Consider the following 115,343-nt stretch of genomic DNA (forward strand, 5'->3'; position numbering starts at 1 on the left):
TGAAGCAGTTAAAGTGCTTGAGACTATGGTACCGCTTTTCCAGGACGATAAACGTCTGTGGGTTCAGCTGGCTCAGTTCTATCTGATGACTGAAAAGTATACCAAGTCGTTAGCCACCTATGACTTAGCGTATAAGAATGGCTTCTTAGAGACTGCGGGTAACATCACTCGTTTGAGTCAGTTGCTTGCACAGAATGGCTCGCCATACCGTGCAGCAAAGATCTATGAAAAGCATATGAAATCGGGTCTGATAAAAGAGGAAGAGAAGACTCTTGCTATTCTGGCTGGTTTCTATCATACGGCTAAAGAGTTGAAAGAAGCCGCGTTATACTATGGCAAGGCTGCCGAGGCCGGTAACAATGGTAAGTACTATCTGCGTCAGGGCCGTATCTTAGCACTGGATGGTAAGTCTAAGGCTGCCGTACCGGTACTTAAGAAGGCATTGGATGCCGGTATTGACCACCCCGGTGAGGCTCAATTTGAATTGGCTCTGGCCTATCTTAATCTGAAGCAATATAAGTCAGCGTATAAGCGTTGTAACTTAGCGATTAAAGATGAGAAGACAGCCCGTTCAGCTAAAGGCTACATCTCTTATATTAAAGAGAAGGCTCGTATCCACAACGTAACCTTGTAGATTCGTTCTATTGAAAAGGCCCCTCTGGGGCCTTTTTTTTTGAATTCTTACATGAAGCTTGATGATTCACTGAAGGTGGCGCAGTTCTACGTTCTTGCTTTTCTTTTGGCCCAACTCATAAGTTAAGCTCTCGACATCTTTGAAAATACTTTCGATGCTCAGGTCTTGCTCTGGGGTGCATATGCAGCCGGCGAGTTCATAATCCACGTGACTCGTGTGTTGCTTGGCATATTCAAGGTTAAACTGTTTAATCTTCTCCTCAATTCGTTCCAACACGATCTGAGTGCCGGTTTCGTCTATGTTGAATAAACCTAATGCAAAGCTGTTATTGTTGAGCCTGGCTACAAGATCTGTTGTTCTAAGTATGGCTTCCTGCACCTGTTTCATAAAAAATTCGAGCAGATGAGGTTGCTTAACTGTTTCATGTATGTGCGGGCAAAGATACAATAACGCCAAACTTTGGTTATCTCTTATATGGCGATGCCACTCACGGTTAAAGACCTCCATGAAGTAGGTCTGATTGTAGACACCGGTCTCAGGATCTCTGAAGCCTGAGTTACGAAAGGAATAGATCATTGGCTGACTCCTATCCCATTTACATATCTGTTAATGGGGGGCTAATCACACGATCAAGTAATATCAATTGCTATAAGTATAGAAAATAACAAGCATTTGCACAGAATAAGAGAGAGGGATTAAATGAAAAAAGCTTTACTTGCGGTATCAATCGGATTGGTGCTAGGGCTAACGGCTTGTTCAGATAGTAAAAAAGGAGCAGATAGTTCGGTCAGTACACGCGGCGAAAATAGTCAAACTTCTCAAGTTAAGCAGGCTCAACCGTCTAATAATGAAGCGGTCGAGCAGGCGTACCTGGCCCTCGTTGACGATTACTTTAAAGATTATCTCAAGCTGGAACCTATCTACGCGACGTTTGTTGGTGTCAATGACTACAATGACAAGTTTGGAGGGGACCTCACCGAAGCGTATCTCAAGGCTCGTCATGAGTTTAACTCAGGCTACCTTAAACGGGTCGAACAGATCGACAGAAGCCAGCTCTCTCCGGCTCTTCAGCTGAGCTATGATATGTTCAGCTATGATCGTAACCTTGCCTTAGTCAGCGAAACATTCCCGTCGCGTTTCATGCCGATGAACCAGTTTTACAGCACAGTGATCAGCATGGTGCAGCTGGGCAGTGGTGAGAGTGCGCAACCCTTCAACACGGTTGAAGACTATGATAACTGGGCATCGCGTCTGTCAGGTTTCATCAACTGGACCAAGCTTGCGCAAGAGAGAATGGATGAGGGGATAAAGAGTAAGGTCGTTCTGCCTCGTGTCCTGGTCGAACGCATCATTCCCCAGTTGGAGGCGCAGCTGGTTGAAAAGGCCAGTGACAGCCTCTTCTATGCACCGATTAATAAGCTACCGGAAAGCTTTACCCAGGCTGAAAGGGAGCAGGTCACGGCGAAGTACACTCAGCTAATCGCTGATGAACTTCTGCCTGCACTGGCGTCCCTGAAAACCTATTTTGCCACAACCTATCTGCCTGTCGCTCGAGCCAGTGACGGTTGGTGGGGGCTGCCAAATGGTAAGGTGTGGTATCAGCATCTGGCTAACTCCCACACGACAACGACTATGCCTGTCGATGAGATACATCAAATAGGCCTCGGCGAAGTCGCCCGTATTCTGTCTGAGATGGATAAGGTTCGTCAGCAGGTAAAATTTGAAGGTGATTTGAAGGCATTTTTCGCCTCATTGTCATCTGAGCCTCAGTATTTCTTCAACGAGCGTCAGGGCTTGATCGATGGCTATATGACGCTGAAAGATAAGATCAACGCAGAACTGCCTAACTACTTTAATGTCATGCCTAAGGCTGACTATGTGGTTAAGCCTGTAGAGAGCTTCCGTGAAAAATCCGCGGCAGGAGCATCTTACGAGTCGCCAGCGGTCGATGGTTCGCGTCCGGGTGTGTTCTACATCAACACATACAACCTAAAGGCTCAGCCTAAGTGGGGGATGACGACCCTATCACTACATGAGGCGGCACCGGGTCATCATTTCCAAATTGCCATCAAGCAGGAGCTTTCAGGCGTACCTGAGTTTCAGCGCTTTGGCGGTTACACCGCTTTCGAAGAGGGCTGGGCTCTCTATGCTGAGTACTTAGGTATCGAGATGGGCCTGTTCGAGGACCCTTATCAATACTTCGGTAAGCTATCAGATGAGATGTTGCGTGCCATGCGACTGGTGGTCGATACGGGTCTGCATGCTAAGGGCTGGACCCGTGAGCAGGCGATTCAATATATGAAAGATAACTCGCCAATGGCAGAGTCGGACATCATCGCCGAAGTGGAGCGCTACATGGCGATTCCGGGGCAGGCACTTTCATATAAGGTCGGCCAGTTAAAGATCTTATCATTAAGGGCAAAGGCCGAGAAAGCGCTGGGCGATAAGTTCGATCTCAAATCCTTCCATGATCAGATATTGACCTCTGGCTCTCTGCCTATGGCCGTGATGGAGATGAAGATAGATCACTGGATAGAAACTCAGAAATAATCGCGTATATCCTGATAACCCCGGACTATTGAACTTTAGTTCAGGTTATTCATATTAATGCTTTTTAAACCCGGCTAATGTTTTATACTAGCTGGGTTTATTTTTTGTAGTCATTTGCTTTGACTCAATCAGGGGCTAAGCAAACATATTTATTGTCAGGAGTTATAACATGGTACAAGCCACTGCAAGACATCTACTCGTAAGTACTGAAGCTCAGTGTGAAGAGCTTAAGCAACAGATCTTAGCTGGCGCAGATTTTGGTGATGTGGCTAAGGCCAACTCATCTTGCCCATCTGGCGCTCAAGGTGGCGATCTGGGTTCTTTCGGTCCCGGAATGATGGTTAAAGAGTTCGATGAGGTGGTATTCAGCGCACCGCTTAACGAAGTGCAGGGCCCGGTTAAGACTCAATTCGGTTATCACCTGCTTGAAGTGACCAGCCGCGGTTAATCGCCTGTAGCGATATCCGGTCATATTACTATGCTCGAGCTTTATACCGACAGATTAAAAGTTCGCTCCCTGAATCGCGATGATTGGAGTGATTTTTTATCGATTCACCAGGACCCTGTGATAAATCAATTTGTCAGACGGCCCGAAGATATCGAGACGCTGCAGCAGAAGTTCGAGCATAGGCTTGCACCCTGGACCTACAGTTCAGGAGAGTGGCTGACCTTAGTCATCGAAGAGCTGGAAACCGGACGTTTCATCGGTTTTACCGGGCTCTACTGTAAAAACTTCGAGTTTGGCCATGCCGAAGTAGGCTACATGCTGGCCACACAGGGACAAGGAAAAGGTTACGCCACCGAGAGCCTGAAAGCGGTCATCGACTGGGCGGCCCATAGCTTCGAGGTCCATAAGTTTATCGCCCTGTGCGCCAAAGCCAATGTCGCTTCGGCAAGAGTGCTTGAGCGAAACGGCTTTCAGTTAGAGGGGATACTCAGAGATAACTACAAACTCGACAACACCTGGATTGACGACTGCAGTTATGGCTTACTCAGTGAGGAGAGAGCAGGCTAAACCGACTTCCTCTGCTTCAAGGTTAACTCTTTCTCCTGCGTTACCTTCCCTTCCTGGGCCGACATCGCCTATTTACAGATCCAATCGAAGATAATCGCTACATTTTGTATTGCTGTGAGTGCTATACTCTCGCCAGACATTTGATTAAAGGTAAATCGTGTGACAGCACAAATCGCGACCTTGGCACTATTGCCGGGTGAAGAGTTCATAGAGCTATATAAAATTTTGAAGGTCGAGTCCATGGTTGGCGGCGGCGGAGAGGCGAAATTCGTTATCGGTGAAGGCATGGTGACCGTAGATGGCGTTGTCGAAACCCGTAAACGTAAGAAGGTGCGTGCCGGTGAAGTGGTTTCATTCAACGGCCAATCGGTTCAGATAGTAGCGGCGCAGTAGAGCAGACGGAGTATATTATGCAATTCCCAGATGATGATAATGGCAAGATGTTATCGGCGATGGCCGATGCGGGTATCGATCTGACTAAGCCGCTGGATGTCGATTTCTTCCTTGTGTTTGACGATCAAAGAGACGCAGAATCTGCGACCGAAGAGCTGGCCAAGTCTGAGCTCGAGGGGGAGATGGAACTTCACCTGAACGATGATGTGGGTAAGTGGGAGCTGATCGTTTGTATCAACATGGTTCCCGAGTACCAGGCTATCGTCGATCAAGAGGTGGAGCTCAACGATTTTGCTGGCGAGTTCGGTGGCGCAACCGACGGTTGGGGCGTGATGCAGCATCAGGAGGGCGATGACGAGTTCGCCGATGATGAACATGAGTGCGGCGACGACTGTCAGCACTGATATCTGCAGTTAAATAAAGGCCACTTTTGAGTGGCTTTTTTTATGCCTGTAATTCATCATGGGCTGCAAATATAACCAAAACAACAAATTGCCGCAGAGGGACAGGAGAATGGCAAAACAGATAAGCTTCGGAACACCGGTGAATGACGCCGAGCGTTGGGCATTTTCTCTATTGGCATCCGAGTTGCCGGAAAATTATATACTGCTGACCAACGTCGAGATCCCGACAAAATCGGGGCAGGCGATGGAGGTCGATGCCCTGGTAATCGGTGAGTGGGGGGTCTATGTTGTCGATGTAAAGGGTTATATCGGCAGGCTCGATGCGGGGCTTCATGCCTGGTCACTCGATGGTCGTGAGGTCGATAACAGCCTGGCCAAGGCGAACTATGTTGCTCGGGTGCTGGCGGGTAACGTCAAGCATAAGATCCCGGTCGGTGTTTACGCGCCCTGGTGTCAGGGGATGGTGTTTGTCACCGGTCGCAAAGGCGAGGAGATCGAGCTGGAAAAACAGCAGGGCTCGCTCAGCATCTACACACCGAAGCAGATTGTGGCGGCGTTAACCAAGGAGTGGGGGCTCACCGCGCCGCGTAGTCATCAGGTCACCGATGAGCAGAAAGAGATGGTGCTCAACACCATAGGTCAGGTAGCCCTGGTCGAGCAACGAAACAACAAGATCCAGGACTTTACCAAGCTTAAATGCCTCTTCATTCAGAGTGGTCTGGAAGTTTGGCAGGCGGAATATAATCCGGGAGAGTGGACCGCGCCCTGGTTACTGAAAATTCTTATCCCGACTCAGTTTAGCGACCAAATTCAATCACAAAATCATGAGACTCAGCTCAGATCCGAGTTTAAACGCCTGCAGGCGCTGGCCGGTTGTTGTGGTGTTCCCTACTGTGCGCCGCTCATTCAGGATGGAGAGCAGTTAGTACTTCCTATCCGTATGCCACGCGGCGTGCCGCTGAATGTGTTGGAAACTGAGAAGCTCACCACCTACCAGTTGCTGGAGATCTTAAGACGCTCTGTATCCGGCTTACAGCAGATCCATCGCCGTGGTTACACCATAGGCGGCTGGACCAGTAACTGTGTCTTCATATCGGATATGGGGGATGTCGAATTTATCGATATCAAGGATAACCTTAATGTCAGTGAAGACATACAGGCCTATGCCCGCGGCTTCCTTGCACTGGCGGAGCAGACCATGCAGCCACGGGTATATCAGTGGTATCAGATGGCGGCCAAAGGAGGCAGCGTCGATCTCGATGCCATCCGCTGCGATCTGTCGGCGCTTATCGATAATGGCGTGTGCGATGCCCGGCCGGAGAGGGTGGAGATCGCCGTCGGCGCGATAGTCGATCATCACTATCGGCTCGAACAGTTCATCGCCGCCACGTCAAACAGCCAGTTCTGGCGGGCGACCCATCTACAGGGGCAGTATCAGTGTGGCGTGTCGATATACAGCAAGGTCGAGTCTAATTGGCCGACTCTGAGTAACCTCTATCGCAGCTTATCCAGGTTGCACCATCCCCATGTCGAAAACGTACTGGGGTTCGGTCAGCTGCCTCAGAGTGAAGAGCTGTTTATCGCCCGCTCATGGGAGCCCGGCGCCTCCCTCGATGAGCTGACAGACATTCAGCTGGGGCAGCCGGTGATGTGGTTTACCCAGCTGTTGACCGGCCTTCAGTATATGCATCAGATGGATATCTACCATGGTGCCATCTGCCCTAAAAATATCATCTGTAACCAGGAGAAGGCGATACTGGTCAACTTCGGCATTGGGCTGGATATTGCCACCAGTCACTACGCCAGCCGCTACGCGGATCCTAAGCTGTGGGAGGCCGAGGGCGATGCCGAGAAAGATCTCTATGGCCTGGTGGCCAGCTTTATCGCGACACTGGCGCCGGTGTCGCTACAGGGCGACGGCGGTCAGGAGGGGATCATTCAGGCGCTTAACTCGTTCGACAAGCAGTGGTTCGGCGAGAAGACCTTTGACACCTGTATGCAGGTGTTAAACTTCGAGTTTGATGTCGTCGGTGGCGTTAACTATCTGCAAGCCTTCGATGTGGCCGATAGTTTAGTGTAACCCATGGTCAAAGGGTGATGAGGAGAGGCGATGTTTGAACCTCTCCTTTTTTATGGTTGGCTGAGCTACGAGCTACAAGGTGCTAGTTTCTGTAGGGGGCAAATATCTCCAGCAGCCAGTCGATAAAGGCCTTGGCCTTCAGTGGCAGGTTTTTCGACCTGGGCGTCAGCACGTAGTAGGTATAGGGACTGGAGAAGCTCGAATCGAAGGGGATCACCAGACTGCCGTCGGCAAGCTGCTCCTCAATGAAGAACCTAGGGATCAGCGCAAGCCCCATACCGCTTACCGCCGCCTGACTCAGCATGTAGAAGTGCTCCATGCCGAACTTCTTTTGCGTGGTCAATGACAGGCCGACCCTCTCTGACCAGTAGGGCCAAAGCTCCGGCCGCGTGGTGTGCTTAAGCAGCGTCATCTGGTTGATATCCTCTAAGGTTTTAAGCTGCGAGGCTATCTGAGGTGAGCAAACCAGGCAGAGGTCTTCATCCATCAACTTAATATAGTTGCAGTTTTGTGGGGGCTTAGTGCCGCTTCTGATGGCGATATCGCAGGGGCTCTTGTCAAAGTCCAGGGCAAAGTCTCCGATGGAGAGGTCGACATAAAGGTGAGGGTAGCGGCGTTTAAACTCCTCCATCCTTGGAATAAGCCAGTTAATCGTCAGGCTGGGCAGTACATTGATTGACAGGCTCTGGGTGAGCAGAGGTTGTGACTTAATCTCCTCGGTCGCATGGCTGATGGTTTGCAGCGCCGCCTGGATCTGCGGCAGGTATCGCAAGCCCTCATCTGTGAGAAGCAGCTTTCTGTGTTGCCTCACAAACAGGGGGACCCCCAGATACTCCTCCAGAACCTTTATCTGCTTACTTATCGCGCCATGCGTGACAAAAAGTTCACTGCCGGCCTTGGTGAAACTCAGGTGTCTGGATGCAGACTCGAAGGCAAGTAGTGAATTTAAAGGTGGTAATTGGCTGTGCATGGTGGCTCTTATTGCGTTAATGTGTACAGTAGGTGAGAATTTCTCACGCTAGAGGGAAGATAACTCCTTTGCCTTTAAGGTGCAAACAGCGTTTAATTGCCCCATTCATAGATGTAACAGATAGAGATGAGAAATACTGATGGCCTTCGAACTCTCCCATGAACTTATCGCATTACTGTTTGCCGTGGCGGTAATGGCAGGTTTTATTGACTCGATTGCCGGCGGTGGCGGGTTGCTCACCATCCCGGCCCTGATGTGGGCGGGCCTGCCCCCGACCGCGGCGTTGGCGACCAACAAGCTGCAGGCCTGCGGCGGCAGCTTTTTCGCCAGCCTCTATTTTGTCCGCAAGGGGATGGTCAAGCTGGGGGAGATGAAGCTTGCCATACTCTGTGCCTTCATCGGCTCTGCACTGGGCACTATCGCGGTGCAGATGATAGACACCGCTTTTCTCGAGGTGCTGCTGCCGTTTTTGATGTTGGCGATAGGCGCCTATTTTCTTTTCTCTAAGAAGATCAGTGAAGATGACAGACACAGGGTGTTAACGCCAACGCTGTTCGCCTTCACCGCCGCTCTGGCCGTGGGCTTATACGATGGCTTCTTCGGCCCCGGGACCGGCAGCTTCTTCGCCCTGGCGTTCGTATCCCTGGCGGGGTTTGGTCTGGCCAAGGCGACCGCCCATGCCAAGGTACTTAACTTCTCCACCAACATCGCCTCGCTTATATTCTTCGCCCTTGGCGGCAAGGTGGCCTGGATGCTGGGCGGCTTTATGCTGATCGGTCAGGCACTGGGGGCCACCCTGGGATCGCGTCTGGTACTTACCAAGGGCAGTAAGATCATCAAGCCGCTGGTGGTTGTCATGTCCATCGCCATGAGTGTGAAACTGCTGTCAGACCAATATGAGCTGTTTTATTGGCTATAGCCTTTGGTCGGCCTTCGAATGAAGGCTGATTACATTTTCTATGTTGATCCATTTGGCTTATTTTTTATTTGAACATGGGTTTATAAATTTTACCTTCATCGTTATCACATGCCTGCGCGGCGGAGCACTCCAGTTTGTACAAAACAGTGGCCTAAATACCTATTGCCACTGCATCCTTTAATGACGACATATAGCTGTGCATTGATGGTTTCTTAAAGCTTCCTTTTACTTCATTGGTAGTGTTCCTTTTCTATACCAAATTTATGTCTTTCCTATATAACTTCACTACGACAGAAAGCGTGAGGGTCAACTTAGACAGTTCTTTGTGCTGTGGGGGAGGCCAACCAAAATGTTTCCTTGAAGCCATTCATGCTATTAAAATACCTGTTGTTTTTATTGAAGTTAGTCACGAATCGATATGTAGCATTGATGCAATATACTTGTAACATTAGTTTTAGGTGTTAATAACTATGAATAGGGAGCATTCAGTGCGGTTAACGTTATTTTCAATATTAGCCATGTTTATATTATTTGGTTGTAATAGTGACTCAGCAGAAGTAGTTGATTGCCCAATAGTCACAGAGCCTGTGATCATAAATGCAGTCACAGTTAAATTTCATGACGCTAATAGCCAGCCTTTAAATGTTTGTGATGGCATAGTTACGATAAGCCGTGACGGTTACCACGAAGTGTTTTATGGATCTAGTTATAGCAATTGTGAGTCAATGTATAGTCTCAGCGGCGGGTACGACTTTACGCCACACAATGTGTTGGTCGAAAAGGCGGGTTACGAATTTCAGGAATTTGAAAATATTACTCCAGTAGAAACTAAGTGTGGTTATGAAACCTTCGAACTAAACGTGTTCCTTGAGGAGTATTAAAAAGGTTAGCTTTCCTGGGCAAAAGTTAGTGGTTTTTGAACTCGGGCTTGCGCACAATAATTCGGGTCAGAGTAAAGAGTAAAATTAACAGAAAAGGATAAATTGTTCACAGTGAATTTGTCCCTACGAATAATGTTACATTCCCAATCTAAATCTCAGGAGCCAAAGACAAAGCACTAACTCAGTTTTGTCTAAAAGTTACTTAAGGTTTAAATCGAAGGGATGAATAATCGGATGCAAGTGAACTTGAAAGCTTCGGTTTCATGGCAAGGTTTCACAAGGTGACACTCTTCGAGCGGGAGATAGGGTGAATATGGCAAAGCCATAAGCTTATGAACGAGAAGCAAGGAAGCTGAAGTGGCATTTATATATGGACATACTTTATCGAACTGGCTGTTAAACAGGGAGGTTGTTTGAAACCGCAGAGCGTATAGGGACCTATCTATTTATAAAGAAGTTATAGCGTCCAGAGAGATTACTTACATTAAAGGTCGTTCTTTCACATCCATGTGATCACGACATCGATATATCCATATATGACACCTGCTGCAAGCAATAAACAGCAATAAAGCTTTGCTACTGAGCATGCGGCCATGTACCAAATCAGCTCAATGAAACAAACTTAAGAAGATACTTAAAACTTGTTATCCGACAAGTAAAGCGTGTTGGCTGCCCGAAGAAGTACGTCTCTGAAGACGAGTTACACATCTTAACTTTTAATATTTAGCTGGAGTCAGTTCAAACTCGTCTCTATCACACTTTAGGGGGGGGTCACTATACAAAGTCTCTAGCACTTTATCATTACCAGTGATTTTAATTAGCTGGACTCTCGATGTTGTGTCTGTTGTTTTGTTGTGTTTTTGTAAAAACACTGCTAGAAAAAGTGTCTGACATTTGATTATTTAACGGAAGGATAGCTATGAAAGGATTCACTTATGGAGCAATAATGCTCTTTATACTTTGTTTCTCTCAACAAGTTGCAGCTTCTAATTATCTGGAGGCTTGTGACACCTCGGAATGCAAAGAGTATTTTAAAGCTTATAAAATTCTGACGAAAAGAGGCCATTCTGAGGCCATGGCAACGTTAGGTGAACTGTATTATGCAGGGTATGGTACAGAGAAAAACCTTGAGAAGGCCCTTAAGTGGTTTAGAAGAGCGGCTAAGTTTGGAGTCGTTACGGCTCAATATAAAGCAGGGGTAATGTACCTTCAGGATACCGAACATAAAGATGTTGATAGAGGAGTGAACTATTTAAAGAGGGCTACCAAAGTTGACTTTTCTCCGGCTTCTTTCGTATTGGGCAAGATATATATCAGTGAGTCATTCGGCTTAAAGGATATAGAAGAGGCCGATTATTGGTTGAGTCAGGCCTATAAGTTAAAGAACTATCAGGCAAAAGTATTTTCACATAATCTTTTGGCATCCGATAACAGCCTATCAAGCAAGCTAACGACTCTTTCTGCTTTGGTTAATAATGATGATTTTAAACTTGGAGAGGATGGTGGATTATCCAGCCCTAAAGGAGAGATGGAAACAATAGTTGTTACTGCTCCGGACTATCACGCATATTTTGATGCTGAAATAGAACGCTTGAATAATGCGAGGCCCGATACATTAAGTGGCACCGGCTCTAATATCGCAGGAAGAACATGCGCTCACCTTTGGGGATGCAGTACTGAAATGGACAGCTTAAGAGTAAGAGATGTGTTGCTATCTGATTGGGGCAGGGAAACAGTGCAGTTCCGAATTGAAGGCGCTGTTTATTATCGAGATTTAAGATGAGAATGTTATGGGGCCGTGGTGAGCTAAGCGGACAGAGCTAATTAAGTTAGGCTAAACAGTTCAAGTTACTTTTCTTATTCTTTGTTACCTTCTTAGATCTTCTGTTCTAAGAAGGTTTTATCAACATCCGTGCTTATAAATGAATATCCAATCGCAGAGATAACTTTATCGAAACCAAAGTCGGGTGATAAATAACCAAAACCCTTTGGTACTCAGCATGCAGCCAAGTACCAAATCAGCCCAATGAAACAAACTTAAGAAGATACTTAAAACTTGTTATCCGACAAGTAACCCTTTTGGCGCTTAGGCTTGCGCATAAGCCTTAGTGACTTCCTCGGCGATAATCGCTATCCCATCGCGCATCTTGGCTTCATCCTGCACATAGTTCATCCGCAGGCATTGGTGGGCGTGGTCCCATTTATGCTCTGACTGTTCCGCCTGGCCGAAGAAGAAGTACTCTCCGGGGACGATCAGCACGCCACGGGCCTTGAGTCTGTCGTACAGCTCCATGGTGGTGATCGGCAGCTCATCGAACCACAGCCAGAGGAACATGGCCCCTTCGGGTTTATGGATCTTGAATCGACTATCTGTGATGGATTGCTGCAGCAAAGATACGGCAAACTCAGATCTCTGTTTGTAGAACGGCTTGATGACCGTTTCGCTCAGGCGCAGCAGATCGCCTGACTCTATCATATGTTTGGCGATGGCCGGGCCGAAACCGCCGGGGGCCAGACTGATGATGCCGTTAAGGTTTGTCAGTGCTTGAGTCGTCTCTTCGTTGGCTATCACTATGCCGCAGCGTACGCCCGGCAGGCCAAGCTTGGAGAGGCTCATACAGAGTATGGTGTTGCTGTTCCAGAAGGGGGTAACCTCTTCGAAGATGATATTGGGGAAGGGGGTACCATAGGCGTTGTCTATGATAAGCGGGATACCGTTGGCCCGGGCTAATCTGTCTAACTTGGCGACCTCTGTATCGGTCAGCACATTGCCCGTTGGGTTGGTCGGGCGGGAGACGCAGATGGCGGCGACCGAGTCATCCACCTCCAGCTTTTCAAAGTCCACATGGTACTTGAACATGCGGTTGTCTAACTGCTCGATCTCCGGCCTGAAGGAGACGAAGATATCATCGTCTAGGCCCGCATCGCTGTACCCGATATACTCGGGAGCCAGGGGCAGGAGTATCTTCTTGTGGCTGCCATCGAGCTGCTTTCCCGCCAGCAGATTAAACAGGTAGAAAAATGCACTCTGACTGCCGTTAGTCAGGCTGATGTTCTTCTCGCTGATATCCCAGCCGTAGGTTTCACGTAACAGATCCGCTAAGGCCCTCAGGAAGGTGTTTTTCCCCTGCGGGCCATCGTAGTTACCCAGTGCCGAGACCAGCTCTCCATTTACCAGCATCTCGCCTGTCGCCTGGTGAAAGTAATCCTGCATCGCAGGGATCGTTGCCGGATTGCCACCACCCAACATGATGGCTCCGGGCGTTCGCAGCCCCTTGTTGAGATCATCCATCAAGCGATTGATACCGGAATAACGATTAAACTTTTCACCAAACTTTGAAAACTGCATGACACCTACACCTGAAAATACCGAAATGGCTTTAGAATGCCTGTGATATCAATATTTGGTGAGAAACGCACCCATTATTTCACTTTTTAGTGACTAATATGGATTTCATCAAAGTTTTGCTAAAAAATCGCAAGTTTTCCGCAGCTAAGGGGTCGCTGAGAGTATGCAGGGGCAGCCAGGCTACCCCCGGGTGGAATAGACAGTTTGCACTACCGGTTATGAGCCTTGCGGCAGCAGGGCCTTCATCATCTTCTGACCTATCTCGACGTGGTGTTGCATGGTTGAGAACTGCTTGGTCACGCCATAGGGGCCGAATGCATAAACCGGAACCGGCGCCGCGGTATGGGTGCCGGTACCCCAGACGACATTCTGTTCGCGTGACAGTGCCCGGCCTATCAGGTCGCCATGGATCTCGTCGCCATAGACGTAGAAGGGTTTGAAGTCATTCACCAGCGGGAACTCAGCGGCATCTAAATATTTATGGCCTGCGACATAGTATTGGTTAGCCTCACGCAGGGCGATTGGACTTGCCTGCTCCGGCGTCACCTTAAAGGCGCTGTAGTTGTTGATGGCGTCGGCCCACTGTTGTCCGGTTGAGTTACCGAACTCCCAGCTCGGGCTGACCTTGTCCATCATGTCATAGAAGGTACCGCTCTGTGCGTATAACTTATCCAGGTGAGAGAGTGCACCAAAGTTGAAGTTGGGCTGATAATCTTTGCCCTGCATGCCGTCACCAGGCAGTGTTGTGGCTTCGGGGAGGTTATGACTGGAGTAACTGAAACCAAAGCTGCCGGTTTCATGATCGGCGGTAATGACAACCAGGGTATCGTCACGATCTTTTACCCACTCATAAACGGCAGCCACGGCCTCGTCAAACTTTAACAGCTCATGTAGCATCCATCCCGCATCGTTCAGGTGTCCGGCCCAATCGATCTGGCCTCCCTCTATCATCAGGAAGAACCCATCCTCATCCTTAGCCAGCAGCTCCAGTGCCTTGAGAGTCATCTCCCGCAGTGAAGGTTGAGTGCAGTTATCGGCTTTTTTACATGCCGAGTAGGCGATACCGTCAGCCATACCCGAGTTGGCAAAGAGCCCTAACAGCTTGTTTCCTTGTGCACTGCCTAGCTGCTCACTGTCGAAGGCAAGGGTGTAGCCATGCTGCTCTTTCGCTTCCAGCAGTAGGTTACGGTCATCGCTGCGCTTGGATCTCTTGTAGACACTTTCCGGGGCGCCAAGGTCGGCCATCACCTGACGGGCGGCATCATCGGTCTTGATATCGCTGGGCAGGAATACGCGGGCGCCACCGGAGAGCAGCAGATCGACGCTGCCCGATTCGATCAACTGCTCGGCAATCTGTGCCTCATAGGAGCGATGAGGCTGGTGTGATGCGAAGGCGGCCGGTGTAGCATGGGTGATACGCGTATCTGATACCAGTCCCGTCGCCTTACCTGCCGCCTTTGCCTTCTCAAGAATGGTCTCGACAATATTTCCCTGAGCATCCAGTCCTATCATCTCCGAACCTGCGGCTAAGCCGGTGGCTAACTGAGTGGCGGAGCAGGCCGAGTCGACCACCAGGCTACCACCCGCACCATATGGCGCATTAAGCGAAAGGCCGAGTTGACCGGCGTTGCCAAATTTCGATAAGGCGGTGGTATTATCCATGGTGTTGTAGGTCGAGTTCGGGGCGCGGCGTGCGTACTCCTCTAAAAGCCCGATCTGCTGTGCGCCCATGCCGTCACCGATCATTAAAATGACATTCTTGACGGTGGTGATCTCTTCAGGTGCCACCTCTTTGATGACCTCAACCTCTTTAACTACTTCTACCTCTTTAATTATCTCGACGGTCTCGGTGTCATCGTTGCAACCTGCCAGTAAGGCGGAGGATAGGGCTAAGGCGAGCAGACTCTTGTTTATCGGTTTCATGGTCAAATCCCTGTGAATTACAGTTTGTTATAAAAGTAATGAATATGATTAATTCGCAGGCTAGGGTAGAGAGTGCGGATGACAGTAATAAGAAAGAACTATGTCAATTTGATGTAAGCATGAAATGGCATCTGTTTAAGGGGGAGGCGGCCCGGGAGAAAGTGGCCGAAGTTCAATTTGCCTCAGTATGAATCACTGCAGCCATATTGTCAGCAGCCCGGTAGCGGCGGTCAAAACTAAAGGCAGCATGATCCAGCGTATCATTCCTGTGCCAGCGATAAACAGCGACAGGCAGCCTTTAAACAGGGTGTTAGATACACTCGCCAACACTATGCCAAGCACCGCCATATTCGCAGAGATATCTTCACCGGCCATTCTGGAGAGGGTCAGGTTAATGGCATCGACATCGGCAACACCGGATGCAATGGCGATTAAGAATACTCCGGATTCACCCAACCACTCCACAATCGCGCGACCAACCAGCGCCACGACCACCAACAAAAGGCCGAATAACATGGCCGATGCCAGTTTCAAAGGGTTCTTGGGTTGTACATCATCGAGTACCTGCTGATTACCATTATGACGATATATGGCTGCCGCACAGCCGAAGGCGACGGTAAGCATCAATACCATAGGCATGAAAAGCTCATCCACTAAGGCGGGGTTAATCAAGGCCACAACCAGAATCATACGGGGAAACATCACACCGCATGCAACGAGCACGCCTACCGCACAAAGCTGTTTCAGACTGGGCTGTTCCCGGGAGAGGCGCGAGAGCTGCAGTGTCAGCGCCGTGGATGAGAGCAAGCCGCCGGCAAAGCCTGTCATCAGGATGCCTCGCTGAGCCCCCAGCATACGGATCATGAAATATCCGACGAAGGAGATGAGTGCGATCAGCACCACCATTAACCAGGTCTCATAGGGGTTTATCGCCTCCCAGGGACCATAGCCTTTGTCGGGCAATACGGGTAATAGCACCACAGAGATGATAAGCAGGTTGAGGCCGGCGTTGAGCTCGTCTTTCGACAGCTGCATCAGTAATTTGTGTAGCACATGCTTGGAGCGCAGAAGTAAGGTGGTGACGACACCACAAACCGCGGCGATAACGATCTGATCCAGCCCGGCCAGCGCACCGAGCAGAAAGGTGATTAGCATGGCCATATTGCTGGTCATGCCAATATCCGATGTCTCGCGGCTACTGATGTAGTAGGCTGCGGCGGTCAGCGCAGTCACACAGGCAAAAGCTATACCGAGAATTATGGCGCCGAGCTGGGCCGTCAGCAGTCCGGTTATTCCACCGAGAAGGCCTATAAGGCCAAAGGTTCGCAGCCCTGCGACTCGTTTTCCTTCGGCGATATTGCGGTTACTCCAACCGCGCTCCACTCCCACCAGAAGTCCGATGGCCAGTGAAGAACCTAATAATAACAGTTGATAAATACTGTTCTCCATCTCTCCTTTCCGCGTCTTTTTTGTTTGATATTGCGGTCTATGGTTAATAGTAGAACAAAGGTGAGTACAGGGCCGGGCAGGATTGAAAAATATGAGAAATACCTGTTCAACCTCATCGATTAGCTGGACTTATACTGCCCTTGAGATGAACAGTTGTCATATGTGCAGGCCAGCCAGGCCCCGGGTCGCTTATCATTGCCTATTGGGTTAACTTTTCTTACTATAGCTGCACTGAAAAATACTTTGTATTTCCGCCGCTTTTTGAGACATTGATGAAATTTATCCACACATCCGATTGGCACATTGGCCGCCAACTTCATAATCAGAGCTTAATCGACGACCAGCGTCATGTGTTGCTTCAAATAGTGGCACTTGCCGAAGAGCATGGGGTCGACGCCGTGATTATTGCCGGCGATATCTACGACAGATCCATCCCGCCGGCCAATGCCGTAGCCCTGCTTGATGATGTGGTCAATCGTCTGGTCAATGAGATGAAGATCCCCGTGATCATGATTGCCGGAAATCATGACGGCCATGAGCGTCTCGGCTTCGCCTCCCGGCAGATGACTGACAGCGGCCTGCATATTATCGGCCCGCTACAAAAAAACATCTCGCCGATAACCCTGAAAGGCAGGTCAGGCGATGCGGTATTTTATGGCTTGCCCTACGCCGATCCCGCAACTGTGCGTCAGGTGTTTGACTGTGAGGCCAGCTCTCATGAACAGGCGATGGAGGTGTTGCTGCAAGGTGTTCATCAACATGACAGTCAAGGACTGCCCAAAGTCGTGATTAGCCACTGCTTTCTCGATGGCGGCAGCGAATCGGACTCGGAGCGGCCATTGAGCATCGGCGGGGCAGATAAAATATCGCCACAGCTGTTTACCGGTTTTGGTTATACCGCCCTAGGTCATCTGCATGGGCCACAGTTTAAAGGGGAGGAGCAGGTCAGGTATTCAGGTTCAATCCTGAAGTACTCCTTCAGTGAGCAGAATCAGAAGAAGTCGGTTACCCTGGTCGAGTTCGATAAGCAGGGGCAAGCGCAGACAGAGTTGTTGCCTCTGAGTGCCAAGCGCGATGTACGCATCGTCGAAGGCTTACTGGCTGATCTGCTGGAGGTGGGCAGGACAGATGTTAATCGTGATGACTATCTGATGGTCAGGCTGTCAGACAAGCATGCAATCTTAGATGCCATGGGTAAGTTGCGCGAAGTTTATCCCAATGTGTTGCACCTGGAGCGAACCGGCCTGATGAGTGATAACGGCCAGCTGGAGATCCGCCGGGATCATATCAAGAAGGGGGAGCTGGATATGTTCAGCGAGTTCTTCTCTCAGGTATCGGGTGAGCCTATGAGTGACGCGCAGCAGCAGGCCATGGTGCAGGCTATCGATGAGTTGCACAAAGGGGAGCAAACATCATGAGACCACTTTCACTCTCGATGTCGGCGTTTGGTCCCTTCGCTTCGACGCAAGTCACCGATTTCGCCGCACTGGGAACTAACCCGCTGTTTTTAATCAATGGTCCCACAGGTGCCGGTAAAACCACCATTCTCGATGCCATCTGCTTTGCCTTGTATGGTAAGACAACCGGTGATGAGCGCGAAGGCAGCCAGATGCGTTGCGACTTAGCCATCGATTCACTGATGACCGAGGTCAGCTTTAGCTTCGCGCTGGGTGAGAAGCGGTACAGAATCAGACGCGTACCCGAGCAGCAGCGAGCCAAGAAAAGCGGCGAGGGATACACGATGCAAAAGCCTGAGGCTCAACTCTACTGTATAGACGCCGATGGCAGTGAGCAGCTACTCGTTGCCAGTAAGGTCTCAGAGGCGACGGCCGAGATAGAGCAGTTGACCGGACTCGATGCCGACCAGTTTCGTCAGGTGATGGTGTTGCCTCAGGGGAAGTTTCGTGAACTCTTGATGGCAGACTCTAAGGACAGGGAGAAGATCTTCAGTCAACTTTTTCAGACGCAGATCTACCGCAAAATTGAAGATAAGTTAAAGCTTCAGGCGTCAAAGATACGCAATGAGGTGAGAGATCACCGTAATAAACGTGACGGCATGTTGCTCAGTGTTGAGCTGGAGTCGGATGAGGCGCTATATAAAGAGCTCGCGGAACTTGAGCCTAAGCTTGTGCATGCACAGGAGGCAAAGGAGCGGACTAAGCTTGGGCTCCTTGAGGCTAATAAGCTGTTTGAGTCGGCCAAGTTACTGGTTAATGACTTCGACGCGCTGGATAAGCTCAAGCAAACAGCAAGCGACTTAGCCGGGCAGAAAGAGAGCGTGGCGCAGCGTCAGCTTCAATTTGACAAGGGGCAGAAGGCGCAGCAATTGAAGCCGGTTTTAGATGTGTCATTGGCGCGTGAAACCGAAGTCAGTCAGGCACAGGATAGCCTGCTTCAGCAGCAAGCTGCTAAGCAAAGCAGTGAGCAGGCGCTGGCACTAAGTCAGGCTAAGTTTGATACCCTGGCGGAGCAAGAGCTGCAACTGCAACGAGCCCAGAGTGAAGAGCAGAAGTTAGTTCAGTTGGTTCCTCAGCTGCAAGGGCTGGATGGTCTGCAAAAAGCACTGGCTCAGGCAACGAATGAGCGGGATAAAGCGAAAGAGAAAGGTATTAAGGAGAAGGGGAGCTTAGAGGCTCTGTCGGCTGAAAAACTCGCCGCAGAAAAACTTATCCCTCAGTTAGAAAAAGTTGCCGGTGAGCTCCTTAATGCTCAGCAAGCTGTCACGGCTCAACATGACCTGATTGAGCGATATCGGCAGTGGCAACAGGCTAACATTGAAGTCAGCACTACCGAGCAGGCCTTAAGGCTCGCTAAAGAGAAGGGGCAGCTGCTTCGTACGCGTTTTATTGAAGCGCAGACCGGCAACAGACAGCTGCAACTCGTTTGGCATCGTGGTCAGGCGGCAAGCTTAGCCTTGCAACTCAATCCGGGGCAGCCGTGCCCGGTATGTGGCAGCGTTGAGCATCCCAGCCCTGCTCATAGCGAAGAGCAACTGCCTACGGAAGAGGAGTTGCAACAAGCTCAGCGCAGTGAGGAGGCGGCAAATGAGGCGCTTAACCAAGCCCGTGCCGAATACTCAGGCTTAAACACTAAGCATCAGGAGCAGTTAAAGCGCTTAGCCGAACTGCTGCAAAAAATTGGTGACAGCAGCAGGGAGTCTATTGAAAACCTGCAGTCACAATTGCTGCAGCGACAGCAGCAGTTAGAACAGGCTAATAACGCCGCAGAGCAGTTAACTCAGCTTCGCAACCAGATACAAGACTGGCAAAGTGCGGAGAGAGAACTTCACGTTCAACTCGAGGCCGAACGTGAGCGTTTTCAAGAGCAGCAGAACCGGGTTTCGAGCCTCAAAGGGCAAATGGAACAAGCCTGTGCGGCCATCCCTGAGCAATATCGCAGCTTAGATATACTGCAAGGCGCGATCAGTCAGGCTAAGGGCCGGGTAACTGAGCTACAGCAGGCTATAAACACCGTCCGTGAGAGCCATACAAAGGCGCTGGAGCAAGATTCTGCGCAATCGGCGGCAGTTGCCGCGGCTCAAGCGAGTGTGACTCAGACTAGGGAGCAAAGTGACAGGGCGCTGTCTGAGTTAAATGAGCAGTTGGCCAGTTCAGGCTTTAGTGATAAACAGGCATTAACTCAGGCACTGGTATCTTCTGAAGCGCTTAAAGATATAGCCAACGAGATAGCCAAATATCAGCAAGATTGTATCGCTAACCAAACGACATTAACTCAACTGAATCAAAAGCTATCTGAGCAGGAAAAACCTGAGCTTGCGGAGTTTGAGTCTCGATTGGCAAGCATTCAAACTGAGCAGCAAGTGGTTGAAAATGAGTGGCAAACCATACAGAGCCGGGTGACTCAGCTGACTCAGGCGCAAAAACAGCTAAAGGATGCGGATGCACAAGCTGAGAAACTTGAGGGTGAATATGCGGTGATCGGTACCTTAGCCGATGTGGCCAACGGCAATACCGGCAATAAGATAAGCCTGCAGCGGTTCGTTCTCAGTGTGCTACTCGATGATGTTCTGCTGGAGGCGAGTCATCGTCTGCAGGTGATGAGCAAGGGACGTTACCGTTTGCTGCGTAAGGAGGAGAGGGCTAAGGGCAATAAGGCATCGGGACTGGAACTCGAGGTCGAAGATGCTTATACCTCAAAGGTGCGACCGGTAGCGACCTTAAGTGGTGGCGAAAGCTTTATGGCTGCCCTGTCTATGGCGCTGGGGTTATCGGATGTGGTGCAGGCCTATGCCGGTGGCATAAAGCTCGACACCCTGTTTATCGATGAGGGGTTTGGCAGCCTGGATCAGGACTCTCTGGACTTAGCCATTCGTACCCTGATGGATCTGCAATCTGCCGGGCGCATGATTGGTGTCATCTCTCATGTTTCCGAGATGAAGGAGCAGATAGGTACCCGTGTAGATATCATCAAATCTTCTATGGGTAGCGAAACCCGATTGGTGTTGCCATAAACGTCATCCGGTAGAAAGCAGAAAGTAAAGCCAGAAGCCATCAGCATTTGCAACCTTAGTTATCACTCTTGTGACATTAAGAATAATTATTCTTAATGTCACAAATCTACTGACTTCTTATGTTTGTACATTCACTTTTTTTTGGTATAAATGTGCCTGTTTGTTTACCACGACAGGTAAAAACGCCAATTTAAAAGTACTGTATCAATGCGATAACAGCCTCTTAGCCAGAGTCTCTACAAGAAGACTCAATGATGACGCTTTGATAGCAGTTTTGTTTCAGTTGCAAAAACTGAAAAGAATAATAATGTGAAGATGGGGCCAAGCTTGCAAACAGGTAAATTATCTTTTTTTAAAATGTCTCAAATCAGTTTCCAGACACTTTTCTCTCTTCAGGAAGCTTCGCTATATAAGAAAGTATTGTTAGGTGCGGGTCTGCTTATCGGAGCCGCGCTCCTGATGCCCAATAACCAAGAATCCTTACCCCAGCGGATCCCTATCGATTTAGATATCGACACCCTTGTTAGTCAGATAGCTTCAACGGCCACGACAGAGCAGGAGCAGGTTGCAGTGCCCGATTTCGATAAGCGCATTGTCAGCGGTGACACTCTGAGTGACCTGTTCGTCCAGGCGGGTATCGATCAACAAACCATGTACAGGGTCTTAGAGGCCGACTTGAACGTGCTGGCACTCGATACATTGAAACCAGGTAATGAGATAAAGTTCTATCAGAATGATAAGGGAGAGCTAGAGAAGCTCGAGCTGTACTTCTCAGCGGCCAGACAGGTGGTGTTTAGTCGTTTCGATGATGGCTCCTACCATGTCGAAGAGATCAATATCGAGGGTATTTGGCAGAACCGTCCCGTGCTCGGAGAGATCCAGGGTTCATTCTACCTCTCGGCTAAAAGAGCGGGTTTAAACTCGGGTGAGATCCAGCGTATAGAGTCCTTGCTGAAGGAGAAATTGAATTTTGCCCGGGATCTGCGGGCCGGCGACCGTTTTTCTGTGCTGATGAGCGATCAATATATCGATGGTTCGGTGACCGGCGCAAGCGATATTTTAGGAGTGAGCATTCAGCGGGGCCGTAGTGAGATCAATGCCTATCAAAACAGCGACGGTAATTTCTATGATGACAAAGGGAGAAGTCTAGCCCGTGCGTTTCAGCGCATTCCTCTGGAGAGAAACTATCGTATCAGCTCAAATTTCAACCCTCATCGACACCATCCGGTGACGGGCCGCATCTCTCCCCACAATGGTACCGACTTTGCGACACCTATCGGCACTAAGGTTATCGCGCCGGGTGATGGCATCGTCTCTTTGGTGACCGACCATAGATTTGCCGGCAAGTATGTGGTGATTGAGCACGGTAATAAATACCGTACCCGTTACCTGCACCTCTCTAAGGCATTGGTGCATAAGGGGCAGAGGGTTTCTCGTGGTCAGGTTATCGCACTGTCGGGCAATACCGGGCGTATTACCGGTCCACATCTTCATTATGAATTTCATGTCAATGGCAGACCGGTAAACCCGATGAAGGCGAATATCCCCATGGCGAGTAAGTTGTCACGTAAGGAGATGAACGCTTTCGAGCAGTTGGTCCAGGTCCGCCAGATGATGATGGGCCGGAGTTAATTCAGGCCGCTAATATTGACTTTATGAACGCCAGCTTGATCGCTGGCGTTTTTTCTTCTCTGTTTTTTCGCTTCTATGCTTGCCGCTTTTTTGTTCAGCAGCTTCACTCATCTAGTATAATTAATACCTGTAGAATTAAATCAGAGCAGAACAGAACTCTACTGTTCTTGCACGCTGTTTACGCCGGCTCCATGTGCCGAACGTTGTCTGGTTGTTGTACCGATTGATATTGATTATCTAACGAGGAGGGGACTATTGCGGCTCATTATGGTTTTTATCCTGTCATTGCCCCTGATATGTTCGGTTGATGCAAGAGAGCTTGTTATTGCTTCGAGTGAGGGGCCGCCTCATATGATCGACGATACCCATCATGGTATCGATCTCGATATTGTCGAAGCGGTGCTCAGGCGTCTGGGCCATGATGTCTCCTATGAGTTTATGGGGCTTAAACGGGCGCACCGGGAGTTGAAACTGGGTAGGGTTGATGTGACGGCACCTGTCTTTATGCAGGCGGACAGCGATGGCAGCTATATATCTGATTCAATCGTGTTGTACCAGCCTATGGTATTTTCTCTTAAGGCAAGTGGCCTGAACCCTGCAACAATAGCCGATCTTCAGGGACATAGCTTATTGACCTTTCAGGGAGCACCGGGCTACTTCGGCGAAGAGTTTGAACAGGTTGCAAAGGGAAACTCATATCAGGAGTTGACCGATATGGGGGCGATAGCCGAGCTGTTAACAAAGGGGCGTTATGAGTATGCGGTGCTGGATAAATATATATTTTATTACTACTACCGCTTGAACGATAAGCGCCGTGATGTGTCTATCTTCACCGAACATAAGCTGATCCCGCCGGTTCCTGCAAGCAGTGCCTTTCATGATGCAACATTAAGGGATGAATTTAATCGGGAGCTGAAGCTGTTTATGGAAAGTCAGGAGTATAAACAGATTTTCGAACGATACCTGGGCTCGGCCCAGCTTACTAACGAGCTGGTCGAGCCGGATTCAGATGTGGATTTCAGGCTCAATTAGTTAACCGAATGTTTGGAAGTCCCGCTTGCCTTTATTGCGCATCGACAACGTCCCTGCTTAAGTGCGGGGCAGGATTGACATGGTTTAGCCTTGAAGGGGCGTGAGGCGTCTACTGTCAGGGGGAGCCCTGTGGCAGCCTGTGGGGCTGCGGGGGCGCCCGTCGTTATCGGTAGCGTGATCTGCTGGTTGCGAACCTGTTCAGCCAGTTTTAATCGATATTTTTGAATTTTTGCCCGGTATTTGATCTGTTTATGGAGGCGTTTCGAAACCAGCTCAATATTGTCTATGTCACGAATAAGTTTATGCTGGTTTTTTAACAGTTTCGCTTCCGCTTTCTCCAGTTTCTTCGAATATTTTGCCTGCAGTTCGAACTCTGTGATTCTGACTTGATGCATCGTTTAGACCGTTGCGGATATTTCTCCCTATAATTGTAAACGATAATTATTATCAATCAAGGCTTAATATAGAAACGGTACTCTTAATTGTCAGTAAACCTTAACACCAGACTCGAGCAGGGTCAGCAGTAATCTCAGGTCGAACTCCAGCTGGTGATAATCCGCCTCCATATGACAGCAGAGTTGATAGAAGGCTTTATTGTGATCTTTCTCTTTCAGGTGGGCGAGCTCATGAACGACGACCATCCGCAGCAGTGGCTCAGGTACCCTCTTCAAGCGTGACGATATACGGATCTCATTCTTAGCCTTGGTCTTTCTGCCTTGTGCTCTGGATACGAATGAGTGGAGACCCAGAGCCTGATGGGTGAGACTGATCTTGTCATCAAACAGTATTTTCGACACGGGTTGAGACTTACGCAGGTAGCGGTTTTTGATCTCCATCGTATAGTCGTACAGAGCCTTGTCTGTTCGGATCTGATGGATATCGGGATGTCGATTCAGGAGCACTGACTTAAGCTTGCCATTGGCGAGTAACTCTGAGACCTGAGCTTGTATTGGCTCTTGATAACCTGCTAAGTATTTGAGTGTATTCATCTGTATCACATGTAAGGAGATAAAGAAAAGGGTGCCGATAGCACCCTTTTCTTATGTCGAGTCATAGCCCGGGATTATTACGCATTATCCCAAACATTGAAAATATGTTGGTTGTGGTAAGCGTAGGCGGCATCGAAAGCCAAACGCTGGAAACGTTTCAGCCCCAAACCATCAAAGTCGACTAATGGTGGGTTGCGTTTCAGGCGCTCTTTAATCGTGACCGGAGACATCAATACCACAGGCAGGTCGATAAGCTGAATAGCGGCTTCGGCTTTAAAGCTGGTGGCGCTACCGGCTAGTTTACCTTTCTGCTCGCGAGAAACGATAACCACTTTATCTACTTTGTAATCTTCCATCAATTTACCGAATGCAAAGTGGAAGTCACGAATAGACTCAGTCGTTTCTGAATGTGAAATGACGAATGACTGCTGACGGCAATCGGGTACGTTAAATGTTTCACCTTCATAGCTCAACAGACTGATGATGGCTTCGCCACCTTTTAACTCAACGCCACAAACTCTCATGTTATACCTTTAAATCGTTGTTGGTTTTGTTACCAGCGGCTCTACTTCTGGCTAGTGGAAACCGGTAAATTATCGATGAACAGATACGGGTAATAGAGCTAAGATGATCATTAGCCGTATCATAAAACTGTTTATTCAGGCGTTTCCTGAAGTTTAGACTTCGGCTTTCTTAGCATAGGGGCATCACCCACATCTATGCCGGTGATAAAGCGCTTATCTTGTTTTGCTTTCGATTTAGCCTTGGCTTTACTCTTGGCCGCCTTCGCCGCTGCACTCTTGGCATTTGCCTTTGGTTTTCTCTTCGCCTTAGGCTTATCTTTCAGGCCGCTGAATTTGGCTTCCAGGCCATCGATCACGCTGAACTCAAATGTTTTGCGAAGGAATTGCTGTACCTGCTGGAAGTTGGCCCAATCTTTCGGTCCAACCAGAGAGATTGCGTCCCCCTTGGCCCCGGCCCGGCCTGTGCGGCCGATCCTATGCACATACTCTTCGGCAAATTTAGGCATATCGAAGTTGATAACCAAGGATACGTTGAGCAGATCCAGGCCACGGGAAGCCACATCTGTGGTCACCAGAATATCCTGTAGCCCCCTGGCGAACTGATCCATTATCTGGTTACGGGCATTCTGCTTCAGGTCGCCACTCAGTGATGCTGTATTAAATCCGGCTTCGGCCAACTTGCCCGCCAACCTGTCGGTATCCTGACGGGTGGCTGTAAAGATGATGACCTGTTTATTGGTCTCATTCTTCAGGATATGGCTCAGCAATGCCTCTTTATGATCCAGGTGATCACTGAGGTAAATTCTTTGGGTGATATCCAGGTTTTCTATATTGCCTGCACCTACAGAGACATGCACCGGCTCCTTTAATAACTCGGCAGCGATCTCATTTATATCACTATGATCCAGTGTTGCCGAGAACATCAATGTTTGACGGCGCTTATGGTCGGCGGCGGCATTAATCGCTTTAAGTTGATCGACAAAGCCCAGATCGAGCATGCGGTCCGCTTCATCCAGAATTAACAGTTCGAGGCCATTAAGGTGTAGATGGTGTTGGGCCAGGTGATCTGCAAGCCTTCCCGGTGTCGCCACGACGAAGTGGGGATCTCTGGACAGTGACTTCGCCTGATCGTTAAAGTTTTCACCGCCTAAGATTTTGATCGCTTTATATTGCGTGTTGGCGACCAGCAAGCGTAACTGACTGTATACCTGGTTAGCGAGTTCGCGGGTCGGCAATAATATCAATACCCTGGGATCTCGTTTGCTTAACGCCTTTGTGGAAATAATCCTCTGCATTGCCGGTAACAAAAACGCCAGAGTTTTACCTGAGCCTGTTTTTGATGATGCCATCAGATCTTTGCCTGACAGGCCTACTGGTATCGCCTGCTCCTGGATCTCGGTAGGCTTTTCGATACCCATATGATCCAAACTCTTTAACAGACGCGCATCCAGTGAAAAATCGGTAAATTGCAAAGGTGTACTCCAAAATTGATTCGACTGACCATTATAACCTAACTCGTAGCGGTTCAGCCATAGAGAAAGCCAGATTCATTTTAAAGCTGTTGCGATCCCGGATACTCCTTAATATCGCTGTCAGCGTGTCGGGAGGTGGTGCCGTCAGCTATCAGTACGGTATGTCTGCTGCGCTATAATCTATTAGTGAATCCTTGATAAATAACAGATAAGATGAATCCAGCTTGTTTTCTATCCTACAATTTTGTTTTGCGGGGAGATGTATTATGGCAACAATTGGTATTGCGTTAGGTAGCGGCGCCGCAAAGGGTTGGGCACATATCGGAGTACTCAAGGGGCTCGCCGATATGGGAATCGAGCCGGATAAAGTTTCGGGGTGCTCGATAGGCGCGCTTGTTGGAGCGGCCTACGCGAACGAGCAACTAGATGAGCTCGAGGAGTGGGTTAGAGGCTTCTCCAGTTGGGATGTTTTGAGTTTAATGGATCTCAGCTGGCGCAAGGGTGGCCTTATCGGCGGGGAAAAGGTGTTCGATGTTATTCAGAACCGAATTGGAGACCTGCAGGTTGAGGAGTTGCAGCGACCGCTGATCGCTGTCGCAACGGATCTCTACTCGGGGCAGGAGATCTGGTTCAGGGAGGGAGACCTTCGCCACGCCATTCGTGCATCGTGCTCAATGCCGGGGATCTTACCTCCGGTGAAAGTCAGGGAGCGCTGGCTTGTCGACGGTGCCGTGGTTAATCCTGTTCCTGTATCTGTGAGTCGGGCGATGGGCGTCGATGTGGTGATTGCCGTCGATCTTAACGGGCAGAGCAGGGAGCGGCTTCAAGTTCTGCCTGTGGATATGGCAAGTAATACGCCTTCGGTGGAAGAGGAGGCGAAAGCTCAGGCACATCAGGATACCGGTTTTATGGATCTGCTGGCACGAGGGCGGGATTATGTCGCCAGCTTAACCGATAAGTTTTCCATCGGGAACTCCTCCGATCCCAGCATGCTGGCGGTGATGTCTCAGTCGATGGATATACTGGAGCAGCGTCATAAGCGGGCGCGTCTGATGGGGGATCCGCCGGATATCTGTCTGGTGCCTGATGTTGGCGACATAGGTACGATGGAGTTTCACCGCGCCGAGGAGGCGATTATCGCCGGGGAGCAGGCCGTGCTTCGGGCTAAGCACCAGATTGAGGCAGTACTTGGGACACGTCACGATATTAAGCTGTATGAGCGGAACTGAACCAGTCGGGTGTGATTTAAACGAGCGATAAAGGGGGCTGCAAGGCCCCTGTATCCGACAGTAAACATGCTCACGCATCTGATTAAGCGAGCCTAACCACCATCTTGCCGCGATTTCTCCCTTCGAATAAGCCGATAAATGCGTTTGGCGCCTGTTCGAGTCCTTCGTAGATCGTCTGCTCCGCTTTCACCGCGCCCGTTGCCAGCCACTGTCCCATCTGTTTGGCAAACTCGGGGTAATGGTCCCAATGTTCGAATACGATAAAGCCTTCGATTTTTAACTTCTTTATGATGATCATGGCGAGGTTAGCCGGCCCCGGTGTCGGGGTCGTATCATTGTATTGAGATATCATGCCACACACGGCAATTCTGCCATGGTCATTCATATTATCGAGTGCCGCAGACAGGTGCTCGGCGCCGACATTTTCAAAATAGACATCGATTCCCTGTGGCGCAGCGGATTTTAATGCCGCACTCAAATCTTGTGATCTTTTGTAATTGATTACCCCATCGACGCCCAGGGATAACAGATGCTGCACCTTGTCATCAGAACCTACGGATGCGATAACCTTAGCTCCCATCAGCTTACCCAGCTGGCAGGCCACACTGCCGACAGCACCTGATGCGGCAGAGACAAACAGGGTTTCTCCCTCTTGCAGTTTGGCAATTCGATTCAGGCCCGTCCAGGCCGTCATGCCCGGCATGCCTAAAACACCCAGGAAGTGGGACTCACTCAAGGGCGTGTCCGGCAGGCGAGTATGTTCGCTGCCATCGGTGACGTAGTGGCTTCGCCAGCCCAGCATGCTGCTGACTTTGCTACCGACAGGAAAGTCAGGATTAAGGGATTCGATCACTTCACCTATCGCTCCACCTTCGAGAACCTCACCCGTAGCAAACGGGGCGATATAGCTTTTTCTGTCTATCATTCGACCGCGCATGTACGGGTCGACCGACATCCATAAGTTTTTTACTAGAAACTCACCATGGTTAATCTCTGCCAATGGTGTTGTAGCAAGCTTAAAGTTTGCCTGAGTGGGCATGCCCTCGGGACGAGAATCTAAAAGTATCTGTTGAGCTTCCATAACGCTCCTTTAGTTTGCGCGCTAATTAATTGTGGTAAATTCTACACTGAAAGAGGGGGGATGACAAATATTTTGCGCGCAAAGTAATTTGGTTGAGAACTGAAGATGGTGGTTTTGGACAAGCGGGGATGTTTAGGTAAACGTTTTGGAGTGGTTTGGAATAGATTTGCAGTACAATGGTGCTCAGGCTGAGCAGCCTGATAAGATTTTGGTGATAAAAAAGGTGTAAGTCAGTGGCTGAGAATTCAGAGAAGCAAACTCAAATGAAAAACTGTTCGGAGGATGAGTTACAGGTAAGCTGCCTGTCCGATAGTGTCTGTTTCGCCCTCTATACGGCGACAAATGCATTGGTGCGGGCGTACAGGCCTCTTTTGGAAGAGTGTGACTTAACCTATCCTCAGTATCTGGTGATGCAGGCACTTTGGTTGAATAACGGGGCAAGTTTAACCGCATTATCCCAAGCGACGCGTCTCGATCCGGGTACCTTGACTCCCATCGTTAAAAGGTTAGAGGGTAAAGGTCTACTCAGCCGTAGTGTCGATGTGAAGGATGAACGTAAGAAAGTGATCGAAGCCACCCGAGCCGGGGTTGAGCTGAAGCACCAGGCATTGGCGTTGAAAGAGGTGTTGTTAAATAAGGTGACGCTGACAGAGTCCGACATCTCCTCTCTGCGTGATATGTGTTTGACGCTGACCGAAGACCTCACCAGAAACTAAAAGTGATTTCGAGCTCCTGATCCAGAAATTTGAATGCCCGTATTTCTGGCTGAAACCCTCTGCGCTAACTTGATGAGAGGTTAATTTCTACAAGATATTGACCTCTGTGACGTGGCCTAAGCTTCAACTTCAACCTTGTTTTGTTTTCGAACTATCAATCTTGCTTGTGCAACAATTATCAAAAACTCTCTTCGCTTTGGCATTACGGACGTTTTTTGCTCACATACGTTCAGGTAACGCAGTTATATGTTGTTAACAAAATGTAAACAGTGTAAGTTTCTCTCCCTGTTATCGAAAGGGATATTCTATATGGTTGTTATGGGCCAGCGGTTATAGATCTTTAGTTTGTTTATCCCTCCCGCTTTGAACAATAGGTTTTACTCATCACATCATTTAAGGAAAAACTGATGACCATTAAAACAATTTTAAAAAGTACGTTAATGAGCACTGTGCTGTTAAGCAATTTTGCCATTGCCGATGATGATCAAATTTTGCTCGGGGCGTTCCATGACTACGGGATAACTAAGTGTGACAGCTTTATTCTTGAAAATAGTAAGCTTCAGGGAAATTGGAACCTGTTTATCAATAAACATAAGGGAGGGATCGATGGACCCACTACAGAGGTTACCGTTACCCAGATATATGGGTCTAAAGGGGACACAGTCAAGATCGAGGATACCTACATACAAACGGCCAAAAGGTGTTTTTTGAGGAATACATGGACCTTAACGTTTAAAGGCTCATGTGCCGATAATGTCGATGCAAATGATTGGTATGTTTCTAACGAGATGCCAAATAAAGATTATACCACTTACAAGAATGCCGGTGGCCTGGAGTTACATGCCAAAGAGATCTCTATGGGAAACTTTAAAGCCTGTGTCCAGGAAGGCTCTAAACGTACCTCTGCGAGCCATGGCTAGCACGCTATAGTGCACCTATATGCTATCGCTGTTTCGCAAAGTATGGTGCATTCAGCGATAGAAACGCCCACCTCACCTTCGACAATTTGCTGCATTTCTGCTTATAGCCTCCTGCTCCTTTCCTCTTAGCTTAAATAATAATGGCTAACAGCTTGAATATTTACTGTTTCGGCATGATTTGTGCTTATTCATGACATCAGTTCTTTTACGCCGACTTTTTGACAATGAATCCAATTACTAACACTGCTAGTCAGCTATCAACTTCCACCAGTATTGCAGATGCGTATGGAGTGAACAGTCAACAGACTGAGGCCGGTAAGAGCAGTGATAAGGTCACCTTAAGTCAGTCTCAGTCGCCGCGAACAGCTGCATCGAAAGATGGGATCAAGGATGAGTCGGTCTCTCTATCTCCCCGAGCGCAACGTGCACAAAAAATTGAGAGTATGGCTAAAGATTTCTTTAGTGACGGAAGTTTTTCTACTCAGGATATTCCCCGACTGGTTCAGCGTCTGTATCAGGATGGCATCTTGAATGATTCGCAACTGACACGATTATCTCAGGGTGGTTTCGATATTCCTGATCCTGACACTAAGCCCGAAGATCTTAAGTCATTTATCAGGGAGCAGCGCAGTGAGTTGCAAGCCGCTCAGGATGAAAAGGGGGAGGGCGCCGAATCCGGTACAGAAACTGTGCTGATAAAATTGCTTGATGATGCCGAGAGTGTCATCGATGGGATGGGGAATGCTCAAAGCGCTGAGATCAGCCAAAAAGCATCGAGAGTGTCTGCTCAACTGAATGTGTATCTCAGGGGAGATGTTGAGCTAAGCCAGAGTTCCCGTGAGCAGTGGCAGGGGTTAAAATCTGTCATGCAGTTGGCCGCCTCGATGGGAGAAAATCAACAGGCCAGTGGCCAACTCAGCAGCTATCTTGCGTTGGGGAAAGCATAACTCTGTATCTATCTTCCTCTTTGAAAAGAATAAGTAATTTTTATCCACAATTTTTACCAATCTTATCCTTCATCTAGCCCTCTTTTGTGTCAGGGTCAAGGGCAAAATCAGAGATAAGTGGCCTCATAGGCACTAATTTTTTGTTCTTTTCTCACATCCAAAATTATATGATCGAGATCAATGTTCTCCTGTGATGTTTGTAGCTTAATACGCAACATATTGTGCTGAATGGCCATACATACACTATATATGGTGTTAAATTCGGCGTCACTTGAGGAGATATTAAACAATGCCAGTGGTTATAAAGCGGGATGGTTACCGCACGCCTTTTGACGAAACAAGGATTAGAGACGCTGTCTCGGCTGCAGCAAACTCGGCAGGTATTGATGATAATGACTATGCTGCTCAGGTAGCTAAAAAAGTGGCGCAGAGCGTTGCAGATATGCCTGAAGTTGATATCCATCACCTTCAGGATGTCGTCGAAAATCAGCTGATGGAGGGGCCCTATAAATCCCTCGCTCGTGTGTATATTGAGTATCGACATGACAGAGATCTGCACCGTGAAACCAGCAGTCGTTTGAATCAGGAGATTCGTGGCCTGGTCGAACAGAGTAATGCCGCCCTGCTCAACGAGAATGCCAATAAAGATTCGAAAGTGATCCCGACTCAACGTGATCTGCTGGCCGGCATTGTTGCCAAGCATTATGCTACGCGCCACATACTGCCCAAGGACGTGGTTGCGGCCCATGAGTCCGGCGAGATCCATTATCATGATCTGGATTACGCGCCATTTTTCCCTATGTTCAACTGTATGTTGATCGATCTTGCCGGCATGTTGACCAATGGCTTTAAGATGGGCAACGCCGAGATCGAGACGCCAAAGTCTATCTCGACTGCGACCGCGGTGACCGCGCAGATCATCGCCCAGGTGGCCAGCCATATCTATGGTGGTACCACGATAAACCGTATCGATGAGGTGTTAGCACCGTTCGTAGCAAAGAGCTATGACAAACACTATCAGGTCGCATTGACCTGGGGTATCACAGATGCCAAGGCATTTGCGATCACTCAGACAGAGAAAGAGTGTCACGATGCCTTCCAGTCACTGGAATATGAAGTGAACACCTTGCACACGGCAAATGGCCAGACGCCTTTTGTGACCTTCGGTTTTGGCTTGGGAACATCCTGGGAATCTCGTCTGATCCAAGAATCAATGATGAAGGTACGTATCGCAGGTTTAGGCAAGAACCGTAAGACTGCGGTATTCCCTAAGTTGGTCTTCGCGATTCGCGACGGTATCAACCATAAAGATGGCGATTGTAACTATGATATCAAACGTCTGGCCCTTAAGTGCGCCAGCACCCGGATGTACCCTGATATCCTTAACTACGAGCAGGTAGAGAAGGTTACCGGTTCATTCAAGACACCTATGGGTTGTCGTAGTTTCCTCGGAACTTACGAGGAAGAGGGGGAGCTGATCCATGAAGGACGTAACAACTTAGGTGTGGTGAGTCTTAACCTGCCCCGTGTAGCGCTCGAGGCCAATGGCGATGAGGCTGAGTTTTACCGCATACTAGACCAACGTCTGCTCATTGCCCGTAAAGCCTTAGACACCCGTATTGAACGTTTAGAAGGCGTAAAAGCCAGAGTGGCGCCGATTCTTTATATGGAAGGTGCCTGTGGTGTCCGCTTGCGTGCCGATGATGATATCTCGACGATCTTCAAAAATGGGCGTGCTTCTATCTCCTTGGGCTATATCGGTTTACATGAAACCATTAATGCCCTATATGGTACCGATAAGCACCTTTATGACTGCGAAGTCTTGCGCGAAAAAGCGATCGCTCTGGTCGAGTATATGAAAGCAGCGACGGTGAAGTGGAAAGAGGAGTCCGGCTATGGTTTCAGCCTCTACAGCACGCCGAGTGAAAACCTCTGTAGCCGTTTCTGTAAGCTGGATACTAAGATCTTCGGTGTCGTGGAAGGTGTTACCCAGAAAGGTTATTACACCAATAGCTTCCATCTGGATGTTGAGAAAGCGGTTAATCCGTACGATAAGCTTGATTTTGAATTGCCTTATCCGGCCTTGGCCAACGGCGGGTTTATCTGTTATGGCGAGTACCCTAACATGCAGAATAATCTCGAAGCATTAGAGGATGTCTGGGATTATAGCTACAGTCGTGTGCCGTATTACGGAACTAACACGCCAATCGATGAGTGTTACGATTGTGGTTACACAGGTGAGTTCGAGTGTACCAGTAAAGGCTTTACCTGCCCTAAGTGTGGCAACCATGAGCCGAGTCGGGTTTCGGTGACGCGACGTGTTTGTGGTTACCTGGGAAGTCCCGATGCCCGCCCATTTAACCATGGTAAGCAAGAGGAAGTTAAAAGACGAGTGAAGCACCTCTGATTTGTTTCACCTGATTGACCCGTCCTCTAAAGACGCAACTGACCCTGGTCTGTTGCGTCATTTTTACTTTTGAAATTTGTGTTGTGTTACCGCTTCGGCATCTGCGTTGAAATTCTAGACAGTACAAAGATTAAAACCCCAAGGTATCACTATGAATTACCACCAATATTACCCCGTCGATGTGATTAATGGACCCGGTACCCGGGCTAGTCTGTTCGTTTCCGGCTGTGAGCATCAGTGCCGTGGTTGCTATAATCAGTCGACCTGGAAACCATGCAGTGGTCACGAGTTCGATCAGGCGATGCAAGATCGGGTATTGAGCGATCTGAAAGATACCCGTATCAAACGCAGGGGGCTGTCCCTTTCCGGAGGCGACCCGCTGCACCCTGCAAACCTGGCTTCGATTCTTACTCTGGTAAAAAGGGTTAAGGCAGAATGCCCGGATAAAGATATCTGGTTATGGACCGGGTACCTGCTGGGCGAGTTAGATGATGCTCAGCGAGCCGTGATTGAGTATATTGACGTTGTGGTCGACGGTAAGTTTGAACAGGATCTCGCCGATCCTGGTTTACTGTTTCGCGGCAGCAGTAATCAGGTTATTCACTATCTGACACAAAAGCGATAACCGTCCAGGGCAAGATGCTGTTATAATATGGGCCAACAGATTAAAGCAATTATAAAAAACAGCTGTCATAGCTGTTTTTGCATTTATAGAACTATTTTAAGGCAAGAGCATGAATTTAAAAGAAGAGCTTCATGGACTTAGCGACAAGCTAGAGCAGTTTCGTCGCAAATTAGCCGCAGCAGAAAAGCGTGGTGATAAAGGGGTCATGTTGCAATTTCAACAAGAGATAAACAAGGTCACTAAGCGAATCGCCAGTGTTAAGGCACAGCAGACCCGTGAGCTGAGCAAGAAGGGTGGCAGTGTTGCCAGCATGAAGTTTAACCGTGTTCTGACAAAGGCTGAGCAGGCAGACATGGGTAAGCTGAAGAAGTCGGTGAGAGGTTTGGTAGTGGTTCACCCTATGACGGCCCTGGGTCGTGAGATGGGGATCACTCAGGTGACAGGCTTTGCACCAAAAGAATTTTAATTACTGAGTCATTTACCCAACCGCAATTATTCAATAGTGAGCGACTTCAAATTATTTTGTTGTCGCCACGCGTATCCTTCGTACGCTGGCGTTGTGAGTCAACTATCATTTAAGATGAATCAATAGCCGATTAAATTGCTGGGGTATTTCACTTAAAGGTAAAAACACATAAAATACTCCGCCTGAGTTCGAGATAGAATAAATAGTTGTTGTTGAGTTCATTTCATCAGTAGGTATAGATCTCGTTGTATTTTCTGGATTGTCGTCGTCTCAGGGAAAGAGAGTCGTTAAGGTTATTTCATGTCGATTAAGTATATCGCTTCTTCAAAGCTGCCCACACCATGGGGCGTATTTATCATGCATGGTTTCGAAGATTCCGATACAGGAAAAGAGCATGTGGCGCTGACCTTTGGTACGCTAGATGCAAACACCCCGATTTTAGGTCGCATTCACTCCGAATGTTTAACCGGTGATGCCCTGTTCAGTTTACGTTGTGATTGTGGTTTTCAGCTTCAAACCGCGATGCAAAATATTGCCGAAGCCGGCCAGGGCTTTATCCTTTACCTTCGCCAGGAGGGACGTGGCATCGGCTTGCTCAATAAGATCCGGGCCTATGAGCTGCAGGATGACGGTGCCAACACCGTTGAGGCTAACGAGAGACTTGGTTTTCCCGCCGATATGCGAAAATACGATATGATTTTACCTATGATGGAGAAGATCGGTATCAAGCAGGTCAAGCTGATGACCAATAACCCGCGTAAAGTTAAGGCGATGAAAGAGCTGGGTATCGAAGTCGTCGAGCGGGTACCGCTTCAGGTAGGAAAGAACCGTTATAACGAAGGTTATCTGAAGACTAAGTCGACCGAGCTTGGGCATATGATGACCGAATATCATTTCTCCGCTGAAGAGAAAGAGTAAGTTTTGCTGTAGATTTTCCCATCACCTCCCGTTATATTCAGAACCATAATTATAAAGTCCACATCCTATTTATGGTTCTGAAAAAAGCTTGTTGCATCATTGCCTTGACCCTTTTCCTCTCCTCGTTTGTTTATGGTGAAGAAGATTTTACCCATTACGCTTTTGCCAACTATCTTGGCAGTGGCCTCTATAGAACCTCGGGGCAAAATGCGACCGTAGTCAACTTGCCCTTTAGCTTCGAGCTCAAAAATAATGCTACCGAAACTGTGTTGCTGCGAGCGCCGGTCTTCCTTGGTTTTTTCAACTTTAAGTGGAGCGATGTGCCGGAGGGGGATCTGCCCTCCAGCGTAGGGACTATGACTTTCACCCCGGGGATAGAGTACCGGGTACGCAGCTCCGACAGATATGAGTTTCAAAGCTATTTCGATCTTGGCTATGGAAAGAACTTTACCACGGGAACCGATGTGGCAATCATGTCCGCCGGTGTCTCCAGTCTGCTCGATCTGGAGTTTAAGCAGACGCGGCCCAGATGGGTGAATCGTCTCTATTTTGCGGGGTACAGAAGCTTCGATGGTGAGCAGAAGGAGACCTATTCGGCCCTGCAGTCGGGGCTCGATATCGGTACCGATATTCACTGGCGATGGAGCTGGCTGGATGTCGATGTCGAACCTCGTGTGTTTGCCGTAGGCTACTGGTACTTCGATAAGCTTAGAATTGCCACCCCGTTTGGTGAAGATGTGCTGGTTTCCAATAGTTTAGAGGTTGGCGCGACCCTGGCGTTTTCGAAACCCATTCTCTGGGAATGGATGGGGATAGACAGGTTGGGTTTAAGTGTCAGGGCTGGTGATGGGGTTCAGGCCTGGCGCCTGATATTCGAGTTTCCTATTTAACGGGATACACATTAAGTTTTGCTTCGCTTAGTTAATCTAAATTGTCTTTAAGATAATCCAGAAAAACCCTTATCTTAGGAGAGATAAGCTCCCTGTTTAAATATAGGGCATAGGTTGAGCTCAAGCTTTCATAGGGGCTGAATATGTGTTGGTCCAGTAAGTGGATTAGGCTGCCATTTTTAAGCTCTTCGCGGACAGCCCATAGCGGCATCAAGGCAAGGCCTGCATGATTTAGCAGTAGCTGTTTCTGACCATTGACGGAGTTTACCGTCACAGCATCTTTAATCGATAGTTTTCTGGCCTTGTTATCCATCAGGTACCAGTCTCGCCATCCTGTATAGCCGTAACTGATACAGTCAAAATCGGTTAAATCTTCGGGGCCACAGGGGCTGCCATGTTTGGCCTGGTATTGTGGGCTGGAGCAAAGCAAAAAGTTGTTGTCAGCAAGTTTTCGGGCGATAAGGTTTGAGTCCGGCAATCTACCACTTCGAATGGCAATATCCACGTTCTCCTCAACCAGATCGATAACACGCTCGGTGAGTTCCAGCTCTATCTTTATATCGGGGTACTGCATAATAAAAGCAGGGATCAGAGGAAGTACGCAGCTTTCGCCGAACCCGACAGTCATGCTGATTTTCAGGGAGCCTTTAGGATTTTGCTGCAGATCATTTACCGCTCTGTGTGCTTCATCGAGTTCTGAGACGATTCGTTGAGAATACTGATAATAGGTTAACCCCGCCTCAGTCAGTCCTATGTTGCGTGTGGTGCGATTAAGCAGGCTTATTCCCAACTCCTTCTCTAACGCGATAAGTTGACGGGATATCGATGAGGGCTGCACATCGAATACCCGGCTGGCTTCAGTGATACTTCCCTTTTCGACGACACAATTAAAGTAGTGCAGTCTGGTTATCATGCTCATATTGATATGCTTCTGTTGGATCATCGCAGCAGCTAGCCTAGAGTGTTTTTGCTCAAAAGGCAAAGCAGGTTTGTTTTGCGGGTTGTGGTTGGTTCAAAGTGCAATGAATAGAATAGCCCCACTGACTATTTGAGGGCACAAACATGAAAGCGATGATAATAAAACAACTGGGTTCGAGTGAGCAGTTTGAACTTGCCGAGAAGGCAACACCTGCAGTGAAAGCCGGGCATATGCTGGTGGAGGTAAAGGCGAGCAGTGTTAATCCGTTAGATACCATGCTGCGCTCCAGCGATACTCCCTGGTCTGCTAATTTGCCTGAAATTTTGCATGGCGATGTGTCCGGCATAGTGACCGAAGTTGCCGATGATGTGAGCCGTTTTAAGGTCGGTGATGAGGTATATGGTTGTGCGGGAGGCATCGCGGGTATCGATGGTGCGTTGGCCGAGTTTATGCTGGTAGATGCTGAGCTGATGGCACACAAGCCGAAAAGCTTGACCATGAAAGAGGCGGCGGCTCTGCCTCTGGTTTCCATTACGGCATGGGAAGCATTGCAACATAAGCTGGCTGTAAAAAGCGGCGACAATGTACTTATTCATGGGGCGACCGGCGGAGTGGGTCATATCGCAATCCAGTTAGCCAAATATTTTGGCGCCGATGTGACGGCAACCTCTATGCCGAAGAATATGGCCGTAGCCGCAACGTTAGGAGCGGATAATCTGGTCAACGTGGCCGAGCAAAGTGTGAAGGAATATGTCGATCAATATACCGGTGGTGCAGGTTTCGACGCTGTTTTCGATACCGTGGCCGGCGACAATATTCAGCGTAGTTTCGAGGCGGCCCGGTTTAATGGCGCCGTGGCGACGACCCTGCCAATTGAAAATGTATTACAGGTGGCACTAAAGAGCTTGAGTTTTCACAGCGTATTGATGCTGATCCCACTGGTTGAGGGGATAAACAGAAGATCTCATGGTGAGATCCTGACCAAAATCGCCGAGCTGGTCGACCTGGGTATCGTTAAGCCGCTGCTGGATGACTCTGATTTCACCATCTGGGAGGTTGCAAAAGCTCATGCCAGATTAGAGTCAGGCGAAGCGGTCGGTAAAATTGCGTTAACGGCCTAAAGCGGATGAGGGAGAGTCAGGCGATTGGACTCTCCTTTACCTGCTAACGAAATATTGGCTCAAGCTTACCCTTCACATTGACTCTTTCCCGATTGGTAGCAGCTTGGTTCGCGCGGGCAAACGGCCCCTCTGGAGCAGATAACTCTTGCTTCCGAATCTATGCCTCGCTCTACCCAGTTGATATTGAGGATCTTTGCCACGCTCATCAACTCATTCTTGATAGTGCCTGGAATTGATGCCGAGCCGCCGTGAGCCACGCAGGCCTGCTTCAGATCCGATGCAATTGAAAGCGCATCACCACCCTGTGCTTCGATGGCGGGGTTGAGATCGATGCCGGCGCAAAGTACATGATTGTTACCGGCGAGATCCTCAACTTTTATCGACTCGCAGCAGTAGATCCTGGGTTCATTTTCGACATTGAGTATCGAGATCTGCGCCGATGTGCCAGTTGTCGGCTCATTGATCATTCGAAATACCGCCCAGTGCTGACAGGGATCCTGGACCTGCCTCATGTTGCCCCATGGCAGTGGTATGCCGTTTCCTCGATATACCGCTTTGAGTTTACCCGGCGCATAGGCATCGAAGTAGTGCCAATGAGGGTAAGGAGAGACGACGGTCATTCTGCGCATGGCAACCGAAGCCGATACACCCAGCTGTTTATGTACGTCAATCTCATAACCGTGGCGATCCAGTAGCTGCCTGAATGGCACCTTAGGGCAGAGCAGGGCACCGGCAAAGAAACTTGATTCAAAGTCACGCCAGGCATGGAGAATATCTTGTGCGTTAACGGTAGAAGATTGGGGGACCCCCGAATCGACATCTGCACTGATCTGGCTTCGACCTGTGGTTAATACAGACTTCAGCCCATCTTTGTTGTGCAGCACGCAGTGGCCGATATGGACGGCGAGATCGTATTTGAGTCTGATAGGTGTCGTCCTGAGTTGTTCATTGACATAGATGGTTGACGGTGGCTCGAAGAAAGAGGTAACAAGTTGACTGGAGGTGACCCCCATCTCGTCGACAACATCGTGAGGTGTATCGTTAACCCATTTTATCGAAAGCCCCAAACCTTTTGCGATATCCATCAGGTCTTCAACCGCAAGTGGCATGCGCTTTTGGCCTATCTCTTCGGCTGCACGTTCGAGATCCGGAAAGTGATTCTGATGGTGTTCCTGGTGAGCACGGATCAGCAGGTGAGCAAATTGACGACCGGTGATACCGGTTTGAGATAGCATTTCCGGAATAGCGATTTGCAAAATATCTTTCGAGAACAGGAAGCTTGGCTCTAAAGCCATGCCGCTAATTCCGCCTCGCCTGCCTTTTTGCGGTGTTATGGCCTGCTCTTCGGGAACATCGTCTAAGAACCAATCGACCTCTTTTTGAAATACTGCGGCAATAACGGCCATCATGCCCGCGCTGGGTACCCGCTTCCCTCTCTCAATCATAGAGAGGTAGGAGACCGACGGAGCCGAATCTGCATCGACGCGAACACATCGTGCGGACAGATCTTCCATAGTCAAATGATTACGTTTTCTCAGGTTTCTTATCTTAGTCCCCAGAAAATGTGATTTTCTCATTAAGCTTTGGTTATTGCGCATTTTGTAAAATTCACAGTGTAAAATTTTAATTGTGAAATTGTAGTTAAAAATTCGCTAGACTACAAATTAAGCAATCGGAGAAGAGTATTCATGTGGAATATCGGGATATATATGAAATAACGATATCCAAAATGTTTCTCTATACTTTTGTAAATAATGGAAAATTTAACTAAAAGGCGAGTTAAGAGGATAAGGCTATGGACATTTCAACAATCGATAGTATTCAAAGTGAACAAAACTATAATGACCTTATCAGTGCTGAAGTCGTGAGTGTCGAGAGTGTCAAAATTTCACAAAGCGAAACGGCAATGAGCAACGCTAAGCAGTTTCTTGACAGTACATTTCCATTAGCCAAGGGGTCGCATAAGGATGTCAGTAGTTATCTGGTTTATTATCAGCAGCTATTGATCTTCTTCAGCGACGGCACCCATACCGGTCTGAAAGATCCTAAGCAATTTGTCGCCTTAAATGGACCTAAGAGTGAGCCTTCGGCCATTTTGCTCAGAGATAAGGGCACGCATGTTGAGTTGACATTCGATCGCTGTGGTGAGATTGGCGCTCACGATCAGGCAAACATTGAAGATATTCAGATAGAGGGTCACAGGTATTGGATTAGCCTGCTTAATGTCGACGCGAGGCGTATGATCGACGGTTCGCTCCAGGATCAGATGTTTACAGCAAAAGATGGATCCGACTATCTGCTGAAAGAGGCGTAAAATAGGGCGCGAAACTTCTCAGACTCGTGGCATGAACCGATTAAAAAAGGCTGAAAGTGATCACTTTCAGCCTTTTTACTTATATTTACCTTCCCCAGATATCGGCATTGATTGTTGAGCCTTTATCGGTCGACTCGGCGGATGAACTCTTGGTCGAAGAGCCCTTACGGCGAGCGGGAGTCTGATAGTTGTCATCTCTGGGCTTGCGTGCAGGTAAGGGGAGGTTATTCATCTTCAGATAAAGGTACTCGACCTTATCTCTCGCCCATTGAGTCTTGCGCAGAAACTTCAGACTGGATTTGATGCTGGGATCATGATTAAAGCAACGAATGTCTATTCGGGAGCCAAGCTCTTCCCAGCCATAATGATCGACCAGATCCGTGAGTAGATCTTCCAGCTTGATACCGTGAAGGGGGTTGTTTGCTTGTGTCATGAGTTCTTTGCGTCAATTGATATTGAGTTAATTATATCAGTTAATGGGATGGAATTAACAGGAGGTCGCTTGAGTTAAACTCGGGTAAAAAAAAGAGGGCATGAGCCCTCTTATTTGCTGTTTACCGATTAATAGGTGATTACTGGAAGCTTAGCTCCCAGGAATCTATTGTACCTATGTCGCGGCGGCCGCTGTCTATCGCTTTTAACTTCCACTCTCCCGCAGACTCGATGCCTGTAGCATCTACGCTGTAGGTTTGGTTAATGTTATCTGTGCTGCTCCCCGTGTTATCGTGCAAGACAGCGACTTCACCCGTTGGTGTGTGAAGCTCTACCTGCAGATCGCCGATATAGGTGTGGGTAATATTAACGGTTACAGAGACCGTCCCGGAATCACCGGTTCGGCTCACCGATATCGGGCTGGATACACCGCCGGCCTTATTATCCGGGATAGAGTAGCTGTTAGTGTTGCTATAGCTCGTCGCTCCACCTGTCTCTCCGCCAGTAGATTCGGTGTAGTTAGCCACCAGACTCACGCCGCTAAATGCACTATAACCCTGAACCATAACATAGTAAGCTCCTGATTCGGCGTTAGTTATAGGGCAAGATTCACTGTTACCGGTTTCCCATGGACGACAGTCATAGCTGCTTGTACTCGGCGCCGCACCGTATTGAACATACAGATCCGCATCACCGCTTCCACCACTCATGGTAAAGCTTAGATCGGTGGCACCAGCCGGCACCTCCAGAGAGAAGTGCAGCTCATCGTTCTTCGCACCTGTCAGGTCAGTTTTGGCTACACCATTTTGTAACTCACCGCCACCGGTTCCTGTACCAGTACCGGGATCGACAGGTCCGTCACAGGATGCATCCAGATAGGCATCGGCAGCCACGGCGTCGATTAAGCCGTACCCTGTCTTATCATCGCGGCCAACAGTATCCAGATCTTCGGCTGTAGCGTTCAGCGCCGCACGTATCTGTGCTGCACTACATTCGGTGTGATGACTCCATACCAGTGTCGCAACACCCGATACATGAGGCGTGGCCATGGAGGTGCCGTTATAGTACTCGTAATCTTCGTTGGCGGTGTTTTCAACGGTGACAACAGAGCCTAGCTGAGACTGAAATGCCTGACCCGTTGTCCTGTCAACCGATACCGATACGATAGGGGCTTCATTGTTGGTATCTACAAGGAAGGGGTTTTGAAGGCCTGGCAGTTCGGTATTACCATAGACGATGACGGCACTTGCCCCCGCGTTGTTACAGGCCCTTACCGCATCAATCTCCGGATAGCCGGCACCCTGATTACCCACGCGCTCGACCAGACACACTTTACCGTTCATGTCGTCGCAGTTGAATGTACTGCCGGATACGGCACATTCGGCAAGCTCCCCGCTAACGCTGCCAAATACCGGTGTAGGGACGTGATTTGTCCCCGATTTTATGTAACGGTTATGGGGAACGATACCGTTATCGAAATAGGACTGACCACCTATGGTGATATCGGCAAGGCGGCCCTCACCCATAGTCACAGTTGAGAGAATGGCTTCACCGGGCCCCGAGATCTCTACCTGGTTAGTGTATTGAGAAAACGCCGCATGATCTTTATTGCTATCGACGGCCGCAACCGACATCACGGCATCATAAGAGGCCGGGTAGCTGTGAGTATTGTTTCCGTCATTACCCGCGGCGGCAATAAGTAAGACACCATTATCTTGATGAGCGGTTAATGCGTTTCTCTCCGTGGTGCTCGATCCACTACCACCCAAACTCATGGTAACCACGTTTGCGCCATTATCGACGCAGGTGTCGACAGCAGAAACCAGCGAAGAGGAGTAACCCCAGCCTGCTTCATTGAATACCTTAATGACATGGATATTAGCTGTCTGATTCGGCATGACACCGACAACACCTTCATTGTTAGCGATGGCGGCAATAGTGCCGGCTACATGTGTTCCGTGAGCATTATTGTTACCGGGATCAAACCAGTTGCCTGTTCCAGAGTTATTCGTTCCCGTGACATTGTTACCGCTTAAGTCATTGTGGCTGCGATCGTAACCTGAGTCGATGATACAGATGGTACGGTTACCGGCCTGGGAGTCACTCAAAGATGTAGCACCAACATAGGTTTGACCCCAGGGAGTGGTCTCATTCAGGAAGCGGCGCTGTTGATCCTCTTCTACATAATCTACATCACCACGCTTCTTTAGTGCGTCGATGCCTGCTTTATCCAGTTTAACCGTGTAGCTGTTACTGCGACCTATGCGTTTCATCTCTTTCGCCGAAACGCTGTTTAACACCTTATGTTGAGATAGCACTTCACTTTGAGCCGGTTCATAAGAGAGGGGGGCAATCTCACTACTTTCAGTTTGAATACTGTTCGACTCACTGTTTTTAAATTTGACAATGTAGCGCTTTGGCAGTGGTGATGACTGCTTACTGTCACTTTTCAGTGACTGTATGCTTTGGGTAAATGTTGGAGCTGCATGAACCGAGGCAGAGATAGCGATAGCTATAACTGACAAGCTCAGTGCTGAACTCTTAAAATGTCTGACTGTCATGTTTGTCTTCCATGTTAATTAGAATTAATCATTATTATTAGGTGGTTTTTTAGACGAACGTATAAAAAACCGGTTACTCAACAGCGAATGTATCCATGTGTGAAACATTTGTAAATAAGTTGTTATTTGCGCAAGCTGAGAGAGATTACGCTGGTTCAATGAAGAATCGTATGCATAAATATTGCGTTTAAAACGCATTTTATGTACATGGGGCCGGTTTTAAGTCGCATGTTTATGCGAGGTAAGTTATTGAAATGAGCTTTGTATAGTATTCGCAGAGAGTGGCTGATTGGAGATGTAGACCTCTATCGTTATAAGTGTAAGGCTTTGAATTAAAAGGTAGAGCTGTGGTTTTTATTGTTTGTAATATCTTAGATTGAAAAGTAATAAGTAAACCGGAAATGAGTCGCTCTGAGTGGAGTGTTGACTGAAATGGATAGTCACTATTGAAAGAGGGGGGACTTCAGGTTTGGCCTGCCGGACATCGAGTCATGATGTCCGGCAGGCCGTCTTGATATTACTTCTTGAGTGAGTTCATTAATGGCACATAGCCACCGCCGTTGTAGCTATTGCTATAGCCTTGAGCGACTAAGGCGTCGAAAGCGATACCGCTTCGTCGGCCGCTTCTGCAGTAGAGTACGACTGACTTATCTTTAGCGATTTTTCTCTCTTTAAATGCCGATACGATGATCTCGAAAGGGATATTAATCGCATTCGGAAGGTGGCCTGCTGCGAACTCCTCTGCAGTTCGGACATCCACAATCAGAGCACCGGCATCTATCATATCCCAGGCGACTTTAGGATCTTTATCGGCGGCCACAGCGAGTTGGCTGGTAGATAGAGTGAGTAGGGTGACCAAGATCATCAGACACCTTCGTAGGTGCTGCTTTGACATTAATATTTGTTTAAACACACTTTTTCCTTCAATTACTTTTTATTTTAATCTGTGCTGGTGATCTTTATTTTCTTACTCTGTTTTCATCCTTGCCTTTCTTGCTGGATAACACTTACATATCAGAAAGATCAATTTTTCACCGGAACAGCCAATTCAGCCTCGGTTTTTACCCCTAGCCTTTTCATAAGTATAGCGATAGGACAGAATCCGGTAAATGCGCTCTGGAATAGATTAACGCCAACGAATACCGTCAACCAGATGAAGTTAGCATGAACCCAGGTGGTCAATACTATTGAGAGTAAAACCATCATTCCTGCAAAAGCCATGATTATGCGTTCTATAGACATTGTGTTCTCCTTTGGCAGAATAGATTTCTGCTATTTTTAGTTAAGTTATTGGTTTGGATGTTTTTTTACTTTGCATTGTATTAGCCGAGTTTGTTCTTCATTACTGCATAATAGAGTACGGGGATCACAACCAGAGTCAGTAAGGTTGAGATCATGATGCCAAAGATCAGGCTGATAGCGAGCCCGTTAAATATTGGGTCGTCGATAATAAACAGGGCGCCAATCATGGCCGCGAGCGCCGTCAACATAATCGGTTTTGCTCTGACTGCGCCGGAGTGGATCACGGCCTGCTCGAAGGGGACTCCGGCTGCGGTTTCCTTGTTGATAAAGTCCACCAGTAAGATAGAGTTTCTAACGATTATCCCTGCAAGAGCTATCATTCCTATCATAGATGGAGCGGTAAAATGCGCCCCTAACAGTGCGTGTCCGGGCATTACACCTACAACGGTCAGCGGGATGGGGGCCATGATGATGAGTGGCACTGTGTAGGATCTGAATTGACCGACCACCAAAAGATAGATAGCTATCATTCCTACACCGTAGGCTATGCCCATATCCCTGAATGTTTCGTAGGTAATTTTCCATTCGCCATCCCACAGGACTGCGATACTGTCCAGACCGGAGGGTTGAGTTATGTAGTGCTGCTCGAAGCCTAAGCCGTCTTCTGAATCTATCCGGGCTGCCATTTCAAACATGCCGTATAAGGGGCTGTCTAACTTTCCGGCCATATCGGCAACAACCATCACCATAGGGATCATATTCTTGTGAATGATAGGGGCGTCTATCTTACCCTTAGAGATATTCACCAACTCAGATACCGGGACTGAGTTTCCGTTGCTGCCCAGTAGCTTCAGATTAAGTACCTGTTCAAGATCTACCTTGGCCGGTTCGGTTAGCTGTAAACGGATCGGCGTTGGCTGCTTCTGCTGCTCTTTTAACAGGTAACTCATATCCTTCCCACCGACAGAGGTGGCAATAAGATCGACTATATTTGAATAGGGGACTCCCAGGAGACTCGCTTTACTCCTGTCGATGAAAACCTGCCATTTCTGTTGTGCAGCAGGCAGGAAGATGTCGATATCTACCACATCGTCGGTTTCATGAAACAGTGCCTGTAGTTGGTATGCCGCCTTTTCACGAATGGCTTCGCTCGGTCCATAGACTTCGGCCAGAATAGGTGACCAGACCGGTGGTCCGGGTGGGACTTCGACCACCTTGATATTGGCATTAAACTGTTTACCTATCTCTTGCAGCGGGCCGCGAACAGATTGTGCGATACTGTGACTGTCTCTCTCTCTGTGTTTCTTGTCCAAAAGGTTTACCTGAATATCGCCAAGCTCCTGAGACTCTCTTAAGAAGTAGTGTCTGACTAACCCGTTGAAGTTCATCGGCGCATTGGTGCCGGCATAGAGTTGATAGTTTTCAACCTCTTCGACTGTAGCCAGGTGCCGGCCCAGAGCCTGTAGAACACGCTGTGTCTGCTCAACCGGTGTTCCTTCCGGCATATCCACCATCACCTGAAATTCCGATTTATTGTCCAGCGGCAACATTTTAAGGATAACCAGCTGTCCTATCGGTAGCGCGGTCGCGATACCTATTAATACAAATATGGCACCGGCTAGACCTATACGCGCCTTACGGGCCTGTTTACCCTGTACGAAGGGGCCAATAAGTTTAGTAAACAGTGTTAACATCATGTTGCTCTGCTCAGGCTGTTCACTTACAGGCTCTGCTGTGGTGGTATCAGGTGAAGCGGGCTGAACATTACGTTTGAGTAGCTTACGGCTTAACCATGGCGTGATGATAAATGCTACCGCCAGAGATATCAGCATCCCCATGCTTGCATTGATTGGAATTGGCGCCATATAGGGCCCCATCAGACCGGATACAAATGCCATTGGCAACAAAGCGGCTATAACGGTAAAGGTTGCCAAAATGGTGGGACTTCCCACCTCGTCCACGGCCACCGGAATCAACTCTTTAAATGTTTGTTTGCCCATCGCCATGTGCCGATGAATATTTTCGACTACCACGATGGCATCGTCGACTAAAATACCGATAGAGAAGATGAGGGCGAACAGGGATATTCTGTTGAGGGTAAATCCCCAAGCCCAGGAGGCAAACAGCGTAGTGGCTAAGGTGATGATTATCGCTATACCTACGACCAGGGCCTCTCGGGTTCCCATCGTCAACAAGACTAAGAGTACGACTGCAGATGTTGCAAAAATTAACTTAAATATTAGGGTATTGGCTTTGTTTCCCGCTGTTTCTCCATAGTTTCTCGATACCGTTACCTCGACATTGTCCGGTACTAAGATATTTTGAACCCGTTCGATACGCTGTAAAATTTGATCGGCAATATCGACGGCATTTTCACCCGGTTGCTTTCCTATTGCCAGAGTCACGGCTGGGTAGATATCATCTTTATCTCCGTGCCAGACGCTTTTTAGCGGAATGTCGGCCTTTAGGGTTATCTGGGCTACATCACTGAGGTAGATAGGGGCGCTCTGTCCATCGCTGTCCTGGTAAACGGAGATGACGAGCTGTTTCACATCATCTGCAGTTTGTAAAAATTGGCCAGCCTGTACCTTTATCTCCTGGTTGCCCTGTACAAGAGAGGCGGGCATAGAGATATGATTGTTTGAGCGCAAACTCTGAGCAATCGCATCATAGGTGAGACCGTAATAGTTCAATTTAATCGGGTCGATGCGAACGTTAAGTACGAGTTCATGTGAACCTAAGGTGTATACTTCACGCGTACCGGGGATACGCTTTAGCTCCGTTTCCAGCCCATGAGCGACATGGGTCAACTGTTCTGCCGATACCGCCTCTTTTGACCACAATGTAAGGCTGACAATAGGAACATCATCTATGCCGCGAGGTTTAATGAGAGGCTCACCCACCCCGGCACCCGAAGGAAGCTTATCGAGATTTGAATAGATCTGGTTATAGAGTTTTACAATGGCTTCATTACGTGGGATCCCCACTTCAAAGATAGCGATGATGAGAGCACCATCAGGCTGTGAAAATGAGTACAGAGTGTCGATTCCCTTGATCTCTGATATCACCTGTTCGGCGGGAAGTGTGACCAGGCTTTCAACCTGCGCCGGTGTTGCTCCCGGGAAGGGGATGAAAACATCGGCAAAGGTCACATCTATTTGGGGCTCCTCCTCTTTTGGTGTCACTATGACGGCGAATAAGCCCAGCAGTAATCCAAGTAATGCCAATAGGGGGGTGATGGCGCTAAGTTGAAAAGCGGCTGCTATCTTGCCCGATATGCCTAAGGTTGAATGGGCTGTATTCGAATCCGGCGGAGTCGTGTTTTGCGTATTATTCATCTCTTTATTCCGCCTTCTGATGCTTAAGTGCCTGGTATGCGTCGCCGGCAATCACATCGCCTGCCTTTAGTCCCGCTAAGATCTCTACATTTTTACCCTGGTAACTGCCTAACCTCACTTGATTGAGTACAAAGTCATCCCCCTGCTTGAGATATACGGCACTGAGCTCGTTTTGTTTCAGCAGGGCGGAGCTTGGTATCAACATACTGGAGCGTGTACCGGCACTGAACCTGGCTTTCGCCCACATTCCCGGCATCAGTCCGGGTTCATTTTCGGGTAGGTCTATTCTCACCTTATAACTGTGACTCTGAGGGTCGGCAAATGAGAAGATGGTAAGGGAGTCTGAGGTAAACTGACGTCCATCACTGAGTGTGACGATAAATTCAGGATGCTGTTTCAATGCCGCGATATAGCGCTGGGGGACATGAGTGATGGCCCGCATCTGTGACATAGAGAAACCAGAGAAAAGTGGCTGGCCGGGACTCACCGTTTCGCCCTGTTCTACATGTCTTTTGGTGACAATTCCGGAGAATGGGGCATTGACTACCGTATATTTTAGCGATTCGGTGGCCTGAATGATGCGAGCCTTCGCGCCTCGAACGGCTTCCTGAGCCGATTCGGCATTGGCTATCGCCTCATCCATCGCACCTTGCGATATTGCTCCCTTTGGAAATAGTGCCTCATAGCGGCTTCTCTGTAGCTGCGCCTCATTATAACGGGCCATCGCCTTGGCATAGTCAGCTTCTGCTCCAGCAAGCCCGGCTCCCTGCTCTTTACTGGTAATTTCGAGTAATGATGCACCCTCTTCGACGATATCATTTATATCGTAATTGAGTTTAATTATTCGTCCGGAGGTTTGTGCCGATACCGTGGCGGCTTTGACGGCTTCAAGTTTTGAATCCAGCTCTATCCACTTAGTCTGTTTGCTGTCAACGACACTTAATGTCTCGATTGATGTTGCATGCAGTTGAGTGCTTACCATAGATAGACAGATAAAAAGTGCAGGGAAGAGAGAGCCAGTCTTTTGAATATGCATAATAAGTTCACCAAAAAAGTCCATAAGATTATTCTAATGGATGGTGTTTTATGATGCAACCTTTAAATTAGAAAAAAATAATGGAATAATTCAGTGACAAAAAAAGGAGTCGGTGACTCCTCATTCGGTTGGGTAGGACTCAGTCACTTAAATAGTAGGTCAATGTTGATACAACCCGTACTCTTTTGATGAAGGGGGTATTGCTGTCCCGGTCGGTAATACTGAACTGACCCTGTGAGGCATTCTTTATCTTCCCCAGTGTCGAGTTGGAGTCTTTGGCAAATTTATCTGCGACTTTACGTGCATTTTGTGTGGCGGCTTGGACCATATCGGGTTTCACGCTGTTGAGTTCGGTAAACAGAAACTCGGTCCGGCTGTTGTAGTCCTGATCGGATATTGCAATCCCGTCTTTAGCCAACTCAATTAATTTAGTGCGGCTGTTCAGTAGTAGGTCGACCTGTTTAGTGTAGAGTGAGATCGTGACCTTGGCGGCGTAGCGGTACTTTACATTCGGATCGACATAACCTTGAGCCTGCCTGTCTTCGATTGAGGGGAGCGAGGTTGAGATCTCATCGGCTTTAAAGCCCTGCTTGGTCAGAAAGAGTACGACCTTATCCGTTTTCTCCTGAACGGTTTGATATAGGGTGTTCAGGTTATTATCGACTTCGGTAAATCTAATTGGCCAGATGGCGATGTTGGCTTTAACTTCCTGTTCGGCAAGCCCTTTTACGGTGACGGTGCGCTCCATAGACTTCATCTTGAGAAGGCTCTGACCTACTGTGTTACCGAGAAGAATGAGACCCAGGCAGAGAAATCCCCCTAATATAAAAGCCGCGATTTGATTGTTTTTTTGCATGATAAATTTTCGAGAAAACGGGGTTGTCCCGACATATTACCCCTTTTCTCGCCAAGGTCTACGATTAAACCTGTCACTGTTGGTTATATCAGGCGAGTATGGGTTGCCAGAGTTCAACTTTATTACCGTCAGGGTCGATAAACCAGCCGAATCGACCAAATTCAGACTCTTCGGTCACACTGATGACTTCGGCGCCGCCGGTATGAACTTGATCCAGAGCTTCATCGAGATCATCGACAATGAGATTGAACATGAAGTGTTTTTCTGAGGGAGAAAGGTAGTCGTTACCATTTTCTATGGGTGACCAGACACTGTAGCCGTTGCGGGAGAAAGGGGAGAGGTTATCTAAATAGAAAGCGGCTCCTCCCCAGGGTTCAACAGGAAGCTGCAGGTGTTCTTTGTACCAACTTGCTAATGCTTGGGGATCGTCACTCTTGAAGAATATACCACCCAATCCTACGACTCTGGCCATATCGTTTCTTGTCTGATGTGTTATATGACTAACTGTAGGAAACATTTCGGGAAAGTACAAAAAAGCCGCATCTTGACTGCGGCTTTTTATTTCAGGCTTAATTAAAGTCCGGATTTAGAACTTGTAGCTGTACTGAACACCATATAATACGGCGTTTGCACGTGTTGTACCATTGACTTGTGCAACCCAAGGAAGTTGTCCGCCGTCCAGAGGTGGCAGCAGCTGTGTCTCTGTTACTGCAACATCTTCACCCATGAGGTAAGTGATACCAAAATCGATCACTGAGTGCTTACTCATGTTGTAGCTCAGGCCAGCAGAGAACCATTGACGGTTGGAGTCAGGAATCGCGATAGACTTGATCTCATCGACGGCACCCATGTCGTACATGTAACCGGCGCGGATACTCCAGCTGTCGTCGATGTCATAGGTTCCACCTAAAGAGAGGTGCCATGTATCACGCCAGTTATACTCTTTGATTGTCCCGAATGCATCAGTATCTAAGGTATCGAAGGCGCTCCACTGGATAAACTGGGCTGAGTAGTGAAGGGCAAATTGATTGGTCAACTGATGAAAGCCTGAGAACTCTGCCATTGCTGGCAGTGGCAGGTGTAAGGTGTCATCCGCAGCGCTTTGACCCAGGTACTGAAAGTCACCATCGGCTTCGATGGTCGGGCTGTAGCGGTAGCTTAAACCAAATCTGTGGTTATCGTTTACTTCGTAAACTGCACCTACATGCCACCCCAGGCCATAGCCTTCGGCGCTGACATCCAGCATAGTGTTTCCATGGAACTTACGCTTAAGGTCGCCGGTGCCTGAGATCACATCCAGGCCCGCACCTACACTGAACTGTTCATTGATACGGTAAGAGACGCTACCTTGAATGTTCACGCTACGAACCTTGGTCTGACCGCCAAAGATATCGGCAGCAAAGTCATCGGCATACTCAGTGGTCGTTCCGAAATTAGAGTAGGCGCCGAAACCGATTGCCCACTTGTCATTGAGAGGATGAACGATGAAGATATTAGGAACCAGGCTGGCACCACCAATATCAGAAACATCCGGAATGGCTTGTGGGTTAGAACTCCCTAGAGGTGCCAGAGAGTATTGAGCGTCGGATAAGCTGACATCGGTATCTATGTAGGTCATACCTAAGCTGATAGCCGTGCTATCAAACAATGCCATTGCGGCCGGGTTTCGTGCCATGGCCGAAGCATTATCGGCAATAACAGCATCACCGGCAAAGGCGCGGCCTAGTCCGGTAGCCGATTGACTGTTTAGTTGGAATCCTGCTGCCATAGCTTGTGAGCTCGCAAGTGTCACGGCAACGGCTAATATTGTCTTGTTGAAGTACTTCATCTTTATCTTCTCTTTTATTTTAACGGTCCCACTTTTTTTGGGGCTAACAAATTGAGTTAGCTGCAGGATCCACTTATTAGACCAGTGCATCTTAGGGATGCATTAGCTTGCCAACAACTCCGACCAGATGTTGTTTTAGTTGCTAAAATGTTAATAAAAAAGAGGTTTGAAATAGAGATTTTTTGGCTGGTTCTGAATGCCTTGCTCAAGCGCCTATCCACAGTAAGATTAAGGGATTAGCGGTATTCAGGGAAAGGTTAACACTATGTAAAATCCCGCCGTTAATAAAAAATAAAAAGAGCTGAAAAAATAGCGTACGCGTGTACGCTATTTTTGTTTTCGCTGTTCTGAAAGCCTTATTTTTACAGCTTATAACTTTGAAGTAAATACTCTAAACTGTGCCTTTATCACATCGTTTGGAGCCGATATCTTACTGACGATTACCCCGGTGAATGTTGCGAAAACAAATCCGGGTAAGATCTCATATAGCTCGAAAATTCCACCCGATATCTGCTTCCAGACAACAACGGTCAAAGCACCTACGATAATCGTTGCCACGGCGCCGTTGCGGCTATAGCCTTTCCAGAAAAGGGATAATATGACTACCGGACCAAATGCTGCACCGAAACCAGCCCAGGCATAGCTGACAAGCCCGAGCACGCTACTTTCCGGATTCAAGGCTACAATACCTGCTATGAGTGCGATAGTGAGTACGCCGATTCGACCGACCAGCATCAACTCTTTACTCGTAGCCTCGGGTCGTAACCACTTCTTATAGAAGTCTTCGGTGATGACGCTGGAGCATACCAGAAGCTGGGAGTCGATGGTGCTCATGATGGCAGATAGAATTGCGGCAATCAGCAGGCCGCCAATCCAGGGATTAAAGGCGGCATGAGCCAGATGAATAAACACAGTTTCGGGATTGGCCAGCGGCTCATTGGCAAAGTAGAGGGTACCGGCGAGGCCTGTGGCTAGAGCACCGATAAGTGCAACAATCATCCAGCTCATCGCGATGCGGCGGGATATCGCAATATCATCGGCACTGCCGATCGCCATGAAGCGAGACAGAATGTGTGGTTGACCAAAATAACCAAGCCCCCAGGCCAGCAGGGATACGAGACCTATCAGCGTGGTACTTTCATGGAACATAGACAACATGGCGGGATCCAGCGTATCGATACCATTTTGTGTCTCAGGTTGAGAGAAGATGGCGACCGGCACAATCAGCAACGCGATGAGCATTAAGCAGCCCTGAAAAAAGTCGGTCCAACTTACTGCAAAGAAGCCACCGACAAAGGTGTATGCGACAATGATAGTTGAGCCGATAATGAGTGCTAATGTGTAATCTAATCCGAATACTTTTTCGAATAGAATCGCGCCACCGACCATGCCCGATGAAGCATAAAAGGTGAAGAATAGTAAGATAGTGACCGCAGAAACAAGTTTCAGCAGGCCATGTTTATCTTCGAAGCGCTTCTCGAAAAAGTCCGGTAGAGTAAGCGCATTATCGGTAAATTCGGTGTAGATACGCAGACGTTTAGCCACGAAGAGCCAGTTCAGCCAGGCACCAAAAACTAAACCTATACCGATCCAAGCTTCGCCAAGGCCACCAAGGTATACTGCTCCGGGGAGACCCAGCAGAAGCCAACCTGACATGTCTGAAGCGCCGACACTGAGTGCCGTCACGGCTGGGCCCATGCCTCTGCCACCGAGAATATAGTCATCGACAGAGTCAGTTGCTTTATAGGCCCATAGTCCTATCCCCATCATTAGGGCCAGATAGCCGATGAAGGTAATTAAGATCGGTAGTTCAATGCTCATGCTTGTGCCATTTTTGCTAATTTTTTAAATGCGGGGGAGCTATGCTAGCAGATGTTTGATATGAAGCTCAATATTGTTGGGGAGTGTGATGAATGTTTGACTCTGTGGCGATAGTTTCACCACAGAGTGTACATGGAGCAAAGTTGCTTATATAAAGGTCTGTTTGATCTCTTCCTTTACGTAACCAAGGTCTGCGGTATCTTCACCGACCAGAAGCATATAAGCTTTATCTGTGGCAAAACCTTTACCTATGTAGTTATTATCTGCAAATGCTTCATCTAATACCATGCGGTCTTCCAGCGGTACTATAAACAGGGTCACCTTACCGCCGTGTTCCCCCTGCATGACTAAGTGCAGGCTTTTCACGCCCTGGAAGTCACAGTCTGTACTGTAAAAGACCCTACCGGGTTGCTTGACAAACTTGGCGTCTCCAAGCGTGCCCATGGCCGCCAGTTGAAAGTTTACTTCATCCACACCGATATTATCATCGACGGTCAGTGCCATGGTTTCATGATAAACATGAGCAAGGGCATGTTCACCCAGATCGACAGGGGCCATCCTTAGCAGGGTGAAACTGACGCCGGCGATAAATGCCACTGAGGCAACAAGAGCCAGCATAAAGCCTGATTTACGACGTTGAGCCTGATGTTGATGAAGTTGTTGGTTTAAGAGTAATTTAGCTGCCAGGTCATCGGGAACATCGACTTTCAGTGCTCTTTCGATTTTGCTATCGAGCTTTTTCAGATCGTTGACAAAGGACTCTCGCTCGGGGGAATCGAGCATCGCAGAGAGAAAGTCCTCATCTTGACAGTTGGGTTCTCCGTAGGCCTGTCTTCTAAATTTAAGCTCATCCATTGGATTGACCTCTTGCTTTTGGTTGTTCAATAACATCTTTTAACTGGTTCCGCGCACGAAAGAGTCTGGTCATCACTGTATTTCTGTTCAAATCTAAAATCGTCGCTATCTCTTCGCCGCTAAAACCGCCGATGACCTGCAAAAGTAGTGGTTCACGATATTCAAGTTCTAATTTGCCAATCTGCCTACGGATTAAGTGCTGGTCAGTTTTGTCTTCGGAGCTGCTGGAGAACACATCTTCGAGATGCTCCTGCTCTACATCAGAGTAATTGAACTGCTTACGTTCAAATCTGCGTGCATTTTCTCGTCTCAAAATGGTGATAAGCCAGGCTTTGGCTGCCTTATCGTCCTTCAATGACTCGAGTGAACGCCACGCTCTGAGGAACGTTTCCTGAGTGATATCTTCCGCAACATGTTTATCGCCGCTAAGCCAGTAGGCATAACGGAATATGTCTGCATGGAGTGCCCTGACAAGGCTATCGTATCGTCGTTGTTTACTTAGCATGTCTGAATTGACCGTGGAACCGGACTTTTTATTTCGCGAGCGACTGAACATTTTTGAAATCTGTGATCCAACAATACCCGCTAGCTTAACCTGCTTGAGCTGAATGGCAAGAAGTTAATAACACGTTAACTTCCTGCCATAGCTTGAGAAAGGGATATTTATCTGGGGTTGAGCTCTGCAAGAGCCGAGCTGGTCTCCTCTGCTGACTGTGAGGGGACAGATTTAACCGCATCTAAGATAACAGTGAAGTCAAGCTCGGTTTGCTGTCGACCAAAAGCGCAAGCCTGTAGAGCAGATACTCCAGTGTTTAGCGCGCTTGAAAGCTGTGATATGTCACTGAGCGTCATGGCTCTTCCATATTTCTCGTTGAAATAGCTTTGAAGAGCCGAGAGCACCTTGCCGGCGTTGCGCTCTTCACAGGACGCGACAAGACGCTCATAGGCTGTAGAAGCTTGTCTGGCCGTCGAGCTTGTTTGTTCAGAGCCGGTGTGACTCATAGCCTTGTTTTGACTAAGGGCTCGACGCCACATTATCAGTGTTACCAGCCAAAGTAGCGCAAATACCAGTGTCATCCATGGCCATATGCCAGAGGTGGTGGGCTGGTTCGTTTCAAGGGGGATGCCGGTTAGCTCCTTATCCGCATTTTCACTGGCGGTGACCTGTATGGTTCGGGCAGGAAGCTTAGCTACCTCTTGCTGCTTAGTGTGAGGGTTCCACCATGGGATAGTTATTTCAGGCAGTGTGTAGCTGCCAACTTTAGTCGGTACTATGGCCAGAGTCTGAGTCAGCTGGGAGACAATTTGTTTATCGCGCACGAATGATTTTCGTTGTCCCTTTTCCGGGTAGACTTTTAATTCCGGCGGTAGCTTGATATCAAGATCCGGAAGGCTGGTCTCGTCGGTATTTGCCGCCAGGAGTGTGATCGTACGTGTGATGGGGGATCCCAGCGGGTAGCTGTCTTCTTGTGTCCACTGCTCATTTAATGCGACAAGGTCTGAGACTAACCACTCTCCATGAAACTCATTGGGTACCGGATTTATTAAAATCACAGATTTCCCCGCTTTGGCCTGCATAGGCTTGCTTTCATTGAATGAAAACATTCCGCCCCGTCTCGATGCCTGAACTAAGACATCACCGGAAAAGTTGGCACCTTCGATGGTTAATTCACCGACCTGATCGGCAATAATGCCATAGGTTCTTTCGATGACCCTGTAACGACGGCCATTGACTATCTCCGTTGTGTCCAGGTCGTCACCGAGTTGTTTTATCTGCGCACCGTCAATAGCCGGCGCACTCAACACACCCCGTTGCAGATCTACCGCGAGAAACAGCTTAACTTTGTAGGTTATCAGTTGTCCGACATAGGCCTCTTCGGTAGACAGGCTGGTTCGAATAAACAGGTTTTTCATCTGTTCAGTTTGGCTACCCGCGGGCATTACAGTTAAGTCAATGGGCTCTGAGCTGACTCCATCTATGGTGAGCGCGGGAATTTGAATGTTCCCGGCGTGTTTTGGCGCAAGAAGTATCTGCCAACGTGTCAGTTTTTGAGCATCGAAATTGATGATCTGTGTGCTGCGACTCACACTGGTTCTGCCTACGATAAAGTCGCGAAGCAGGGCAGAGGTATCGAGCTTTCCTGTGCTGACATCGTCATCGGCATTGACTGTCATTACAAGGTACTCACCTTCCACCGCTGGGTTTCTATCTACAGAGGTTTCAATTTTGCCTATGGCAAAGCTTGGAGATGACACCGATAGCGCGAGTAGCGCCGCAAGAAAGAGTTGTCGTATTACCACTGTTTGTGATCCTTTGAAGAAAAATTGTGCTTATCCACGTTCTGACAGCCCGGTGCTGGAATGAGCCGGCTTAAGGTGCTTGTTACCATTGTTCCTGCTCCTGGGCGGCTATGCCTTGTCGGCGACGTTTTTGGTACTCGAGTTGCATCTTATTACGCAACAAGACCTGAGGGTCATCGGCTAATGCCCTCAGCGCACGCTCCATCTCAGGGGGGAGCTGATCCGGAGTTTGCACCTGTTGAGCAGCACCTTGAGCGGAGGAGGGGGCCTGTGTATCTCCGTCTGCCTCCTGTGGTTGAGCAGCTTCAGCGGGTTGTGGCTCGACATTTTCTTTATCTTCGGCTGAAGCTTGCTGAGACTGATCTAACTGAGGAACATCGGGTTGCTGCTCGTTGGGATCGGCCTGCATTTCGGCATCGTTACTGTTCTCTTGTGAAGAGGAGGCCGGGTCTTGTTGTGAGGATTCAGGATTCGGATTTTGTTTAGTCTCCTGCTCATCTTGAGCTCCGTTGCTCTGTTCGGAATCGTCACCTGATGCAGAGTTTTGCTCTTGTTCAGACTTATCCCCCTTCTGTTGCTGAGAGTTATCACTATTTTCGGAGCCCTCACTCTTATCTGAACCTTGCTCCTGCTCAGATTGCTTCTCATCATCTGAGTTCTTGTCTCTTTCAGAGTTATCTCCCTGACCCGAGTCATTATTCTGCTCTGAGGATTCCTGCTTCTGCTCAGCTAATTTTTTAGCTAACTCCAGATTATCCTCAGCATCGCTGAGCCCGGGATCTTTCTTGATTGCACTCTCATATCGCTCGATGGCCTCGTCATACTTGCCTTGCTGCATCAAGGTATTGCCTTGATTGTAAAGCCCTGCTGCGCTGTTATCCTGCTCAAACAGCCTCAGGGCATCATCATAACTGCCCGCCTTATACAGCGCGCTGGCTTGCCATTGAGGGTCACTGAATTTTTCGGAGGCTGCCTGATAATCCTGTGCCCGGTAGGCCTGCATCCCTTGCTGATCTCTGGTTTGCCAGGCATCGTCCCAGGCTGACGCGGATACGGGGGCCGGTTGATAGACCAGACAGACCAGAGCGAAACAAGCTAAACCATGTCTGAAGCTTAACAGCACGGGGAACAGCAGCAATAACGCAATGAATGGTCCCGCATCTTGCCAGATCTCTCCATCGAGTTCGGTGGCTTTGGTTTCGCCGGTACTGGAGAGCCAGGTAAGGAGTCGTTGTAGATCCTCTCCATCGGCGCGATAGGGAACCAGTATGCCGTCGTTACCCATGGCAAGCTCATTGAGCTCGGCGTAGTTTGTCTTGGCTACGACGACTTGATCTGCGTTATCTCGCAGTAACTGTCCATCCGGAAGGCGTATAGGGGAGCCCTGTTCGCTGCCGAGTGCCAGGATCCCCAGTCGGTATTGAGTACCTTTGAGGATTTTTTTTGCATCTTTAACCTGCCTGGGGGAGACGCCATCAGCCAGCAGTACGATATCACCGCGAATATGTCCGCCTTGGGCGAGCAGGTTTTTACTCTGCTCGAGTGCGTTAACCAGGTTAGAGCCTCTTGATGGCATGATATCCGGCGATAGAGTTGGTAACAGGTTTAACAGGGTGGCTCTGTCACGGGTGAGCGGGCTTATGGTATAGGCATCGCCGGCGTAAGCCACTAGTCCAGTCTCTCCCTCGGTGAGCTCACCTATCAGATCGGTTGCCTTGAACTTGGCTTGGGCCAGGCGGTTGGGAGCCTGATCCGTGGCGAACATAGAGAGTGACATATCCATGACGATGACCCGCCCCTGAGCGGCTTCAAACACCGGCAGTGACTGCTTGGTAAATGCCGGGCCGGCAAGGGCAAACACGGCTATCACCCAGCTTATAGCCAGATAACGGAGTGAGGGGCGCTTAGCAGCCTTTGTTTTTGCTACCAGTAGCTCAGCCAGATGTGCTGAGATATATCGGCTCCAGGAGGAGTTGGCCTGCTCCGTTCGCCACAATAGCCAGATGAGCAGTAGTAACGGCAGCAGGGCAAGAAACCATTCCGGGCGTAAAAAGTGTATCATGTTTAGTTTCTACCCCACTTGCTGCTGAGGCGTTTAAAGAGCGCCAGCTGAGATAATGCAATTAAGACACTGATGAGCAAAGCCGCGCCAAGCGGGAGATAAAACAGTTCCGATTGAGGTCGGTAACTGAGTTGATCCCGACTGATAGGTTCGAGTTTATCTATCTCCTGATATATCGATTCCAACTCTTGAGAGTTTCTGGCCCGAAAGTATCGACCGCCTGTCGTGTCGGCCAGGGATGTCAGCTGAGCCTCATCGAGATCCATAGAGGGGTTGACTCTCTCTTTACCAAACAGGGTTCGCCTCTCCATCACTTCGGCGCCAACACCGATTGTGTAGATTCTTACACCTCGTTTCGCTGCTATCGCAGCGGCTTGCTCCGGTGAAATTGAGCCTGAGTTGTTTGAACCGTCGGTGAGCAAAATTAATATTCGATTACTCTCATCGACCATGTCGAAACGTTTCACGGCTAATGCGATAGCTTCTCCGATTGCGGTTTGCTTACCCACCAGGCCTATTTGTGCCTCATTTAAAAATTGTGCCACAGAGCGTCTGTCTTGAGTGAGGGGGGCCTGCAGATAGGCGTGGTCGGCAAATAGAATCAAACCTAATTTGTCACCTTTTCTACGTTCTATGAAATCACTCACAACCGCCTGGATCATGGTGAAGCGATCGACCGTCTTACCTTCGAGCACCATATCCTCTATCTGCATACTGCCTGACAGGTCGACGGCCATCATCAGATCTCTGCCTTTGCTCGGAAGTTCTATGGGATCCCCCATCCACAGGGGGCGAGCCACAGCGACGACAAGTAGCACCCAGATAAGCCAGTACGCTTTACGTGAGCTATTGTCTTGTTCAATCTGTTGAGCGCCACTTTGTGCGACTCCGGGCAGATGCAGGTGTCCGCTTACCTCATTGACGCTCTGCTGCTTGCGAAAAATGAGGGGAAGCGGTAATAACAACAGCAGCCACGCCCATTGAAGAGTTAGCATTGACTCTCCTCCCTGTTGTGCCGTAAAGCGCTGGCTGTACTTTGCTTAATGGGTAAGGCCTCTTTAAACCATTGAAGCGCCAGTGACTGTAAACTTAACGCTTCATCACCGCTTAAGCCTTCTCTGGTATAACGTCTGTCGAGCAACCTGTGAAGGGGGGCAGCGGTTTGCTTAACCTGAGAGTCCATCCAGATATACCACTGCTTGCCCTCTAATCCGGCGATCTGCTCTCTGGGCAGATAGCTGATCGCAGCGCGTTTGATTAAGGTATTAACCTGCACGCAAAAATCACAGCTGTTTGGATCCAGAGCTTTGAGCTCGGCGATGACGATACGCTTAGGAGCCAACAAGCGGCGTTGTCGCTTAACGAAGAGGAGTATGCCGATAATCGAGATGATTATCAGAGCCAGTAGTATCCAATAGCCATAGGCGATGGGCCATGAGGTGATGACCTCCGGGGGCTGAATATCTTTCAGGGAAGCCAATGCCGGGTTTGTCTTTGCTTCCATTACCTTAATGCCTCGATCTGGTTATTGAGCGTGTTTCCGGCATCTAAGATTCGGGTCTGAACGTTAAGTTTTTGCATCATTTCAGTAAATTGTGCTTGAGAGCGGCGCTGCTTCTTCAGCCAGTCTTCATAGCCGGCACGATTGAGTGTGAGCTCTTTATCTCCCTCTTTGACCGGTAGTCGGAACTGTTTTGGCAGAGCCAGGGTTCCCTGCCTGAGCGGGTCGGTGATTAAGAACGCCCCCATGTCGCAGTGCCGTTTAAGATCAGACAGTGGAGCAAGGCAGGTATCATTAAAGTTAGTGCCATCACTGATGATCCAGATTAACGAGCCCGGCTTAGCTATACGTCTCAAGCGTTGGCAGGCCCTGAAAAGGTGTTCAGGTTCACTACTATGCTCAGATAGCTGACTCAGCTGTCTCTTATGTAAGGATTCAATTCCCGATATCAGTTGCAAAATCCCCTGCTGACGACTCCTGGGTTTTAATTCCAGGTGTTCCTGCTCGGTAGCAATGAGCGCACCTAACCTATCGCCGTGAAGGATGGCACTCCAGCCCAGCGTGGTGGCTAAGTGAGCCGCCTGAACCGATTGAAGCAGTAGGCTTGAACCAAAATAGAGGCTGTGGCTGAGATCGAGAAGGATTAAGATAGGGCGCTCTCTCTCTTCGACAAATAACTTAGTATGCGCCTTGCCGGTTCTTGCCGTTACCCGCCAGTCAATTGTGCGGACATCATCACCTGGTTGATAGTGACGTACCTCAGCAAACTCCATACCACGGCCCTTTATCAGGCTGGCCCTGTGGCCGGAAAGGGCCGCACGAGCCTTAGAGCGCTTCTGTGGAAGTGCTCTGGCGAGATTCTGGCATGCTAAAAGCTCTTTTTGAGTGAGATTTACCCCATCGGCAAAAAGAGGCAGAGCTATATCAGCCATTTATGGTACCGCTACTTGAGAAAGGATGTGACTGATAACCTGATCGCGACTCACACCTTCAGCCTGTGCCTGGTAACTCAGAAGCAGGCGATGTCTTAACACGTTGGGCGCGACAGCCTGAATATCTTCGGGGGAGACAAAGTCTCGCTCATTAAGCCAGGCTCGTGCACGGGCGCATCGTTCCAGCGAGAGTGTTGCACGGGGGCTGACCCCATATTCGAGCCACTTCGCCAGTTCATCACTGTAGCGCTGGGGTTGACGGGTGGCCATGACAATATCGACGATATAATTTTCCAATGGCTCTGCCAGATAGATCTCCAGGGACTCATCCCGTGCTTCAAAAATATCTTTTTGAATAATGGGTTCGACCGAAGGGGATTCCTGCTTGAGCGCCTCTTTACGTGACATCCGCATGATCTCGAACTCGGTATCTGCACTGGGGTAATCGAGATTTAAGTGCATCAGGAAACGATCCAGCTGTGCTTCAGGCAGAGGGTAGGTGCCCTCATTTTCAAGTGGGTTTTGAGTTGCCATTACCAGAAACAGTTCCGGTAATTTATAGCTGTTTTTACCCACGGTAACCTGACCTTCCGCCATAGCTTCGAGCAGTGCCGATTGAACTTTTGCCGGTGCACGGTTTATCTCATCGGCTAGAATAAGGTTGTGAAAAATCGGACCCGCTTCAAATTCAAAGGTGGCCGTTTGTGCACGATAGATATCGGTACCCGTGAGATCGGCAGGTAATAGATCCGGAGTAAATTGAATGCGATGAAAATCACCTTCCACACCGTCGCACAGGGCTTTGACTGCACGGGTCTTGGCCAGACCTGGTGGTCCCTCTACGAGTAAGTGACCATCAGCAATTAAGGCTATTAACAGGTTTTCGGTCAGGACGGGTTGTCCTAAGATGACCTTGTTCAGGTATTCGCGTAACGCGTGAAATCGACTTAAAGGCATGATGCAACTCGGTTAATTTTGATTAGTTTTGTATAGACCATAGATATGGTAAAAAATTCCGTTAGGGTTTGGCTAGTGTCAATGCTTATCTGTGGTGACAATTTGGCAGATTTTACGGCTTCATCTCTGGTTTCTTTGCAGTTCTATTTACGTAGTGCTCCCTTTTAATATGCATAAACACTATGATAAAAATCAAAATATTCTTTATTAAACATTGTTCACAAAGCGTTTTTGGATTTATTTTGACTAAAAACCAAACAAGTGTTTAAAACTTGGCTATAAGAAGTTAGAATCAGATCACACTTTAATGGTCAGACCTGTTATTGGTGGTACAGTCAAACTGATTAATAACGAGCGTCTAAAAAGGAAATAATAGCGTCTCTTGCTAAAGTGAGCGGGGCGTATAATAAGAGGGTGACAAATGAGTGATAGACAACAGGTTACGAATGCTAAAGGCGATCGTATCGCAATTGTAACGGGATTAAGAACTCCTTTTGCAAAACAAGCCACGGCTTTTCATGGCGTATCGGCGTTAGATATGGGCAAGATGGTCGTTAACGAGATGCTCTCTCGCTCAGAATTGGATCCCAAACAGATCGAACAACTGGTTTATGGTCAGGTTGTACAGATGCCGGCCGCACCCAATATTGCGCGTGAGATAGTTCTGGGAACCGGGATGGATGTAGCGACAGATGCATACAGTGTTACCCGCGCCTGTGCCACCAGTTTTCAATCCACGGTCAATGTGGCCGAATCTATCATGACGGGAAATATTGAGATCGGTATTGCCGGTGGTGCCGATTCATCTTCGGTGTTACCTATTGGAGTGTCAAAAAAGTTAGCGCACGCTCTGGTTGACCTTAATAAAGCTCGTTCATTCGGACAAAAGTTGGCAATCTTCCGCCGATTAGGCCTGAAAGATCTGTTGCCCGTGCCACCTGCTGTTGCCGAGTTTTCAACCGGACTCTCTATGGGCCAGACCGCTGAGCAGATGGCGAAGAGTTATAATATCAGCCGCGCCGATCAAGATGCATTGGCTCACCGCTCACATACTTTGGCTACTGAGACCTGGAACTCCGGCCACCTGACCGATGAGGTTATGGTGGCGCATGTACCGCCCTATAAGACCTTTATCGATCGTGATAACAATATCCGTGAGAACTCAACGATAGAGTCATACGCCAAACTCAGACCCGCCTTCGATCGTAAGCACGGTACTGTCACCGCCGCGTCGAGTACACCGTTGACCGATGGGGCTTCGGCCGTGTTGTTGATGAGTGAAAGCCGTGCCAAGGCTATGGGTTATGATCCTATCGGATATATTAAGAGTTATGCATTCAGTGCCATCGATGTATGGGAGGATATGTTAATGGGACCCTCCTATGCGACACCAATAGCGCTCCAACGGGCAGGAATGGAGCTTGAAGATCTGACTCTGATAGAGATGCATGAAGCCTTCGCCGCGCAAACGCTTGCCAATATGCAGATGTTTGCCTCTAAGAAGTTTGCAGCTGAAAAGCTGGGTCGTAACCGGGCTATCGGCGAGATAGATATGAGTAAATTTAATGTTCTGGGCGGCTCTATCGCTTATGGTCACCCATTTGCGGCAACAGGTACCCGATTAATCACCCAGGTGTGTCGTGAGCTTAAACGTCGCGGCGGAGGTACCGGGTTAACGACCGCCTGCGCAGCAGGTGGTTTAGGCGCGGCAATGATAGTTGAAGTGGAGTAATCGTCATGGAAAAGACCTTTAATTTAACGCGACGTGAAGATGGAATTGCAATCCTGACTATGGATGTTCCAGGTGAGACGATGAACACCCTGCGCGCCGAGTTTGGCCCCGAAATTAATGAGGTATTGGCAGAGATAAAAGCCGATAACAGCATCAAAGGGCTGGTCATTATCTCGGGTAAGAAAGACTCCTTCGTCGCCGGGGCTGATATCAGTATGCTCGATGCTTGTCAGTCGGCAGCCGATGCCAAGCAGTTATCACAGCAGGGACACGTCGTCTTCAATGAACTCGAGTCTTTGAAGATCCCGGTTATTGCTGCTATCAACGGTGCCTGTCTCGGCGGTGGATTGGAGCTGGCACTAGCTTGTCATCAAAGGGTTTGTAGCCTCAATAGTAAGACCGTGATGGGGGTGCCGGAGGTGCAACTTGGGCTACTGCCCGGCACTGGTGGAACCCAAAGGTTACCTCGATTGGTGGGCATCACTGCCGCACTGGATATGATGCTGACGGGCAAGCATCTTCGCCCGAAGCAAGCACTTAAGATGGGGTTAGTGGACGACATGGTTCCCGAGTCTATCTTGCTTGAAACCGCGGTAGAGATGGCGCTTAAGGGCAAGCGCTCCGCTAAGAAAGTGAAAAAGTCATTCGTGACCCGCATTTTAGAGGGGACGCCGCCCGGGCGTAATATAATCTTCGATCAAGCCGGTAAACAGGTTGAGAAGAAGACGCATGGAAACTACCCGGCTCCGGCGAAGATTATCGATTGTGTACGTCAGGGGATGGCAAAGGGGATCACCAAGGGGCTCGAAGTTGAGGCTAACCACTTTGCCGAGCTTGTTGCTTCCAAGGAGTCTGAAGCGCTGCGAAGTCTCTTCTTCGCTACCACAGAGATGAAGAAGGAGACCGGTGCCGGTGATGTAGAGCCGAGAGAGGTGCATAAAGTCATGGTTTTGGGAGGCGGACTCATGGGGGGCGGTATCGCATCTGTGACAACCACTAAAGCCAAGATCCCGGCCCGGGTAAAGGATATTAGTGAGAAGGGGTTGAGTAACGCACTCTCCTATGCCTATAAGCTATTGGATAAAAAGGTTAAACGCCGACATATGACCCCTGCGGTAAGAGATAACTTGATGTCTCTGATGACGACAACTACTGAATATAAAGGTATTAAAGATGCTGATATCGTCGTTGAAGCGGTATTTGAAGATCTGAACTTAAAGCATCAGATGGTTAAAGATGTTGAGCGTGAGTGTGGCGAGAATACCATCTTCGCCTCTAACACCTCATCCTTGCCAATATCGCAGATCGCCGAGGCTGCGAGTCGTCCGGAAAATGTTATCGGCCTGCACTATTTCTCTCCGGTTGAGAAGATGCCTTTGGTCGAGGTTATTGCTCATGAGAAGACCTCTGCCGAGACCATAGCTACAACCGTCGCCTTTGCCCGTAAACAGGGAAAGACGCCAATCGTGGTTCAGGATGGAGCCGGTTTCTATGTTAACCGCATTCTCGCCCTGTATATGAATGAAGCGGCAGAGCTTCTGCTGGAAGGTAAGAGTGTTGAGCATCTGGATAAGGCATTGGTTAAATTTGGCTTCCCTGTGGGGCCTATGACCCTGCTCGATGAGGTGGGGATCGATGTCGGTGCTAAAATTTCTCCCATCTTAGAGTCAGAGCTGGGGGAACGATTTAAAGCTCCCGCTGCCTTCAATAAACTACTGGCCGATGACCGCAAAGGGCGTAAGAACGGTAAAGGTTTCTATCTCTATGGCAGCAAGGCTAAGCAAAGGTTTAAGAAGAAAGCTAAGTTGGTGGACGAATCTGTCTATGGCGTACTTGGTTTGACACCAACACCTGACAGCAGTAGTGATGCTAAGGATGTTGCACAGCGTTGTGTCGTGCAGATGCTCAATGAAGCCGTTCGTTGCTTGGAGGAGGGGATTATCGCCTCGCCACGCGATGGTGATATCGGCGCTATCTTCGGGATAGGGTTCCCGCCGTTCCTCGGTGGTCCATTTCACTATATTGACTCGATGGGGGCGTCGGAGCTGGTGTTATTGCTGGAGGACTATCAGGCCAAATATGGCGACAGATTTAAGCCTTGCGAGCGACTGAAAGAGATGGTCGAGAATGAGCAGACCTTTTTTGAGTAGAGTTTAAGTTTGGTTGTTTTGTTAACAATGCGGCAACATTATGCCGCATTTTTTTGTCCGGAAGGAAATTTTCTGCCTGTTTTTTGTTCGCATTCCATTCATGGTTCTGTACAATAACGTTCCCATACTATCCATCTACTCGTCATATTTAGATAGTGGCTGTCAGTATTACGATTGTTTTTATGCGTGCGACTTATTCCTTGTAAGTTGTAGCGGTGGTTGAAGTCGAGGTTGTAGATAATTGATGTTTTTCACGGTAAATGAAGCGGTTTTTGTCGTTACTCTGGTATGTGCTATCTCGGGCATCGTGATGGGAAGTCTGGCCTTTCAGGCTGGGCTGGGAGTAAAGCGATGGACCATGATTGGACTCGTCTTGGGCCCGATAGGCTACCCACTATTTAACACCCATAAACGGTTTGCCATGAAACGTGCCTCGGGCAGAGGGGCAAGCACAATCCAGCTATAGCGTTGACCTTAATCAGAAGCTGAGCGAAGCAGCTGAGAAGATGGCAAGATCAAAAAAAGGAGCCACCGGGCTCCTTTTCTGTTTTTGACTGCTGACTCTGTCTTAGTTCCACCAAACCTTTGCAGAGATCACTTCAAGGTGATCTAATCCTTCAGGTAGCTGAACCTTCTTACGCTCAGGTTTTTGGGTCAGGCCTAGTGCTTTTTTGATTGAATCAAACATAGTTATTCTCCTTAAACCTTAAGCAATTTCTGAGTTGATGAATTTGATATTTGGGTAACCAGCCAGCTCAACGGGTTTGAACTTGATATTTGGGTAACCAGCCAGCTCAAGGGGCTTGAACTTGATGTTCGGATAACCAGCCAGCTCAACGGGTTTGAACTTGATGTTTGGGTAACCAGCCAACTCAACGGGCTTGAACTTGATGTTTGGATAACCAGCCAGCTCTACGGGCTTGAACTTGATGTTCGGATAACCAGCCAGCTCAACGGGCTTGAACTTGATGTTCGGATAACCAGCCAGCTCAACGGGCTTGAACTTGATGTTTGGATAACCAGCCAGCTCAACGGGCTTGAACTTGATGTTCGGATAGCCAGCCAGCTCAACGGGCTTGAACTTGATATTTGGGTAGCCTGCTACTCGGATATCCTGAGATTCAGAAATAGTTGATAATCGAAGATTAGCGTCTGATTCGTGTTGTTCAGATGCCATTGTAGATGTCGATAATACAAGTGCAATAGTCGTCGCTAATACTTTAATCATTTTATTCTTCTCTCAAGTTCCGGCACATCCGTCTGATGTGCCTGGTTAGTAGGTCTGTCATTTTTTTTGACACTTGAGAGAGTTGTTGCAGTTGTTATGCCATCTTTTTATTTTCTCACGTTTTTTATTGAGGAAATGTTTTTCTTATATTGCTTCAGAGTTTTTCTGCACTGAGTCCGGCTCGATAAACTCTTTGCGCAGCAGTTCGGTAAACTTAGACTCAGTTACCGCCTTGCTGAATATAAAGCCTTGTATCTCTTCGCATTTTAGGGCTTTTAGTATACTCAGCTGCGACGCTTCCTCTACACCTTCACCGACGACAGATAGCCCCATGTTGTGGGCTATGGTGATGATCGAATCGACCATCTTAAGATCTCTGTCGGATTTATCGATATCGTCTACGAAGGCTTTATCTATCTTAAGCGTGTGGATTGGGAAACGCTTGAGATAAGAAAGGGAGGAGTATCCGGTACCAAAATCGTCTAATGCCAGGCTTACGCCCATCTTAGCAAGCTGCTGCATCACCTTAATGGCCTTCTCCGGCTGTTTTATGACGGTCCCCTCGGTGATTTCCAGCTCTAAGTTGGCAGCAGGTAGCTGAGTTAGACGTAAAATTGACTCTATTCGCTGTTGAAGGTCGGGTAGGGCGAACTGATATGATGATAAATTGACGGCTACCCGCCCATCGAAGATTCCTTGACTCCGCCATTTTTGTGCCGCGAAGCAGGCTTTCTTCATCACCAGATCACCGATTTCGACGATTAGACCGTTCTCCTCTGCAAGCGGAATAAACTCACTCGGGGGGATCAGCCCCTGTTCAGGATGGTTCAGACGAATTAAAGCTTCCATGCCGGCCATCTTGCCGGACTTGAGGTCAATTTTGGGTTGGTAGTACACCTCGAACAGATCATCACGTAAGCCTTCACGGATCAGGTTTTCAACTTCAAGTTGGCGAATGGCGTTGCGGTTAAGTGACTCTGAATAGAACTGGTAACGATTGCCGCCGCCGGATTTGGCATGATACATGGCGATATCGGCTTTACGCAGCAGAGCTTGTTCATTTTGATCGTCTTCCGGGTAGAGCACGATACCTATACTCATGCCAACGACAACCTTGTCCGAACTTAGTTCGAACGGTGTAACAAAAGCGTCGATGACATTGTTAGCGATAACCGCGCTTGAGCCTATATCCGGGTTGTTATCGACTAATATGGCAAACTCATCTCCGCCTAAACGGTAGATGCTGGTGTGATAGGGGACGGTATCCTCGATACGTTTAGCCACTTTTATCAATAACTCATCACCAAATTGATGGCCTAGCGAGTCATTGATCTTCTTGAAGTTATCCAAGTCCAGCACCATCAAGGTATGGTGGGAGTCACGCTTGACCAGGTTGCCTAGGGTGACCATAAGACTCGAACGGTTAGGTAAGTTGGTCAGTAAGTCGTTATTTGTCAGCTTTCTCAGCTCCTCCTCCTGCTGTTTACGTCTGGAGATATCAGAGAATACACCGACGTAATGTGACAGGTGGCCTTGCTCATCATAGATAGCATCGACGGTCAACTCCATTAAGAAGCTGCTGCCGTCTCCCTTGGCGGATTCGACGTCGTTACTCCAGCTGCCTTGCTGATGCAGGATCGAGCGGATCTGCTCAGAATAACTATCCGGGTAGAGGTCGAAATTTAACTGCTTTCCTATAAATTGATCTCTGTGTTTCATAGACAGTTCGCAACACGCCTCGTTGACCTCGACAAAGCAGAAATCACTGTCCAGAATAAACATGCCTTCGGATATGTTGGCGATGGCGCGTTCGAACAGGCGCAGTTGCTCTTCGGCATGCTTAAAGTTATTGATATTTTTGATTGTGCCTGTCATTCGAAGTGCATTGTCTTTCTCATCACGTTCGACGATCTTGGCTCTGTCTAAAATCCACACCCACTCATCTGACTTGCCTTTTACTCTGTAGGCGGCCTCGAAATGGTCGGTTTTGCCATAGAAGTGGTTATTGAGAGCACTGCTGACACGCTCCTGATCCATAGGGTGGATATTGCTCTCTTCACCGTGTTCGCCCGAACGTTGACCGTCTCTGGGGAACTCCAGTGATCCCCAGATGTTAGAGCGGTAGATCTGACCGGTTTCAATATCCCAGTCCCACATCTCATCGCCACTGCCCCAGAGCGATAGTTTTAAGCGCTCTTCAGACTTGACTATCTGGTTCTGAACCTCCCGGCGCCTAAGGATCGCTTTTACGATTGCACCAGAAATGAGTAGCGCTAATATGAAGTAGATAAATTTAGCTTCCTTGGCGAGCCACCAAGGTGGAGTAATCTCGATTGTTATAGTTTTATGAGGCCCAGATTTTCTGGTTAGAGGATCTATTGCATAGACTGTGAATTGGTATTCACCCGGCGATAAGTTAGTGTAGGTTGCAGAGTTTATTCCTTTGGATTCAATCCAAACATCAGAAAGCCCATTCATCTGATATGCATAATTGATATTTTTTAAAGCACTTCCAGGGCTATTAAATGTTAGGGTAAATGGGTAGTCAGAGTACTTCAACTTTATTTTATCAGTTAAAAATAGCTGACTATTTAAAATCGTTCCAGCTGTGTTTTCTTTTACGTTAAAAATAAGTAAGTCATTCAAGTTCGCTTTGGGTGGAAGACTATTACTTAGGTAATTGTCTAAGCTATTAGTTGATATGGTACTAAGACCTGATATTCCACCCATGAATACTTTATCATTTATGCTCTCAATTGAGTGTACGTTGTATTCGTCAAGGCTACCAAAATCTTTGGTTAGAGCGACAGTGTTTCTTGTTCTCTTGTCGATTGTAACCACTTCTTTAGTTGAGGCTCCTAGTATATAGTTACCATTCACAAGTATTGAAAAAATTGGCTTGTTGTTTGAGTATAGTTGTTCGATTTTTGTAGTGATGAAGTCGTAAGATAAAAGTGATGTGTTTGTTCCAAATATTATTTTATCTTGATCTACAAACAAGCTTACTACAAATTGCTCTTTGTATATTGGGTTGACGGTTTCGCCTTTGAGCAAAAACATCCCACCTTGGCTTGCAATAATAAATGAATCTTTATATTGTTTAATGTCAAATATTGGGTTGTTTGGGTCGATAGCAATTTTTTGTGTTGACTTTTTCTCTATGTCATACTTTAGTAAGTCACCTTTTGACGTGCCAGCTATTATAAAATTAGAGTCATTATCTTTATTTATAACAAAAAAAGATTCATCACTAATCATTGTTTTTTCTTTTGTTAGAACATCTATGTAAAACAGACCTTTGTCTGTTGCAACAAAAATTAGGTTTTGTAGCTCAATAGCTGATTTAGGACCCGTAACTTCTGAGTCGTAACTTGATAATTCTCGGTAGTCCTTATCGTATACTTTAATATCCTTATCACTAGTTGCTATAATTAGATTTTCTGAACTTGTAACATTGATTGACCATACGCTTTCATTAGTAAGTTTTGGTGTGGTAATAATATTACTATGATCCCCAACGGAAATTAATCCAGAGTTTTGATTTGAGATATAGGTTGCTTTACTCCCCCTGTATATGGCAGACATATTAGGGTTGTACTTGTCAATTTTTATTTTTCCAGTTTCTAGCTCTGCAAAACTGGCCGAAAGAGAGTGTAAGTTTTCTCCTCCTAGAGCCACAAATCCTGATTCTGTTTTCGATATACTGCTGTATATCCCATTGCTAACTTTTAGACCTGTTATTAAGTTAAAAACTCCTTCGTTAGTCAATGCTACTAAGCTATTTCCTGTCTTTATTATATCGTTGGTATTTGTATGGTATGTTTGTAATGGAGATGATAACTTTATTACCTCACCAATGTAGTTTCTTATAAATATGTCATCGTTTAAAGAAACGATTTTCTTTACACCATTGAATGGTCCGGTAAAAGTTTTTATATGTGTAAAATCGCTACTTGTAATAAAAACTTCAGTTTCAGTTCCAATTATGAAATGGTCATTCATTTCATCTATTGACCAAATAGGATTTTTTTGCGCCTTCTCACCAATATTTATTCTTTTGAAATTGTCAAGCTCTTTATTATAAACTGCTAAACCTTCATCTGTACCAACGAGTAATTTACCACTTTTACTGATAAGAAGACTTCGTATGAATGAGCTAGCGAGGCCATTTGCTGAAGGAAAGTAATGGGTAAACTCTTGTCCGTCAAACCGGTTTAATCCGTTAACGGTTCCTATCCATACGAAGCCATCATTATCTTCTACTAATGATGTTATATTACTTTGAGATAAACCATCTAGAACACCGTAGGTTTGGGCATTAACGAGAGTGGAAGGCTGTTCAAGCTTTAAAGCATTGACTAATGTATTTGAAGCAATTTCTTTTCCTTTAGCCTGACCAAAAATGCAGAGGGTCAGCAGGAGAGTGATGATAATTTTCATAAGAGAATTTGGCATATTTTTAGATTGATTATTAGCCGGTAATGCTTAGGCAACAGGTGTTTAACCTCACTTTTTCAGAAACTGATCCGTTTGTCAAAAGTTCAGGCCATTTAACAGCTGATAATTATTGCTGTTTTTATTGTTTCCTCATATTTTGTTCTGATTGTATTTCATATACCTCGTGAAACGGAGGTGAATACCAGTTTGGCTAGTGCTTTTGACTGATTTCAACCTCGCTTCGATAATCTTATATTTTATATGCCTGATTATTGAGGGAAGAAACAAGCTTAAAGAGCAGAATCTACCAGCTTTGTAATTCTGACGAGCCGCGTGAATGTAGCGCTACGGTTCGTCATTGAGTTTATGGTGAGCATCCCTGCCACCAAAGATGCGTTTTACAGTCGTATACTCAGAGGTTAGTAACTGAATTTAATTGCATTTTGTTTAAAACTGCGTAAGTCAGTGATCATATTATCTGAGGTTAAGGGTTCAAGGTTGCCGTGACTGTCACCAGTTGTGAACAGCACGAGCCTATCGCAGTGTTTGGTTCTCATCCTCTTCATCATAAACTTGATGAGATCTGATCGTGTCAACTTAACGACCTCTTGAACCACAAGCTCTCTTTGATTGAACTGGTAATCCTTGTTCCCAATGCTTGACCAGTATCTTTGCCCCCGAGTCTTAAGGTTCGGATCAAGCTCCATCACTTGATTGACCAGCCCCTGTTTAGTGTGTTCCCACTGCTCGTTTGTTATCTGCATAACTGCATAGTTGAAATCGGCAATAAACTCGTCGATCGCTTCCAGAAGCTGTCTAGGCCCAGATGTAGGCGATTGAATATAAAAGATCATTCCCGGGTATCTGTTCAAAGGCAGGTACCCGGTGCCAACCATATAACCCAGCTGTCTCTTAGTGCGCAACTCATGGAAGAAAGTTGAAGACATAGTGTGGTTTAACAGACTGAACAGGGCCATCTGCTCGGCTGAAGCTGCATCGGATTGATAATAAACTATGATACTGCTGTCTTGATGAGAAACGTCAAGTTCCCTCATCATGGTGCCATGGCCTGCGAGGTTAACCAGTTCACGTTCAGACTCTATGCTTGGAGAGGAGACCAGAGAGAGGATGTGGTCCAGTCGTTTACCTAATGATTGAGCTTCACTCTCAAGCCAGTCACCATATACAAGCCCCTCCAGATGGATCTTTTCATAGAAGCTTCTTACATGTTCGTGCAGATCTTCGAGCGTGATCGACTCAAGTTCCTCAGCCATGCGCGAGGGTTCGTAACTGCGCTTTTGAAGTGTCACCGTAAGGCTGGTAAAGATCTGCGAAATTGGTTTGGCTCTGGCCTGATTATACCAGCTCCTTAATATTTGACGCTTGATCAGCGTAAATCTATCCTGGGTAAAGTTTCGCTCTCTGGCTTTCTCTATCAATAGAGCCAATAACACCTCCTGTTTGCCGGTAAAACCGGTGAGGTGCAGAGTGATCCCTCCCTGATGAGGATAGATGTTATAGCTCAGTCCTGCGACTTCTGCCTGATAGGTAAACTCGGTCAGGTAATCGAGCAGCATCTCAACATAGAGTCGGGTTAACGCAGCATTTCTGGGGGATGATGCCGCCTGAATCGAATCCAGTGACAGGTACAGGTGCCCCTTAGGAACATTAAATTCATCATCTTTTCTATGCCAGATACGATAACCTTTCTCCTGACAAACTATAACAGGCACCTTGTTCGAACTCTTATCTGTTCTGGGGACAGAGTCAGAGATGATAAATGGGTTTGCATTGGGTAATGAAAGCTCCGGCCGGATCCGGGGCTGACTCCACTGCTTTACCTTATCAACGTCGATGGGAGTCATCTGATATGGCGTGTGATACCAGGCGGCCTGATGGGTGGTGTCGAGCTCTGAGGAGATGAGTTGAATACGCATGTTCGACGGACTCATCATATTCAGCAGTTTCAGAGTCTCAGAAACATTAAGCCCCTCCATCTTATAGTCACCGAAAACAAGATCTTCGACATCATAGTGGTGCATATTGATGCTGAGGTGGCTGGCAAGATCCAGTGTCTTAATCTGTTCCTGATATTTAAAGGCTAGCTTTAACAAGTTGGCGCGCTCCTGATAGCGCCACTCCTGCATCCCTTTAGTCTTGATAAGCTCAATGTACTCGAAAGTTGATTCAATTACGGTATCCAGATTTGTCACACCCTTTTCGGTGAGCTGGATGCTGATATTGTAATCTTTGAAGTTGTAACCGTTAACACCTCCTCCGGCCGATAAGTTGACCGCCAGCCCTTGATCTTTTAGGTAGGAGAGTAGGCTGCCATTGCCTTCATAACCCAGCAGATGGCTGATAAAGGTCAAGGGCTTGTGTTTATAATATGGGTCGATAGCAGGTAGACTGAACGTGATAGCCACCCGTTTCTGCTCCTTAAGAGGAACAATATTGATTTGAGATTGTAGCTGTTCCGTTTGATATATCGGAACCTCCGGATGGTGTTTAATCAGATTATGATTCTTAACGCCTGTGAAATATTTTTTTGCTAAAGCCGCTAACTCTGTAAGAGGAAGGGGGGCTACGAGACACAGGGCCATCAAGTTAGCACTGTAATGGGAATGATAAAATTCGAGTAGTTCATCTCTGAGAGCCGACTCATCTCCACTGAGGGTTTCAAGATTTCCTACCGAGAATTTTGAAAAAGGATGCGCCGGATTAACGGTTTCCTTCTGTACCTGGTAAGTGCGGCGGATATCATCTTTGAGTTTCAGGCTGAATTCGGACTCGATGGCATGTCGCTCACGATCGACCAACTCTAAGCTGAACAGTGGCGCAATAAAAAACTGGCTAAACCTATCCAGAGACTCCTCGAACACCTCGGCGTTGATGCCAAAGAAAAAATTGGTTTGCTCTGTGCCGGTCCAGGCATTGTTACTGCCGCCGTGTTGATTGATAAAGGCATGGTATTCACCAGACTCAGAAAACTTCTCTGTACCAAGAAATAGCATATGTTCGAGAAAGTGTGCCATTCCGGGTCTGGAAACAGGGTCGTCAAAGTGGCCAACGTTAACAGCCATGGATGCCGCAGCCTGACTGGCCAGTTTATCTTCGACAAGAAGGACCGATAAGCCGTTGTCCAATACCAGGTGTCGGTATAGACGGTGATCATTGGGGCTTTTAATAATTTGCAAAGATTCTGGCAACTAGAGGCTCCGGTACATTTTCTATGGCTATCTAATTCACAATGAGAACAAGTTTATACGAGACTTATTGCTACATATTGGTCTCCTTATTTCGCTTTGGCAAATATCTCTGCGTCTATTCGACCAATTAATAACTTAATTTTGGTTTGTCCCAACGGTGTTTAAGGCTACAATTGGCGTATAAGAGATAAGAAAAATCGAGTAGCGAGAGTAGTATGCAGCTATTTTTAATGCGACATGGTGAAGCTGGTTATCTTGCTCATTCCGATAGAGAGCGAGTACTGACCGAGACCGGACGTTACCACACCTCATTGATGAGTAACTGGTTGGTGAAATCGGTCATGGAGTTTGACCTTGTTCTGGTCAGCCCCTATCTGAGAGCTCAACAGAGCTGGCAGGAAGTGAGTAAACACTTCCCGGAGCCCCGAAAGTGGCTGGTACTCGATGAACTGGTCCCATCCGGTGATCCTGCTACCGCAGCCGATCTCACCTTAGCCTATGCTGAGCAGTATAAGGCCGATAAGGTGTTAGTGATTGCTCACATGCCGTTGCTGGGTTACATGGTCAGTGAGCTAGTGGCAGGAGTGGAGCCGCCTCTGTTTGCGACGTCAGGGATAACCTTGATCGATAAGCATGCAGAGCAGGCATCACTGGTTTGGCAACACAATCCGCACACGGTAAGTTAGTCTTGGGCTGTGGGCTGTGGGCTGTGGGCTGCGGGCTGCGGGCGTAATTCCTGGGGTGAGAAAAGCGGCTTTAGCCGCGAATTTTTTGCTGGCGCGAGTGTCATAAGTGTTCCACACGCTTCAAAGTCAATCTCCATATATTTGTGAGGTATTGGAGGTGGAAGTGCTAAATGCACTATCATCGACCTTGGCTTCATGAGTTAGCTTTTTTAGATCGGACTCTGAAACAAGTTTAGAATGACATGAGTAGGGAGCTTTCAGAGTGCTGAAACCAGAAAGCTCAACCTTAATTTCCCTGTTGTATATTGAGTGAGCTTTCTTATCTTCTGTAGGGCACATCACCGATATCGATCAACACCAAAAGCGCTGCATCGCCTCCCCACTCTTTGGGGGCCTTATGAAACGCCAGCACATGAGGGTGCTGGGCTAACCACATTGGAATATTTTGTTTAAGGATCCCGGTTCCGTGACCATGCATTACACAGCAGCAGTGGCACTGCTGTTTGATACAGGCCTGAATCAACGCTGCAAGCTCAAGTTTTGCTTCAGATTGCCTCATGCCATGAAGGTCGAGCAGCAGATCCGGTTGATAGTCACCACGGCGTAGCCGCTTCACTTCGAAGCTGTCTACATCGTCACGACTCCAACGCATAGCCCCCTCGTCGGGAAGGTGGGGTTGATAGGTGTCAGAAAAATAACTATCTGCGTGTAGCTGCTGCTCTTTTTCTTCTATCTGTTTTTTATCTTTTGAAGGCGCCCGAAAATGTCGCTTATCCTGCTTTAAGGGTTTTATCCCTTCAGTTAGTGTCGAAAAAAGCGCTTGATCTTCGCTGGTGTTTTTTTTCTTCATATCTCAATTATTGGTCTTAACTGTCTATTTGAGCGGCGTAGCCGCGTTTGATCTGGCAACTATTCGCACTTATCTTTTCGCAACTATCTTACGAGTTAAATTATATCTATTCCTCTCTATTTTATTGAATCCGATGCCATATGAATAGAGTTCAGTTACAATGAAGCGGAATTATCATGCTGGAGTGAGTTTTGGATAAGATTTTTGTAGATGAAGCTGTGACTGAACTGCGTACGGTCGGTGACATGTTGCGCTGGGCTGTGAGTCGTTTTAACGATGCCAATATTTATTATGGTCATGGAACCGATAATGCGTGGGATGAGGCGATTGCCCTTGTTTTTCATGCCTTACACTTGCCTGAAGATATAGGACAGCAGGTAATACACTCAAACCTTACCAGCTCAGAGAAGCATAAGATCGTAGAGCTGATTATTCGCAGGGTCAGAGAGCGTTTACCCGTTCCTTATCTCACAAATAAAGCGATGTTTGCGGGTTTGGAGTTTTATGTCGATGAGCGTGTCTTGGTTCCTCGCTCGCCGATTGCCGAGATGATAGCGAATCGCTTCAGTCCTTGGCTATATAACAAACCAGTTAATCGTGTACTCGACCTGTGTACGGGGAGTGCATGCATCGCTATCGCCTGTGCTTACGAGTTTGATGAAGCCGAGGTCGATGCTCTGGATATCAGTGCCGATGCACTCGAGGTCGCTCAGATAAATGTCGAGTCCCTGGGAGTTATGGACAGAGTCTTTCCTATCGAGTCAGACATCTTCTCGGCGATACCTAAAGGTCCTCATTATGACCTTATCGTCTCAAACCCACCCTATGTAGACGCCGAAGATATCGGTGATATGCCTGATGAGTACCACCATGAGCCCGAGTTGGGATTAGCATCTGGAAGGGACGGGCTGGACCTGACTAAGCGGATTCTGGCAAATGCCGCCGACTATCTGACCGAAGAGGGTCTACTGGTGGTTGAGGTCGGTAATTCTATGGTGCACCTTATCGAGCAGTTCCCTGATGTTCCTTTCACCTGGGTCAGCTTCGAGCATGGCGGAGACGGTGTGTTTGTTTTAACTCGTGATCAGCTAGTTGAAAATGAATCACTTTTCGCCATCTATAAAGATAGTGAATAATAGAGGTGGCGGTAAATAGGCCTCATCAAAGTGTGAACACTCAGGGATAGCTTATCGCGGCTTGAGTTTAACCCTCTTTAGAGGGCGTACCCGATACCGGCAGCAATATTGGCGGTGATTAAAAAAGCTAACGCATCAGTTAGCTTTTTTTATCTCTGTAATTCCGCTCTCATATGGGCTAATCTCAAGCGGTGTATCAAATTTGAGTAATTTAATAACTAGCAAAGGGTAAAGAAATCGGATGTCGGGAAACAGCATTGGTCAGAATTTTGTGGTAACAACATTTGGTGAAAGCCATGGTAAAGCATTAGGTTGTATTATTGATGGCTGTCCTCCGGGGCTGGAACTCAATGAAGCCGATATGCAGCACGATCTCGACCGACGACGTCCGGGAACCTCTCGCTATACCACCGCCAGACGAGAGCCCGATGAAGTTCGCGTTCTCTCGGGGATCTTCGAAGGAAAAACCACAGGTACCTCCATCGGTTTGATGATCGAAAATACCGATCAACGCAGCAAAGATTACTCGAACATTAAAGACCTTTTCCGTCCGGGTCACGCCGATTATACCTATCAGCAGAAGTATGGTCTGCGCGACTATCGCGGTGGTGGACGCTCTTCGGCGCGTGAAACGGCGATGCGTGTTGCAGCAGGCGCGGTGGCTAAAAAATATCTTAAACAGGTTCATGGCATCGAAATCAACGGCTACCTTTCGCAACTGGGCCCCATAAAGGCGGAGCAGATCGATTTTTCTCAAATCGAACAAAACGCTTTCTTTTTTCCGGATGCATCAAAACTCGATGCCCTGGATGAATATATGCGCGATCTCAAAAAGAGTGGTGACTCTATCGGCGCTAAGGTGAGCGTTGTTGCAACGGGGGTTCCCGTCGGGCTTGGAGAGCCGGTCTTTGACAGGCTGGATGCCGAAATTGCCCATGCCCTGATGGGAATTAATGCCGTCAAGGGTGTCGAGATTGGCGACGGTTTTGAGGTGGTGAATCAGAAGGGGTCAGAGCACAGAGATCTGATGTCACCCGAAGGCTTTGCCTCTAACCATGCCGGCGGCATCTTAGGCGGGATCTCTTCCGGCCAACCTATCGTAGCCCATATCGCGATGAAACCAACTTCAAGTATCAGCATTCCGGGAGAGGGCATGACGGCGCAGGGCGATGTGGCCGAAGTTGTGACCAAAGGTCGTCACGATCCTTGTGTCGGAATACGTGCTGTCCCTATCGCCGAGGCCATGCTGGCAATCGTTTTAATGGATCACCTGTTACGCCACAGGGCTCAGAATATGGATGTAAACAGCCAGACACCGAAGATAGGGATGCGATAAGCGCGCTATACTTCAGTTCTCAGGTTGAGACTCCCTAATTAGAAAAGGCGCATTTTGCGCCTTTTCTACATCTGAGATAAGGAGTAATCCATGGGACCATAGGTGGAGCGCAATCGATGAGCTTGCCTTGAAGCGTTAATTTTTTGCTGAGCGATCACATCTTCATACCGATTGGTATACAATACTGTCGCCCTCAATATTTAAAATAAAATCAATGAATCAGTCTTCCTGCATTAGCACACAGCTGCGCTGGATCAGCGCCTGTTATTTTTTCTTCTTTGCCATTCTTGGAGTTATGGTGCCATACCTTGGTGTCTTCTTTGAGAACCGGGGCTTTAACCCTCAGGAGATAGGTTTCTTGCTGGCTATCTTGATGGCCACTCGTATCATAGCGCCGAATATCTGGGCCATGGTGGCCGACAGGACGGGCATGCGTGCCCAGCTGGTTAAATGGGGGGCCGCAGCCGCAGCCGTCAGTTATTTGAGCTTCTTCTATGATGGCAGCTTTACTTATCTGGCCATCAGCCTCTGTATCTATACATTTTTCTGGAATGCTATCTTAGCCCAGCTCGAGGTGATAACGCTGGAGACCTTAGGTGAGAATACCACGCGATATGGCTCTATTCGTAGCTTCGGCAGCTTAGGTTATCTGGTATTTGTCGTCAGTGTCGGTTTTGCCATCAGTTGGTGGGGAACCGAGATTCTGCCCTATATCGGTATGTTGCTCTTTGTCGGGCTATTGATCAGTGCTTTGCCTTTGCCGTCAGATAGGGTAGTGGTAAAACAGCGGAGCGGAAAAACCAAACTAAGAATAGACCGGGCTATCTTCTGGTTCCTGGTCTCTGCCATTTTGTTGCAGATGAGTGCAGGACCTTTCTATGGCTTCTTCGTACTCTACCTAAAGCAGTCCGGTTACAGTGAGGCTGTCGCGGGCATCTATGTCGCCTTCGGCGTTTTAGCCGAGATCCTTATGTTCATGTTGGCTCCCAGGTTTCTGGGACGTTTCGGGGTTAACAGATTATTGATCGTCAGCCTTGGGTTCACCGGCGTTCGTTGGTTATTGATGGCTTATTGTGTCGAAAACTTCCTGTTGCTTGGGCTAAGCCAGCTCCTGCATGCGTTTACTTTTGGCTTGGTGCATGCGGCCTCCATACAATTTGTGCATGGCTACTTCGATATCAGCCATCGAAGCAAGGGGCAGGCGCTGTATGCCAGTTTAAGTTTTGGTGTCGGCGGGGCGTTAGGTACCTGGCTTTGTGGTATGATCTGGGGCGATGGCAGTGGTGCTTCTCTGGCCTGGGTGATCGCGGCTATCTGTGCATTCCTCGCCATGGCGGCCATCTTTTTTATCCCGGAAAAAGCTAAGCAATAAGTGTGCAGGCGGCGGTGAGTAAACGCTTAAATTGAGCGCAGATATAGCGCGTGTTAATCCTATTTGTACAAGGATAAGTAATGGCAAGTCGGTTTCGTTTAGGTTTAATTATCAACCCATTGGCGGGTCTGGGTGGAAGTGTTGCGCTTAAAGGCAGTGATGGTGTGGCCAAAGAGGCGCTCGCCAAGGGAGCCAAACCTAGGGCACACCTGAGGATGCAGCAAGCATTGGAGGTGATCTTACCCTATCGGGATCAGGTTGAAATCATCACGGCTTCAGGCCCCATGGGTGAAGCCTTGGCGCTGGAGATGGGCTTTCATGTCAGGGTCGTGCATGAGGTGAGTGACGAGACGCAGGCCGAAGATACTCAGGCAGTCGTTAAGGTGTTACTCGATGAAACTCTGGATCTACTGCTGTTTGCCGGTGGCGATGGCACGGCGCGTGATGTTTTTGCCATAGCGCATGACAATATGCCCGTCTTAGGGGTGCCTGCCGGTGTGAAAATCCATTCCGGGGTTTATGGCATCACTCCTCATGCATCGGGCATGGTGGTAAAAATGTTGCTCGACGGCGAACTGGTTAGCCTGATGGACGCCGATGTGATGGATATCGACGAGGTGGCTTTTAGGGAGGGACAAGTTAAGGCGCGCCGTTTTGGTGAAATGCTTGTGCCTGCTGAACCCAGATATGTTCAGGCCGTTAAGATGGGCGGAATTGAGAGCAGTGAACTTGTGCTCGCCGATATTGCTGCCGAGGTGATCGAGAGCATGGATGAGGAGCTTTTTATCATGGGGTCGGGTAGTACGGTTGCGGCCGTTATGACCGAACTCAACCTGGATAACACCTTGCTGGGTGTGGATCTTGTCCAGTCTCAGCAGCTTTTGGGTTCAGATCTGACCGCCGCTCAGCTTATCGAAATGACAGACGAGTTGCCCACTAAGTTAGTGATCACTTTGATTGGCGGACAGGGGCATATCCTGGGCAGAGGCAATCAACAGCTGTCCCCCGAGTTAATCAAACGGCTCGGTAAAGAGAATATTATCATTCTGGCGACAAAAACTAAGTTAAAAGCACTTGAAGGCAGGCCATTAATTGTGGATAGTGGCGACCCTGAATTAGATCGACAGTTGTGCGGCTATTACCGGGTTATCACAGGTTACCATGACTATGTGATGTATCAGGTCGCGAATCCGGATTTTGAATGAGTCATAACTGTTCAAAGAATAGATTGTTTTAAACAAAAATTACGCTAAAAGAGTGGAGTGGGTATGTTAGAGAAGTATGAGCTGGCGTCAGAGAACTGGATCTCGAACATAGTAGAGCAGGGTGATGATGATGCACTCTTTGCCAGCGGTTATCTTCAGGGGCATTTTGCGGTTGTCCTGTCTCAACTGGAGCTTGAGGAGGAGCAGGGCTTCGATGCGCTTAATGAAAAGATGCAAGCGTGTCTCGTCTTGGCAAGAGAGGAGTTAGATGACCGGGATTATGAGCTGGTTGAACAAGCCTGGTCAGAGTTGAGCGAAATCATCAAGGCTTAGCGACTACATCGGGCAGATATCTTGTCTGCCCCTTAATCATCCCGTCACTCGGTGTGCTGAGTATCACTTGGCACAGATGAGGGTCTTAAAAACTCACCGGAGATAGCGGAAAGCCGGCTCCTTATGTTTGAGTAGTAAAATGAAACAAAGTTATGTCAGTATCGGTTTAGTCAACCCCAAGAGCCCCACTAACGTCGGTGGAATAATGCGTGCCGCGGGTTGTTATAGTGTCGATGAAGTATTCTACACCGGCAAGCGGTACCCGTTAGCCGCGAGTAATGGTACGGCGCAATATAATACCGATACTAAAGGAGCGGGTCAGCAGATCCCGCTGACAGGGGTGGAATCCCTGGTAGACAGTTGCGCGGATGACGTCAAGATTGTGTGTGTCGATCTGGTGGAGGGAGCGACACCTCTTCCGGAATTTGAGCACCCTGAGAAGGCTATCTATCTCTTCGGGCCCGAGGATGGCACCATAAGTCAGCAGGTGATCAACAGAGCCGATGCCGTGGTTTATGTGCCCACTGTCGGCTGCATGAACCTGGCCGCATCGGTCAATGTCTTGCTGTATGACAGGTTATCAAAATCCTCTCAGACCATAGCCTGTGATGAACTGATAAGGTCAAGCCGCGATACCAATAACCGGGTCAAAGTTAAAAGGAAGGTGAGACAGTTAAGCGTAGGCTGATAACGAATCCCCGGCTCTTACTATATACGGTGAAGTGCCGGGGTTATTTTTATCTGTCTGCGCACTGCTACAGCATCCTCTACTGGAGTGCCTTCCCCTTGATAAGTTTTCTCATCCAGAACCGGTTGGGGTTAAGCATCTCGAGCATCGCGACACTCAATGGCATGATCTCGCCACATAGTTGTGCCGCCAGCGCCTCTGCCGCCAGGGGCCCCGATGTGATCCCTCTCGAGCCCAAGCCTCCGAGAATAAAGAGTCCCTTATGAGTCGGGGCGGGGGTCTCTTTCCAGAATTTAATACTTGCCTTGGTATGTTGATGTCGCTCATATAACCTCAACATCGACTCGGTGTCGGGAGCACATCCCATCATAGGTGCGTGATCCCGGGTGACCATGCGAACGCCGACTCGCGCACTGTGTCCGGTAATATCGATATCTTCCAGCCAGGGCTTGTCGACATAGCTATGCTTTATCTTTTGCAGGTTTTCAATCTGCTCGCTGGCGCTGTAATCCAGGTTATCAGGATTTTTTACATAGCTGGCACCGGTGCAGTGGAACCTGTTATTGCCCGGTGTGAGGTATCCGTGGGAACAGAGCACTGTGCTGAGTTTACTCAGCTCATTTCGTGAAGGGATATGGCTGACCTGACCGCGAAATCCGGTTGCCGGGAGTTTTTCACTCTGCCTGAACTGAGTGAGTCCCTGACCATTGGCCAGAACCAGGTTGGCAAAGGGGCCCATCTCCATGGTTCGCTCTTGAGCTTCATCAATATCCGTAAGGCCGCTGGGTTGGTCATCGAGGCTTTTGTACAGATACCAGAGCCCCTCCCTCTGCTCTATGCGTTTGATGTCGGTATTGAACTCTACACTGACATCGCTTATCTGCGCCGCCTTTTCGAAAGCGGCGCGGGTAAATTCATGAGGGCATATCCAGCCTCCCAGAGGGTAATGGATACCGGATTTATCGATATCGATACCGGCCAGTTGCGTGGCCGAGCCTGCATCTATCGGGCTGGCCACCTTGCTGTTCCAGCTCTGTCCCTTGATGATCTTGTCAAGCCGTGCGCTGCTGCGGATATCGAAACCTGTCTGCACTACGCCGCAAAAATCATATGACACATGAAAGTCATCATCGACCAGCTCCTGCAGCCGGCGACGGGTGAAAAGGAATCCCTGCTGAAAGTAGTGACTCAAATGGCCGTTATCGGGTGTGAGAAGCGGGTAAACCGCGCCCTGTTTGTTTCCGGAAGCCTGCTGAGCAAAGTCTGAATCGCAGCAAAACAGCCGCACCTTTCTGTTTCGCTGCGCTAACGAGAGTGCCAGGTGTGTGCTGGCAACACCGCCGCCGATAATGGCGATTTCACCCTCTGCGGCAGAGGTAACCGGGCAGTACCTGAGACGGTTCGATTGGGCATTTCTGAGTGTGCGCCGCTCCTGCAGCGGGATATCATCACGCCTGTTATCCTGATATTCAATCTCGGCCTGTTGTCGAAACTCCCCAGCTGTGGCTTCTATGAGCCGCAGACCGACGCGGCGCACTAAAGCGGCGCTCTGATCCTTCCACTCGACCCCGGGAGCATCGTAGCCTAGCGTTGCATTATCGCGGCTTAATCTGCCCATCTGCCAGAGCATGGCTTCGCTGAGTGTCGCCCCATTAATTTTTTCAGTTATGCCCCAATGGGCGATAAGCGCACTATGGTCAGCCCTATCATCGATACCCTGTTCCATGACGTTAGGTGTCAATATGCCCTTAAGCTGGCCGAGAATGTCACCTAAGTAGATATCGAGTATGAATCTGCCATCGTCGAAGATCAGCCGCTGACATCCCTCGATGGCGAGGATATCCCGCTTGAGCAGCGCTGCTGCCATTTCCCCCCGGCCGAGTGTGGATTGTGGTGATTCTTGGGCGACAAGTTCAGTTAATTGGTGGTTGAAGTCGGATATTGCATCGAAATCGGTTTCGAAAACTTTAAGGTTTACACGCCCCAAAGGGCAGATCTTGCGCGAATTTTGCCATATTGAGAGTAAAGAGCCGGGACTGCCTAAGCCAAGTTGACCCAGAGCCAGTGTCTGCTCTACATCGTTTTTTGCTGTGAAAAGGGTGAAAACTGAGGATAAATGACCAGTTAACTTACTCATTTGCATATTTTCTTCACGTTCTTCAGTCAATGAATTTACTCTATGTCTCATATTAGGCATTATTTTACCCGTCTTTATGGAAAGCTGACCACTTAATTGCATTAAAAGCGATACTATAGCGGCAGCAAATTGGTACTAGACGTACAGAATGGATAGGAATAATGAAAAGAGTCGTGATCACCGGACTTGGCGTAGTTTCAAGTATTGGTAACAACAAGCAAGAAGTCACTGAGTCACTAAAAGCTGGCCGCAGTGGTATTACTCATTCAGATCAGTTTGAGGAAATGAAGCTTCGCAGCCATGTCTGGGGCGACATCAAACTGGATCCTAAAGAACACATTGACCGTAAAGCACTGCGTTTTATGGGTAATGCAGCGGCTTATGCCTATATCGCGATGGCTGAAGCCATCGAAGATGCCGGCCTGACCGAAGAGCAGTACTCTAACCCCCGTGTCGGCATCATTGCCGGTACCGGTGGTGCGTCATCGGCTAACCAGGTTCAGGCTGCCGACACGTTACGTGAAAAGGGTGTTAAACGCGTTGGCCCATACATAGTGCCGCGTATCATGTCGAGCACATCCAGTGCTTGCTTAGCAACACCGTTTAAGATTAAGGGCATGAACTACTCGATCAGTTCGGCCTGTGCAACCAGTGCTCACTGTATAGGCCATGCGGTCGAACTTATTCAGATGGGTAAACAGGATATGGTCTTTGCCGGTGGGTCTGAAGAGGTTGATTGGACCCTGACTATGGGCTTCGACGCCATGGGCGCTCTATCGACTAAGTACAATGATACTCCTGAAAAGGCATCACGTACCTATGATGCAGACCGTGACGGTTTCGTTATCTCAGGTGGCGGCGGCATTCTTGTTGTCGAAGAACTTGAGCATGCGTTAGCGCGTGGTGCCAAGATCTACGCCGAAGTCGTCGGTTATGGCGCATCCTCGGATGGCTATGACATGGTAGCGCCATCGGGTGAAGGCGCGGTGCGTTGTATGCAGATGGCCCTTGCCGATGTCGATACACAGGTCGATTACATCAACACACACGGTACATCGACGCCGGTCGGTGATATGCGTGAGCTTGAAGCCCTGCGTGAAACCTTCGGCGAGAAGCTGCCAGCTATTGCATCGACCAAGTCTCTTACAGGTCATGCGCTGGGTGCGGCTGGTGCACACGAGGCTATCTACAGCCTTATCATGATGGAGAATAACTTCATCGCACCTAGCATCAATATCGATAACCTGGATGAGAAAGCTGAAGGCATGCCGGTTGTGACCGAGTATCGTGATGCTGAACTGAATACTGTTATGAGTAACAGCTTCGGTTTCGGTGGTACCAATGCCACTCTGGTTATGAGCAAGTATAAGTAACTTCCGTTTGCAGGTTATGCAAACTGGCTAGTCGCCGTTACGATGTAGAAAGGGAGCTTAGGCTCCCTTTTTTGTGTCTGGAACACTTATGCCCATCTACCATGGATGGGTTTAGATGGGCTTTGTGTCTGGCCTTCTTGTAGTAAACAGTTATGCCCCCTCTTGTAGAAAGAGTCCAAGGATGGATATTGGTGGGCTTTGTGTCTGGCCTTCTTGTAATAAATAGTTATGCCCCCTCTTGTAGAAAGAGTCCAAGGATGGATATAGGTGGGCTTTGTGTCTGGCTTTCTTGTAATAAACAGTTATGCCCCTCTTATGAAAAGAGTCCATGGATGCAGATGGGCTTAGTGTCCGTTGTTTACCTATCTGCATTTTGGCGGGTAGTTTGAGCATGACCTAAACAGAATTTGTAATTCACCTCCATTCGAAGGTGATTCTCAAGCCGTAGTCGTCTTGCTAGAATGCGCCTTCATACTATTCAGGACATTTATAGACTCATGATGAAGATCCTCGCCGATGAAAACATGCCATATGTGCAGCAGCTCTTTGGTGATCTTGGTACGATTGAAGCCGTTAATGGCCGTACATTAACCCCGCAGCAGGTTAAAGACGCCGATGTACTCCTGGTGCGTTCGGTGACTAAGGTCGATCAGGCACTATTATCCCTCAACAGCAAACTTAAGTTTGTCGGCAGTGCCACCATAGGTACCGATCATATCGACCAGGCCTATCTTGCCAGCCAGGGGATCCCCTTTACCAATGCGCCGGGCTGTAATGCCACTGCGGTGGGCGAGTTTGCCTTCATTGCCATGCTGGAGCTGGCCAGACGTTTCGATACCGGGCTTAAAGGCAAGGTCGTAGGTATAGTCGGTGCGGGAAACACCGGCTCGGCGGTGGCTAAGTGTCTCGAGGCTTATGGCGTCGAGGTGCTGCTTAACGATCCGCTCATCGAAGCCAATGATCCCCGTGAGTTTGTTTCGCTCGATGAGCTCACCAGTCGTGCAGATGTGATCAGCTTACATGTTCCCCTGACCCGTGAGGGGGAGCATAAGACCTGGTACCTGTTCGATGAGCAGAGGCTGCAAGGCTTGAAGTCGAATGTGTGGCTGCTTAACTGCTGCAGAGGGGAGGTCATAGATAACCGCGCCCTGATAAAAGTTAAGGGGTTGAGGCCGGATATCAAACTCGTGATCGATGTATGGGAAGGTGAACCCGACCCTATGCTTGAGCTGGTGCCACTTGTCGAGATAGCGACGCCACACATTGCGGGTTACAGTTTGGAAGGGAAGGCACGTGGCACCTATATGTTATATCAGAAGCTGACGGCGGTGCTGGGGATCGATGCCGATAAGTCGATGAGTACTTTGCTGCCCGGGCTCTGGTCACAGCAGGTGTCATTCGATGAACTGGTTTCTGAGAAGGCGTTACTGCAGTTATCCCGTTTTGTCTATGACCTTCGAGATGACGATGAGTTGTTCAGAAAAATCATGCTTGATGATTCTGCAATAAAAGTGGGTAAAAATTCCGCTAATAACAATGGGTTTGACCTCATGAGAAAAAATCACAAGCATAGGCGCGAATTTAGTGCGTTAAAGCTAGCAACAGCGGGGCAATCTGAGGTAGATTGGTTGTTCAAATTAGGATTTTCAGGAGTTGGTCGGTAATTATGTCACAAGAATTTAATGTTGTCGTTTTAGGTGCATCGGGCGCAGTCGGTCAAACCATGATCGAGATCCTCGAAGAGCGCAATTTTCCCGTTGCAAATTTATACCCTCTAGCCAGTAGCCGTAGCGCTGGTGATACGGTCACCTTCCACGGTAAACAGGTAGAAATTCTTGATGTTGATACCTTTGACTGGTCACAGGCTCAGCTGGGTTTCTTCTCTGCCGGTGGTGATGTTTCTGCCAAGTGGGCGCCGATAGCGGCCGAAAATGGCTGCGTGGTTATCGATAATACCTCTCACTTTCGATATGAGATCGATATCCCGTTAGTGATACCTGAGGTAAACCCTGAGGCGATTGCAGATTTCCGTAACAGAAATATTATCGCTAATCCTAACTGCTCAACCATTCAGATGCTGGTAGCACTTAAACCTATCTATGATGCCTATGGGATCTCACGGATCAACGTCGCGACCTATCAGTCGGTTTCAGGCTCGGGTAAACAGGCTATCGAAGAGTTAGCGAGTCAGTGCGCCAAGTTACTTCAGGGGCTTCCGGTAGAGCCAAAGGCTTATCCGAAACAGATCGCCTTCAACGCCCTGCCGCAGATCGATAAGTTTATGGATAACGGGTACACCAAAGAGGAGATGAAGATGGTCTGGGAAACCCAGAAGATCTTCGGTGATGACAATATCGTCGTTAACCCGACTGCGGTTCGTGTTCCGGTTTTCCATGGCCACTCTGAGGCGGTTCACCTTGAGACACTGCAGCCTGTCGATGCCGAAGATGTTAAGTCTGTGTTGCGTGGTGCGGCCGGTGTCGAACTATTTGAGTCTGATGAGGAGTATCCGACGGCTGTGACCGAAGCGGCCGGAACGGATCCGGTTTTTGTGGGCCGCATCCGCAAAGATATCTCTCACGAGAATGGCATTAACCTTTGGGTTGTCTCTGATAATATTAGGAAAGGTGCCGCGCTAAACAGTATTCAGATTGCCGAAGTGTTAATCCGTGATTACTATTAAACAAGGTCAGAATTAGTGGCTATTTAATCGAAAACTGGCCCAATTAGACGAAAAAGCCTGCATATTGCAGGCTTTTTTTGTTTTAGCACTTGTTTTTGAATTGTGAACAGTAGCAGACCTGTGATTTCTGGTTTATAGTAATCTCAATAAATACAAATGCCTAAAGCTATGCTGTTTGAAGGCAGCACCATTGCGCTTGAAAGGGAAGAATTAATGAACTTTCGCACTTCGTATCTCGTCGGTCTGATGGCCTCAGCTCTACTCGTTTTTTCTGCTAATCCGCTCCATCTGGCCCATGCCGCTGACCCTCTGAAGATCACCGGACCCGATGGTGAAGTGAGGGAAACGAATCGGCAATATGGACCGACCCGCTCATCTGATACCTTCTGGAGCATTGCGCAGAAAGTCAGGCCCGATAACAGTGTCGATATCTATCAGGTCATGGCGGCTATTTATGATGCCAACCCCCATGCATTCTCAAGTGCTAACTACAATAGCCTGGAGAGAGGGATGATACTGCTCATCCCATCTAAAGCTGTGATGCTGGCGATTCCCAAGAGTATGGCAAAGGAACGCGCCGCCCGTGACGATGCCGGGTGGAGAAAGGCGACGGCAGCCACCCCACAACCTAAGCCGGTAACACTTCCTGAAACGGCGCCCGAAACAGCTAAGCCGGCTACAGAACCCACCCCTTCGGCTGTGACAGCACCCGCAACCCCGGACAGCGCCGAGCTCGAAGCCTTGACCGCTAAGCTTGAAGCCGCCGAGGCCAAGGCACTGCAGCTGACCGATGAGTTAGCCAGAGCCGAAGATCAATTAAATATCGGCAGCAGCGATGCAGACTCACTTCAAAATAAAATCGATGAGTTAAATGAACAGATCGCGATTCTGGAGGAGGAGCTTCAGATAAGTAAGCAGCGCAATGAATCGTTAAATGCCGAAGTCGAGATGTTAAAGAACCAGGTCGCCGCCCTGCAGCAGCCCGTGCCGGAGGAGGATTCGGATCTGTGGCGGAATCTAATGGGGAACCCACTGCTGCTGATCTTAGGCGCTGCCATTCCTGCGCTGTTAGTACTTGTGCTGTTCTGGTTATTCCTCAAACGCCGTCGCAATGAGGGCGAAGAGAGTCAGGAGAAGGAAGAGCAAGCCTCTGAATCCGCAGCGCCAGAGCCAACGTCGCCTCCTGAAACCCTTGAAACGGGTGATGAGGCGATGGCCGTACACCTGGATACCGACGAAGATGAATCTATCGACTCCTTGATGAACATCGACACGAGTGAGCTGCAACCTGAGGTCGACATGTCTGAGGGGGCGGATATGTTCGTCGATAGCGGTGACACTGCTTCCGAAGATGAGGGCGCCGAAGATGAGGGGCAGTCGCTGGACGATCTTTGGGCTGAAGCCATGGGTGAGCAGGATGAAGAGGAGGCGAAAGCCGAAGCCGGTACCGATGAAGAGGATCTGGACTCTCTGCTTGCCGGTTTCGATGAAAAGAGCGCGCCGGCTGAGAGTGAGAGCCAGGACAACAGTGAAATTGTATCTGCAGATGACCTTGATTCTCTGTTAGCTGACCTCGATGAGCCCACACAGAAAGTTGAAACCGATCTCAGTGATGAGATAGCGACCGAGCTCAGCGAAGATACGGCGACCGAGAATGTGGCTGAAGAGGATCTGGATTCTCTGCTTGCGGATTTTGAAACTGCTGAACCTGAGGTGGATGAAACTGAGCTGGGTACAGAACCCGATCTCACTGATGAGATTGCGGCCGAGTTGGAAGCCGATAATCTGGATGAGAAGGTCAGCGAGGAGGACTTAGACTCGCTGCTGGCAGGTTTCGATGCGCCCCAGGCTGAAGCTGAGCCGGAAGTCAAACAGGATCTCACCGATGAGATAGCGGCCGAGCTGGAGAGCGACGAAAGTCTCAATGAGAAGGTCAGCGAGGAGGACTTAGACTCGCTGCTGGCAGGTTTCGATGCGCCCCAGGCTGAAGCTGAGCCGGAAGTCAAACAGGATCTCACCGATGAGATAGCGGCCGAGCTGGAGAGCGACGAAAGTCTCAATGAGAAGGTCAGCGAGGAGGACTTAGACTCACTGCTGGCAGGTTTCGATGCGCCCGAGGCTGAAGCGGAACCGGAAGTCAAACAGGATCTCACCGATGAGATAGCGGCCGAGTTGGAAGCCGATAATCTGGATGAGAAGGTCAGCGAGGAGGACTTAGACTCACTGCTGGCAGGTTTCGATGCGCCCGAGGCTGAAGCGGAGCCGGAAGTCAAACAGGATCTCTCCGATGAGATAGCGGCGGAGCTGGAGAGTGAAGAAAGTCTGAATGAAGAGGCCAGTGAGGAGGATTTAGACTCATTGCTGGCAGGCTTCGATGCACCCGAAGCAGAAATTGAACCTAAACAGGATCAATCCGATGAGGCTGTGGCCGATTTAGATATGCCGGAGGTTGAAGTTGCGCCTGAGTCAAAGCCTGTGGATGAGCTAGTGACAGAGGCCGAAGCTGCTGATGAGAAAACCGAGGAAGATGAATTAGATTCACTGCTTGCCGATTTCGATATGAGCAGGGACGATATCGGATCCGGCTTCGAGGCCGAACCCGTTGAAGAAGAGGCTAAGAGTAAGCCTGAAACGGCGACGGGTAAAGATGAAGCGCTCGATGCCTTGTTAGCCGATTTAGAATCGGTAGACAAGAAATCGAAGGTGGATCCGGTTGCTTCGAAGGGAGGCAGCGGTATGTTTGATGATCTAAAGGGTAGTAAGAAGGTTGAGGACAATAGCTTAGAGTGGGATGGTTCTCTAGGCTTCGGTGAAAAAGATGCCGCCCCGACTGGTATTGCAGATGCACAAACGGATGCGGTTGAAGATAAGTTAACCGTCGATGAGGCGCTGGCAGCATTGGATGCCGATGAGAAGAAGGCATCACCAGCAGTAGAGGTGGACGAGCATGATCTGACCAGTTTCCAGAGTGATAACGGCTTCATCGATATTGATCGTCTACTCAACGAAGCCGATGAGGATGTGGCCGAGACGGATCAATATAAAGAGCTCGATGTCGATATGGGAGAGCTCGACAGCCTGATGGGTAATGCCTCTATGGTCGATGTCGATGATGAGGAAAACTCAGTCAACGCCAAACTGGATCTGGCTCGTGCCTATATTGAGATTGATGATACCGACAGTGCCAAAGCCCTGCTCAAAGAGGTCCAGCTCGATGGCAATGAGAGGCAGCAGAGTGAGGCTGATAGCCTGATCAAAACCTTGGAGTAATGGGAATCCACAATAAAAAACGGCGCGTTAAGCGCCGTTTTTTATTGTGTGACAATATGCTAGAATCCAGCGCCCAAACTAGGTTATATCGACTCGTTTCGCGTCGATGGTTTATATGTTCAAAGAGGTTGTATGCGAGTAGCGTTAGGTATCGAATATGATGGCCGTCAGTATTATGGCTGGCAGAGACAGGTTGAAGTTGATTCAGTACAAGCTCAGCTGGAGCGAGCCCTGTCTAAGATAGCCAATGAACCCATTACGGTTCACTGTGCCGGCAGAACCGATGCAGGCGTACACGCAACCGGTCAGGTGGTTCATTTCGAAACCAACGCGATACGTAAAGAGTCTGCCTGGACCCTGGGGGTCAATGTTAACCTGCCCGATGATATTGCGGTCAAGTGGGTAAAGATTGTCGATGATGAGTTTCATGCCCGCTTCTCGGCGACGGCAAGACGCTACAGATATATGATCTACAACTACGATCTTCGTCCCGGCATTTTACGTTCGGGCGTGAGCCACTATCGGGGCAAGATCGATGAAAAAACTATGCATCAGGCGGCGCAGCAGTTTGTCGGTGAGCATGACTTTACCAGCTTCAGGGCGCTTCATTGTCAATCTAAGTCGCCTTTCAGACATGTCCATGAGGTCAATGTTACCCGTCAGGGGATGTATATCTGTGTCGATATAAAAGCGAATGCCTTCCTGCATCATATGGTGCGTAATATTGTCGGCACATTACTGGAGATTGGTCTGGGTAATCAACGTCCTGAGTGGGTCACCGAGCTTTTGGCGTTAAAAGATCGCAGTCAGGCGGCACCAACGGCCAAGCCTAATGGCTTATATATGGTCGATGTGACCTATCCCGAGCGCTATGAGTTGCCTAAGCACGCCTTAGGACCTCTGTTTATGCTGGACTGACATATCTGCGGCGTATCGTTATTCACGCCACTCCGTGATGTTATTTTTTATCGATAAGAACAGTAAAATATGCTTAAAGCTCCTGTAAAAGATGCAAGTTTAGATGACTGGTTAGATTACCTTTTGGCAATCCATCCAACCGAGATTGAGATGGGACTGGCTCGCGTATCTGAGGTCGCCGATCGCATGGGGTTGCGGGAGTTACCGGGCACTCGAGTGGTCACAGTTGCCGGGACGAATGGTAAGGGGACGACCTGCGCCTTTATCGAACAGATCCTGCTTGGTTCAGGTCTGAGTGTCGGCGTTTACAGCTCGCCCCATATGCTCAATTACAATGAACGAGTGCGGATCAATGGTGAAGACGCCCGTGATTCAGTTTTTATCGAAGCCTTTCAGGCCATCAACCGTGCCAGAGGTGAGATCTCACTGAGCTTCTTCGAGTTTGCGACTCTGGCTGGACTCTATATTTTCAAGGCCGTTGCACCGGATGTCATCTTATTGGAGGTGGGACTGGGTGGCCGTTTAGATGCAACCAATATTGTCGATGCCGATATCAGTGTCGTGACCTCGATCGATATCGATCATCAGGAGTATCTGGGTGATACACGCGACTTGGTTGGCCGTGAGAAGGCTGGCATTTTCCGTAACCAAAAACCTGCAATCGTAGGGGAGCCAGACACGCCTACCTCAATTCTCAATGTCGCCGCAGAGGTTGGGGCAAACATCTATCGCGTTAACCGGGATTTCACCTATCGGGTAGACCCGGAATCCCATACCTGGGAGTTTAATGGCCGTCTCTTGACACTCGACTCGCTGCCTCTGCCTCAGCTCCCGTTGCCTAATGCCGCGACGGCCCTGGCGGTGATAGAACATGGCTGGCCGGAACTGTCGCTTGATGTGATCAAGCAGGCGCTGGGCGAGGCTAGGTTAGGTGGCCGTTTAGAAACGGTCAGCGAAGCGCCTTTTATTTTGCTGGATGTGGCTCATAATCCCCATGCAGCACGCTATCTTGCGAGTCGCCTCGCAGTGTATAAACCTAAGCGTTTATTTGCGATATGTGGCATGCTAAAAGATAAAGATAGTGCCGAAGTTATCAATATTCTTGCGCCACAAGTCGATCATTGGGCATTTGCTCCGCTGCAAACCGAGCGAACGGCTTCGGCCGAAGCGTTAAAAGCGGGGTTATCGAATCAGTGTGATGCTCAGGTATACGGGAGTGTAGCTCAGGCGTGGCAGTCGGTTGCGTCACAGGTAGGCGATGAGGACCTGGTCATCGTTTTTGGCTCTTTCTTCACTGTTGCAGAATTTAAAAACTGTATAATCAATTAATTAATTTGGTTTTAAGGATATAACCTTGTCTAGTCATTTTCAGAACCGTCTCGTCGGTATCATAGTGCTCGTTGCCTTAGGTGTTATCTTTCTGCCCGATATCTTAGATGGTAAGAAAGAGCATCAGGTAGAGCAGTTCTCTGAGATCCCGCTAAGGCCTGAGGTTCAGCCCGCCTCCCTACCGGAAGAAGCCTTAGTGGCGGTCGATCTGAGTGAGAAAGAGCGGGTCTTTGAATCGGCAGGTACCGAGCCAGAGTCTACCGAACAGAGTGTCAGCGGCGACAAGAGTGGCGGGAGCAAGGGAGCAGATGAAGCCACCACGGTAAAGCGCGAGCCCGCCAAAGAGGTTAAATCGGTTGCCAAGGCCGATAAAAAGCCTGCCAATAACTCATCGTCTGCTTATACCCTGCAGCTGGGCAGCTTCAATAATGCGGCCAATGTGCAAGGCCTGGTGAAGCAGTTAAGAGCAAAAGGCTTTAATGCCTACACACTTCCGGCAACGCCTGTGGATGGTAAATTAACCAAGGTCTTTGTCGGACCTGAGCTGTCAAAGTCAAAGTTGCAGTCTCTTCAATCCGGTATTGAAAAGCTGACAAAACTGAAAGGCCGTATCGTTGCCTACGATCCAACGGCTTCTTAAGCAAAATCTGAAATCAGACACAAAAACAATATATTCTCATCAATAGGGTGAGAATATATTCCGTCTCTGGTAAGATCGCGCCGTCTTAAACCTTATGCTGGATCACCTTTTAAATGGTTTGGATTGATTACGCCATAATTGCCGTTATCGGAGTATCGACTTTAATCAGTCTGCTTCGCGGCTTTGCAAAAGAAGCCATGTCTCTCGTGGTTTGGTTTGCTGCTTTTTTCGTTGCGAGTCAGTTTTATAAAGACCTCGCTGTATACCTAACTCAAATGCAAGATGAAATGCTCCGCAATGGTGTCGCTATCATGATACTTTTTGTCGCGACCTTGATTCTTGGTGCCTTAGTGAATTATCTCATCGGTCAGTTAGTCGATAAAACGGGTTTATCGGGAACTGACAGAGTCCTTGGATTATGTTTCGGTGCTTTAAGAGGCGCCTTAATTGTGAGTGCTTTACTCTTTTTTATGGATGCTTTTACAGGAGCACCCAATACAGATTGGTGGCAGAGTTCGCAACTCGTCCCCGAATTTGGCGTCGTTATTCAGTGGTTTTTCGACTACATAGAAAACACGTCTAGCTTTGTACCCAAAATATAAAATGCATATAAGCATTATCATGTTACCGTCGGTGCTCTGTCAGGCTTTCGGTAGCTCAAGATTATAATTATCAGAACATCTTACAATGAGGAAACCTACCCATGTGTGGTATCGTCGGAATAGTTGGCCGAACATCGGTTAATCAGCCTATCTATGATGCATTAACTGTACTCCAGCATCGCGGACAAGATGCTGCTGGTATCGTGACTGTTGATGGTAGTGCGTTTAGATTACGTAAAGCCAATGGTCTGGTAAAAGACGTATTCGAAGCTAAACATATGCAGCGCTTGCAGGGCAACACGGGAATAGGCCATGTCCGATACCCCACCGCCGGCAGCTCCAGTGCTTCAGAAGCTCAACCCTTTTATGTTAACTCTCCATTTGGTATTTCGTTAGCCCATAACGGTAACTTGACCAATACTCAGGAGTTGCATGAGCGTTTGGTAAAACAGCGCCGTCATATCAACACCACTTCGGATTCAGAGATCCTGTTGAACCTGTTGGCCGATGAGCTACATCACAGTGATAGCCAGAAGTTAACCGAAGATGAAGTGTTCGATGCGATAGCAAACGTTCATTCGCTGACCCGTGGTGCCTATGCCGTTGCGGCGCTCATCGTTGGTCAGGGGCTGGTGGCGTTCCGTGATCCGTTTGGAATTCGTCCACTCGTGTTGGGTAAACATGAAACCGAGCAGGGCACCGAGTATATGGTGGCTTCTGAGAGTGTTGCACTCGATGCGGTAGGCTTTGAGTTGATGCGCGATGTTGCACCCGGTGAGGCTATCTATATCACCTTAGACGGCCAGCTGTTTACCCGTCAGTGCGCCGAGTCTCCAAGCTATGCGCCTTGCCTGTTCGAGTTTGTCTACTTTGCACGCCCCGATTCGACCATAGATAAGGTTTCTGTCTATGGTAGTCGTGTGAACATGGGCTCCAGACTGGGTGAGAAGATTAAGAAGGAGTGGGAAGATCACGATATCGATGTGGTTATCCCAATCCCGGAAACCTCCTGTGATACCGCGTTAGAGATCGCCCGTAATCTTGACCTGCCTTACCGTCAGGGTTTCGTTAAGAACCGCTATATCGGCCGAACCTTTATCATGCCGGGTCAACAGGAGCGAAAGAAATCAGTTCGTCGCAAGCTCAACGCCATAGGTGTCGAGTTTAAAGGTAAGAATGTGCTCCTGGTCGATGACTCTGTGGTGCGTGGTACCACATCGGAACAGATCATCGAGATGGCACGTGAAGCCGGGGCTAAGAAGGTCTACTTCGCCTCCGCGGCGCCGGAAATTCGCTTCCCTAACGTTTATGGTATCGACATGCCAACGGCCGCCGAGCTTATCGCCCATGGCCGTGACGTAGATGAGATCAGCAAGATGATCGGTGCAGACGGCATGATTTTCCAGGACCTTGAAGACTTAGTCGAAGCGGTTCGTATGGAGAACCCGGAGATAAAACGCTTCGAAACTTCGGTCTTCGATGGTAATTACATCACCAATGATGTAGACCAGAACTATCTGGATCATATCACTAAGTTACGTAACGATGATGCTAAGGCTAATCGCAGCAAAGATATCGGTACGAACCTGGAGTTACACAACGTCTGTCATCCGTAAGGGATGAACCAAAGGCATCTTGGCTGAGCTGAAGATGCGACAAACAGAAGCCGGCTTTCTTAACAGAAGCTGGCTTTTTTTATGGTTTATCTTTGGTGAAACTGTGCCTGAGTTCTAGAGTTAAGAGAACTGCTTGTTTTGGGCGCAGAGGTGTAGATGATGAAAAAGAGCAAACGTTCGGCGCGGTTTATTAAAGATATCTCTGTCCATACCCCATTTGTTGAGATGCTTGCCTTGCTGATAGTGCTGTGGCTGATTTTCGCGGCCGGGCTCTATCTGTTCGAAGCAAATGTCAGCGGCTCGGCTATCCACTCCTACGGTGATGCACTCTACTGGGGCGTAGCGGCTTTCTCCACGGCTGGAATTGCCGATGCGCCGATCTCCGGTGCGGCTCACATCTTAGGTGGAATCTGGATCGTAATTGGCTCAACCTTGTTCTTCGGGACTATCGTGGCCACGGTTACCGCTTATTTTATGAGGCCGCTACAGCGTCCTCACAGACAGATAATAGATACGATTGAGTACAACCTTGAGCAGCTAACCGAGCTGGATATAGAGGAGCTGGATCTGCTGAAAGATACCGTGGACGCACTGATTTTGCATGTCGAGGGGATAAAGCGAAAACAGAGCATTTGATTCCAGACCGCCGGTAAAGCGAGAGCCTGCGGTTAACGCAACAGATGTACCAACCACACCAGCATCCAGATACCGAACAGCAGCGTTGCTGCGCCCCTGTTCAGCCTGTGTCCCACTTTGAGCCCTATCAAGGTGCTGATACAGGTGAGTGCTATCTGTATGGAGAGCAGTAGCATCAACCCGAAGGTTTTATCCTGGGTAATCACGGGTATGCCCAGCAGAGCCACGCCGGTAACCAGCAGAAAATGGTAGAGCAACAGCTTGTCCAAGCTACTGCCCGTTTGGTCTGTGGTGGCTAACATCTCTCATCCTTAGCGGTAAATGATGGGTGGAGTTTATATTTAAATGAGAACGGTTCTCAATTAAATTTACATTAGCCATCGTCGAGGGATTGCGGCGAAAAGGAGTTTAGGCTAAAGTTACTGGTAATTTATACAGTGTTTGGTGCCAATCCTCTGATGATCCTCTATATTGCCGAAAAACCCTCCCTTGGCCGCGCGATTGCCGATGTACTACCTAAGCCCCACAAGAAGGGTGATGGCCACATCATGGCTGCTAACGGCGATTGTGTCTCCTGGTGTATCGGTCACTTGCTGGAGCAGGCCGAGCCCGATCATTACGATCCCCAATTCAAGTCGTGGAAGTTTGAGCACCTCCCCATCGTCCCCGAACAGTGGAAGATGAAACCTAAGAGCAAGACCCGCTCGCAACTTACCGTGCTCAGAGGCCTGGTGAAAAAGGCCTCACAGCTTGTCAACGCGGGAGACCCTGACAGAGAAGGGCAGTTACTGGTCGATGAGGTGATAGCCCACCTTGGGGTTAAGGGGGAGAAGCTTAATAATACTCAACGCCTGCTTATCAGCGATTTGAACCCTCAGGCGGTCAAGCGGGCGCTGGGGCAGATGCGCAGTAACCGTGAGTTTATTCCGCTATCGACCTCGGCGTTGGCCCGCTCCCGTGCCGACTGGCTCTATGGCATGAACATGACCCGCGCCTATACGCTTCAGGGACGCAAGGTGGGGTACCAGGGCGTACTCTCGGTCGGTCGGGTGCAGACGCCAGTACTGGGCCTGGTGGTCAAGCGCGATGAAGAGATCGCGAACTTCGTCTCTAAGCCCTTCTATGAGGTGTTGGCCAACCTGGTAACCGAAAACGAGGAACGCTTTAAAGCCAAGTGGCAGCCCAGCGAGGCGTGTCGGCCATACATGGATGAAGAGGGAAGGGTGCTATCGAAAGGCTTAGCGCAAAATGTCGTTGGCCGAATCACAGATAAGAGCGCCGAAGTGACGCAAGTGCTGGAAAAAGATAAGAAACAGGCTGCCCCCTTGCCCTATAGCCTGTCATCACTACAGATCGATGCCGCTAAACGCTTTGGCATGAGCGCTAAAGAGGTGCTGGATACCTGCCAGGCCCTCTATGAGCGGCATAAGTTAATAACCTACCCCAGATCGGACAGCCGTTACCTACCTGTGGAGCAATTTCAGCAAGCGCCCCGGGTCATCTCGGCGGTGAGTGCCGGTGCTGCAGAGCTGCTGGAGGGCGTGACTCCGCCCGATGCCGGGATTAAATCCAAGGCGTGGAATGACAAGAAGGTGGATGCGCACCACGCCATCATTCCAACCGAGAAAACCGCGAACCTGTCTCAACTGGGCAATCGCGAGCGGCAGATCTACCTGCAGATCGCCCGTCAGTATCTGGCGCAGTTCTATCCCCCCTATCTCTATAGTGAAACTGAGGTGCATGTGTTAATCGAGGGGGGGAATTTCAAGACTAAGGCGAAACAGGAAAAATCTTTGGGCTGGAAGCAGTTATTTGCCAGAAACAGTGACAGACAAAAGTCGACAGGCCACCCTGACACTGAAAAAAGCAGTAACGATAACGGTGAAGATGACGAGGACTCGGGTCAGGTATTGCCGCCTTTAGTCAAAGGCCAGCGGTTACATTCGGGAAATGGGGAGTTGGTGGAGAAACAGACTCAGCCGCCTAAACATTTTACCGATGCGACGCTGCTGAGTACGATGACGGGGATCAGCCGCTATGTCACCGATCCCGAGATCAGAAAAATACTCAAAGAGACGGATGGGCTGGGCACAGAAGCCACCCGTGCGGGTATTATCGAGCTGCTGTTTAAGCGCAGCTTTCTGACCCGGCAGGGAAAGTCTATTGTTGCAACTGAGGTGGGGAAGGGGTTAATCAACAGCTTGCCTGCGAGCGCGACTACGCCCGATATGACGGCGCTGTGGGAGAGTCATTTAGACGCGATCAGTCGAAAGGAGGCTAAATATTTAAGTTTCATGTCGCCACTTATCGACTCGCTGTCGGGGTTAATCACACAGGCGGGGGCTCAGCTACCTTCGGCGCTGCAGGGGGTAAAGGCGCCGGCTAATAGTTTCAAAAAGAAGCGTTACAGTAAGTCATCTGGCACCAAGCGCAAAAAGACCACATCGGCTTCAGGTAGTGCAGCTACCAAGAAGCGCTCTAGTACAAAGAGTAAAACTAATAACTAAGACGTATGGGTTAAGCCTACTTTATCGAGCGATATTGATTCGCCAGAATATCGTACTCAAAGCCCGAATCGCTGAGCTTCTGCTCCAGTACCGAGCCGGGGATATCGAGATCATAGAACAGAGACTGTCTGTCCTTGCAGTTGAGTCTGAGATGTTCGTTGGCGATGCCGACGAGGATCTCCGCAGGCAGCTGCTCTAAGTTGGGTATATTGATCATGGTTTACCTCGGCTCGGTAAGTAGCAAGTAGTAAATAGTATGGTTAAGTCGGCATCGTATTCGCCGCTATTAGTTAACTATGGGACCAATTGGCTGATATTTCCATCATCTCAGTGTGAGATGGGCACTTTTATAGTGAGGGGGGGCCTTCGAATGAAGGCTGATTACATTTTCTGATTTAGCTTCTGGTGCTACTGTCATCCTGAACTTGTTTCAGGATCCAGCTTGAAGGCCGTGCCTTCATTGGTTATCTACCGCCAGTGGTGAGTTAGCTTCGAATGAAGCTTGTTCACATTTCTTTGTTGGCTCATTTTAGTGTTGTGTTCTTGAATGGTTTTTTTATAGCCGTACCTTCTAGGTTACCTATCGCTTGCAGCGTGCTTATGTGCAGATACTTCAGCGAAACGCCGTGAGTACATCTGACCTCCATGGATGGAGGGAATGCCTAATTTTGTATGGAACAAAATGGGCCCTGTAGGCTCGACGATGGCATCCATGCCATCAACGTCCGCTGCCGCATCTACACTGGCTGATTTTCAAAAAAAAGTTCTCTCTTCGATTAGGCTTTATCCGTTAAATATCAGCTTGTTGTGAAACTTAGGTGGCACTCACAAACCCATACGCACCATTTTACCGACAGTTGTGAGTGTTTATTCTTCACAAGATCCAAATAATCCTTTTGCAGCAATGAGTTGTAGATGATAGTTTTATCTAAGTGATCAAGCAGTAAAGGACGTTGTCGTGCTGCTATTGAATAAACTGTTATATTTTCCAAGGAGTATCATGCCAGCAATCGAGAAATTAGATTTCAGCGTTATCGAATCTTTATCTAAGGTTCTTGGTGACACTGCAAGTGGTTTCACTGGCGCTGCGATAGGGAAAATACTGTATGAGTCAAATATCGATGATATTGATGCTGAAAATACGAAATGGAAAAGGCTTAATTCAGCTCTAGCGAATAAGCAGGAGCAAGATCGTTGCGCAAACAACGTCTTGGTGTTTGTTCAAAATGCTCTAAATCCAGCCAGACACTACGATAATTTAGAGTGGTTTAATGACACAAGATTCAAGGTAAACCAAATTTTAAGTTTCTCTGGGCTTCACCTTGGTGAAGATGGAAAAATTGGATATGTAAAAAAGTCAAATACCATAAGTGAAGCCGCAGCAAGAGCAAGTAAACTTAAAGAACATTTGGTAGCAAGAAATGTCCATCCTGATGTTCTGAAATATTGCAGAGAAGAACTTGTTGTAGACAATTATTTTCATGCAGTGTTTGAAGCAACAAAGAGTGTTGCGGACAAAATTAGAAATTTAACAGGTCTGCATACAGACGGTGCAGTTCTTGTAGATGAGGCATTTTCCTTTAAAGGAGTTCCGCATTTAGCCTTAAACGCTCTCGTTTCTGAAAGTGAGAAAAGTGAGCAAAAAGGATTTATGAACTTACTAAAAGGCTTGTTCGGTTCTTTCCGAAATACGACAGCTCATGCTCCAAAAATAACTTGGAAAATTGAAGAAATTGATGCCCTAGATATTTTATCAATGGTATCACTTGTTCATCGAAGACTGGATAAGGCAGTTCAAGCCAAGAGAATGTACGAAGGGAAAATGTAACAAGAAATTCCAGGTGACGCCTACGGCGCACTGAATTTGGCGTTATACATTTAGGGAGTATTTAAATGGTAGATGAACGTATCGACAAAGCAGTTTCTTTAATGCGTACTGTAAAGAAATTTATGACATTTTCTGTTCTTATTGCTATGTATATTGTAGTTGGGATTTCGATATTTGAGCTTGCGATAGCTCTTTATGCTGACATATTTGATTCTGCTAGTGGTGCAATGCACATTGAAATAGATAAATTACTTAAAATATTTGGTTTCTTCTTTATTATTCTTATTGGTTTTGAACTTATAGAAACAATAGAAATGTATTTTAAGGAAAATGTCATTCATGCAGAAATCATATTGCTGGTAGCTGTTATTGCTGTATCTAGAAAAGTGATCTTACTAGATTTAGAAAAATATGAACCATTGTCGATAGTTGGCTTGGGGCTTATAATTTTTGCTCTAGGTGGTTGCTATGCACTAATAAAGGTTAGCTATAGAGGTAAAAATGTTTGAGTAAAAAAATCAGCTGACCATTGATTTGTGATGAAGTCCAACTATTCTTTTTCGTGTAGTAAGGCGTTAACATTGACAAGGAGTCATAATGAAGTATTTCATATCAATTCTAATTTTTTCAGTTTCTTTATCGGTACAAGCTGCCGAATCGCTTTCGAGTAAAGAGGACGCGCAGTTACTTGCGGAAGCAGTGATGGAGAGTGTAAGTAAAGATAAGCTTAAAGATGGTCTCGAAAAGTTAAGGCCTTATACTGTTGTTCCCGTTGCAGAATTTGATGTGCAAATGGGGCAGATGGATATGAAGATTCCAGCTATCGCACAAAGATTTGGTAAGTCTATCGGCTATGACTTTGTAGAGGAGGAGCAGCTTGGGGAGTCACTGATACAATATGTCTATCTCCAAAAATTTGAAAAACATGTCATGGTTTGGCGTTTCATATTTTACAAACCGAAAGATAAATGGCTTTTAAACACCTGGTATTTTAACGACCAGATTCAACTACTGTTCAAGCACTAGTGTTAACAAGGCAAAGTTGTTCTGTGTACAGCTGGTACCTTTACTCGCGGCTTTAGCCGTATTTTGTGTTCAGTAATTACAATAAAAAGGAAAAGGAATTCAGATGAAAAAGCTAATAGTTATTTTATCCATATGTGTTTCATCTTTTGTGTGGGCTCATGGAGGTACAGGTCCAAATGCAGCAAAAGAGTGGCTCCATATCATAGATGCAGGCAAGTATGCCGAGAGTTGGAATAAAGCAGATGCCTTTTTTAAAGTGCAGCTTACTCAAGATAAATGGAAGGATGCACTTAACGGCGTTCGTGCGCCATTGGGTAAAGTTATTTCACGGTCTGAATTAAGTAGTAAGCACCACTCTTCACTGCCAGGTGCACCTGACGGGGAATATCTTGTGATTCAATACCAAACAGAATTCCAAAATAAAAAAACGTCTATAGAAACTTTGACACTTAGTAAAAGCAGCGGGCACTGGCTAGCGGTTGGGTACTTTATAAAGTAAGGTTTATTGTGATCATATAGCTAACAAGTCAGTTTTGTCGTTCACAAACTCAATGGGACAAATACATTTCGGCTGGTGCTTTGCGCAGTTGAGTTGTATTTGCCCCATCTTAAAGTGTTAACCCACATCGAACTCATATAGATATGGGAAATGTCCGGTCATTGAAACCTGAGTACTGAGACACTAGTACTCGATAGGTTATCGCAACTGCTCCCCCCGGTTGAGGGCGATAAGCCGGTCGAGGATATGTTCGCCGTCCATACGTATGCCGTTATGTTCGTACTCTGAGGTGAGCCAGTATTTTAATTTACCCACCTGCTTGACGGTTTCCAGTGAGTAGTTCATCTCGACGAACATATCTTCGCTGTAGATGGCGGCGGCTACGGGTACCGTGTTGTCGGACAGTGTTTCGAGATTGTAGAGCTCACTCCAATCCGCTTTAGTCGCCAGAAGGTTTGCGGCATGTTTGAGCGGTTTGAGGTTGGTGAACTGCTCGAAGAACCAGGGGTAGACCATCTCTCCCGTGAAGAGGAAAGGCTTGCCCTCAATATAGTTGAACTCATCATACTTGGCTCGAACTCGTTGCGCCGACCAGTTCGATGCCGACTGCTGACAGTAGATACTCTCGTGTAGCAGGGCAAAGATGGGGTTGGTATTAAAATCCAGCAGCTGGCAGAAATGGGCCAAAAACAGCGGGTTGACCACAGTTCCGGCTTCTGTCTCTATCAGTGCCTGTTCGAGCAGGTAATAGACAGACTCCGGGCCCTGCTCCATGCCTATATTGATCCCCAGCAATTGCAGCATCTCGACCGTGAGTCGTTCGCCCGTGGCGATTCTAACCTCATTAATACTAATATGGTTCGCCAGTCGGCTCACCAGCTGCTGAGCATCTTTAAAGCGTGTGAAAAAGTCTTCATTTTTGGCCAGCACCCGCTTGTAGGTTGCCCGGTAGACTTCATCCGCATGGCGTGTCAGCGAGGGGATCCCGCCTGTGATGTACGCCTCTTCCAGGCCCGATGGCGCATCGTTTAAATATTTAAGCACACAGAAGCCACCGAAACTTTGGCCTAAGATACTCCACTTCTCTCCCGGACAGAGTTTCTCACGAATCGCTTCGGCATCACGAATGATATTGTCCGCCCTGAAATGGGTCAGATATTCCGCCTGTTGCTCAGAGTTCATATGCTGCAGGGCGATATAGTTGACCGGGCTGGAGAGCCCGGTTCCACGTTGATCCAGCAAGAGTACCCGAAACTCTTTCAGCGCCCGCTTTATCCAGCCACCGTTGGCGGCGGGGCGCACAGCGCCGAAGCCGGGACCGCCTTGAAAGAAGACGATGAAGGGAAGAGGCTGGCCTGAGTTTTCCGGACTCGAAAGCTCTCTGGCAAATACGGTTAACTGCCTGCCGTTCGGCTCTGCATAATCGAGAGGCAGGGTAAAAGTGTGCTTTATGGCGGTTATGCCCGCGAAGGTTAAGTCAGGTTTCATCTGGGCCTTGGTTCTTACTGTTATTGGTTTAATTGGTAGAATTGTATACAAAAATTGTGAGATAACAAATGGCACACCAGGCCAGTACCATCTCAGTTCAAACTTTTATAAAGAGTTATTAGAGAAATAGATACAGTTGGCGTAATCTTTACTTTTAGCTGATGCAAGCTTATTACTTTAGCGAAACGGATTTTCTCCTCAGAGCTAAACGAACTCCTTTGGCAGAAGCCCAACTCAAAATGATGAATAAGTGCAGGCAAGAATCAATGAAGTATCAGATTATTCCAGTAACCTCCTACCAGCAGAATTGCAGTCTGATCTGGTGCAATAAGACGATGAAAGCGGCGGTGATCGATCCCGGTGGCGATCTGGAGCGGATCTTAGCCGAAGTGAAAAAGCTAGGGGTGACGGTTGAGAAATTACTGCTTACCCATGGCCATATCGATCATGTCGGGGCTGCGAAGCGTTTAGCAGAACACCTTGGTATTCAGGTCTTAGGCCCACATAAGGACGATGAGTTCCTGCTCGAAACACTGCCCGAAGAGAGCAAAGAATTTGGCTTCCCGGCCTGTGAAATCCTGGTTCCGGATGAATACCTTGACGATGGTGCGAGTATCAGCGTTGGCGAACTGACATTAAAGGTTATTCATTGCCCCGGTCACACACCGGGCCATGTGGTGTTTTACTCTGAAGCCGATAAGATGGCCTGGGTTGGCGATGTGTTGTTTCATGGCTCGGTCGGTCGAACCGATTTCCCACGTTCGAACCATCAGGACCTCATCAACTCAATCACTAAAAAGCTGTGGCCGTTGGGCCGTGAAGTCGAGTTTGTGCCGGGTCATGGGCCAATTTCGACCTTTGGCAATGAGCGGGACCAAAACCCGTTCGTTGCCGATCAGCTGTTTTATTAGATGGCTCTGGGCCTACAAGGTTAAACCGGTAGGTATTCAATTGATATAAAAGAGAAAAGCCATGGCTAATCAGTTGTGGCTTTTTTATCTCAGAAGAACTTTAACCCCATATGAATCTTTGCTGTATCTATTAATGCCACTTTGGATTAACTGTATAGTGGCACTAATCAATAGCCATTTTTAGTTGCTCGTTTGTTGGTATTTTTACTACATAAAATATTTTCTTGCCATAAATAGTGTATTTTTTAATCGTAAATACTAAAAATATGGCCTGGATCCTATTTTTGTTAAAGAAAAGGGAGTAATTTAACCAAAAATAATATTCCAATGTAATGAGGGGTCATACATGGAAAATCGTTGGCAAGTTGCCATTTCGGCAGGATTACTTGCAGCCGTCTGGTGCGGTGTAGCAGACACATTTCATCTGGTTACCTGGGTAGGCTTTTTAGGTTGCAGTACCTATTTCGCTCAACCAAAGGCTGGTTTTCAGGGGGTTGTCGTTACCTGGTGTACCAATCTATCCGGTGTTTTCTGGGCTTGGTTAATTATCACCGGCAGTGGCTTTTTTGAGACACCCTTGATGGGGTATTTGTTCACCGGCATAGCGACATCTGCTATGTGCTTACAAGCCAGTTATCATAAGCTATCTTTCATACCTGGTGCATTCATCGGCTGCTGCATCACATTTGCTATGGCCGGCGATGTTGCCAATATCCTGCCAGCATTACTGCTCGGCGCACTTCTGGGGTACAGCATGACACTGCTGACGGCTCAGCTCATAACTCTTAAACTGAAATGGCAAGAGATTAGGCAGGCTACCTCTACGCCAACGACAAGTTCAGGTACAACGACTGAATAATTTTGTATTGGTATTATACTTAATACGAATCGTCATAAGAGAGAGGGCTGGCAGGAGCAATAGTGGCCGGTTAATTCGGGGCGAACGTGATGGTGTGTTTGCGTAATTTCGAGCACACCCGCCGTCGAAAAACCAGCTGAAATGCTCTCGAGTGGTTGAACTTAGGTGTTCAAGAGCCGCCGGCAACCGGGTTAAACCTGTTATTGGCAGACTCTTCACTCGCAGCTATCAACATGGTCTTTTTTGTTCCCGACATTCTTAACAGCTCTCTTTTTACTCTTAGAGTCTGATATTGAGAATGTCATATATGGGGGCATGAATGTGCTTACTGCGACTATGTAACGCTCACAGGTTCACGCCTCTATGCCGACTGGTATAACAACTGAAATATCTAATAATTGACTATTGATGTCGAGCGGGTGAGAGCAGAGGAGCAGAGCTCTTATCTTGTTTCAAGATAATCGCGTTGGTAATAAATATGAAACAGATTGAATTTCGAAAAATTGATGCACTAATGATCAAGCTAAGCCTGAATGGAAAGTTCTTTGTTCTTTGTGCCTTAGTTACGATCATTACCACAAGCATTGCACTGGTTAACTTAAACTATGCAAAACAGCAAGCGGCCGACAGTTCGCTGGCAAGGGCACAGTCGATGGTCGATAGCTTTGCCAAGGTGGCATCGGCTCAAAATCTCAGTGGCGATGATCTGACCCGGTTTGCAAGCCAGCAGGGCTTGCAGCTTGGTCGACAGAACAAGGCGACACGCCAGGGCGATCAGGTCACAGTAGCGGCCGGAGTTGGGGGACAGTCTCTTCAGTTAAGCATCAATGTGAAGCAGTGGGAAGCCCAGGCGGTATCTGACGCAAGTATGATGTTGTGGGTCGCTCTGATAGGCTTGCTGCCGCTGTTTCAACTGAGTTATTGGACATCGACTTCATTAGGTGGCGGTCTATGGGATATGTATATTGCTATCAAGCGTCTGGCCGATGGTGACCTGTCTCAACGTCTTAACTTTTTTGGAGTCGATGACTTCAGCCTGATAGCTAAGGAGATCGACCGTAGTGCAGACAATATGAGTGAGATGGTGACGGCGATAGGCAATAATGCCGGCACCTTGGCTCAGGCGGCGGATGAGTTTAATCAACAGGCTAAACAGAGCGACGAGATGATAGGGTCACAACATCAGTTTCTGGACACGGTTGCCGTTGCTATGGATCAGATGACAGCCGCCATCGAGGAGGTCTCGCGTAATGCCGCCAATACCTCTGAGCAGACCAAAGATAACTCAGAACAGGCGGAAGTGAGTAAGCAACAGATCTCCGAGGCGGTGTCGCGTATTTCGACTTTAGTCAACAGGATAGGTTCTGCATCTGAGTCGGTCTCACAGCTGTCTCAAAACGCATCTGAAATTGGCGCTGTGGTAACGACCATTAACGGGATCTCTGAACAGACTAACCTGCTTGCACTCAATGCGGCGATCGAGGCGGCACGGGCGGGAGAGCAGGGCAGAGGCTTTGCTGTGGTCGCCGATGAGGTCAGAACTCTGGCTGGCCGTACTCAGCAGGCTACCGTAGAGATTCAATCTATGATTGAGGGGCTACAAAGCGGCTCATCGACACTGTCGACCGTTACTGACGAAATTGTGGAGCAGGCCGACCTTGGGCGTAATGCGATTGTCTCTGTGGGTGAAGATGTCGATGCAATGGCAAGCTCAACCAACAATGTGTTTGATATGAGCTCTCAGATCGCGGCATCGGCCGAGGAGCAAAGCGTATCGGCCAGAGATATTGCAACCCAGCTCAACGATATCCGTGAACAGTCAGATATCATTAAGCAGACGGCGCAGCGGTCGGTTTCCCTGGCATCCGAGCTGAGTCAATCCTCTGTCGATCTTGAAACCATCTTGGGTCAGTACAGGTTAACCTGATAGTAGGTTTCTCATCTGTTAAGCCCCCTCATCGACTTCGATATCGTGAGGGGGCTTTTTTGTATCAGGTGAAGTTCCGGAGTTGATCGGTGTCAGAGTGAAGCGGCAACCTCGGTTCCCTGTTTGATGGCGCGCTTTGCATCGAGCTCTGATGCGATATGGGCGCCGCCTATCAGAGTCACCTCGATATTATTGGCGATAAGCTGCGACTGCAGCGCTGCGTGTGAGTCCTGTCCGGCGCAGATAATAATATTATCTACCGCTAAAATCTGGCTTTCACCCTCGACTGTGAGATGTAAGCCCTGTTCATCTATCTTGTCGTAGCGGGCCCCCTTGATCATTTTTACGCCTTTGTTTTTCAATACCGTTCGATGGATCCATCCGGTGCTCTTACCTAACCCGTCACCGACTTTTGTCTTTTTGCGTTGGATAAGAAATATCTCACGGGGCGAGGGCTCACCCTCTGCTTGGGTTATGCCACCGGGTGTCGATACCGTCAGGTCGACTCCCCACTCTTTCATGTAAAGCGCCTTGTCCAGGCTGGATGAGGGGCCACTATGAGACAGGTATTCGGCAACATCGAAACCTATGCCTCCCGCGCCTATGATAGCTACCCGTTTACCTACCTGCTTCTTATGCTTCAAAACATCGAGATAGGTCAGTACCTTAGGGCCGTCTATTCCGGGGAGAGACAGCTGGCGGGGCGTGATCCCCGTTGCCAGCAACACCTCATCGAAACCGGTCAGGTTATCCAGCTCCGCCTTGGTGTTGAGCCTTAGCTCGACACCGGTGAGTGACAGCTGTTTTTGGAAGTACCTCAATGTTTCGCTGAACTCCTCTTTACCCGGGATCTGTTTAGCGATATTGAACTGTCCGCCTATTTTGTCTTCGGCTTCGAACAGGGTGACGCTATGGCCGCGCCTTGCCGCCGTAGTTGCGGCTGCGAGGCCGGCGGGTCCGGCACCAACCACGGCGATATTCTTAGGTTCAGAGGCGGGTTCTATTATTAACTCAGTTTCGTGGCAGGCCTGTGGGTTTACCAGACAGGAGACCAGTTTCATCTGGAAGATATGATCCAGGCAGGCCTGATTACAGCCGATACAGGTGTTGATCTCATCGCCCCTGTCTGTGGCGGCTTTAACCATAAAGTCGGGATCGGCCAGCATGGGACGGGCCATGGAGACGATATCGGCATCGCCCTGCGCCAGGATCGCTTCGGCGACTTCGGGTGTGTTGATCCTGTTGGTTGTGCACAGCGGAATAGAGACCTCGCGCTTCATGCGTTTGGTTATTTCGACAAAGGCGGCGCGCGGAACACTGGTGGCAATTGTCGGGACTCTGGACTCATGCCAGCCTATCCCTGTGTTGATAATGGTGGCGCCGGCCGCTTCTATCCCTTTAGCCAGCTCGACCACCTCCTGCCAGGTGCTGCCATCCTCGACCAGATCCAGCATGGAGAGGCGGTAGATGATGATAAATTTCTTGCCCACGGCCTCCCGGGTACGACGAACAATCTCCAGTGCAAGACGGATGCGATTCTGGTAACTGCCCCCCCAGCGATCGGTTCTGTGGTTAGTGCGTTTACAGATAAACTGGTTGATGAAGTACCCTTCCGAACCCATGATCTCGACGCCATCGTAGTCGGCAATTTGAGCGTTGAGCGCGCAACTGACAAAGTCCTGTATCTGCTTCTCTATCCCTGCTTCATCCAACTCCTTGGGTACAAATGGGTTTATTGGCGCCTGTATCGGTGAGCAGCTGACTAGTTGAGGCTGGTAGGCGTAGCGTCCCGTGTGCAGTATCTGCAGACAGATAACCCCATCCTCTTTGTGCACGGCATCGGTAATTAATCTGTGTTTTTCGATATCTTCATCGGTGGCGATCATGGCCGCATTCGGCATGCCCCCCCCTTCGACGTTAGGTGCAAACCCTCCCGTGACTATCATGCCTATTCCACCTGCCGCGCGCCTTGCGTAGTAGGCTGCCATACGCTCGAAGCCGCCGGGGGCTTCCTCTAAGTTAGTGTGCATCGACCCCATCAAGCCGCGGTTTTTGATGGTTCTAAAGCCGAGATCCAGAGGTTCCATTAAGTGGGGATAGGGGGTGCTCATAGTGTAATACCTGATATTTACTGTTTGGTTAAAGATAGAGCGAATGATAGGATTGGCCAATGACCAAGTGTTACAAATGAATGATTGTAATTTGCATGGAGCTGGCTGATGAAGTTAGGCGATATTTCTGTTTCATATATCGAGATAGTGATTAAGGCGATGGAGCAACTGGATATCGATATCGACGATATCTTGACTAAATATGCCATCAATCAGGTGGCGCTCTCGTCACCCGATGCCAGGGTGACGATCCCAAAGTTTATGCGTATCGGCCATGAATGCATCGTAAAAAGCGCTGCCCCCTGGTTTGGTCTGGTGATGGGAGAGGTAACGACTCCAACTAATCTTGGCATCGCCGGCCTGCTGGCATTGGCATCGCAAAACCTCAAACAGGCCTGTGAGCAGATAAGCACCTATGAACTGCTCAATAAATATAACTCCAGAGGCCAGTCCCGGTTTTGTGTCAGCAGCCCCTTTGCCATGGAGCCGGCTAAAGGCCGTCAGTTGTGTCGTGATTACGGCATCGAAGAGGGGCAGGGGGCGTTAATGTTTTACTCCATCAGTCCCTATAATGAATACAACCATTTCGTTGTCGACTCGGTTTTGTCTGGCTGGTATAGGGTCATTGAAGCGTTAACCGGCAGAGAGGATGCGGTTGCTAAGGTCTGTTTTGAGTTCCCGGCTCCTGACTATGCAGACAAATATGATGATTTTTTCGGCTGCGAGGTTCTGTTCGGCCAACCGGATAATTTTTTGGTAATGAAAGCCGAGGCACTGGATTGGCCCTGTTTGAATCGAAGTGGCCCCACATTTGAGCTACTCAGGCGCGGCGCCGATGAAGATCTCGAGAAGGTACGCTTAGGGTTGAGTTTCAGTGAAAAGGTCAGCCGGGCCATAGGTCCGCTGCTCGATGGAACGACACCGACTCTGGAACAGGTTTCTGAGCAACTGAATATGGCTCCGTGGACGGTGAGACGTAAGCTGGTTGAGGAGGGGGGCAGTTTTCAAAAGACCCTCAATGAGACCCGTCGCGATCTGTCTATCTCCTATGTGCGTGACACGGCGTTGACCCTGGGTGAGATCGCATATCTGTTAGGCTTTGGTTCTCCCACCGCCTTTCAGCGAGCATTTAAACGCTGGACCGGAGAGGCTCCGGGCAGATTCAGATTAAAGCAGGGCGTAAACGAATAGAAAGAGCGGGAATATACTCCCGCTCTATCTGAGCACCACTCATGCTGTCATTTTTACCGGCTCTGTCTCATCTTTCAGTTTTCTGCGTAAAATCTTGCCTACCGGAGACATGGGCAGTTCACTCCTGAACTCAAACAGTCTGGGGATCTTATACGCCGTTAGCTTATCTTGGCAGAAATCCTTGATCTCTTCGCCGTTGAGACTGGCGTTATTACTGGTCACGACATAGAGTTTGACCACCTCACCGCGCTTAGGATCCGGTACACCTATCGCCGCGCAGTTGATCACGTCCGGGTGGGTCGCCACTACGGCCTCAATTTCATTGGGAAAGACATTGAACCCAGAGACTATGATCATATCCTTTACCCGATCGACGATGCTCACATAGCCGTCATCATCTATGATGGCGATATCTCCGGTGAGTAACCATTCACCATCTTCGGTAAAGGACTCCTTCGTGGCTTCAGGGCGGTTCCAGTAGCCTTTCATCACCTGAGGTCCCTTGATGCACAGCTCCCCGCGCTCTCCGATGGGAACCTCCTCTCCGATAGCGTTGATGCATTTCAGCGCCGTGCCCTGCAGGGCCTGGCCGACCGTTCCCTGTCTCTCCTGCCCATTGATGGGGTTCATACATACGGCGGGTGAGCATTCGGTTAAACCATAGGCTTCGGAGATACCGACCCCGGTGATCGCCTTCCATCTGTTGGCGGTATCGTCTATCAGTGCGGTTCCGCCGGATAGGGTGAATATCATTTCACTGAAATCCAGCTCCCTGAAAGACGGACTCTCCATCAGAGAGACGAACAGGGTATTAAGCCCCATCAGGCCGGTGATCTTAAACGGCTTCATCGCTTTGATGAAGGTCTCTGTGTCTCTGGGGTTAGCTATCAGCACGCTGTGCTCCCCCAGCCTGAAGAAAGCCATCATGTGTACGGTAAAAGAGTAGATATGGTACAGGGGCAAGGGGGCTATCATGACCGATTGCTTATCTTTGTCTATTAACGGCTTACCTTGCTCATCGGTTTGTCCGACGACTGAGCCGGCCTGAAGCATATTGGCGATGATGTTGGCGTTGGTCAGCTCTGCGCTTTTTGCCACGCCCGTGGTGCCGCCGGTGTACTGCAATATGATGGTATCATCCGGGTTTGAAAGGTGTGCCGGAGTGAATCTCTTACCCTTACACTGTTTCAGTGCTTTTCGAAAGGAGATGGCTTCAGGCAGGTGGTATTTCGGGACCATCTTCTTGATATGTTTGACGGTGGAGTTGATCAATACCCGCTTTACCCCGGGTAACATATCCGCAAGGCTGGCGACCATGACCAGCTCCAGGTTAGTCTGATCTTGAATATTCTCAACAGACTTGGCAAACACATCCATGCAGAGCAGGGCCTTTGCCCCTGAATCGTTGAATTGATGGATCATCTCCCGCTCGGTATAGAGAGGATTGGTATTAACGATTCTCAGGCCGGCCCTTAGCGCACCATATACGGCGACAGGATATTGTAAGGTATTGAGCATCTGAATCGCGATGGCATCGCCCGGAACTAATGACGTATGGTTTTGCAGATAATGGGCGAAAGCGGCGCTGTATGCGTCTATTTCACGGAAGCTCAGTGTATAGCCTAAGCTGGTAAACGCCGGCCTGTCAGCATATTTGATGAAGGCTTCTTCTATCGCCTCGACTGCCGAGCTGTATTCATTGAAATTAATATTATCTTTAATTCCTGAAGCGCGTTTACCGTCCCAAAAAGATGCTTCCATATTTTCCTCTCAGCTCTTCATCTGCTTTCTGTTCGTGACTCAGCGGGCAATTTGCATGGTGATGCTTGTCGCGAAATTTGTTTTTATATGATGACTATCACTCATATTCAAGGTGATGAGAAGTGACGAGAACTGACTTAAGATGACAAATTAGTATCCCAAATAAACGTTTGTTTAAATCAGTCGATTAAATGGGGTGGTCCTGTCGGGAGCTTAACGAGTAAAGTCGGTTCGCCGGCAATCAGCCTTTATTATGGGGGGAGAAGTTTTTGAATTGCTGTAAGCGGTTGGATGTTGCGATTGGGTGGGAGCAATGCCGGCGATTAACACCGGCCAGAGTCCCAGACTGCGCTAACTAAGATGCACTCCAGTTACTTGAAGGTGCTCCAGATTGGGGCATGATCCGACGGTTTCTCTATGCCTCTGAGCTTATAATCTATGTCGGACTCTATCAGCCTTTCGGACAAAGACTTAGTTGCCAGTACCACATCGATCCGCAGTCCACGGTTATCATCGAAGCCCTTGCTGCGATAATCGAACCAGGAGTAACGCTCGGTGCGCTCTGGGTGAAGTTCACGGAAGGTGTCGAGCAGACCCCAATCCATCAATGTCTTCAGCCATTCACGCTCTTCGGGTTGGAAGCTACACTTACCTGTTTTCAACCAACGTTTGGCATTCGGCGCACCGATACCGATATCGAGATCTAC

96 protein-coding genes (2 of these 96 only partly in view) are annotated in these 115,343 nt (G+C 48.4%); 55 read left to right on the top strand and 41 right to left on the bottom strand.

From position 1 onward, the window contains the following. Window positions 1–634: the 3' portion of a tetratricopeptide repeat protein gene (locus tag Q1B47_RS02615; RefSeq protein ID WP_299788162.1), read on the top strand. It extends 626 nt beyond the left edge of the window; 634 of the gene's 1,260 nt are visible here — the last part of the coding sequence; its start codon lies off the left edge, out of view; its stop codon occupies window positions 632–634. Window positions 635–700: 66 nt separating this feature from the next. On the opposite strand, the gene Q1B47_RS02620 is transcribed toward Q1B47_RS02615, so the two are convergent. Further along, complete coding sequence (locus Q1B47_RS02620; RefSeq protein WP_299788165.1) at window positions 701–1,210, bottom strand: diguanylate cyclase; 510 nt, start codon at window positions 1,208–1,210, stop codon at window positions 701–703. Window positions 1,211–1,333: 123 nt separating this feature from the next. Here Q1B47_RS02620 and Q1B47_RS02625 point away from each other — a divergent pair, with 123 nt between their 5' ends. The 6 genes from Q1B47_RS02625 to Q1B47_RS02650 all read left to right on the top strand — a co-directional run bounded on the left by Q1B47_RS02625 (window position 1,334) and on the right by Q1B47_RS02650 (window position 7,076). Further along, entirely contained in the window at window positions 1,334–3,184 is a 1,851-nt protein-coding gene (locus Q1B47_RS02625; RefSeq protein ID WP_299788168.1) for a DUF885 family protein, read from the top strand. A gap of 169 nt (window positions 3,185–3,353) precedes the next feature. Beyond that, window positions 3,354–3,632, top strand: a complete 279-nt coding sequence (locus Q1B47_RS02630; RefSeq protein ID WP_299788171.1) for a peptidylprolyl isomerase — start codon at window positions 3,354–3,356, stop codon at window positions 3,630–3,632. A 30-nt stretch (window positions 3,633–3,662) separates the two neighbouring features. Beyond that, window positions 3,663–4,199 carry a GNAT family N-acetyltransferase gene (locus Q1B47_RS02635; RefSeq protein WP_299788174.1) on the top strand — a complete coding sequence of 179 codons (537 nt, stop codon included), beginning with the start codon at window positions 3,663–3,665 and terminating at the stop codon, window positions 4,197–4,199. A 159-nt stretch (window positions 4,200–4,358) separates the two neighbouring features. Further along, entirely contained in the window at window positions 4,359–4,592 is a 234-nt protein-coding gene (locus tag Q1B47_RS02640) for an RNA-binding S4 domain-containing protein (protein ID WP_299788177.1), read from the top strand. Between the two features lie 17 nt (window positions 4,593–4,609). Next, the gene (locus Q1B47_RS02645; RefSeq protein ID WP_299788180.1) at window positions 4,610–4,996 is read left to right on the top strand and encodes a ribonuclease E inhibitor RraB; all 387 of its coding nucleotides are present in this window, start codon (window positions 4,610–4,612) and stop codon (window positions 4,994–4,996) included. Between the two features lie 109 nt (window positions 4,997–5,105). Then, window positions 5,106–7,076: an NERD domain-containing protein kinase family protein gene (locus tag Q1B47_RS02650; RefSeq protein ID WP_299788183.1), complete on the top strand. Its 1,971-nt coding sequence runs from the start codon at window positions 5,106–5,108 to the stop codon at window positions 7,074–7,076. 82 nt (window positions 7,077–7,158) lie between these two features. Here Q1B47_RS02650 and gcvA read toward each other — a convergent pair whose 3' ends face one another. Continuing rightward, window positions 7,159–8,046, bottom strand: a complete 888-nt coding sequence (gene gcvA / locus Q1B47_RS02655) for a transcriptional regulator GcvA (RefSeq protein WP_299788186.1) — start codon at window positions 8,044–8,046, stop codon at window positions 7,159–7,161. Between the two features lie 139 nt (window positions 8,047–8,185). On the opposite strand from gcvA, the gene Q1B47_RS02660 reads away from it, so the two are divergent. From Q1B47_RS02660 to Q1B47_RS02670, 3 genes are all read left to right on the top strand, one after another. Beyond that, on the top strand, window positions 8,186–8,965 hold the full coding sequence (locus Q1B47_RS02660) for a TSUP family transporter (protein WP_299788189.1): 780 nt from the start codon (window positions 8,186–8,188) through the stop codon (window positions 8,963–8,965). A gap of 488 nt (window positions 8,966–9,453) precedes the next feature. Beyond that, the gene (locus Q1B47_RS02665; protein WP_299788192.1) at window positions 9,454–9,846 is read left to right on the top strand and encodes a hypothetical protein; all 393 of its coding nucleotides are present in this window, start codon (window positions 9,454–9,456) and stop codon (window positions 9,844–9,846) included. 919 nt (window positions 9,847–10,765) lie between these two features. Further along, window positions 10,766–11,629: a tetratricopeptide repeat protein gene (locus tag Q1B47_RS02670; protein WP_299788195.1), complete on the top strand. Its 864-nt coding sequence runs from the start codon at window positions 10,766–10,768 to the stop codon at window positions 11,627–11,629. 303 nt (window positions 11,630–11,932) lie between these two features. On the opposite strand, the gene Q1B47_RS02675 is transcribed toward Q1B47_RS02670, so the two are convergent. Both Q1B47_RS02675 and Q1B47_RS02680 read right to left on the bottom strand, forming a co-directional pair. Beyond that, window positions 11,933–13,195, bottom strand: a complete 1,263-nt coding sequence (locus tag Q1B47_RS02675) for a valine--pyruvate transaminase (RefSeq protein ID WP_299788198.1) — start codon at window positions 13,193–13,195, stop codon at window positions 11,933–11,935. 216 nt (window positions 13,196–13,411) lie between these two features. Next, on the bottom strand, window positions 13,412–15,118 hold the full coding sequence (locus tag Q1B47_RS02680; RefSeq protein WP_299788201.1) for an alkaline phosphatase: 1,707 nt from the start codon (window positions 15,116–15,118) through the stop codon (window positions 13,412–13,414). Window positions 15,119–15,162: 44 nt separating this feature from the next. On the opposite strand from Q1B47_RS02680, the gene Q1B47_RS02685 reads away from it, so the two are divergent. Beyond that, window positions 15,163–15,309 (top strand): hypothetical protein, encoded by a 147-nt coding sequence (locus Q1B47_RS02685; protein WP_299788204.1) that lies wholly within the window; start codon window positions 15,163–15,165, stop codon window positions 15,307–15,309. 1 nt (window position 15,310) lies between these two features. Here Q1B47_RS02685 and Q1B47_RS02690 read toward each other — a convergent pair whose 3' ends face one another. Further along, window positions 15,311–16,567, bottom strand: coding sequence for an MgtC/SapB family protein (locus Q1B47_RS02690; RefSeq protein WP_299788207.1), 1,257 nt, complete (start codon window positions 16,565–16,567; stop codon window positions 15,311–15,313). A gap of 272 nt (window positions 16,568–16,839) precedes the next feature. Between Q1B47_RS02690 and Q1B47_RS02695 the strand changes: the two genes are divergently transcribed. The 4 genes from Q1B47_RS02695 to Q1B47_RS02710 all read left to right on the top strand — a co-directional run bounded on the left by Q1B47_RS02695 (window position 16,840) and on the right by Q1B47_RS02710 (window position 23,702). Further along, window positions 16,840–17,985, top strand: coding sequence for an exonuclease SbcCD subunit D (locus Q1B47_RS02695; RefSeq protein ID WP_299788210.1), 1,146 nt, complete (start codon window positions 16,840–16,842; stop codon window positions 17,983–17,985). Continuing rightward, a complete protein-coding gene (locus Q1B47_RS02700; protein ID WP_299788213.1) occupies window positions 17,982–21,038 on the top strand; it encodes an SMC family ATPase in 3,057 nt (1,018 codons plus the stop codon). Before Q1B47_RS02695 ends, Q1B47_RS02700 begins: the two co-directional genes overlap by 4 nt. 357 nt (window positions 21,039–21,395) lie before the next feature. Continuing rightward, window positions 21,396–22,670, top strand: a complete 1,275-nt coding sequence (locus tag Q1B47_RS02705) for a peptidoglycan DD-metalloendopeptidase family protein (RefSeq protein WP_299788216.1) — start codon at window positions 21,396–21,398, stop codon at window positions 22,668–22,670. 255 nt (window positions 22,671–22,925) lie between these two features. Beyond that, window positions 22,926–23,702: an ABC transporter substrate-binding protein gene (locus Q1B47_RS02710; RefSeq protein WP_299788219.1), complete on the top strand. Its 777-nt coding sequence runs from the start codon at window positions 22,926–22,928 to the stop codon at window positions 23,700–23,702. Here Q1B47_RS02710 and Q1B47_RS02715 read toward each other — a convergent pair. The 4 genes from Q1B47_RS02715 to Q1B47_RS02730 all read right to left on the bottom strand — a co-directional run bounded on the left by Q1B47_RS02715 (window position 23,699) and on the right by Q1B47_RS02730 (window position 26,687). Continuing rightward, window positions 23,699–24,097, bottom strand: a complete 399-nt coding sequence (locus tag Q1B47_RS02715; RefSeq protein ID WP_299788222.1) for a hypothetical protein — start codon at window positions 24,095–24,097, stop codon at window positions 23,699–23,701. The two genes, Q1B47_RS02710 and Q1B47_RS02715, sit on opposite strands and share 4 nt — an antisense overlap. A 90-nt stretch (window positions 24,098–24,187) precedes the next feature. Continuing rightward, window positions 24,188–24,691, bottom strand: coding sequence for a YgjP-like metallopeptidase domain-containing protein (locus Q1B47_RS02720; RefSeq protein ID WP_299788225.1), 504 nt, complete (start codon window positions 24,689–24,691; stop codon window positions 24,188–24,190). Window positions 24,692–24,768: 77 nt separating this feature from the next. Continuing rightward, complete coding sequence (locus tag Q1B47_RS02725; protein ID WP_299788228.1) at window positions 24,769–25,215, bottom strand: DUF3010 family protein; 447 nt, start codon at window positions 25,213–25,215, stop codon at window positions 24,769–24,771. 131 nt (window positions 25,216–25,346) lie between these two features. Further along, the gene (locus Q1B47_RS02730) at window positions 25,347–26,687 is read right to left on the bottom strand and encodes a DEAD/DEAH box helicase (RefSeq protein WP_299788231.1); all 1,341 of its coding nucleotides are present in this window, start codon (window positions 26,685–26,687) and stop codon (window positions 25,347–25,349) included. A gap of 266 nt (window positions 26,688–26,953) precedes the next feature. Between Q1B47_RS02730 and rssA the strand changes: the two genes are divergently transcribed. Further along, the gene (rssA, locus tag Q1B47_RS02735) at window positions 26,954–27,916 is read left to right on the top strand and encodes a patatin-like phospholipase RssA (protein ID WP_299788234.1); all 963 of its coding nucleotides are present in this window, start codon (window positions 26,954–26,956) and stop codon (window positions 27,914–27,916) included. A gap of 82 nt (window positions 27,917–27,998) precedes the next feature. Here the strand turns inward: rssA and Q1B47_RS02740 are convergent, their stop codons facing one another. After that, window positions 27,999–28,997: an NADP-dependent oxidoreductase gene (locus tag Q1B47_RS02740; RefSeq protein ID WP_299788236.1), complete on the bottom strand. Its 999-nt coding sequence runs from the start codon at window positions 28,995–28,997 to the stop codon at window positions 27,999–28,001. Between the two features lie 263 nt (window positions 28,998–29,260). Here Q1B47_RS02740 and Q1B47_RS02745 point away from each other — a divergent pair, with 263 nt between their 5' ends. The 8 genes from Q1B47_RS02745 (at window position 29,261) to Q1B47_RS02780 (ending at window position 36,886) form a co-directional block, all read left to right on the top strand. Further along, window positions 29,261–29,713: a MarR family transcriptional regulator gene (locus Q1B47_RS02745; RefSeq protein ID WP_299788239.1), complete on the top strand. Its 453-nt coding sequence runs from the start codon at window positions 29,261–29,263 to the stop codon at window positions 29,711–29,713. 407 nt (window positions 29,714–30,120) lie between these two features. Then, on the top strand, window positions 30,121–30,633 hold the full coding sequence (locus Q1B47_RS02750; RefSeq protein ID WP_299788242.1) for a hypothetical protein: 513 nt from the start codon (window positions 30,121–30,123) through the stop codon (window positions 30,631–30,633). 290 nt (window positions 30,634–30,923) lie between these two features. Further along, entirely contained in the window at window positions 30,924–31,580 is a 657-nt protein-coding gene (locus Q1B47_RS02755) for a hypothetical protein (protein ID WP_299788245.1), read from the top strand. Between the two features lie 289 nt (window positions 31,581–31,869). Next, on the top strand, window positions 31,870–33,987 hold the full coding sequence (nrdD, locus tag Q1B47_RS02760; RefSeq protein ID WP_299788248.1) for an anaerobic ribonucleoside-triphosphate reductase: 2,118 nt from the start codon (window positions 31,870–31,872) through the stop codon (window positions 33,985–33,987). Between the two features lie 151 nt (window positions 33,988–34,138). After that, window positions 34,139–34,612: an anaerobic ribonucleoside-triphosphate reductase-activating protein gene (nrdG, locus tag Q1B47_RS02765; RefSeq protein ID WP_299788251.1), complete on the top strand. Its 474-nt coding sequence runs from the start codon at window positions 34,139–34,141 to the stop codon at window positions 34,610–34,612. Between the two features lie 109 nt (window positions 34,613–34,721). Next, window positions 34,722–35,078 (top strand): YibL family ribosome-associated protein, encoded by a 357-nt coding sequence (locus Q1B47_RS02770; RefSeq protein WP_299788254.1) that lies wholly within the window; start codon window positions 34,722–34,724, stop codon window positions 35,076–35,078. 300 nt (window positions 35,079–35,378) lie between these two features. Continuing rightward, window positions 35,379–35,996: a GTP cyclohydrolase II gene (gene ribA / locus Q1B47_RS02775; protein ID WP_299788257.1), complete on the top strand. Its 618-nt coding sequence runs from the start codon at window positions 35,379–35,381 to the stop codon at window positions 35,994–35,996. A gap of 71 nt (window positions 35,997–36,067) precedes the next feature. Continuing rightward, window positions 36,068–36,886, top strand: coding sequence for a hypothetical protein (locus Q1B47_RS02780; protein ID WP_299788260.1), 819 nt, complete (start codon window positions 36,068–36,070; stop codon window positions 36,884–36,886). 31 nt (window positions 36,887–36,917) lie between these two features. On the opposite strand, the gene Q1B47_RS02785 is transcribed toward Q1B47_RS02780, so the two are convergent. Beyond that, entirely contained in the window at window positions 36,918–37,805 is an 888-nt protein-coding gene (locus tag Q1B47_RS02785) for a LysR family transcriptional regulator (RefSeq protein ID WP_299788263.1), read from the bottom strand. Window positions 37,806–37,948: 143 nt separating this feature from the next. Between Q1B47_RS02785 and Q1B47_RS02790 the strand changes: the two genes are divergently transcribed. Beyond that, window positions 37,949–38,926 carry a zinc-dependent alcohol dehydrogenase family protein gene (locus Q1B47_RS02790; protein ID WP_299788267.1) on the top strand — a complete coding sequence of 326 codons (978 nt, stop codon included), beginning with the start codon at window positions 37,949–37,951 and terminating at the stop codon, window positions 38,924–38,926. Window positions 38,927–38,991: 65 nt separating this feature from the next. On the opposite strand, the gene Q1B47_RS02795 is transcribed toward Q1B47_RS02790, so the two are convergent. After that, complete coding sequence (locus Q1B47_RS02795; RefSeq protein WP_299788270.1) at window positions 38,992–40,524, bottom strand: DUF3612 domain-containing protein; 1,533 nt, start codon at window positions 40,522–40,524, stop codon at window positions 38,992–38,994. A 197-nt stretch (window positions 40,525–40,721) separates the two neighbouring features. On the opposite strand from Q1B47_RS02795, the gene Q1B47_RS02800 reads away from it, so the two are divergent. After that, window positions 40,722–41,240: a malate synthase gene (locus tag Q1B47_RS02800; protein ID WP_299788273.1), complete on the top strand. Its 519-nt coding sequence runs from the start codon at window positions 40,722–40,724 to the stop codon at window positions 41,238–41,240. 85 nt (window positions 41,241–41,325) lie between these two features. Here Q1B47_RS02800 and Q1B47_RS02805 read toward each other — a convergent pair whose 3' ends face one another. The 18 genes from Q1B47_RS02805 to Q1B47_RS02890 all read right to left on the bottom strand — a co-directional run bounded on the left by Q1B47_RS02805 (window position 41,326) and on the right by Q1B47_RS02890 (window position 62,962). Then, complete coding sequence (locus tag Q1B47_RS02805) at window positions 41,326–41,673, bottom strand: VF530 family protein (protein ID WP_299788276.1); 348 nt, start codon at window positions 41,671–41,673, stop codon at window positions 41,326–41,328. Window positions 41,674–41,812: 139 nt separating this feature from the next. Next, window positions 41,813–44,233: a S8 family serine peptidase gene (locus Q1B47_RS02810; RefSeq protein WP_299788279.1), complete on the bottom strand. Its 2,421-nt coding sequence runs from the start codon at window positions 44,231–44,233 to the stop codon at window positions 41,813–41,815. Window positions 44,234–44,750: 517 nt separating this feature from the next. Continuing rightward, window positions 44,751–45,098, bottom strand: coding sequence for a rhodanese-like domain-containing protein (locus tag Q1B47_RS02815; protein WP_299788282.1), 348 nt, complete (start codon window positions 45,096–45,098; stop codon window positions 44,751–44,753). Between the two features lie 158 nt (window positions 45,099–45,256). Then, window positions 45,257–45,475 carry a DUF2892 domain-containing protein gene (locus Q1B47_RS02820; protein WP_299788285.1) on the bottom strand — a complete coding sequence of 73 codons (219 nt, stop codon included), beginning with the start codon at window positions 45,473–45,475 and terminating at the stop codon, window positions 45,257–45,259. Between the two features lie 80 nt (window positions 45,476–45,555). Further along, a complete protein-coding gene (locus Q1B47_RS02825; RefSeq protein ID WP_299788288.1) occupies window positions 45,556–48,813 on the bottom strand; it encodes an efflux RND transporter permease subunit in 3,258 nt (1,085 codons plus the stop codon). A gap of 4 nt (window positions 48,814–48,817) precedes the next feature. Next, window positions 48,818–49,849 (bottom strand): efflux RND transporter periplasmic adaptor subunit, encoded by a 1,032-nt coding sequence (locus tag Q1B47_RS02830; protein ID WP_299788291.1) that lies wholly within the window; start codon window positions 49,847–49,849, stop codon window positions 48,818–48,820. A 139-nt stretch (window positions 49,850–49,988) separates the two neighbouring features. After that, a complete protein-coding gene (locus Q1B47_RS02835; protein ID WP_299788294.1) occupies window positions 49,989–50,705 on the bottom strand; it encodes an SIMPL domain-containing protein in 717 nt (238 codons plus the stop codon). Window positions 50,706–50,793: 88 nt separating this feature from the next. After that, the gene (locus Q1B47_RS02840) at window positions 50,794–51,177 is read right to left on the bottom strand and encodes a VOC family protein (protein ID WP_299788297.1); all 384 of its coding nucleotides are present in this window, start codon (window positions 51,175–51,177) and stop codon (window positions 50,794–50,796) included. A gap of 114 nt (window positions 51,178–51,291) precedes the next feature. Next, a complete protein-coding gene (locus Q1B47_RS02845; RefSeq protein WP_299788299.1) occupies window positions 51,292–52,533 on the bottom strand; it encodes an outer membrane protein transport protein in 1,242 nt (413 codons plus the stop codon). A gap of 369 nt (window positions 52,534–52,902) precedes the next feature. Further along, the gene (putP, locus tag Q1B47_RS02850) at window positions 52,903–54,354 is read right to left on the bottom strand and encodes a sodium/proline symporter PutP (RefSeq protein ID WP_299788302.1); all 1,452 of its coding nucleotides are present in this window, start codon (window positions 54,352–54,354) and stop codon (window positions 52,903–52,905) included. Window positions 54,355–54,501: 147 nt separating this feature from the next. Continuing rightward, window positions 54,502–55,209, bottom strand: a complete 708-nt coding sequence (locus tag Q1B47_RS02855) for a DUF3379 domain-containing protein (RefSeq protein ID WP_299788305.1) — start codon at window positions 55,207–55,209, stop codon at window positions 54,502–54,504. Further along, entirely contained in the window at window positions 55,202–55,765 is a 564-nt protein-coding gene (locus Q1B47_RS02860) for a sigma-70 family RNA polymerase sigma factor (protein WP_299788308.1), read from the bottom strand. Before Q1B47_RS02860 ends, Q1B47_RS02855 begins: the two co-directional genes overlap by 8 nt. A gap of 107 nt (window positions 55,766–55,872) precedes the next feature. After that, window positions 55,873–57,510 (bottom strand): BatD family protein, encoded by a 1,638-nt coding sequence (locus tag Q1B47_RS02865; RefSeq protein ID WP_299788311.1) that lies wholly within the window; start codon window positions 57,508–57,510, stop codon window positions 55,873–55,875. 82 nt (window positions 57,511–57,592) lie between these two features. After that, entirely contained in the window at window positions 57,593–59,572 is a 1,980-nt protein-coding gene (locus Q1B47_RS02870) for a VWA domain-containing protein (protein ID WP_299788314.1), read from the bottom strand. Between the two features lie 2 nt (window positions 59,573–59,574). Further along, window positions 59,575–60,567, bottom strand: coding sequence for a VWA domain-containing protein (locus Q1B47_RS02875; protein WP_299788317.1), 993 nt, complete (start codon window positions 60,565–60,567; stop codon window positions 59,575–59,577). Then, the gene (locus Q1B47_RS02880) at window positions 60,561–61,076 is read right to left on the bottom strand and encodes a DUF4381 domain-containing protein (RefSeq protein WP_299788320.1); all 516 of its coding nucleotides are present in this window, start codon (window positions 61,074–61,076) and stop codon (window positions 60,561–60,563) included. Before Q1B47_RS02880 ends, Q1B47_RS02875 begins: the two co-directional genes overlap by 7 nt. After that, entirely contained in the window at window positions 61,076–62,005 is a 930-nt protein-coding gene (locus Q1B47_RS02885) for a DUF58 domain-containing protein (RefSeq protein ID WP_299788323.1), read from the bottom strand. The genes Q1B47_RS02880 and Q1B47_RS02885 overlap by 1 nt, the downstream gene beginning before the upstream one ends. Next, complete coding sequence (locus Q1B47_RS02890; protein WP_299788326.1) at window positions 62,006–62,962, bottom strand: MoxR family ATPase; 957 nt, start codon at window positions 62,960–62,962, stop codon at window positions 62,006–62,008. A 421-nt stretch (window positions 62,963–63,383) separates the two neighbouring features. On the opposite strand from Q1B47_RS02890, the gene fadI reads away from it, so the two are divergent. The 3 genes from fadI (at window position 63,384) to Q1B47_RS02905 (ending at window position 67,310) form a co-directional block, all read left to right on the top strand. Further along, window positions 63,384–64,694 carry an acetyl-CoA C-acyltransferase FadI gene (gene fadI, locus Q1B47_RS02895; RefSeq protein WP_299788329.1) on the top strand — a complete coding sequence of 437 codons (1,311 nt, stop codon included), beginning with the start codon at window positions 63,384–63,386 and terminating at the stop codon, window positions 64,692–64,694. 5 nt (window positions 64,695–64,699) lie between these two features. Further along, window positions 64,700–66,844, top strand: a complete 2,145-nt coding sequence (gene fadJ / locus Q1B47_RS02900) for a fatty acid oxidation complex subunit alpha FadJ (protein ID WP_299788332.1) — start codon at window positions 64,700–64,702, stop codon at window positions 66,842–66,844. A gap of 244 nt (window positions 66,845–67,088) precedes the next feature. Further along, entirely contained in the window at window positions 67,089–67,310 is a 222-nt protein-coding gene (locus Q1B47_RS02905) for a hypothetical protein (protein WP_299788335.1), read from the top strand. Between the two features lie 240 nt (window positions 67,311–67,550). Here Q1B47_RS02905 and Q1B47_RS02910 read toward each other — a convergent pair whose 3' ends face one another. From Q1B47_RS02910 to Q1B47_RS02920, 3 genes are all read right to left on the bottom strand, one after another. Continuing rightward, the gene (locus tag Q1B47_RS02910) at window positions 67,551–68,072 is read right to left on the bottom strand and encodes a hypothetical protein (RefSeq protein WP_299788340.1); all 522 of its coding nucleotides are present in this window, start codon (window positions 68,070–68,072) and stop codon (window positions 67,551–67,553) included. Window positions 68,073–68,216: 144 nt separating this feature from the next. Continuing rightward, a complete protein-coding gene (locus Q1B47_RS02915; protein WP_299788343.1) occupies window positions 68,217–72,527 on the bottom strand; it encodes an EAL domain-containing protein in 4,311 nt (1,436 codons plus the stop codon). Between the two features lie 401 nt (window positions 72,528–72,928). Then, window positions 72,929–75,718 (bottom strand): insulinase family protein, encoded by a 2,790-nt coding sequence (locus Q1B47_RS02920; protein WP_299788346.1) that lies wholly within the window; start codon window positions 75,716–75,718, stop codon window positions 72,929–72,931. Between the two features lie 215 nt (window positions 75,719–75,933). On the opposite strand from Q1B47_RS02920, the gene sixA reads away from it, so the two are divergent. After that, a complete protein-coding gene (gene sixA, locus Q1B47_RS02925) occupies window positions 75,934–76,404 on the top strand; it encodes a phosphohistidine phosphatase SixA (RefSeq protein ID WP_299788349.1) in 471 nt (156 codons plus the stop codon). A gap of 319 nt (window positions 76,405–76,723) precedes the next feature. On the opposite strand, the gene smrB is transcribed toward sixA, so the two are convergent. Beyond that, window positions 76,724–77,254 carry an endonuclease SmrB gene (gene smrB / locus Q1B47_RS02930; protein WP_299788352.1) on the bottom strand — a complete coding sequence of 177 codons (531 nt, stop codon included), beginning with the start codon at window positions 77,252–77,254 and terminating at the stop codon, window positions 76,724–76,726. A 191-nt stretch (window positions 77,255–77,445) separates the two neighbouring features. On the opposite strand from smrB, the gene prmB reads away from it, so the two are divergent. The 6 genes from prmB (at window position 77,446) to Q1B47_RS02960 (ending at window position 83,324) form a co-directional block, all read left to right on the top strand. Beyond that, window positions 77,446–78,390 (top strand): 50S ribosomal protein L3 N(5)-glutamine methyltransferase, encoded by a 945-nt coding sequence (prmB, locus tag Q1B47_RS02935; protein WP_299788355.1) that lies wholly within the window; start codon window positions 77,446–77,448, stop codon window positions 78,388–78,390. Window positions 78,391–78,631: 241 nt separating this feature from the next. Then, window positions 78,632–79,726, top strand: a complete 1,095-nt coding sequence (aroC, locus tag Q1B47_RS02940; protein ID WP_299788358.1) for a chorismate synthase — start codon at window positions 78,632–78,634, stop codon at window positions 79,724–79,726. Window positions 79,727–79,940: 214 nt separating this feature from the next. After that, window positions 79,941–81,098 carry an MFS transporter gene (locus Q1B47_RS02945; protein WP_299788361.1) on the top strand — a complete coding sequence of 386 codons (1,158 nt, stop codon included), beginning with the start codon at window positions 79,941–79,943 and terminating at the stop codon, window positions 81,096–81,098. Window positions 81,099–81,178: 80 nt separating this feature from the next. Then, window positions 81,179–82,303, top strand: a complete 1,125-nt coding sequence (locus Q1B47_RS02950) for an ATP-NAD kinase family protein (protein ID WP_299788364.1) — start codon at window positions 81,179–81,181, stop codon at window positions 82,301–82,303. A 63-nt stretch (window positions 82,304–82,366) separates the two neighbouring features. Then, entirely contained in the window at window positions 82,367–82,636 is a 270-nt protein-coding gene (locus tag Q1B47_RS02955; RefSeq protein WP_299788367.1) for a YfcL family protein, read from the top strand. Between the two features lie 139 nt (window positions 82,637–82,775). Then, window positions 82,776–83,324 carry an RNA methyltransferase gene (locus tag Q1B47_RS02960; RefSeq protein WP_299788370.1) on the top strand — a complete coding sequence of 183 codons (549 nt, stop codon included), beginning with the start codon at window positions 82,776–82,778 and terminating at the stop codon, window positions 83,322–83,324. Window positions 83,325–83,403: 79 nt separating this feature from the next. On the opposite strand, the gene mnmC is transcribed toward Q1B47_RS02960, so the two are convergent. After that, window positions 83,404–85,461 (bottom strand): FAD-dependent 5-carboxymethylaminomethyl-2-thiouridine(34) oxidoreductase MnmC, encoded by a 2,058-nt coding sequence (gene mnmC, locus Q1B47_RS02965; protein WP_299788373.1) that lies wholly within the window; start codon window positions 85,459–85,461, stop codon window positions 83,404–83,406. 161 nt (window positions 85,462–85,622) lie between these two features. Here mnmC and fabB point away from each other — a divergent pair, with 161 nt between their 5' ends. The 10 genes from fabB to Q1B47_RS03015 all read left to right on the top strand — a co-directional run bounded on the left by fabB (window position 85,623) and on the right by Q1B47_RS03015 (window position 98,528). Further along, a complete protein-coding gene (gene fabB / locus Q1B47_RS02970; RefSeq protein ID WP_299788378.1) occupies window positions 85,623–86,834 on the top strand; it encodes a beta-ketoacyl-ACP synthase I in 1,212 nt (403 codons plus the stop codon). 500 nt (window positions 86,835–87,334) lie between these two features. After that, on the top strand, window positions 87,335–88,498 hold the full coding sequence (locus Q1B47_RS02975) for a 4-phosphoerythronate dehydrogenase (protein WP_299788790.1): 1,164 nt from the start codon (window positions 87,335–87,337) through the stop codon (window positions 88,496–88,498). A gap of 2 nt (window positions 88,499–88,500) precedes the next feature. Beyond that, window positions 88,501–89,517 carry an aspartate-semialdehyde dehydrogenase gene (locus Q1B47_RS02980; RefSeq protein WP_299788382.1) on the top strand — a complete coding sequence of 339 codons (1,017 nt, stop codon included), beginning with the start codon at window positions 88,501–88,503 and terminating at the stop codon, window positions 89,515–89,517. Between the two features lie 213 nt (window positions 89,518–89,730). After that, window positions 89,731–92,787, top strand: coding sequence for a FimV/HubP family polar landmark protein (locus Q1B47_RS02985; RefSeq protein WP_299788385.1), 3,057 nt, complete (start codon window positions 89,731–89,733; stop codon window positions 92,785–92,787). Between the two features lie 132 nt (window positions 92,788–92,919). After that, on the top strand, window positions 92,920–93,705 hold the full coding sequence (gene truA / locus Q1B47_RS02990) for a tRNA pseudouridine(38-40) synthase TruA (protein ID WP_299788388.1): 786 nt from the start codon (window positions 92,920–92,922) through the stop codon (window positions 93,703–93,705). A gap of 69 nt (window positions 93,706–93,774) precedes the next feature. Further along, a complete protein-coding gene (gene folC, locus Q1B47_RS02995; RefSeq protein WP_299788391.1) occupies window positions 93,775–95,034 on the top strand; it encodes a bifunctional tetrahydrofolate synthase/dihydrofolate synthase in 1,260 nt (419 codons plus the stop codon). A 25-nt stretch (window positions 95,035–95,059) separates the two neighbouring features. Continuing rightward, window positions 95,060–95,674 (top strand): SPOR domain-containing protein, encoded by a 615-nt coding sequence (locus tag Q1B47_RS03000; protein WP_299788394.1) that lies wholly within the window; start codon window positions 95,060–95,062, stop codon window positions 95,672–95,674. Between the two features lie 113 nt (window positions 95,675–95,787). Beyond that, the gene (locus Q1B47_RS03005; RefSeq protein WP_299788398.1) at window positions 95,788–96,276 is read left to right on the top strand and encodes a CvpA family protein; all 489 of its coding nucleotides are present in this window, start codon (window positions 95,788–95,790) and stop codon (window positions 96,274–96,276) included. Window positions 96,277–96,377: 101 nt separating this feature from the next. Next, complete coding sequence (purF, locus tag Q1B47_RS03010) at window positions 96,378–97,892, top strand: amidophosphoribosyltransferase (protein ID WP_299788401.1); 1,515 nt, start codon at window positions 96,378–96,380, stop codon at window positions 97,890–97,892. Window positions 97,893–98,051: 159 nt separating this feature from the next. After that, window positions 98,052–98,528, top strand: coding sequence for a two pore domain potassium channel family protein (locus Q1B47_RS03015; RefSeq protein WP_299788405.1), 477 nt, complete (start codon window positions 98,052–98,054; stop codon window positions 98,526–98,528). Between the two features lie 32 nt (window positions 98,529–98,560). On the opposite strand, the gene Q1B47_RS03020 is transcribed toward Q1B47_RS03015, so the two are convergent. After that, window positions 98,561–98,830 carry a hypothetical protein gene (locus Q1B47_RS03020; protein WP_299788408.1) on the bottom strand — a complete coding sequence of 90 codons (270 nt, stop codon included), beginning with the start codon at window positions 98,828–98,830 and terminating at the stop codon, window positions 98,561–98,563. A gap of 156 nt (window positions 98,831–98,986) precedes the next feature. Between Q1B47_RS03020 and Q1B47_RS03025 the strand changes: the two genes are divergently transcribed. Further along, entirely contained in the window at window positions 98,987–101,035 is a 2,049-nt protein-coding gene (locus Q1B47_RS03025; protein WP_299788793.1) for a DNA topoisomerase III, read from the top strand. Between the two features lie 16 nt (window positions 101,036–101,051). Here the strand turns inward: Q1B47_RS03025 and Q1B47_RS03030 are convergent, their stop codons facing one another. Beyond that, window positions 101,052–101,252 (bottom strand): DUF4250 family protein, encoded by a 201-nt coding sequence (locus tag Q1B47_RS03030; protein ID WP_299788410.1) that lies wholly within the window; start codon window positions 101,250–101,252, stop codon window positions 101,052–101,054. Between the two features lie 783 nt (window positions 101,253–102,035). Here Q1B47_RS03030 and Q1B47_RS03035 point away from each other — a divergent pair. The 4 genes from Q1B47_RS03035 (at window position 102,036) to Q1B47_RS03050 (ending at window position 104,388) form a co-directional block, all read left to right on the top strand. After that, window positions 102,036–102,863: a TIGR02391 family protein gene (locus Q1B47_RS03035; protein WP_299788413.1), complete on the top strand. Its 828-nt coding sequence runs from the start codon at window positions 102,036–102,038 to the stop codon at window positions 102,861–102,863. A 65-nt stretch (window positions 102,864–102,928) separates the two neighbouring features. After that, the gene (locus Q1B47_RS03040; RefSeq protein WP_299788416.1) at window positions 102,929–103,372 is read left to right on the top strand and encodes a phosphate-starvation-inducible PsiE family protein; all 444 of its coding nucleotides are present in this window, start codon (window positions 102,929–102,931) and stop codon (window positions 103,370–103,372) included. An 88-nt stretch (window positions 103,373–103,460) separates the two neighbouring features. Next, the gene (locus Q1B47_RS03045) at window positions 103,461–103,889 is read left to right on the top strand and encodes a hypothetical protein (RefSeq protein ID WP_299788419.1); all 429 of its coding nucleotides are present in this window, start codon (window positions 103,461–103,463) and stop codon (window positions 103,887–103,889) included. A gap of 103 nt (window positions 103,890–103,992) precedes the next feature. Next, window positions 103,993–104,388, top strand: coding sequence for a DUF4019 domain-containing protein (locus tag Q1B47_RS03050; protein WP_299788422.1), 396 nt, complete (start codon window positions 103,993–103,995; stop codon window positions 104,386–104,388). Window positions 104,389–104,586: 198 nt separating this feature from the next. Here Q1B47_RS03050 and Q1B47_RS03055 read toward each other — a convergent pair whose 3' ends face one another. Beyond that, window positions 104,587–105,876 (bottom strand): alpha/beta fold hydrolase, encoded by a 1,290-nt coding sequence (locus Q1B47_RS03055; protein WP_299788425.1) that lies wholly within the window; start codon window positions 105,874–105,876, stop codon window positions 104,587–104,589. A gap of 266 nt (window positions 105,877–106,142) precedes the next feature. Between Q1B47_RS03055 and Q1B47_RS03060 the strand changes: the two genes are divergently transcribed. From Q1B47_RS03060 to Q1B47_RS03070, 3 genes are all read left to right on the top strand, one after another. Further along, window positions 106,143–106,787, top strand: a complete 645-nt coding sequence (locus tag Q1B47_RS03060; RefSeq protein WP_299788428.1) for an MBL fold metallo-hydrolase — start codon at window positions 106,143–106,145, stop codon at window positions 106,785–106,787. 346 nt (window positions 106,788–107,133) lie between these two features. Next, complete coding sequence (locus tag Q1B47_RS03065; protein ID WP_299788431.1) at window positions 107,134–107,646, top strand: DUF1097 domain-containing protein; 513 nt, start codon at window positions 107,134–107,136, stop codon at window positions 107,644–107,646. 478 nt (window positions 107,647–108,124) lie between these two features. Beyond that, window positions 108,125–109,573, top strand: coding sequence for a methyl-accepting chemotaxis protein (locus Q1B47_RS03070; RefSeq protein WP_299788434.1), 1,449 nt, complete (start codon window positions 108,125–108,127; stop codon window positions 109,571–109,573). Between the two features lie 92 nt (window positions 109,574–109,665). Here the strand turns inward: Q1B47_RS03070 and Q1B47_RS03075 are convergent, their stop codons facing one another. Next, complete coding sequence (locus tag Q1B47_RS03075) at window positions 109,666–111,684, bottom strand: NADPH-dependent 2,4-dienoyl-CoA reductase (RefSeq protein WP_299788437.1); 2,019 nt, start codon at window positions 111,682–111,684, stop codon at window positions 109,666–109,668. A 108-nt stretch (window positions 111,685–111,792) separates the two neighbouring features. On the opposite strand from Q1B47_RS03075, the gene Q1B47_RS03080 reads away from it, so the two are divergent. Then, a complete protein-coding gene (locus tag Q1B47_RS03080) occupies window positions 111,793–112,875 on the top strand; it encodes an AraC family transcriptional regulator (RefSeq protein WP_299788440.1) in 1,083 nt (360 codons plus the stop codon). Between the two features lie 39 nt (window positions 112,876–112,914). Here the strand turns inward: Q1B47_RS03080 and Q1B47_RS03085 are convergent, their stop codons facing one another. Next, a complete protein-coding gene (locus Q1B47_RS03085) occupies window positions 112,915–114,636 on the bottom strand; it encodes an AMP-binding protein (protein WP_299788443.1) in 1,722 nt (573 codons plus the stop codon). 371 nt (window positions 114,637–115,007) lie between these two features. Continuing rightward, a protein-coding gene (gene xthA, locus Q1B47_RS03090; RefSeq protein WP_299788446.1) for an exodeoxyribonuclease III crosses the window boundary here: on the bottom strand, window positions 115,008–115,343 show its end. Its footprint extends 471 nt past the window's final position; only the last 336 of its 807 coding nucleotides appear in the window; its start codon lies beyond the right edge, outside the window; its stop codon occupies window positions 115,008–115,010.

This window comes from uncultured Shewanella sp. (assembly GCF_947501225.1).
Lineage (GTDB): Bacteria > Pseudomonadota > Gammaproteobacteria > Enterobacterales > Shewanellaceae > Shewanella.

Excerpts from the sequence above, each read along its gene's own strand:
- Q1B47_RS02620 (WP_299788165.1), bottom strand. The coding sequence starts at position 1,210 with ATGATCTATTCCTTTCGTAACTCAGGCTTCAGAGATCCTGAGACCGGT.
- Q1B47_RS02625 (WP_299788168.1), top strand. The coding sequence starts at position 1,334 with ATGAAAAAAGCTTTACTTGCGGTATCAATCGGATTGGTGCTAGGGCTA.
- Q1B47_RS02630 (WP_299788171.1), top strand. The coding sequence starts at position 3,354 with ATGGTACAAGCCACTGCAAGACATCTACTCGTAAGTACTGAAGCTCAG.
- Q1B47_RS02635 (WP_299788174.1), top strand. The coding sequence starts at position 3,663 with ATGCTCGAGCTTTATACCGACAGATTAAAAGTTCGCTCCCTGAATCGC.
- Q1B47_RS02645 (WP_299788180.1), top strand. The coding sequence starts at position 4,610 with ATGCAATTCCCAGATGATGATAATGGCAAGATGTTATCGGCGATGGCC.
- Q1B47_RS02650 (WP_299788183.1), top strand. The coding sequence starts at position 5,106 with ATGGCAAAACAGATAAGCTTCGGAACACCGGTGAATGACGCCGAGCGT.
- gcvA (WP_299788186.1), bottom strand. The coding sequence starts at position 8,046 with ATGCACAGCCAATTACCACCTTTAAATTCACTACTTGCCTTCGAGTCT.
- Q1B47_RS02660 (WP_299788189.1), top strand. The coding sequence starts at position 8,186 with ATGGCCTTCGAACTCTCCCATGAACTTATCGCATTACTGTTTGCCGTG.
- Q1B47_RS02670 (WP_299788195.1), top strand. The coding sequence starts at position 10,766 with ATGAAAGGATTCACTTATGGAGCAATAATGCTCTTTATACTTTGTTTC.
- Q1B47_RS02675 (WP_299788198.1), bottom strand. The coding sequence starts at position 13,195 with ATGCAGTTTTCAAAGTTTGGTGAAAAGTTTAATCGTTATTCCGGTATC.
- Q1B47_RS02680 (WP_299788201.1), bottom strand. The coding sequence starts at position 15,118 with ATGAAACCGATAAACAAGAGTCTGCTCGCCTTAGCCCTATCCTCCGCC.
- Q1B47_RS02685 (WP_299788204.1), top strand. The coding sequence starts at position 15,163 with ATGATTAATTCGCAGGCTAGGGTAGAGAGTGCGGATGACAGTAATAAG.
- Q1B47_RS02690 (WP_299788207.1), bottom strand. The coding sequence starts at position 16,567 with ATGGAGAACAGTATTTATCAACTGTTATTATTAGGTTCTTCACTGGCC.
- Q1B47_RS02695 (WP_299788210.1), top strand. The coding sequence starts at position 16,840 with ATGAAATTTATCCACACATCCGATTGGCACATTGGCCGCCAACTTCAT.
- Q1B47_RS02700 (WP_299788213.1), top strand. The coding sequence starts at position 17,982 with ATGAGACCACTTTCACTCTCGATGTCGGCGTTTGGTCCCTTCGCTTCG.
- Q1B47_RS02705 (WP_299788216.1), top strand. The coding sequence starts at position 21,396 with ATGTCTCAAATCAGTTTCCAGACACTTTTCTCTCTTCAGGAAGCTTCG.
- Q1B47_RS02715 (WP_299788222.1), bottom strand. The coding sequence starts at position 24,097 with ATGCATCAAGTCAGAATCACAGAGTTCGAACTGCAGGCAAAATATTCG.
- Q1B47_RS02720 (WP_299788225.1), bottom strand. The coding sequence starts at position 24,691 with ATGAATACACTCAAATACTTAGCAGGTTATCAAGAGCCAATACAAGCT.
- Q1B47_RS02725 (WP_299788228.1), bottom strand. The coding sequence starts at position 25,215 with ATGAGAGTTTGTGGCGTTGAGTTAAAAGGTGGCGAAGCCATCATCAGT.
- rssA (WP_299788234.1), top strand. The coding sequence starts at position 26,954 with ATGGCAACAATTGGTATTGCGTTAGGTAGCGGCGCCGCAAAGGGTTGG.
- Q1B47_RS02740 (WP_299788236.1), bottom strand. The coding sequence starts at position 28,997 with ATGGAAGCTCAACAGATACTTTTAGATTCTCGTCCCGAGGGCATGCCC.
- Q1B47_RS02745 (WP_299788239.1), top strand. The coding sequence starts at position 29,261 with ATGAAAAACTGTTCGGAGGATGAGTTACAGGTAAGCTGCCTGTCCGAT.
- Q1B47_RS02750 (WP_299788242.1), top strand. The coding sequence starts at position 30,121 with ATGACCATTAAAACAATTTTAAAAAGTACGTTAATGAGCACTGTGCTG.
- nrdD (WP_299788248.1), top strand. The coding sequence starts at position 31,870 with ATGCCAGTGGTTATAAAGCGGGATGGTTACCGCACGCCTTTTGACGAA.
- nrdG (WP_299788251.1), top strand. The coding sequence starts at position 34,139 with ATGAATTACCACCAATATTACCCCGTCGATGTGATTAATGGACCCGGT.
- Q1B47_RS02770 (WP_299788254.1), top strand. The coding sequence starts at position 34,722 with ATGAATTTAAAAGAAGAGCTTCATGGACTTAGCGACAAGCTAGAGCAG.
- ribA (WP_299788257.1), top strand. The coding sequence starts at position 35,379 with ATGTCGATTAAGTATATCGCTTCTTCAAAGCTGCCCACACCATGGGGC.
- Q1B47_RS02780 (WP_299788260.1), top strand. The coding sequence starts at position 36,068 with ATGGTTCTGAAAAAAGCTTGTTGCATCATTGCCTTGACCCTTTTCCTC.
- Q1B47_RS02785 (WP_299788263.1), bottom strand. The coding sequence starts at position 37,805 with ATGAGCATGATAACCAGACTGCACTACTTTAATTGTGTCGTCGAAAAG.
- Q1B47_RS02790 (WP_299788267.1), top strand. The coding sequence starts at position 37,949 with ATGAAAGCGATGATAATAAAACAACTGGGTTCGAGTGAGCAGTTTGAA.
- Q1B47_RS02795 (WP_299788270.1), bottom strand. The coding sequence starts at position 40,524 with ATGCGCAATAACCAAAGCTTAATGAGAAAATCACATTTTCTGGGGACT.
- Q1B47_RS02800 (WP_299788273.1), top strand. The coding sequence starts at position 40,722 with ATGGACATTTCAACAATCGATAGTATTCAAAGTGAACAAAACTATAAT.
- Q1B47_RS02805 (WP_299788276.1), bottom strand. The coding sequence starts at position 41,673 with ATGACACAAGCAAACAACCCCCTTCACGGTATCAAGCTGGAAGATCTA.
- Q1B47_RS02810 (WP_299788279.1), bottom strand. The coding sequence starts at position 44,233 with ATGACAGTCAGACATTTTAAGAGTTCAGCACTGAGCTTGTCAGTTATA.
- Q1B47_RS02815 (WP_299788282.1), bottom strand. The coding sequence starts at position 45,098 with ATGATCTTGGTCACCCTACTCACTCTATCTACCAGCCAACTCGCTGTG.
- Q1B47_RS02820 (WP_299788285.1), bottom strand. The coding sequence starts at position 45,475 with ATGTCTATAGAACGCATAATCATGGCTTTTGCAGGAATGATGGTTTTA.
- Q1B47_RS02825 (WP_299788288.1), bottom strand. The coding sequence starts at position 48,813 with ATGAATAATACGCAAAACACGACTCCGCCGGATTCGAATACAGCCCAT.
- Q1B47_RS02830 (WP_299788291.1), bottom strand. The coding sequence starts at position 49,849 with ATGCATATTCAAAAGACTGGCTCTCTCTTCCCTGCACTTTTTATCTGT.
- Q1B47_RS02835 (WP_299788294.1), bottom strand. The coding sequence starts at position 50,705 with ATGCAAAAAAACAATCAAATCGCGGCTTTTATATTAGGGGGATTTCTC.
- Q1B47_RS02840 (WP_299788297.1), bottom strand. The coding sequence starts at position 51,177 with ATGGCCAGAGTCGTAGGATTGGGTGGTATATTCTTCAAGAGTGACGAT.
- Q1B47_RS02845 (WP_299788299.1), bottom strand. The coding sequence starts at position 52,533 with ATGAAGTACTTCAACAAGACAATATTAGCCGTTGCCGTGACACTTGCG.
- putP (WP_299788302.1), bottom strand. The coding sequence starts at position 54,354 with ATGAGCATTGAACTACCGATCTTAATTACCTTCATCGGCTATCTGGCC.
- Q1B47_RS02855 (WP_299788305.1), bottom strand. The coding sequence starts at position 55,209 with ATGGATGAGCTTAAATTTAGAAGACAGGCCTACGGAGAACCCAACTGT.
- Q1B47_RS02860 (WP_299788308.1), bottom strand. The coding sequence starts at position 55,765 with ATGTTCAGTCGCTCGCGAAATAAAAAGTCCGGTTCCACGGTCAATTCA.
- Q1B47_RS02870 (WP_299788314.1), bottom strand. The coding sequence starts at position 59,572 with ATGATACACTTTTTACGCCCGGAATGGTTTCTTGCCCTGCTGCCGTTA.
- Q1B47_RS02875 (WP_299788317.1), bottom strand. The coding sequence starts at position 60,567 with ATGCTAACTCTTCAATGGGCGTGGCTGCTGTTGTTATTACCGCTTCCC.
- Q1B47_RS02880 (WP_299788320.1), bottom strand. The coding sequence starts at position 61,076 with ATGGAAGCAAAGACAAACCCGGCATTGGCTTCCCTGAAAGATATTCAG.
- Q1B47_RS02885 (WP_299788323.1), bottom strand. The coding sequence starts at position 62,005 with ATGGCTGATATAGCTCTGCCTCTTTTTGCCGATGGGGTAAATCTCACT.
- Q1B47_RS02890 (WP_299788326.1), bottom strand. The coding sequence starts at position 62,962 with ATGCCTTTAAGTCGATTTCACGCGTTACGCGAATACCTGAACAAGGTC.
- fadI (WP_299788329.1), top strand. The coding sequence starts at position 63,384 with ATGAGTGATAGACAACAGGTTACGAATGCTAAAGGCGATCGTATCGCA.
- fadJ (WP_299788332.1), top strand. The coding sequence starts at position 64,700 with ATGGAAAAGACCTTTAATTTAACGCGACGTGAAGATGGAATTGCAATC.
- Q1B47_RS02905 (WP_299788335.1), top strand. The coding sequence starts at position 67,089 with ATGTTTTTCACGGTAAATGAAGCGGTTTTTGTCGTTACTCTGGTATGT.
- Q1B47_RS02910 (WP_299788340.1), bottom strand. The coding sequence starts at position 68,072 with ATGATTAAAGTATTAGCGACGACTATTGCACTTGTATTATCGACATCT.
- Q1B47_RS02915 (WP_299788343.1), bottom strand. The coding sequence starts at position 72,527 with ATGCCAAATTCTCTTATGAAAATTATCATCACTCTCCTGCTGACCCTC.
- sixA (WP_299788349.1), top strand. The coding sequence starts at position 75,934 with ATGCAGCTATTTTTAATGCGACATGGTGAAGCTGGTTATCTTGCTCAT.
- smrB (WP_299788352.1), bottom strand. The coding sequence starts at position 77,254 with ATGAAGAAAAAAAACACCAGCGAAGATCAAGCGCTTTTTTCGACACTA.
- aroC (WP_299788358.1), top strand. The coding sequence starts at position 78,632 with ATGTCGGGAAACAGCATTGGTCAGAATTTTGTGGTAACAACATTTGGT.
- Q1B47_RS02945 (WP_299788361.1), top strand. The coding sequence starts at position 79,941 with ATGAATCAGTCTTCCTGCATTAGCACACAGCTGCGCTGGATCAGCGCC.
- Q1B47_RS02950 (WP_299788364.1), top strand. The coding sequence starts at position 81,179 with ATGGCAAGTCGGTTTCGTTTAGGTTTAATTATCAACCCATTGGCGGGT.
- Q1B47_RS02955 (WP_299788367.1), top strand. The coding sequence starts at position 82,367 with ATGTTAGAGAAGTATGAGCTGGCGTCAGAGAACTGGATCTCGAACATA.
- Q1B47_RS02960 (WP_299788370.1), top strand. The coding sequence starts at position 82,776 with ATGAAACAAAGTTATGTCAGTATCGGTTTAGTCAACCCCAAGAGCCCC.
- mnmC (WP_299788373.1), bottom strand. The coding sequence starts at position 85,461 with ATGAGTAAGTTAACTGGTCATTTATCCTCAGTTTTCACCCTTTTCACA.
- fabB (WP_299788378.1), top strand. The coding sequence starts at position 85,623 with ATGAAAAGAGTCGTGATCACCGGACTTGGCGTAGTTTCAAGTATTGGT.
- Q1B47_RS02975 (WP_299788790.1), top strand. The coding sequence starts at position 87,335 with ATGAAGATCCTCGCCGATGAAAACATGCCATATGTGCAGCAGCTCTTT.
- Q1B47_RS02980 (WP_299788382.1), top strand. The coding sequence starts at position 88,501 with ATGTCACAAGAATTTAATGTTGTCGTTTTAGGTGCATCGGGCGCAGTC.
- Q1B47_RS02985 (WP_299788385.1), top strand. The coding sequence starts at position 89,731 with ATGAACTTTCGCACTTCGTATCTCGTCGGTCTGATGGCCTCAGCTCTA.
- truA (WP_299788388.1), top strand. The coding sequence starts at position 92,920 with ATGCGAGTAGCGTTAGGTATCGAATATGATGGCCGTCAGTATTATGGC.
- folC (WP_299788391.1), top strand. The coding sequence starts at position 93,775 with ATGCTTAAAGCTCCTGTAAAAGATGCAAGTTTAGATGACTGGTTAGAT.
- Q1B47_RS03005 (WP_299788398.1), top strand. The coding sequence starts at position 95,788 with ATGGTTTGGATTGATTACGCCATAATTGCCGTTATCGGAGTATCGACT.
- purF (WP_299788401.1), top strand. The coding sequence starts at position 96,378 with ATGTGTGGTATCGTCGGAATAGTTGGCCGAACATCGGTTAATCAGCCT.
- Q1B47_RS03015 (WP_299788405.1), top strand. The coding sequence starts at position 98,052 with ATGAAAAAGAGCAAACGTTCGGCGCGGTTTATTAAAGATATCTCTGTC.
- Q1B47_RS03020 (WP_299788408.1), bottom strand. The coding sequence starts at position 98,830 with ATGTTAGCCACCACAGACCAAACGGGCAGTAGCTTGGACAAGCTGTTG.
- Q1B47_RS03025 (WP_299788793.1), top strand. The coding sequence starts at position 98,987 with ATGATCCTCTATATTGCCGAAAAACCCTCCCTTGGCCGCGCGATTGCC.
- Q1B47_RS03030 (WP_299788410.1), bottom strand. The coding sequence starts at position 101,252 with ATGATCAATATACCCAACTTAGAGCAGCTGCCTGCGGAGATCCTCGTC.
- Q1B47_RS03035 (WP_299788413.1), top strand. The coding sequence starts at position 102,036 with ATGCCAGCAATCGAGAAATTAGATTTCAGCGTTATCGAATCTTTATCT.
- Q1B47_RS03040 (WP_299788416.1), top strand. The coding sequence starts at position 102,929 with ATGGTAGATGAACGTATCGACAAAGCAGTTTCTTTAATGCGTACTGTA.
- Q1B47_RS03045 (WP_299788419.1), top strand. The coding sequence starts at position 103,461 with ATGAAGTATTTCATATCAATTCTAATTTTTTCAGTTTCTTTATCGGTA.
- Q1B47_RS03050 (WP_299788422.1), top strand. The coding sequence starts at position 103,993 with ATGAAAAAGCTAATAGTTATTTTATCCATATGTGTTTCATCTTTTGTG.
- Q1B47_RS03055 (WP_299788425.1), bottom strand. The coding sequence starts at position 105,876 with ATGAAACCTGACTTAACCTTCGCGGGCATAACCGCCATAAAGCACACT.
- Q1B47_RS03060 (WP_299788428.1), top strand. The coding sequence starts at position 106,143 with ATGAAGTATCAGATTATTCCAGTAACCTCCTACCAGCAGAATTGCAGT.
- Q1B47_RS03065 (WP_299788431.1), top strand. The coding sequence starts at position 107,134 with ATGGAAAATCGTTGGCAAGTTGCCATTTCGGCAGGATTACTTGCAGCC.
- Q1B47_RS03070 (WP_299788434.1), top strand. The coding sequence starts at position 108,125 with ATGAAACAGATTGAATTTCGAAAAATTGATGCACTAATGATCAAGCTA.
- Q1B47_RS03075 (WP_299788437.1), bottom strand. The coding sequence starts at position 111,684 with ATGAGCACCCCCTATCCCCACTTAATGGAACCTCTGGATCTCGGCTTT.
- Q1B47_RS03080 (WP_299788440.1), top strand. The coding sequence starts at position 111,793 with ATGAAGTTAGGCGATATTTCTGTTTCATATATCGAGATAGTGATTAAG.
- Q1B47_RS03085 (WP_299788443.1), bottom strand. The coding sequence starts at position 114,636 with ATGGAAGCATCTTTTTGGGACGGTAAACGCGCTTCAGGAATTAAAGAT.